This is a genomic window from Streptomyces sp. NPDC005791 (assembly GCF_042871485.1).
Taxonomy (GTDB): domain Bacteria; phylum Actinomycetota; class Actinomycetes; order Streptomycetales; family Streptomycetaceae; genus Streptomyces.
In genome coordinates, this window is sequence record NZ_JBIAIP010000014.1 from 112,988 (window position 1) to 228,330 (window position 115,343).

Genomic DNA, 115,343 nt, shown 5'->3' on the forward strand with positions numbered 1-115,343 from the left:
TTCCGGGCGAGCTCGAGGGAGACCGCCCGGCCGATGCCGCGTGATCCGCCGGTGACGACGGCGACACGCGCGGCGGCCGGAGGGGAAGGGGTCGTGGAGTGGTTCGTAGTCATGTCCTCCACTGTGCGCGGCACCGGCCGGCGTAACCAGGGGATGCCATCCCCTGTGTCGCCGGCCCGGCCGGACGCAGAATGACAGACATGGGTTCTGCGAGATACACCGAGCTGGGGGCCTTCCTGCGTTCCCGGCGTGCACGCATCCGCCCGGCCGACGTGGGGCTCCCCCACGGGCCTCGCCGCCGGGTGCCAGGGCTGCGCCGCGACGAAGTCGCCCAGCTCGCCGGAGCCTCGGTGGACTACTACAACGAACTCGAACGCGGCGCCGGTTCTCAGCCCTCCGAGCAGATGATCGCCGCGCTGGCGAGGGCACTGCGCCTGACCGCTGACGAGCGCGACCACCTCTACCACCTGGCCGACCGCGCGCTGCCCGCACACGGCGGAGCGGCCTCGCACGTCCACCCCGGCATGCTCGACCTGCTCACCCGCCTGACGTCGACACCCGCCCAGGTCATCACCGACCTGCACGTCACCCTCGTACAGAACCCGCTGGCGGTGGCGCTGCTCGGGGACCAGTCAGGCTTCCGAGGTGCTCGGGCCAGCTTCGTCCACCGGTGGTTCACCGAACCCGACGCCCGGCGGATGTACCCCGAAGCCGACCACGAGCAGCAGTCCCGGGCCTTCGTCGCCGACCTTCGGGCAGCCGCCGCCAGGCGAGATGCCAAAGACACCGAAGCCGGTGGGATGATCAGCTCGCTGCTCGCGATCTCCCCTGAATTCGCCGCCCTGTGGGCCGACCACGACGTGGCGTTCCGGCGCGACGACCGCAAACGTCTCGACCACCCCGCACTCGGCCTGGTCGAGGTCAACTGCCTCAATCTGTTCAGCGAGGACGGCCGGCAGAGGCTGCTCTGGTTCACGCCCGCAGTCGGCACCGACAGCGCCGATCTCCTCGGTCTGCTCGCCGTCGTCGGCACCCAGGAAGTCACCGGGCCTGCACGCTGACGGCGTCCGCGAAGCGCATCCCGGCAGACGGAAATGCCACACACAGCGCACCGTCGCGCGTGTCCGAAAAGCACCCTCACCCTATCCGGAAACAGCTCCCCGCCCATTCGGTAACAGTGAGGGAAAGCCCTCGATCCCCGAATGCCCGGTGCCACTCGCAGCGTACGCACGCATTTCAGCCACACCTATTCGGACAGAGGAGCGGAACGAACAGAAGAAGGCCCGAGGGTGAACGACACCCGTGACGACCTGGTCTCCACCACTACCCCCGGGCAACTTCTCGCCTGTCCCGAGGCTCGATACACGAGGTGAGCCGGCGTATTCCTTTTCGTTCATTATGTTTTCGACGCGGCGAATTTCACCTTTTTCATACTCGGTCCCCACATCCTTCACAGCCAGTTAACCGGGCAGGAATATGCTCCTGTTAATGTCTTCGGCACGGGTGAACGACGTACGGGAGGATGTGCAGGATGCGAGATGCGACTGCCCGAATCATCCTCTCGATCCTTGCCGCAATTCTGCTGGCGGTGCAATTCCCGGCCCCCGCCCCGTCCGGCGCGTCCGCCCACGGCGTCCAGGAGTTCTCCTCCGGTCCTCCGGCCACGCACACCGTCGGCCCTCGGACCCAGGACGCGACGCCGACCGGGCAGGAGTACACCCCGTGCGGTCTCCCGACCGAGGGCGGGGAGTCGAACGGCTCGCTGCGCACCCGCGACCGGCACCGCGTCGCGGTCCAGTCCACCTCCGAGACACTCTCGCGCTGCTTCGTGACGGGTGACACCGCAGGCCGGCCCCCGGTCGCGGCGCCCGTCGCTCCGGCCCACGCGTACGCCATGCCGAGATCCTCGGCCTCGCATTCGCCTGCCGCACTTCAGGTGTTCCGCTGCTGAGCCGGTCCCCGGCCCGGCACAGACCTCTCCCGCACGCTCCGCATCGCAGGAGCGGCGACGTGCGGTCATGCCGCCGTGCTCGCAGCACCCCCGTTCTCGTACGTACGCCGACGCGCCCTCACGTGCGCGCCAGGAGGAACAACTGGTATGCAACCCCTCATCGATCACGCCCGATCCTTCCGCGAGCGGTCCACGGAGCGTCCTGAGGAGTTCGCCCGGCTGGCCCAAGGGCAGTCCCCGCAGGTCCTGTTCATCACCTGCTCGGACTCCCGGGTCGTCCCCACCCTCATCACCGGCGCCCGCCCCGGTGAACTCTTCGAACTGCGGACCGCCGGAAACATCGTCCCCCCGTACGCCTCGGGACAGCCCACGAGCGAGGCGGCCACCGTGGAGTACGCGGTGGAGGTCCTCGGGGTCTCGGACATCATCGTCTGCGGCCACTCGCACTGCGGCGCCGTCGGCGCCCTGGTGCGCGGTGACGACCTGACCGCCGTACCCGCCGTGCGCGACTGGCTCGCACACTCGAGTTCCCGCCCGGAGGGCGCGGTGTCGGACCCCGCCGTGGCCGAAGCCGTGAAGAACCACGTGCTGACACAGTTGCTGCGGCTGCGCTCCTACCCGTGCGTCGACAAGGGCCTGGCCGACGGACAACTGCGGCTGCACGGCTGGTTCTACGAGGTGCACACGGGAACCGTGCTGACGCACGACGCGGCCTCCGACACCTTCCAGACGCTGTGAGGGCCGACATGGACCGCCGCGCCACGTTTCCCCATCTGCGGCAGGATTTCACCGCCTCGATCGTCGTCTTCCTCGTCGCGCTGCCCCTGTGCGTGGGTGTCGCCGTGGCCTCCGGCGTGCCGGCCGAGCTGGGGCTGATCACCGGCATCGTGGGCGGTATCGTCACGGGCTTCATGCGTGGCAGCAGCCTTCAGGTGTCGGGGCCGGCCGCCGGACTGACCGTGCTGGTCTTCGAAGCCGTCCAGACCTTCGGCATCGCCGCACTCGGAGCGATCGTGCTGGCCGCCGGGCTGCTACAGCTCGCCATGGGTGCCCTGAAGCTGGGGCGCTGGTTCCGGGCCATCTCGGTCTCGGTCGTCGAGGGCATGCTCGCCGGCATCGGGCTCGTGCTCATCGCGGGCCAGCTCTACGCGGCTGCGGGCATGGAGGCCCCGGCATCCGGCCTGGGCAAGATAGCGGGCCTCCCCGAGGCTCTCGTGGAGGCCGCCGGCGACACCGAGGCGCTCGCGTCCCTCGCGGTCGGTACAGGCACCATCGCGGTGATGGTGCTGTGGAAGCGCATGCCCGAGCGGGTGAGGGCGGTACCGGGCGCCCTCGCCGCAGTCGCCCTGGCCACGCTCGCCTCGTTCGTGTTCAGCCTGCCGGTCGCCGCCGTCGAGGTCCAGGGTCTTCTCGGTGCGATCCAGCTGCCCGGGCTCGACGCGCTCGGCGCGCTCGCGAGCGTGAGCATGATCGGGACGGTGCTGGCCTTCACTCTGATCGCCTCCGCCGAGAGCCTGTTCAGCGCGGCGGCCGTGGACCGGCTCCACGACGGGCCGCGCACGCAGTACGACAAGGAACTGATGGCCCAGGGCACCGGAAACACCGTGTGCGGGCTGCTGGGCGCGCTGCCGATGACCGCGGTCATCGTACGCAGCTCCGCCAACGTCCAGGCGGGAGCGAAGACCAAGGCGTCACGGGTCCTGCACGGCGTGTGGCTGCTGCTCTTCGCGGCGCTGCTGCCGTCGGCCCTCGCGCTCATCCCGCTGCCGGCCCTGGCCGGGATCCTCGTCCACGCGGGCTGGAAACTGATTCCGCTGCGCACCATCGCGACGCTCTGGCGTGGTCACCGGGGCGAGGCACTCATCCTGGTGGCGACCGCCGTGGCCATCGTCACGGTGAACATGTTCGAAGGAGTCCTGATCGGCCTGGCGCTCTCCGTGGCCAAGACGGCCTGGGACGCCTCGCACATCAACCTGGAGGTCATCGACAAGGGAGCGGGCCCCGTCCAGGCGTATCTGTCGGGGAACGCGACCTTCCTGCGACTGCCGAAGATCCTCGACAGCCTTGAGGAACTCCCCCAGGACCGGCCCGTCGAACTGGATCTCTCCGGCCTGCACCACCTGGACCACGCCTGCCGCACGGCATTGGAGAACTGGGCGGCACGGCACAGCTCTCCGGGCACGGAACCCGTGCAGATGACCGGCCCGGCCAAGGCGGAAGCCACCTCCGGCTGACGCCTCAAGACCCGGCCACGAGCCTCCAGGCTCGTGGCCGGGTCTTCCCGCCGTCGGACCGTGTGCCCACAACGCAGAAGAACCCCACCGAAGTGGGGTTCCTGCTGGTGTCCGAGGGGGGACTTGAACCCCCACGCCCGATAAAGGGCACTAGCACCTCAAGCTAGCGCGTCTGCCATTCCGCCACCCGGACAAGGTGTCTGTCGTCCCGAGGTCCTCCCCGTGGCGACAAAGAAAACAATACCAGGGGTTTGGGGTGCCTCTCACCTGCGTTTCAGGTGGTCAGTGCGGTGCTGGCACGCTCGGGTGGGCCTGGCGTCGACGCGCGTGCGTTCCGTGGCGTGCCGCATACACAGCGTGTGCCCGGGCTACCTTCGCGGGCATGAGTGGCAAGAGTGACCCCAGTGGCACCCCTGCGCGCGCCCCTCGGCCGGCCCGTGCCCTGGACTCCCTGCGGGAGCGGCTGCGCGACACCTTCTGGTTCGCGCCGGCCGTGGGCCTCGTGGGCGCCTTCGGGCTGTGGCTGGCCCTCTCCGGGGTGGACACGTGGATCGTCGCGCATCTGCAGGAGGAAGGGGCGTACGAGGAGCTCGGGGATCTCCTCACGTTCGCCGGGGACGCCCGGACCATCGTCACCACGGTCAGCGCGGCGATGATGACGTTCATCGGGGTCGTGTTCAGCATCTCGCTGGTGGCCGTGCAGATGGCGAGCGGACAGCTCACCCCGCGCGTCGTCCGGATCTTCGTACGGAGCAGGATCAGCAAGCTCACGCTGACGGTGTTCCTGGCTACCTTCGCGTTCTCCCTCCTCGTGCTGACCTCGTACGAGGGCGGGGCGGAGCCCGATCCCCGCCGGGTGACGTCGGCGCCGCTGCTGCAGAGCCTGCTGACGCTCGGCATGGTCGGCCTCAGTCTTCTGCTGTTCGTCGCCTATGTCTCGTCCACCCTGCGGCTGATGCAGGTCGGACCCGTCCTGGAGCACCTCACCCGGGAGTCGCTCCGTGCGCTCGCGCGGCAGCCGGGAGGCGCGCAGGAGGAGCCGCAGCCGGGGCCCGGCACGGCGCAGGTCGTGCACCGGGAGCGGGCGGGGGTGCTGAGGGGTGTGGCGGTGGCACGGCTGGTGCGGGCCGCGCGACGGCACGGGGTCGTGCTGCGGCTGGTACCCCGGATCGGGGACTCGTGGTGCCGGGCACCCCGGTGTTCTCGGTGCACGGCGGGGCGGCCCCACCGCCGTCCGCCCTGCGGCGCACGGTCTCGGTCGGGGTCGAGCGCACACCGGACCAGGACCCGGCTTTCGGCCTGCGGCAGTTGTCGGACATCGCGCTGCGCGCCCTGTCGTCCTCCGTGAACGATCCGACCACCGCGGTGCAGTGCCTGGACCGGATCGTGCAGCTGCTCGCGGTCGCCGTCCGGCTGCCGCTCGCCCCACTGCACCACCGGGACCGGCGGGGCGAGGTACGGCTCGTCCAGCAGGTGCCGGGGTGGACGAGCCTCGTGGATCTCGCGTTCGAGGAGATCCGGTGGTGCGCTGCCGCGAGCCCCCAGGTCACGCGGCGACTGCTGGCCGGGCTCGACGATCTGCTCCTGCTTGCCACCGAGGAGCGGAAGGAGCCACTGCGCAGGCACCGTGCGCTCCTGGTGGAAGCGGTCGAGCGCGCGGTGCCCGAGGCGGCAGGGAGGGCGTTCGCACTGCGTCCGGACCGTCAGGGCATCGGCTGACCTGCGTGACCGGTGCCGCCAGGGTATTCGTGCCGGCTGGGGGGGGCAGGTGCCACCGGACCGCCCACTCCGCGCCGCGGCCCGGCATACCGGGGCTCAGGGCGGAACCGCAGCCTTCGAAGTGGACGACGGGATCTCAGGTTGCCGATATCTTTAGCGCATGTGACGGGTTGTCATCCCTCTTCGTAATGTCCCGTGAACCTTTCGGGTACCAGGAGCAGGTGCCGGCGTATTCGGGCTGCGGCAAGGCGAACGCTCTGTGCAACAGGGCATGCGCGAGGCCGTGTTGCCGCGTGCACGACCGGACTCCCCGCTTCCGGCGGGGGCGTGACTCGGTGATAGCATCCCGGCATCTGTGATCTTGATCCACTGGATTCAGATGCTGATTTGCGATCGGCGGCCTGTTCTCCACGCAACAGCGGCCCGGCGGCACCGAGTGACTGTGTCGCGGGCCCTCGGGAGGCATGTCCGTCGCCGTCCGCCCTGCGCCGGGAAAGGTTTCCATGAATCAAGACGCACTCGTGTGGTGCATGGTTGCGGTGACGGCGATAGCCGTTGCCGCCGTCGTGGCACTCGCCGCCCGTAACAGAGCCCTGGGGGCGAAGAAGCAGCAGTCCGAGGCCGAACTCAGGCGCCAGCTGCACACGTCCGACAGTCAGCTCCACCTCTCCCACGCCGAACTGCAGCGCTTCAGGAGCGAGCAGGACGGAACGCTCCACCAGGCCAAGGAAGCGGCGGAGGAGAACACCAAGGCCGTCCTCAAGGGAGCGGCCAGCTTCCTGCAGAGTCTCGCGGCGGAGCAGACCACGCTCCTGGACGGCATCCAGCGCAAGTACGGTGGCCACGCCGTGCTCAGCGATCTGCTCGAGGTGAACCACGCCAATGCGCAGATGGCCCGCAAGGCGCAGGGCATCGCGGTCATGTGCGGTGCGCCGCTCGGCCGCCGCAACAGGCCCGCCAGCGTCTACGACGTGGTGCGCAGCGCCCAGGGGCAGATTCGCAACTTCCACCGCGTCTCCGTCATGCAGCAGACCGCCCTCGCGCTGAAGGCGTCCGCGGTGGCGCCGGTAGCACTCGCAGTCGCCGAGCTCCTTGACAACGCTGCCAGCTTCTCCCAGCACGACGCACCGATCGAGGTGACGTTCCAGCGGGTCCAGAGCAATCTGTGCATCATCATCGACGACGCCGGTGTCGGCATGAACGACGAGGACCGCCAGCGGGCGACCGAGCTGCTGTCCGGTGATGTCGTCCCCCGCCTTTCGCAGCTCGGGAACCAGCCCAAGTTCGGCTTCCCCGTGATCGGCCTGATTGCGCGTCAGTACGGCTTCAAGGTGGATGTCACCGGAGTTTCCCGGTACGGCGGCGTCCGGGCCGTCGTCCTGCTGCCCGAGGAGCTGTGGACCATGGAGGAGACGCCGCCTGCGCCCGAGGCGCCCGTCAGCAGCATCCTGCGAAGCGAAGGCCGGTCGCAGAGCGGGACCACGCGCACGACGCACGGCCTGCCGAAGCGTGGAGCGCGCCAGGCGCCCATCGCGAGCGTGCCGGACCCGGTGGCCACACCGCCGGCGCCGCCGGCGCCCGAGAGGGCCGGCCGTGCCTCCGGGCGCAGCCTGGGGGCTTTCCAGCGCGGCACGCTGTCAGGCCGCAATCTCGAAACCACGTCACCAGAAGGGTCAGAAGACGCATGACCGCAGACCTGTCGTGGATGCTCGAGGACATCGTGCAGAACGTGCCCCGGGCACGGCACGCCGTCCTGTTGTCCGCGGACGGCCTTCCCCGTGGGTCCACCGAGGGCTTGGCCGAGAAGGAGGTGCGCACCATCTCCGCCGCCATGGCGGGGATGCAGTCGCTCAGCCGCGCCACGGCCCACTTCGCCGGACCGGAGACAGACCGGCAGTGGAATCAGACGATCATCGAGTTCTCCCACGGGTGGAGCTTTCTGATCGGTGCCGGGCAGGGTGCCTATCTGGCCGCGGCCGCGGCACCCGATGTGGACATGCAGCAGATCTCCTTCCGTATGCACCGCCTTGTCGCCCGGCTGGGAAACAACCTCACCTCGCCCCCCAGGGTGCGTGCCGAGGATGACGCCGGTACGCGGAACACCGGGTCGGCCCGGCGCGGAGACCCGGGCGATTCGGGTTTCGTGCTCGCTGATCTCGACCAGGTGATCTCGGATGTGCAGGGCGCCCGCCACGCGGTGCTGCTGGGCTCAGACGGGCTGCCCCGCGGGGCGACCAGCGGGCTGGGCAGAGACATGGCGGACACGATATCCGCGGCGATGACGGGCATCCACGCCTACAGCAGAGTCACTTCGCAGTTCGCGGGCGTCCAGGAGGACGCCGCGTGGCGGCAGACGGTCATCGAGTTCCAGCACGGCTGGATCTTCCTGATATCGGCGGGTACCGGGGCCTTCCTGGCCGCCGCCGCCGAGCACGACTGCGACATCGAGGAGTTCACCACCCGCCTGCACGAAGTGATCCCGAAACTGTCCCCGTCGGGAGCGGGGGGAATGGGGGTGGCCCATGCCTGACGAGCCCGATCAGGAGCTGGAACTGACGTCCTCGTTAGTCCCCCTCTTCGTCATCACCAACGGACGCGCCCTGCCCCCGGACCACGAGTACGAGCACACCACACTCGTCATGGCGGCGCAGGACGCAGCGGCCACGGCACGCACGCTCTCCCCCGAAGCCGGCCAGGTCATGGCCCTGGTCACCGAGGGCTTCCTGTCCGTCGCCGAGGTGGCCGGCCACACGCACCTGCCGCTGGGCATCGTGCGCATTCTGCTGGCGCAGTTGGAGGAGGACAGCCTCATCCTCGTGAGGAGGCCGATACCTCGCGCCGAGCGTGTCGACAGAGAGCTGGTCAGCGCCGTGCTCGAAGGCCTGAAGAATCGATTCGGAGCGTAACGCGTGTACCTGGATCCAGACGTCTCCCACGCGGTGAAGATCCTCATAGTCGGGCACTTCGGTGTCGGTAAGACCACCTGCATCGCAAGTCTCTCCGAGATCGAACCGCTGCGGACCGAGGAGGAGATCACCGAGGCCAGCGAGGGATTCGACGACCTGTCGGGCACACCTCACAAGAAGACCACCACCGTGGCCATGGACTTCGGCCGCCTCACCCTCAGCGACTCGCTGGTCCTCTACCTCTTCGGAACGCCCGGGCAGGAGCGTTTCAAGGAGATGTGGGAGGAGCTGTCGCGGGGCGCTCTGGGCGCGCTGGTCCTCGTGGACCCCGAGCGCCTGCACGAGTCCTTCCCCGTCCTCGACCTGGTCGAGAGTTTCGGCCTGACGTACGCCATCGGCGTCAACCACTTCGAGGGGACCACGGACTACCCGCTCGACGAAGTCCGCGAGGCCTTGAACCTGACTGCCGACACGCCGGTCGCCAAGTGCGACGTCCGTGACGAAAGAACCTCGGCGCAGGCCCTCATCACCCTCGTCGAACATCTCATGTCCCAACTCGGCTAGGAGCGCCAGACCATGCAGCAGCCGCTTGACCCGCAGGGGATACCTTCCGGGTGCCCCGCGCACGAGAACGTCCGGCTGTACGGCCCCTCGTTCGGAGCCGACCCCGACGGCCACTACGCGCATCTGCGCTCGTTCGGCATGAGCGCGCCCGTCGACATCGCCCCGGATGTGGAGGTCGAGCTGGTCACCAGTTATGACGCCGCCCTCTACGTCCTGCAGAACCCCGCGTCCTTCGTCCGGGACTCCCGCCGCTGGAACGCGCTGAACGAGGGCCGCGTCCCGGCTGACAGCCCCGCCCTGCCGATGATGAGCTACCGCCCCAACGCGCTGTTCAGCGACGGCGCGGCCCATGCCCGGCTGCGCCAGGCGGTCACCGACAGCCTGGCCACGGTCGACGAGCTCCAGCTCGTGCGGCAGACGCAGCAGTCAGCCGACTACCTGATCAGCCGCTTCAGCGCCGATCCGCGCGGCCAGGCGGAACTGATGGCGGAGTACGCCCAGCCGCTGCCGCTGCTGGTCTTCAGCGACCTGTTCGGCTGTCCCCCGGAGATCGGTGACCGGGTGATCGCCGGGATCAGCGGCATCTTCGAGGGCACTCCGGGTGCCGACGAGGTCCTGGGCGGGGCACTCACCGAGCTGATCGCCCTCAAACGGCGCCGCCCTGCGGACGACCTGACGACGCGTCTGATGCAGCACTCGTCCCAGTTGAGCGACGAGGAGGTACTGCACCAGCTCGTGACCCTGCTCTCCGGTGGTACCGCTCCCCTGGCCGCCACGATCGGGAGCAGCAGCGCGCTGTACCTCGGCGAGGAGTGGCAGACCGGACTGCCGGTCGAGGACGCGGTCGCCCAGAGCCTGTGGAACTACGCTCCGATCGCCAACTACGCGGCTCACTACCCGGTCCATGACGTCGAACTGGGTGGCAGGACCCTGCGGGCCGACGACCCCGTGCTGATCTCCTTCGCCGCGGCGAACACCGATCCCAAACTGACCGAGCACCGCCGGCAGCTCAGCGCCAAGGCGCATCTCGCCTTCGGTGCGGGCCCGCACGCGTGCCCTGCCAAGGACCCGGCGTTCATGATCGCGGTCACCGCGGTCGAGACACTGCTCAACCGGCTGCCGGACATCGAGATGCGCGTTCCGTTCAAGACCCTCGCCTGGGTGCCGAGTCCGTGGAGCCGTTCGCTGGTGACCCTCCCCGTCCGGTTCAGTCCGCACACGCAGCCGTCGGCCGCCGCCCACCCCGGCCAGGCGCAACCGGACGCCACGTCCCCGCAGGGCACACCCGCCGGGCAGCCCTCCGGATCCCACGGCTCCCAGTCGCAGAGCGCCGCCGGGGCGCAGCCCAAGGGCGGTCTGTTCAGCCGCTTCCTGGCGTGGACGAGAGGGGAGTGATTTTTGTTACCTTCTGATGCCCCTGTGTTATTGGATGCTTGAACGATCTTGTGGGTATGCATGGCGGCTGGTTCTAGAAAGGAGCCGCCATCATGAGTGTCACCACTACTCCGTCGTCCGACCGCAGGGCATCCGTCTCCCTCTTCTCGCGTCTGCGGACAGCACGGGGACAGGCCGACCCTTTCCCGATATACCGAGAACTGCTGTCGAGGGGCGAGGTCAGCCCGGCTCCGTGGGGTGGTTCCCTCGTCACGGGCTTCGCCGTCTGCGATCAGGTACTACGCAGCCGCGACTGGCTGGAGCCCGACAAACGCTGGCGCGAGCGGCAAGGACCGGGGACACGCTGGAACGCCTCGTCCTCGCGGGAGATGAGCAGCACGCTGGCCGCGCTCAATCCTCCCGACCACACACGGGCCCGCCGGGCGGCCGGCACGTTCGACCGGGCCACGGTGGAGCGGATCGGCCGGTCGGTGCGCCGGACGACCGACCAGCTCCTGAGCACCCTGTCGGAGCGGTTGCGGGACGGGGAGGCGGACTTCTCGGAACTCGTGGGCGAGGAGCTGCCGGTCGCCACCATCGGCGAGTGGCTCGGACTGCCCGCTGCCGACTGGCCCCGTCTGCGGGAACTGACGCACGACCAGGTCTTCACGCAGGAGCTGCTTCCGTCGGCGAGCCAGCTGGCCGCATCGGACGCGGCCACGGCCGAACTCCGCGCCTACTTCGTCGGCCTCGTGCAGGACCGGCGCGCCCACCCCGGCGAGGATCCCGTGTCCCGCTGGATACGGTCCTGGGACTCCGTGGAACCCGACCGCGACAAGGCCGACGAAGCGGTCTACTTCCTGGTTCTGTTCGTCCTCCTGGCCGCCCTGGAGACCACCGCGACCCTCCTGACGACCATGACGCTCCTGCTCGTCGAGAGCCCGGCACGCTGGGACATGGTCGCGGACAGCCCCGACCTGGTCCCCGCGTTCGTGGAGGAGACACTGCGCTACGACCCTCCCACCCACGTCATCAGCCGGGTTGCCGCCGCGGACTGCGTTCTGGGCGACATGGAGATACGCAAGGACGAGATGGTGCACCTCATGGTGGGGGCCGCCCATCGGGACCCGGCGAAACACCGGGAGCCCGACAGGTTCGACCCCCTGCGCCCGCCCGCCCACCTCGCCTTCAGCGGCGGCATCCACTACTGCCTCGGCGCGCCGTTGGCCCGGCTCGAGGCCCAGACCCTTCTCCGTCAGCTCATCCGTCGTCTCCCCCGTCTCACGCTCGTACGTCGCCCGACGATGGCCCCCAGGGTCGCGTTCCGGCGCCCGCTGAACCTGGATGTCGCTCTCGCATGAACGAAACCCTCGGTACGCTCACCAGCTCCTCCCGCAAGGCGATACGCGTCGAGGAGGACGGCCCCGTACTCCACGTCCGGCTGAATCCCTGGGGCCAGGAGGACACCCTGGACGCCGCCGTCCTCGACGACCTCCGCCTTCTGCTCGACGACCTGCACGACCGCCCGGACATCCGTGTTCTGGTCCTCTCGTCCATGGGCACGGACTTCTGCCTGGGAGCCGACCGCAACGAGTACCATGCGGCGCTCGCCTCGGATCCCACCGGTTCCGCACTGCGGCGCATCGCGGACAGGGCCCAGCGGCTGTGCCAGGCCCTGGAGGACACCCACGCCGTCACCATCGCCAGGCTTCACGGCCGGGTGATCGGTGCCGGGCTCGCGCTCGCCTCGTTCTGCGATCTGCGCGTGGGCGCGGACACCTGCCGCTTCCGCATGCCGGAGATCGGGGTGGGGCTCCCCCCTGCCTGGGGAGGGGCGATGGGCCGCCTCGTCTCCGAGGCCGGCGCCGCCAGGATCCGCGAACTCATGCTGACCTGCGACGTGTTCGACGCCGATACCGCTCACCGGCTCGGCCTCCTCCACAGGACCGCCTCGCTCGACCGGCTGGACGAGGTCGTCGACGCCCTGACCAGGCCCCTGGCCCGGCGCTCCCCCGAAGCCCTCGTGCTGACCAAGCGCATGCTGGCCGGATTCGCGCGGGCCGACCGGACAGCAGACACCTCCATGCTCGACTCCCACCTTCTGACCGCCCACATCAACCAGCACCGGTGACAGGACCGGTCCGGCCCGGAGTGGTCCGGTCCGGTCCGGTGGTGCCGGGTACTGCCGTGGCGACCAGCCACGGCAGGCCGGGCGGTCGGGGAGGAGAGCGGCTACGGCATGAGGTGGTACTCCGGGAAGTTGCCCGGCAGCCTCTCCTCCCCCGGGCCGTCGGTCACGGCCCGTACGAGCAGCTCGCCACCCACGAACGCGCCGCGCCAGGAGGCACCGAAGCCTCCGAAGAGCTCTTCGCGGTCTCCCCGGGAACGCGGTCTGCCGTGCCCGGTCTTGAAGGCGCGGATCTGGGGGGCCAGTCGCTCGTACGTCGCCGGGTCGTCGGTGGACAGCGTGGCGACCAGGGCCCCGTTCGACGCGTTCATGGCGGCGAGGAGTTCGGCCTCGGTGTCCACCAGGACGATGGTGTCGACCGGGCCGAAGGGCTCCGCGTGGTGGAGCGGCGAAGACGGTGGCGGGTTCAGGAGCGTGACCGGGTGGAGGTACGCGCTGGTGTCCTGGCCGGGGAGGAAGCGGGCGTCCGCCACCGGCCCCTGGTGCAGGGGGACGGCCCCGCGGTCGATCGCCTCGGTGACCTGGTCGTGCAGTTCCTTGGCCTTGGCGGCGTTGATCAGAGGGCCGAAGTCCAGGTCGGGAAGGGGGTCGGAGGGGTGCTCCACGGCGAGGGGGTGCCCGGTGCGGAGAGACCGTACGGCGGGGAGGTAGGCCGCCAGGAAGTCCGCGAAGAGGGTGCGCTGGACGACGAAGCGGGGGTAGGCGGTGCAGCGCTGCTTGCCGTAGTCGAAGAGCTTCGGGATGACGGCGGTGAGGGACGGCCAGCCCGTGTAGTTCCAGACGCCCCAGGTGTTGAGTCCCTCCTGTTCGAGGATGTGCCGCTTGCCCAGGTCGGCGACGGCGGTGGCGATCCGGGCGCCGGTGTCCCGGCCGCCGACGAAGGAGACGCAGCCGATCTCCGCCGACCGGACGAGCGGCTCGGACAGTTCGCTGCCGCTGCCGCTGAGAAGGGTGAGCGGGACACCTTCTCGGGTGGCGAGCGCGCAGGCCAGGGTGAGGCAGGAAAGGCCGCCGTCGGTGGGGGTCTTGGCGATCACGGCGTTGCCGGCCAGGGCCTGCACGAGCATCGCGTGGACCAGCACGGACATGGGGTAGTTCCAGCTGGCGATGTTGGAGACGGGGCCGGCGAGAGGGGTACGGCCGGCCAGGAGGCGGTCGCTGTGGTCGACGTACCAGCGGACCCCGTCGATGGCGCGGTCCACGTCCGCCTGGGCGAGGCGCCATGGCTTGCCGATCTCCCACACCAGGAGCAGGGCGAGGAGCGCGCGGTGCTCGGTCAGGGCGTCGAGGGTGGCCGAGACGCGGGCGCGGCGTTCGGGGAGCGGGATGTGGCGCCAGGCGCGGTGGGCGTCGAGGGATGCGCGTACCGCGTGTCCGGCGGTGGCCGCGTCCAGGCGGGGCGGGCCGGTGATGGGCGTGTTGTCGACGGGGCTGGTGGCGGGGAGGGTACGGCCGTCCCGGTGCCAGGTGGCGGCCCAGAGGTTGCGTGTGCGGTCGTCCTCGAAGGCTTCGGGGGCGGTGGTGAGGCAGCGGTGCCAGGCGTCCTGCCAGGCGGTGCCTGGTTTGAGGGTGAGGGAGGTGGGGGCGGGCGTCGGTGCGGGTGTCTGTGTCATCGGGGTCTCCGCTCTGAGTGCGGGTGTGGTGGCGGGGGCGGGGTGCGGGGGCGAGTTGCGGGGTGCGGGGGCGGGGCGGGGCGCCTGCGGCGGGCCTGTTCCCCTACCCGCCCCTTCCCGTGCCCGGGGCTCCGCCCCGGCCCCCGGTCCTCAATCGCCGGACGGGCTGAGTAAGTGCGGCCCTGCGGACCGGACACGGTCCCGCATCGCCGGACGGGCTGAGTGAGTACGGCCCTGAGTGGGCGCGGCCCGAGTGGGTGCTGCTGCGCTGTCAGCCGCGCAGTCCGTCCTCCGCCAGGCGGGCCGTTTCCGTGGGGGTCGCGCCCACGGCGACCCCCGCCGCTTCCAGTGCCGCCTTCTTCGCCGCGGCCGTGCCCGAGGAGCCGGAGACGATCGCTCCCGCATGGCCCATCGTCTTGCCCTCAGGGGCGGTGAAGCCCGCGATGTAGCCGACCACCGGCTTGGTGATGTGCCGGGCGATGTGGGCCGCGGCGCGTTCCTCCGCGTCGCCTCCGATCTCGCCGATCAGCACGATCAGTTCGGTGTCCGGGTCGTTCTCGAACGCCGTCAGACAGTCGATGTGCGTCGTGCCGATCACCGGGTCGCCGCCGATGCCCACCGCCGTCGAGAGGCCGGTCTCCCGCAGTTCGTGCATCAGCTGGTAGGTGAGCGTGCCCGACTTGGAGACCAGGCCGATCCGGCCGGGCTTCGTCGCGATGTCGGCGGGGATGATGCCCGCGTTGGACTGGCCCGGACTGATCACACCCGGACAGTTCGGCCCGAGGATGCGTGTGCCGCGCGCCTTGGCGTGGGCGTGGAAGGCGACCGCGTCGTGGACGGGGATGCCCTCCGTGATGATGACGGCGAGCCCGATCCCCGCGTCCGCCGCCTCGACGGCAGCCGCCTTGGCGTACGGCGGTGGGACGAAGACGACGGTGACGTCGGCACCCGTGGCGTCCATCCCGTCGCGTACGGAGCCGAAGACCGGGACCGTGCGGTCGTCGAGGTCCACCGTGCGGCCCGCCTTGCGCGGGTTGACGCCGCCGACGATCCGGGTGCCCGCCGCGAGCATCCGCCTGGTGTGCTTCATGCCCTCGGCGCCGGTCATTCCCTGGACGAGGACCTTGCTCTCCTTGCTGAGGAGGATGGCCATGATCAGTGCCCTCCCAGGGCCAGTCGGGCTGCTCGGTCGGCTGCGCCGTCCATCGTGGTGACCTGCTGGATCATCGGGTGCGCGCGGTCGTCGAGGATCGCCCGGCCGCGCGCGGCGTTGTTGCCGTCGAGCCGGACGACCAGGGGCTTCGTCAGGTGGACGGAGTCGAGTGCGTGGACGATGCCGTCGGCGACCGCGTCGCAGGCGGTGATGCCGCCGAACACGTTGACGAACACGGCCTTCACCGACGGGTCGGAGAGGAGGACCGTGAGCCCGTCGGCCATGACACGGGCCGAGGCCCCTCCCCCGATGTCGAGGAAGTTGGCCGGGCGGGCACCGCAGCCGGCGACCACGTCGAGGGTGGACATGACGAGCCCCGCACCGTTGCCGATGATGCCGACCTCGCCGTCGAGTCTGACGTAGTCGATCCCCTTGGCGGCCGCCGCCGCTTCCAGCGGGTCCCCGTGCGGGTCGGCGGTGTCCGTCCCTCGACGGGACCGGCGGAAGGCGGCGTTGTCGTCCAGGGTGACCTTGCCGTCCAGCGCGAGGATCCGGCCGTCCGTGGTGCGGACCAGTGGGTTGACCTCGACGAGGAGGGCGTCCTCCTGCGTGAGGACCTGCCACAACGCCTGGAGTACGGGTGCGGTCTCCGGTGGGAGGGAGGCCGCCTCGGCGATCTGCGCCGCCCTGGCCGCCGTGACCCCCTCGGCCGGGTCGACCGGGATCCTGGCCACTGCCTCCGGGCGGGTGGCGGCGACCTCCTCGATGTCCATGCCGCCCTCCGCCGAGGCGATGGCGAGAAAGGTTCCGGCGGCCCGGTCCAGGACGTAGCTGACGTAGAACTCCGCCTCGATGTCGACGGGCTGGGCGAGCATCACCGTGCGCACGAGGTGGCCCTTGATGTCCATGCCGAGGATGTGGCGTGCGGTGACGACGGCGGCCCCGGGGTCCGCGGCGACCTTCACTCCGCCCGCCTTGCCCCGACCACCCACTTTCACCTGCGCCTTGACGACGACACGGCCGCCTAGCCGTTCGGCCGCGGCATGCACCGCGGACGGGTGGTCCACCACCTCGGCGGCCGGTACGGCGATGCCGTGATCCGCGAAGAGTTGCCTTGCCTGGTGCTCGTACAGATCCATAGCCACTCCCGATCGTGCCGATTGTGAAAGTGCCGCACGCCCCCTGGACACCACCCACCGGATGCGGGATAACAAGCTTCATACAGTATTCGTCGACTGTATGCAATGTACCGCGAGGGTGGCGGAGCGGCCTCCGGCACTCCCCTACGAAGGGACAGGACATCGCCATGCCCGAGGACAGCCAGGACAGCCAGAACCTCATCTCCGGTGGGCACTTGGTCGCCAAGGCACTCAAGGCGGAGGGGGTGGAACGCATTTACACCCTCTGTGGCGGCCACATCATCGACATCTACGACGGCTGCGTGGACGAGGGCATCGAAGTCGTCGACGTACGGCACGAGCAGGTGGCCGCCCACGCGGCCGACGGCTACGCCCGGATCACCGGGAAGCCCGGATGCGCCGTCGTCACCGCGGGCCCAGGGACGACCGATGCCGTCACCGGTGTCGCCAACGCCTTCCGCGCCGAATCACCGATGCTGCTGATCGGGGGACAGGGAGCGCACACCCAGCACAAGATGGGCTCGCTCCAGGATCTGCCGCACGTCGACATGATGACGCCCATCACCAAGTTCGCGGCCACCGTGCCGGACACCGCGCGGGCGGCGGACATGGTGTCGATGGCGTTCCGGGAGTGCTTCCACGGGGCTCCCGGCCCCTCCTTCCTGGAGATCCCGCGCGACGTGCTCGACGCGAAGGTCCCGGTGGGCAAGGCGCGGGTCCCCGACGGTGGCCGGTACCGCGCGTCGACCCGGGCGGGCGGAGACCCGGCCGACATCGAGAAGCTCGCCGATCTGCTGGTCCACGCCGAGAAGCCCGCCATCCTGCTGGGCAGTCAGGTCTGGACGACCCGCGCCACGGACTCGGCCACCGAACTCGTCCGCACCCTCAACATCCCCGCGTACATGAACGGCGCGGGCCGCGGCACCCTGCCGCCCGGCGATCCGCACCACTTCCAGCTCTCCCGGCGCTACGCCTTCTCCAACGCCGACCTCATCGTGATCGTGGGGACTCCCTTCGACTTCCGGATGGGCTACGGCAAACGGCTCTCACCGGACGCCACCGTCGTCCAGATCGACCTCGACTACCGCACCGTCGGCAAGAACCGCGACATCGACCTCGGGATCGTCGGTGACGCCTCGGTCGTCCTGAAGGCGGTCACGGAGGCCGCGAGCGGGCGGATCAACGGCGGATCCGCTCTGCGCAAGGCATGGCTGGACGAACTGCGGGCCGCCGAGCAGACGGCGATCGAGAAGCGGCTGCCCCAGCTGAAGTCGGACGCCTCGCCCATCCACCCGTACAGGCTGGTGAGCGAGATCAACGACTTCCTCACCGAGGACTCCGTCTACATAGGGGACGGAGGCGACATCGTCACCTTCTCCGGGCAGGTCGTCCAGCCCCGCACCCCCGGTCACTGGATGGACCCGGGACCGCTCGGCACGCTCGGGGTCGGCGTGCCGTTCGTGCTGGCCGCCAAGCAGGCCAGGCCCGACAAGGAAGTCGTGGCGCTCTTCGGCGACGGCGCGTTCTCCCTCACCGGGTGGGACTTCGAGACGCTGGTCCGCTACAACCTCCCCTTCGTCGGGATCGTCGGCAACAACTCCTCGATGAACCAGATCCGTTACGGCCAGAAGGCCAAGTACGGCGACGAGCGCCAGCGGGTCGGCAACACCCTCGGGGACGTCCACTACGACAAGTTCGCCCAGATGCTGGGTGGTTACGGCGAGGAGGTGCGCGACCCCGCGGACATCGCACCCGCGTTGCGGCGGGCGCGTGAGTCAGGGCTGCCCTCGCTGATCAACGTCTGGGTGGACCCGGACGCGTACGCCCCCGGAACGATGAACCAGACGATGTACAAGTAGCAGAGGAGCCGTTGGCATGACCAGAGCTCTTGAGGGCGTACGCGTCCTCGACATGACGCACGTACAGTCCGGCCCCTCCGCCACCCAGCTTCTCGGCTGGCTCGGGGCGGACGTGGTCAAGCTGGAGGCGCCGAGCGGCGACATCACCCGCAAGCAGTTGCGGGACCTGCCCGACGTCGACTCCCTCTACTTCACGATGCTCAACTGCAACAAGCGGAGCATCACCCTCAACACCAAGAGCGAGCGCGGCAAGGAGATCCTCACCGAGCTCATCCGCCGCAGCGACGTGATGGTCGAGAACTTCGGCCCCGGCGCCGTGGACCGCATGGGCTTCACCTGGGAGCGGATCCAGGAGATCAACCCCCGGATCGTCTACGCCTCCATCAAGGGCTTCGGCGAAGGCCCGTACACCAACTTCAAGGCGTACGAGGTCGTCGCGCAGGCCATGGGCGGCTCGATGTCCACCACCGGATTCGCCGACGGACCGCCGCTCGCGACCGGAGCCCAGATCGGTGACTCCGGCACGGGGATCCACGCGGTGGCCGGCATCCTCGCCGCCCTGTTCCAGCGCGAGAGCACCGGGCGCGGGCAGCGGGTGAACGTGGCCATGCAGCACGCGGTGCTCAACCTCTGCCGGGTCAAGCTCCGCGACCAGCAGCGGCTGGGGCACGGGCCGCTCGCCGAGTACCCGGACGCGCAGGACACGGCCGGCGCCGACGAGGTGCCCCGCAGCGGCAACGCCAGTGGCGGCGGCCAGCCGGGGTGGGCGGTGAAGTGCGCGCCGGGCGGCCCCAACGACTACGTGTACGTCATCGTGCAGCCGGTCGGCTGGAAGCCCCTGTCAGCGCTGATCGGCCGGCCCGAGCTGGCGGAGGACCCCGAGTGGGCGACTCCGGAGTCCCGGCTGCCGAAGCTCGGCAAGATGTTCCAGCTGATCGAGGAGTGGTCGGCGACGCTCCCCAAGTGGGACGTGCTGGAACAGCTCAACGCGCACAACATCCCGTGCGGCCCGATCCTCTCGACCAAGGAGATCGTCGAGGACGAGTCCCTCGCCGCCAACGAGATGGTGGTCCGGGTCGAGCACCCGGAGCGCGGGACCTTCACCACGGTCGGCAGCCCGCTGAAGCTGTCCGACTCCCCCGTCGACATCGTCACCTCCCCGCTGCTCGGTCAGCACAACGCGGAGGTGTACGTCGGCGAACTGGGCCTGGGCGACGAGGAACTGCGGCTGCTGAAGACGAACGGAGTCATCTGAGCATGGCCGGAACAGTCGAGACACAGGAGCAGGAACGCGTCAGGGCGCTGCTCGACCGGGTCCGGGGCGAAGGGCGCAGCGCGCTCACCGCGCCGGAGGGGAAGGTCATCGCCGATGCGTACGGGATCACGGTGCCGGGCGAGGGCCTGGCCCGGGACGTCGACGAGGCGGTGGCGCTGGCCGACCGGCTCGGCGGACCCGTCGTCCTCAAGATCGTCTCCCCCGACATCCTGCACAAGACGGATGCGGGCGGCGTCGTGGTCGGGGTGTCGGGTGCGCAGGAGGTGCGCGCGGCGTTCTGCGGCATCGTGAAGAACGCCAGGGCCTACGCGGCGGACGCTCGGATCGAGGGCGTACAGGTGCAGCAGCTCGTGCCGCCCGGCCAGGAGGTCATCGTCGGGGCGGTCACCGATCCGACGTTCGGGAAGGTGGTGGCGTTCGGCCTCGGCGGTGTCCTGGTCGAGGTGCTCAAGGACATCACCTTCCGGCTGGCACCGGTGACGGCGGACGACGCGCGGTCGATGCTCGACTCGATCGGTGCCGCGGAGATCCTGCGGGGGGTGCGTGGCGCGCCGGCCGTGGACCGGTGGGCGCTGGCGGAGCAGATCCGCCGCGTCTCCCAACTGGTGACGGACTTCCCCGAGATCGCGGAGGTGGATCTCAATCCCGTCATCGCGTCACCGGACGGTGCGGTCGCCGCCGACATCCGGATCCTGCTGACCACCGAGGAGGTGAAGGCGCGTCGCCGCTACAGCCGGGAGGACATCCTCGTGTCGATGCGCCGGCTGATGGAGCCGCGCTCGGTGGCGGTCATCGGTGCCTCCAACGAGCAGGGCAAGATCGGCAATTCGGTGATGCGCAACCTCATCGACAGCGGGTTCACGGGCGAGATCCACCCGGTGAACCCCAAGGCCGATGACATTCTCGGCCGCAAGGCGTACAAGAGTGTCACCGACGTTCCCGGTGAGGTGGATGTGGCGGTCTTCGCGATCCCCGCCAAGTTCGTCGCGTCGGCGCTCCGGGAGGTGGGCCGCAAGGGGATCCCCAATGCCGTGCTGATTCCGTCCGGCTTCGCCGAGACGGGCGAGCAAGCGCTGCAGGACGAGATCGTGACGATCGGCGAGCAGTACGGTGTGCGGCTCCTCGGGCCGAACATCTACGGCTACTACTCGACGTGGCAGGACCTCTGCGCCACCTTCTGCACCCCGTACGACGTCAAGGGTCCGGTGGCGCTGACCTCGCAGTCCGGTGGCATCGGCATGGCGATCCTGGGCTTCGCGCGGTCGACGAAGACGGGCGTATCGGCGATCGTCGGGCTCGGCAACAAGTCCGACATCGACGAGGACGACCTGCTGACCTGGTTCGGCGAGGACCCGAACACCGAGTGCATCGCGATGCACCTGGAGGACCTCAAGGACGGGCGGGCGTTCGTGGAGGCGGCGCGGGCGACCGTACCGAAGAAACCGGTCGTGGTCCTCAAGGCGGGCCGGACGAGCGCGGGCGCGAGGGCTGCGGGCTCCCACACGGGCGCGCTGGCCGGGGACGACGCGGTGTACGACGACATCCTGCGGCAGGCGGGGGTGATCCGGGCGCCCGGTCTGCACGACATGCTGGAGTACGCGCGGGCGCTGCCCGTCCTGCCGGCGCCCAAGGGTGACAACGTCGTGATCATCACGGGGGCGGGCGGCTCCGGGGTGCTCCTGTCGGACGCGATCGTCGACAACGGGCTCTCGCTGATGGAGATCCCGGCGGACCTGGACACGGCGTTCAAGGCGTTCATCCCGCCGTTCGGCGCAGCGGGCAACCCGATCGACATCACGGGCGGTGAACCCCCGTCGACGTACGAGGCGACGATCCGGCTGGGCATGGAGGATCCGCGCATCCACGCCCTGGTGCTGGGTTACTGGCACACGATCGTCACCCCTCCGATGGTATTCGCCGAGCTGACGGCCCGGGTGGTGGAGGAGTTCCGGGCGCGCGGGATCGAGAAGCCCGTGGTGGCGTCGCTGGCGGGTGACACGGAGGTCGAGGAGGCGTGCGCGTACCTCTTCGAGCGGGGTGTCGTCGCCTATCCGTACACCACGGAGCGGCCGGTCGCCGTGCTCGGCGCGAAGTACAGGTGGGCCAGGGCCGCCGGACTGTTGGGCGGTGGCGGATGACCTGATGACGACGGCTCGAACCACGGGGTCTGCGGCGGACCGCTCGGCGGCAGGCCCCGGTGCGAAGTGAGAACGGGCAGGGGGCGCCGGCCAGACTTCTTCCACGCAAGGGGTTCGATCGACAATGACGACAACTGACATCTCCACATCCGTCCCCTTCAGGGAGGTGACGGACGCCAACGGGCGCATGTACCGCATCGGCGAGACCGATGTCGACATCATGGGCCGCAAACGCAAGTGGATGGTCATCCTGCCGTGGGTCGGCATGATGGGCATCAGCTCGGCCGAGTACGCCTTCGCGTCGGCGGAGGACACGCTGCACCACGCGCACAACTGGGACAGCGGTCACATCTACTGGATGATGACCGTCTGGGTGTTCTTCCAGGCCGCGGTCGCGATGCCCGCGGGCAGGCTGCGGGAGACCGGCAGGCTGCCGGCCCGCTGGGCGATGATGCTCGGCGCGACGGGCACCCTCCTCGGCTACCTGTCACTGGCGTACGCGCCGCACGTGATCTTCGCGTACATCGGCTTCAGCGTGTTCTCCGGCATGGGCGCCGGGATGGTCTACGCGACCTGCGTCAACATGGTCGGCAAGTGGTATCCGGAGCGCAGGGGCGGCAAGACGGGCTTCGTCAACGGCGGTTTCGCCTACGGTTCGGTGCCGTTCGTCTTCCTCTTCACCGGCTTCATGGACATCACCAACTTCAAGTGGGTCCTGGTCTCGGTGGGTGTCTTCCTCGCCGCGATGGTCGCCTGCGCCGGGTTCTTCTTCCGGGACCCGCCGAAGAACTGGTGGCCCGCCGAGGTCGACCCGCTCAACCCGCCCGAGGATCCGCGGGCCCGCCGGGCGCTGGAGAAGAACCCGCCGGCCGTCCAGCAGTACTCCCCGGGCGAGGCATGGAGAACCGGCCGCGTGGCGCTGATGTGGTGCTGCCTCGCCTGTACCTCCGGCGTGAACATCTTCGGTATCGCCTTCCAGGTCGACATCGGCCAGGACGCGGGCTTCGCCGCGGGGATCGTGGCCACCGCCATGTCGCTCAAGGCCATCGTCAACGGCACCGGGCGTGGCGTCATCGGCTGGCTCTCCGACCTCTACGGACGCAAGAAGTGCCTGCTCTGGGTCTGCGTCATCCTCGGGCTCGCCCAGTTCGGCATCATCTGGGCGGCCGAGCTGAAGAGCCTGCCACTGTTCCTGATCTTCTCCGCGATCTCCGGCTTCGGCGGCGGCGCCATCTTCCCGATGTTCGCCGCGATGACCGCGGACTACTTCGGCGAGAACAACAACGCCACCAACTACGGCATGGTCTACAGCTCCAAGCTCGTCTCCGGACTCGGAGCGGGGATGGGCTTCGTGGTCGTCGACGCCTGGGGACTCAACGGCGCCTTCATCCTGGCGGGCAGCATCTCGTTCTTCGCGGGATTCCTGGCCCTGTTCCTCGCGGCACCCGGCCGCGACCGGAAGGGCAACCCACTCGTGAATCCCGGACCGGCCCCGGTACGGGAGACCGACTGATCGCACACCCGCCGCACATGCGTGGGGCCCGGTTCCTGGGACCGGGCCCCACGCGTGTCCGCCGTCCGGTGTCAGTCCCCGCAGCGCCCCTGACGGAGCGAGTGCAGGTGCTCGCTGGACTTGCGGGCGAAGGCGAGGGAGTCGACCGGGTTGTCGTGCTCGGTCTGCCAGTGGTGGTAGCTGCGCCCGCGGTTCGTGCGGGCGGTGACCCGGCTCAGGAAGTTCTTGTAGTCGATGTCCCCGTCGCCGACGTCGGTCATCCTGTATCCGTCGCGGACGGAGTCGTCGCGTGTGCCGTCCTTGACGTGGAAGAGGGGGTAGCGGTCGGGCTGCTTGAGTACGTAGTCGATGGGGTTGAAGGGCGCGGGTGTACCGTCCGCGCGCTTGCCGAAGCGGAACTGGGCGCAGAACGCCCAGTAGATGTCCATCTCGAGGTAGACGAGATCGGGGTCGGTCTCGGCGAGCAGGACGTCGTAGAGGCGCACCTTCGGCTTGTCGGTGGCGAAGGAGAACTCCTCCGCGTGGTTGTGCTGGTAGAACTTCATGCCGCGCTTGCGGGCGGCGGCGCCGTAGGTGTTGAAGTCCTCGGCGGCGCGCTTCCAGCCGTCGACCGTGGAGCCGTAGCGGAAGGGTCCGGAGGCGGTGCCGATGTGCTTGAGGCCGAGGGCCTCCGCCTCGTCGAGGACCTTGGTGAGGTTCTGGGCGAAGGAGTAGGCACCGGGGTTGTTGTCGTCGTAGTAGTTGACGTGGCTGCCGATGGGGTTGAGGCCGTGGTCCTTGGCCAGCCTCTTGAGCTGGGCGAGGGTGATGGCCCCGGCCGAGCCCTGGGTGTAGCCGGCGAACTCGATCTCGTCGTAGCCGTACTTCTCGAGTTCGGCGAAGACGGGGGCGAAACCGAGGGTGGAGACCTTGTCGCGGAGGCTGTAGAGCTGGATGCCGAGGCGGCCGGGGGGCAGGACGGCACGCCCCTTGCCATGGCTGTGGCCCGGTCCGTGGCCGGGCCCGTGGCCGCCCTGCGGGCCCGACGCCTGGGCGGCGGCGCCACTGAGGAGGGTCGCTGCGGTGGCTCCGGCGGCGACGCCCAGGACGTTGCGGCGGCTGAGTCTGCGCGCGAGCTCGGGGTCCTTCGGGGTACGGCTCATGATCACGAATCTCCCTGTGAACGTGCGGGCGGGACGGATTGTCAGTGCAGTCCGGCAAGCTGGAGCAACAAGGACTTCACTTCGGTGGCCTGGACGCGGCCGGGGAACGCGTGGGGGGCGGAGCAGAGGATGAGCGGACCTTCGTCGTCGCTCATGGGGAGGCGGCCGTGGCTGCCTCGAACAGGTGAGGGGTCCAGGGGGACGACCGCCATGCGGTAGCGCATCCCGAGTTTCTTGCGGGCGACAGCGGACGCGGCCCTGACCCGGACGTAGGGGTCCTGGGGGTCCATGAAGAGCTCCACCGGGTCGTAGCCCGGTTTGCGGTGGATCTCGACGAGCTGGGCGAAGTCGGGCGCGCGGTCGTCGTCGAGCCAGTAGTAGTACGTGAACCAGGCGTCCTTCTCCGCCACGGCGACGAGCTCACCGGAGCGGGGGTGGTCCAAGTGGTGCGCCTTCTTGCCCTCGTCGTCGAGGAGTTGGTCGATGCCGGGGAGGTCCGCGAGGGCTTCCCGGGTCGCTTCGAGGTCCTCGGGGCGGCGTACGTAGACGTGGGCGAGCTGGTGGTCGGCGACGGCGAAGGCCCGGGAGGCCATCGGGTCGAGGTACTCCATGCCGTCCTGGGTGTGGACCTCCAACAGGCCGGCACGGCGCAGGGCACGGTTGATGTCGACCGGCCGGTCGACCCGGGTGATGCCGTATTCGGAGAGGGCGACGACGGTGCGGCCCTCGGCTTCGGCGTCGGCGAGCAGGGGTGCCACGGCACGGTCGAGGTCCGCCGCGGCCCGGTGGGAGCGGGGATCGTCGGGGCCGTAGCGCTGGAGGTCGTAGTCGAGGTGCGGAAGGTAGCAGAGGGCCAGGTCGGGGGTGCGGGTCGCGAGGACGTGCCGGGTGGCGTCGATGATCCACTGCGAGGAGACCAAATCGGCGCCGGGGCCCCAGAAGTGGAAGAGGGGGAAGGTTCCGAGCTTCTCGGTCAGCTCGTCGTGCAGTTCCGGGGGCCTGGTGTAGCAGTCGGGTTCCTTGCGGCCGTCGGCGTAGTACACGGGGCGGGGGGTGACGGTCCAGTCCGTGTCGGCACCCATCGCGTACCACCAGCAGATGTTGGCGACGGTGTAGCCGGGGTGGGCACGCCGGGCCGCGTCCCAGAGCTTGTCACCGGCGACGAGTCCGTTGTGCTGGCGCCACAGGAGGACGTCGCCCAGTTCACGGAAGTACCAGCCGTTGGCGACGATGCCGTGCTCGGAGGGGGTGGTGCCGGTGAGGAAGGTGGACTGGGCGGCGCAGGTGACGGCGGGCAGGACGGTGGAGAGGGGCGCCTGCGCGCCGGCTCCGGCCATGGCCCTCAGGTTCGGCATGTGCCGGAGCAGCTGGGGGGTGAGGCCGACGACGTCGAGGACCAGGAGCGGGGTGGGGCGCGCGTCCGCGCCGGGTGCGGTCATGGGAGCTCCTTGAGTCCGAGGTCGACGAGGAGGTCGCGGGCGAGGGTGAGTTCGGCGGCGATGCCGTCGGCGAGCTGGGTGCGGGTGCGCGGCCGCAGCTCGGCGGGGAGCGCCTGCCAGGTGTACGTCTCGACTTCGAGGTGGCGGGTGAGAGGTGCGGGCCCGCCGACGAGCCGGTCCAGCACGGACTGGAGGACGGGGAGTGTGGAGGTGAGCGGTGGGGCCGGCGGGGCGTGCAGCGGCACGTGGAAGTGGGAGCGCCAAGGTGTGCTGTCGGGGAGCACAGCACCGGAGACCGCCTCGTCGAGGTCGTCGGTCCCGCGCAGCCCCGAGGCGGTGAGCGTGCGTGTCTGGTGCAGGAAGCGGGGTTCGGCGAAGGCGCCCAGGGCTGCGCGCACCTCGGGCAGGTGCGGGTGCTCGGCGTGCAGGGCCGCCGAGAGCTGCGCCTTGACGACGGGAACGCCGGCCGTGTGAAGGGCGTCGAGCGCGGTGTCCGGGTCCTCGAAGGAGGTGGCGAGGTGACAGGTGTCGACGCAGATGCCGATACGGTCGTGGCCGACCGCGGTGAGGGGGCCGATGGCGTCGGCGGTGGTCTCCACGGTGCAGCCCGGTTCGGGTTCGAGGCCGATCCTGATGGACTTCCCGGTCAGTTCGGCGAGGGCGTCGAGGCGCTGCGCCAGAGTGGTGAGTGCCCTCTGCGCGGTCCGGGCCGCCGTGGGGTCATCGGCGAAGGGGGTGCGCCAGGCGATCGGCAGGGTCGAGATGGTGCCTTCGTTGACGTCGTCGGGGAGCAGGGCGGCGAGCAGCCGCGCCAGGTCGGTGGTGTGGGCGAGCCGCTCGGGATCGGTCCAGTCCGGCGCGTAGACCCGGTATTTGACCTCCTGGGCGCCGAAGCCCTCGTAGGGGAAGCCGTTGAGGGTGACCACTTCGAGGCCGCGGTGTTCGAGCTCGCCGCGTAGCGAGCGCAGCGCGGCGGGGTCGTTGATCAGGGCGCGTGCGGCGTCCTTGGCGAGCCAGAGGCCGATGCCGAGGCGGTCCCGGCCGAGCCGCCTGCGTACGGGCTCGCAGTGGTCACGCAGCTGGGCGCGTACTCCTTCGAGGGTCTCGGCGGGGTGCACGTTGGTGCAGTAGGCGAGGTGGACGGTGGAGCCGTCGGGGTGGCGGAAGCGCACGGTTCACTCCCCGCCGCGGAGGATGGAGTTGCCCTCGTGGAGCGGGCCGGGTGCGACGGTGTCGAGCTGGAGCCGGCCGCTCTGCCCGTAGAAGGCGACGGGGTTGCGCCAGAGCACCTTGTCGACGTCGTCCTCGTCGAATCCTGCCTTCAGCATGGTGTCGGCGACCTTGCGGGTCTTCAGCGGATCACTCCTGCCCCAGTCGGCGGCCGAGTTGACGAGGATCCTGTCGGTGCCGTGGTTGCGCAGGACCGTGACCATGCGGTCCTCGTCCATCTTGGTGTCCGGGTAGATGGAGAAGCCGGCCCAGCAGCCGCTGTCGAGGGCGTCCTTCACGGTCGTCTCGTTGAGGTGGTCGAGCAGGACCAGCTCCGGGGCGAGGTGCGATTCCCGGATGACGTCGATGGTGCGGTGCAGGCCTGCGAGCTTGTCGCGGTGCGGGGTGTGGACGAGCGCGGGCAGGCCGTGGTCGGCGGCGAGCTGCAGCTGGGTGGCGAGCGCGGTGTCCTCGGCGGGGGTCATCGAGTCGTAGCCGATCTCACCGACGGCGACGACGGAGTCCTTGACGAGGTAGCGGGGCAGGGCGTCCAGCACGGGGGTGCAGCGGGGGTCGTTCGCCTCCTTGGGGTTGAGGGCGATGGTGCAGTGGTGGGCGATGCCGTACTGGGAGGCGCGGAAGGGTTCCCAGCCGAGGAGGGCGTCGAAGTAGTCGAAGAAGCTGGCGGGCGAGGTGCGGGGCTGGCCGAGCCAGAAGGAGGGTTCGACGAGGGCGCGGACCCCGGCGTCGTACATCGCCTGGTAGTCGTCCGTGGTGCGGGAGGTCATGTGGATGTGGGGGTCGAAGATCCTCATCGGGACTCCTCCGTGGGGGCGGGGGCGGGGGCCTGGGCCGTGAGATCGAGAACGGTCCGCAGTCCGGTGGGGACGGCACGTCCCGCCGCGGTGCGTTCCGCCGCGAAGTCCGCGAGCATGCGGTCGAGTTCGCTGTCGCCACGGGCCCGCTCGTCGAGCCGGTGGAGGGCCTCGACGGGGACCTCGGTGAAGAGGCACTTGAGGACGGCGTGCCGCCAGCCGTGCGCGTCCAGGTGCGCCGCGCCGTACGGGCCGACGGCCGCGGCGACCAGCCGGGTGTCGTTGGTACGCAGCGCGTCCTCGACGAGCGGCAGGGCGGTGGCGCCGAGGTCGAGCCGGTGCAGGGTGAGGAGGACGGCACGGCGTTCGGCGGCGGTTCCCTGCTCGTAGAGCCGGGTCACGGCGGGCAGCCCCGCCCGGGCTTCGACGAGCAACAGCGCGCGTACGGAATCGGCGTGCTCCAGTCCGCAGTGCCGTCCCGCCGAGGCGTACCGCAGCTCCCAGGGTGGGTTGCCGCTGTCCGTGTCGGGGTGGTCCGCGGCGTGTGCGGCCTCGGCCAGCGCTTCGTCGAGCCAGGCTCTGGCGGCCCCTCGGAGCTGGTCGTCGAGTTCCTTGCGGCTGGTCAGCACGGTGCGGCTCCGTTCGTCGTCCCGGTGGCCCGGCGCAGGAAGTCGATGGAGTGGCGGGCGAGTTCGGGTCCCGCGTGGGAGTGCCGGGGCAGTTCGACGACGGTGAGGCCGGCGTAGCCGGTGGCGGCGAGCGCTTCGAGTACCGGTGGGAAGTCGATCTCGCCGTCACCGAACGGCAGGTGTTCGTGGACACCGCGTCGCATGTCCTCGATCTGGACGTGGCGCAGCCAGGGGGCGGCTTCCTTCACGCAGTCGACGGGCGAGGAGGGCTCCAGACACTGGCAGTGGCCTATGTCGAGGGTGAGTCCGAGCGGACCCGGGTCGCCGAGGAGGGTGCGGAGGTGGTGGAAGTCGGCGAGCGTGGCCAGGAGGTGGCCGGGTTCCGGTTCGACGGCGAGGGGGACACCCGCGTGGCGGGAGGCCTCCAGTACGGGGGAGAGCGCGCCGGTCAGCCGCTGCCACGCGGTGTCCGAGGTGGTGTCCGGCGGAGTGATGCCGCTGAAGCAGTGCACGGCGTGGGCGCCGAGGTCGGCGGCCACCTCGACGGCCCGGAGCAGGAGCGCTGTGCGGGCCGCACGGGCGTCGGGGTCGGGATCGAGGAGGGACGGTCCGTGTTTGCGCCGGGGGTCGAGGACGTAGCGCGCGCCGGTCTCGACGGTGACGCCCAGGCCCAGTCCGGCGAGCCTGCGGGCCACCTGACGGGTGCGGGCGACGAGGTCCGGGGCGAGCGGGTCGAGGTGCATGTGGTCGAGAGTGAGCCCGACCCCGTCGTAGCCGAGGTCGGCGAGGAGGCCGAGGGCGTCGTCGAGGCGGAGGTCGGTCAGCCCGTTGGTGCCGTAGCCGAGGCGGAGGGTCATGTGGGACTCACCTTCCGGGCGAGCGCGCGGGCGAGGGGGACGAGTCCCATGACCGCGAGGCCGCCGCCCGGCGCCCCGGCCCTGGCGGCGAGTGCGGCCTGCAGCGGGATCATCGCCCGGATTCCGCCGCCGACCGCGCGTTGGGTGAGGGGCGGGGAGGGGTTGAGGGCGGCGTGGAACAACGGGACCGCGCAGGTGCGGAGGTACGCGCCTGCGAAGGCGGGGAGCAGCAGCCGTCCGGCGGTGGTGACGGGTGTGCGGGGTGGCCCCCCCGCTGTCGGCCGGCCGCGCAGCACGGCGGCTCCGAGTCCGGCGACTCCGGCGAGCGCCGCGAGCGGCGCGGCGGTGGAGCCGCCGTGGGCCTCGTGCCGGGAGACCGCGGTCACGGCGTAGGTGTGGGCGCCGAGCACGAGCGCGGCGGGCAGCGCGGCGGCGGGGGTGCGGGCCGTGGCCGGTGGGCCGCCGGTGGTGTTGGGCCGGAGACGTATGACCGCCCCTGCCCCGGGCCGGGGAGCCATGACCTCCCTCGCGGTCGCCGTCGCGCCGAGCAGCAGATCCAGGGTGCGGGCGGTGGCCATCGCGGCCGGGCCCAGCTTCGTGTGCTTGAGGCGCAGGTCGTAGGCCCAGACGGTGGCCGCCAGTCCGGTGGCCACCGCCAGAGCGGGGCGGCCCGCGCGGGCCGCCAGGGTCAGGCCTGCCGCCGTCAGCGCGCCCGCGACGGCCAGGGCGGCCTCCGGTGCGACGCGGCCCGAGGGGATCGGGCGGTGCGGGCGGTCGACGGCGTCCTCCTCCCGGTCGGCCCAGTCGTTGAGGGCCATGCCGGCCTCGTACAGACACAGCGACGTGCCGACCGCGAGCGCCGTGCCCCGGCCGGGCCGCAGGCCGACGGCGGCCGCGCCGGCGAGGGCGTCGCCGGGGACGCTGAACAGCGCGGACACACGCAGGAGTTCCGCCCAGGCCCGCAGACGTGCGCGGGCGCCGGGCCTGGCTCCGGGCCTGTCCGGAGCGGGCGCAGTCCCGCCCGCGCCGGACAGGCTGTACGTGGGCGCCGCCTGGCGGGTGCCGAGGAGTCCGGGCATCAGTGCGGCGACCAGCCGAAGCGGCTTCACCGGGCGGTCCGCAGACGTTCGGCGAAGGCCATCAGCTCCGCGTACTGCTCCGACAACGCGGCCGGCCCTCCGTCCGGGTCCTTGAAGTAGAAGCCGAGTTCGGGCCGTGGCCCCGTCAGGCCGGTTTCGTGGGCGCGGGCCAGCAGCCGGGCCAGGTCCAGGACCAGCGGTGCGGCGAGGGCGGAGTCGCAGCCCTGCCAGATCGTCTGCAATATCATCCGCGAGCCGAGGAATCCGTCGAAGGCGATGTGGTCCCACGCGGTCTTCCAGTCCCCCATCGCCGGTACGTCGTCGATGTGGACCTCGCCCTCCGGAGCGGCCCCGAGCGTGTCGGCCAGCACGCGTTCCTTGCCCGCGTTCTTGGCGGCCGCGGCCGCCGGATCGGCCAGCGCCGCCCCGTCCCCGCCGCCCAGCAGGTTGGTGCCCGACCAGGCCCGCACCGGCAGGGCGCGCTGGACGAACATCGGTGCGAGCACGGAACGGAGCAGTGTCTGGCCCGTCTTGCCGTCACGTCCGGCGTGGGGAAGTGCGCAGGCGTCGACGGCGTCCCGGAGGTGCGGGCTGCGCAGCCCGGTGGAGGGGGTGAAGTTGACGTACGGGCAGTCGGCACGGAGTGCGGCCGCCGCGTAGAGCGAGCTGGCGGGCAGCCGGGAGTCGTCCGCACCGGGAGCGGGTTCGGTCGAGGCGACGTTGATGACGACCGTGCGGTCCAGCCCGTGGCGTTGCGCGAAGTCCTTGATGTCGGCGGCGAAGGCGGTGATGAGCTCCTCGTCGCTGCGGGTGTCGCCCGGCAGCGGGCCGCCGGGACGTATCTCCGCGTCGGCGGCAGTGAGTTCGGCCTCGACGGCCGAGGGCAGGCCGTACGGGAGCACTCCCCCGGCGGCGAGGGCCTCGGCCCGCTTGGGCAGGGGGCAGTCGAGGGTGTCGTGGCCGCCGAAGACGAGCGAGGTCAGCGGTGGCAGTCCGGTGTCGGTGAAGGGCGGTGTCTCGGTGACCATGCCGGTCGGCGGGTGGAGGCCTGCCGCGATGGCCGCGCACCCTGCGGTGGCGGTGGTGGCTACGGAGCCCCGTGCTCCGATGAACCAGACTCCGGTACGAACGGCATGTGCGGTCACGGGCTGCCTCCCAGGGGGGATGAAGAGGGGTGGTGGGGGGGGGGGGGGGGGGGGGGGGGGGGTGCCCCCCCCCCCCCCCCCCGGCGCAGGAGGTGGCCGCCCTACGTCGAGGGCAGTTCCTTCAGCTGGATGTCGCGGAAGGACACCTGGTCGTCGGCCCCGTGGTTCTGGAGGCCGATGTAGCCGTCCTTGAGGCTGCGAGCAGGGTCGGTGTTGGTGAAGGAGTTGATCTTGACGCCGTTGAGGAAGACCTGGAGCCGCTCGCCCTGGACCTTGATCTCGTAACTGTTCCACTGGCCGGGCGGCCGCAGGACCCGGTCACGGGCCTTGATGTCGGCGGACTTGAAGGTGTAGACGGCGCCGGTCGTGCGGTCCGCCGCGTCGGTGGCGTCGATCTGCACCTCGTAGCCGTTGTTGACCGCGGACCACGGGTCGTCCGACTCGGGGAAGCCGACGAAGACACCGGAGTTGTCGTCGCCCGTCATCTTCCAGTCGAGCTTGAGCGAGTAGGAGTCGAGTTCCTTGGCCTGGTAGGTCAGCAGGCCCATGCCGCCCTCGGAGCGCAGCTCACCGTCGGCGACGGCGAACTTCCCGGGGCCGGCCTGCTTCCACCCGTCGAGGGTCTTCCCGTTGAAGATCGACCGGTAACCGGTGTCCGGCTTGCAGTTGGCCTTCACCTGACCGGCGGCGTAGCGCAGCCCGCCGAGCAGGTGCTGACGGAGCGCCGGTTCGGCGTAGGACTCCTTGGTGTGGCCGAGGCCGGTGTAGAAGGAGCGGCCGCCCTGGTACGCCTGGCACCAGGCGATCGGGTGGTCGCCCTTCATGGTGCCGCCGGTGTACGTCGTCTCGTCCAGAGTGGCGAGGACCTGCGCCTTGTCCCGGGGGTTGGTGCGGTAGTTGTACCACTCGTCGGTACGGTCCCAGGCCTCGTCCAGGTGCGCGGTCGCCGGGTGGTCGTGGTTCTCCACCCGGACGGTGGCGGGCTGGATCTGCGGGTGCGAGTCGAAGTAGGCGCCGACGAGCCCGCCGTAGAACTCCCAGTCGTACTCCGTGTCGGCCGCGGCGTGGACGCCCATGTAGCCGCCGCCGGTGGACACGAAGTTCTCGAACGCCTTCTTCTGGTCGGCGTTCAGCACGTCACCGGTGGTCGACAGGAAGACGACGGCGTCGTAGCGCGCCAGGTTGCTGGTCGTGAACTGGCCGGCCACCTCGGTCGAGTCGACCGTGATGTTCGAGTCCTTGCCCAGTTCCTTCAGCGCGGCGATGCCCTCGGGGATCGAGTCGTGCCGGAAGCCGGCCGTCTTGGAGAAGACGAGGACGCGCTTCGCGGTCCGGTCGACCGGGCTGTTGGAGAGTGCGAAGTCGTCCACGTCGTACAGTGCTCCGGCTCCGCCCTTGAAGACCAGGAAGAGTTCCGTGGCCTTCTTCGGTGCGCCGCGCAGCGGCACGTCGATGTCCTGGAACGTGTCCCAGCTGCCGGTCACCGGGACGGGTGCGGAGCCGAGGATCTTGCCGGTGGGCGATCCGGCCCGCACTTCGAGGAAGCCTCCCGCCCCCGCCGAGGAGGTCCGGGCGGTGAGCTTCGTGGAGCCGCCGAGGATGTACGGGGTGAAGGAGATCCAGTCGTCGTTGTCGATGTCGCCGACGGTCCTGCCGCCGTGGGCGCTGGTCTTGCTGGGCGTGGTGACACCGGAGGAGTTGTCGAAGTGCTCGGCCTGCCGGTGGCGGGGCTGGAGCTTCGCCTGGTCACGGCCGGTCAGTGCGGCCTGGCCGCCACCGCCGCCGTCCGTGTAGGACGCGGAGATGCCGCCGTAGATGTTGGCGTTCGGGTCGTGCCCGCCCTCCATCTCGGTCTTGATGGTGCCTTCGCAGCCGTGCTCGGTGGTGATGTCGTGCCCGTGGCTGTCATGGCCCAGGGTGAACTTGACCTCGACCTCGGAACAGTCGACGGTGCCGTCCTCGGGGTCGGTGACGGTCACCTTGAAGGGCACCTCGTCGCCGAACTCGAAGAGCTGGCCGTCGGAGGGGAACTGCATGTCGACGACGGGCGCGGTGTTGCCCACGGTCACGTGCACGCTCGCCGAACCGGTGCGGCCCGTCGGATCCTTCGCGGTCACGGTGGCGGTGTAAGTGCCGTTCTTCTTGTAGGTGTACGTCGGGTCGGCGGCCGTGGACTTCCCGCCGTCGCCGAAGTCCCAGGCGTACGTCAGGGCGTCGCCGTCCCCGTCGGTGGTGCCGGCCGAGGAGAACTTCACCTTCAGCGGTGCGACACCGGACGTCCTGTTCGAGGACGCCTCGGCGATCGGCGAGCGGCCGCCTGTGGCGTTCTCGATGCGGTACAGCCCCGAGTGCTCGTCCCCGCCGAACCAGGAGAGGCCGTAGTCCAGGACGTACAGCGCGCCGTCGGGCCCGAACGCCATGTCCATCACCTGCGTCCCGGTCCACGGGATGTCGTTGATGGACTGGACGCCGCCGTCGGCGTCCTGCTCGATGCGCTTGATCCACTGCCGGCCGAACTCTCCGGCGAAGAAGTCCCCGTCGTACTCCTCGGGGAACTTCACCGGGGAGTCGAGGTCCGCGTCGTAGTGGTAGACGGGCCCGCCCATCGGGGACTCGGAGCCGGTGCCGAACTCGGGCACGGACGCGCCGTCGTACGGGATCCAGGCGGCCTCGGAGGGCGGCAGGTCGACCAGGCCGGTGTTGTGTGCCGACTCGTTCTTCGGGGCGGCGCAGTCGAAGGCCGGCCCGGAGGTCTGCGTCGCGAAGTCGTAGTCGCGGTATGCCTGGTTGTCGCCGGTGCAGTAGGGCCAGCCGAAGTTCCCGGGCTTCGTCACCCGGGCGAACTCCACCTGCCCGGCGGGGCCGCGGTTCGGATCCGCGGCACCGGCGTCGGGGCCGTAGTCACCGACGTAGAGGATGCCGGTGGCCTGGTCCACGCTGAAGCGGAAGGGGTTGCGGAAGCCCATGGCGTAGATCTCGGGACGTGTCTTGTCCGTGCCCGGGGCGAAGAGGTTGCCCTCCGGGACGGTGTACGAGCCGTCGTCGGCGACCTTGATGCGGAGGATCTTCCCGCGGAGGTCGTTGGTGTTCCCGGAGGTGCGGCGGGCGTCGAAGGCCGGGTTACGGCCGGCCCGGTCGTCCAGCGGGGAGAAGCCGTCGGACGCGAACGGGTTGGAGTCGTCGCCCGTCGAGAGGTAGAGGTTGCCCTGCGCGTCGAAGTCGATGTCGCCGCCCACGTGGCAGCACATGCCGCGCGTGGTGGGGATGTCGAGGACCTTCTTCTCGCTGGCGTTGTCGAGGGTGCCGTCCTCGTTGAGCACGAAGCGGGAGAGCCGGTTCACCCCGTCGTACTTCGCGAAGTCGGCGGCGGTGCCGTTCTCCGGGGCGTCGCCGGCCGGGGTGTCCAGCGGGGGCGCGTAGAAGAGGTAGATGGCCCGGTTCTCGGCGAAGTCGGGGTCGACGCCGACGCCCTGGAGCCCTTCCTCGTCGTGGGAGTAGACGGGGATCGTGCCGGAGACCCGGGTGTTGCCCGCGCTGTCCGTGATCCGCAGCTCGCCGCTGCGCGAGGTGTGCAGCACGCTGCGGTCGGGGAGCACCGCCAGCGAGATGGGTTCACCGGTCTCGGCTGCGCCCTTGGCGAGGGTGACCTGCTGGAAGTCCTCGGCGGCGTTCTGCGCGGCCGGGGCGTCTGCGGTGGCGGCGGGCGAGGAGCCCAGGGTGAGGGTCGCGGCGGCGAGCAGTCCGCCGGTGAAGAGGGCGAGTGTTTTTCGGGCTCGGAGCCGTCTGTTGCTTCTGTGCACGTGCGTCCTCCGGAGTGTGCCGGTTGCTCGGGCTGTTCGTTCTGCCGTTCCGCGCGGGGACTGCCGCGCTCGTCCCCGGGGCCCCTCGCGGGGCTCCGGTGACGCGAGTCATGTCGTGTACACGTAGGGGACCGTAGCTGTGTTCGTCCCGTACGGAAAGCCCTTGCGCAGGGGTTGGGTCGAGCTTTTGCCCACGGGTGGACAAAGGAGCTCCAGGGCAGGCGGAGTCGCCCCAGGGCGCATGGCCCTGGGGGCTGTTCCCCTGCCCGTCCCGTCCCGGACCTCGAACGCCGGGCGGGCTGGACGGTGTCGCGCCGGCGTGGCGGTGCCGGGCGGCATCGGGCCCTGCCGGCGGGTCGAGGCGCGGAGGCGGACCCCCTGGAGGGCCCCGCCCCCGCCCCGCGCTACTCGCCCCCGCCGAACGCCGCGTCGAACGACGCGCTGGGCGGGTCGAAGTCGAACCGCTTCAGCGAGGCCAGTGCCTCCGGCGCGCCCGTCAGCCGGTCCATGCCCGCGTCCTCCCACTCCACGGAGACCGGTCCCTCGTACCCGATGGACCGCAGCATCCGGAACACGTCCTCCCAGGGCACGTCACCGTGTCCCGCCGAGACGAAGTCCCAGCCGCGCCGCGGGTCACCCCACGGCAGATGGGAGCCGAGACGCCCGTTGCGGCCGTCGAGGCGCTTACGGGCCTCCTTGCAGTCCACGTGGTAGATACGGTCCCGGAAGTCGTACAGGAAGCCGACCGGGTCGAGGTCCTGCCACACGAAATGGCTCGGGTCGAAGTTCAGCCCGAACGCGGCCCGGTGGTCCACCGCCTCCAGGGCCCGCTTCGTGGTCCAGTAGTCGTACGCGATCTCGCTCGGGTGCACCTCGTGGGCGAAGCGCACACCCTCGGCGTCGAAGACGTCCAGGATCGGGTTCCACCGGTCCGCGAAGTCCTCGTAGCCGCGTTCGATCATGTGCGGGGGGACCGGCGGGAACATGGCCACCAGGTGCCAGATCGAGGACCCGGTGAAGCCGATGACCGTGTCGACCCCGAAGGCGGCCGCCGCCCGGGCGGTGTTCTCGATCTCCTCGGCCGCCCGCCGGCGTACTCCCTCGGGCTCCCCGTCCCCCCAGATGCGGGCGGGCACGATGCCCTGGTGACGCTCGTCGATCGGGCTGTCGCATACGGCCTGGCCGACCAGGTGGTTGGAGACCGCCCAGCACTTCAGGCCGTACTTGTCGAGCAGCTGACGCCGGCCGTCGAGGTAGCCGGGGTCCGACAGGGCCTTGTCCACCTCGAAGTGGTCGCCCCAGCAGGCGAGTTCGAGCCCGTCGTAGCCGAAGTCGCGGGCGAGCCGGCAGACCTCCTCCAGCGGCAGGTCGGCCCACTGGCCGGTGAAGAGAGTGAAGGGACGGGGCATGCGCGAAACCTCCTAGAACGGGACCGGGGTGTGTACGGAGTTCTTGGCGGCGCTCTCCTCGACGGCGGCGAGCACCCTCTGCACCTGGAGCCCGTCGGCGAACGACGGTACGGGCGGTCGCTTCTCGGCGATCGTGCGCACCACGTCACGGGCCTGGTGGACGAAGGTGTGCTCGTAGCCCAGACCGTGGCCCGGCGGCCACCACGCCTCCAGATAGGGGTGCTGCGGTTCGGTGACGAGGATCCGGCGGAAGCCGGCACGGGTGGCGGGCTCGGTGTGGTCGTGGAAGGAGAGTTCGTTGAGCCGTTCCAGGTCGAAGGCGAGCGAGCCCAGCTCGCCGTTGATCTCCAGGCGCAGGGCGTTCTTACGCCCGGCCGCCATCCTGGTCGCCTCGAAGGAGGCGAGGGCTCCCGACGCCAGCCGCCCGGTGAACAGGGTCGCGTCGTCGACGGTGACCGCCCCCCGTGAGGTACCGTCCGCGGCGCCCGAGAGCCCTGCAGCGGCACCGGCGAGCACGGGCCTCTCACGGACGAAGGTCTCGCTCACCGCCGACACCCCGACCAGCGGCTCCCCGGCCAGGTACTGGGCGAGGTCGACGATGTGCGCCCCGAGGTCCCCCAGTGCCCCTGATCCGGCGCGCTCACGCTCCAGACGCCAGGTGAGCGGCGACGCGGGGTCGACGAGCCAGTCCTGGAGGTAGGTGGCCCGTACGTGCCGCAGGGCGCCCAGCCTGCCCTCCTCGATCAACGTACGGGCGTAGGTGAGGGCGGGCACCTTGCGGTAGTTGAAGCCGACGATCGCCACCTGGCCGCGGGCCGCCGCCCGCTCCGCGGCCTCCGCCATGGCTTCCGCCTCGGCGACCGTGTTGGCGAGCGGCTTCTCGCACAGCACGTGCTTCCCTGCCTCGAGCGCGGCGATCGCGATCTCCGCATGGCTGTCCCCGGGCGTGCAGATGTCGACCAGCTGGACGTCCTCCCGGGCGATCAGTGCCCTCCAGTCGGTCTCGGCGGCAGCCCACCCGTGCCGGGCGGCGGCCGCGTCCACGGCCGCGCGGTCACGCCCGCAGATCGCGGCGAGCACGGGTCTCACCGGCAGGTCGAAGACATGTCCCGCGGTACGCCACCCCTGGGAGTGGGCGGCGCCCATGAAGGCGTACCCGACCATGCCGACGCCGAGCGTCGCGGTCGGCGGCGGTCCCTCGGTCTCCTGCTCCGTGTCTTCCCTACGGGCCATGCGGGCTTCCTCCTCGTCGGTGGTTCGGTGGTTGCGGCGGTGCGGGATCAGCTGAAGCCCGTCGGCAGGTACTGGTCGATGTTGTCCTTCGTGACCACGGCCGAGTACAGGGTCAGCGAGGTCGGGATCTCCATCTCGGAGAGGCCCGCGATGCCCTTGCTCTGGCCCAGGGCGCGCGCCAGGTCGATCGCGGAGGCGGCCATCGTGGGCGGGTAGAGCACGGTGGCCTTCAAGACGCTGTTGTCGGCCTTGATGGCGTCCATCGCGGACTTCGCGCCCGCGCCGCCGACCATGATGAACTCGTCGCGGCCCGCCTGCTGGATCGCCCGCAGCGCACCCACGCCCTGGTCGTCGTCGTGGTTCCACAAGGCGTCGAACTGCTTCTGCGCCTGCAGGAGCTGCGCCATCTTCGCCTGGCCCGACTCCACGGTGAAGTCCGCGGCCTGACGGGCCACCAGCTGGATGTTGGAGTAGTTCTTCAGGGCGTCGGCGAAGCCCTGACTGCGCTGCTTGGTGAGCTCCAGGTTGTCGATGCCGGCGAGCTCGACGACCTTGGCGTTCGCCTTGTCCTTGAGCTGCTCGCCGATGTAGTGCCCGGCGTTGAGGCCCATGCCGTAGTTGTCGCCGCCGACCCAGCAGCGGTAGGCCTGCGGTGAGGCGAAGACACGGTCCAGGTTGACGACCGGGATACCGGCCCGCATGGCTTCCAGGCCGACCTGCGTGAGCGCCTTGCCGTCGGCCGGGAGGACGACGAGGACATCGACCTTCTTGTTGATGAGGGTCTTGACCTGGCCGATCTGGGCGGCGGTGTCGTTGGAGCCCTCGGTGGTCTCCAGGGTCACCTCGGAGTACTTCTCCGCGCGCCCCTTGGCCTGGACGTTGATGGCGTTGAGCCACCCGTGGTCGGCCTGGGGGCCGGCGAAGCCGATCGTGACGGGCTTGCCGGGCTTGTCGTCGGCGGCGGGCTGGTTGCTCTGGGCGGCCGCCGCCTCCTTGGGCTCGTTGCTGGTGCAGGCGGTGAGGAAGGCTCCCGCGGAGACGGCCGCGGTGCCGAAGAGCAGTCCTCTGCGGCTGGTTTCTGGCATGGCTGTCAAACCCTTCATCCGGTGTCGTGCCTACGGAACTGCGGGTGGCTGATCGGTGGCGCGGAGAGGTCAGGTCTCGCCGTTGCGGAGTGTGCGGCGCTGGACCAGGACGGCGGCGACGATGATGGCGCCCTTGGCGATCTGCTGGACATCGCTCTGGAGGTTGTTCAGCGCGAAGATGTTGGTGATCGTGGTGAAGACCAGGACCCCGAGCACGGAACCGACGATGGTGCCCCGGCCGCCGCTCAGGAGGGTGCCTCCGATGATCGCGGCGGCGATGGCGTCGAGCTCGTACAGATTGCCGTTGGTGTTCTGGCCGGAGCCGGACAGGATGATCAGCATGAAGGCGGCGATGCCGCAGCACAGGCCGGAGAGCAGGTAGAGGTAGAGCCGCTGGCGCCGTACGTCGATGCCGGCGAGCCTGGCCGCTTCCGCGTTGCCGCCGATGGCGACCGTACGCCGCCCGAACGTCGTCCTGTTCAGGATCAGCCAGCCGACGACGGTGACCGCGGCGAAGACCAGGACCAGGGGCGGGATGCCGAGGACGTAGGCGTCGGGCAGGCCCAGGTCGAGGACGGACTGGACGGTGACGATCTGTGTCTTGCCGTCGGTGATCTGCAGGGCGAGCCCACGCGCCGAGGCGAGCATGGCGAGCGTCGCGATGAAGGGGACCATGCGCCCGTAGGCGATGAGGACCCCGTTGACGAGCCCGGCGGCGAGCCCGACGATCACGGCGGTGAACAGGATGCCGGCGAAGCCGAAGTCCTGGGTGGCGAGCGTCGTCGCCCAGACGGAGGCGAGGGCCACCATCGCGCCGACCGACAGATCGATGCCGCCGCCGATGATGACCAGGGTCATGCCGACGGTGACGACCCCGATGACGGAGGACTGCGTCAGGATGAGCTGAAGGTTCCCGGTGTCCAGGAACGCCTCGGGTTCGGTGAGGCCGCCGACGGCCACGAGGGCGGCGAGTACGCCGAGCAGAGACAGGTTGCGGACATCGAAGCGCAGGCCGAGTGCGCGCAGGCCGCCGCCCTGCTTCGAGGGCGGTGCGGGCGCGGGGTCCGTCACGGTCCCCTTCTCCGGCCCGTGGTGCTGCGCCGACGGCGCGGGCTGTGTCATGACGTCGGGCTCCCTTCCATGACGAGGTCGAGGACACGGTGCTCGTCGAGCTCCCTGGCGTCGGCCGTGTGCACGACACGGCCTTCCCGGAGCACCAGCACCCGGTCGGCGAGGCCCAGCACTTCGGGCACTTCGCTGGAGACGAGCAGAACGGCGAGGCCTTCGTCGGCCAGCCGGCGGATCACGGCGTAGAGCTCGGCGCGGGCGCCGACGTCCACACCGCGGGTCGGTTCGTCGAGCAGCAGGACCCGGCAGCCGCGGAGCAGCCAGCGGGCCAGGACCGCCTTCTGCTGGTTGCCGCCCGAGAGGGTGCGGACGGCGGCGTCCGGATTGTCCGGCCGCAGGGACAGCTCTCGGGTCGCGGCCCTGGCAGCCTCGCGCTCGGCGCCCCGGTCGAGCCAGCCGACGCGGGCGAAGCGGGACAGGGAGGAGACCGACACGTTCCGGGTGACGGATTCCGTCAACAGCAGGGCCTGCGCTTTGCGTTCCTCGGGGGCCAGGCCGATTCCGGCGGCCACGGCGGCCCGTACGCTGCCGGGGCGCAGCGGTGTGCCGTCGACGAGGACGCGGCCCGCGGTCGGTTTGCGGGCGCCGTAGACCGTCTCCAGGATCTCGGAGCGTCCGGAGCCGACGAGTCCGGCCAGGCCGACGATCTCGCCGGGCCTCAGCTCCAGGTCGACGGGGTCGAACTCACCCTTGCGGCACAGCCCTTCGACCTTCAGTACCGGAGCGGCCGAGGACCGGCCGCCGGGGGCCGGCCGCTCGGGGAAGACGTACGCGACGTTGCGGCCGGTCATCATGGCAACGATGTCGTTCGTGGGGGTGGAGTGGGCGGGCAGCCCGACGGCGACGGCCCTGCCGTCCTTGAGCACGGTCACCCGGTCACCGATGCGGCGGATCTCCTCGAGCCGGTGCGAGATGTAGACGACGGCAACTCCGTCGGCGGTGAGGCCGTCGACGATGCGGAACAGGTTGTCGACCTCGTCGGGATCGAGTGCCGCGGACGGCTCGTCCATCACGATGAGCCGTACGTCGTGGGAGAGTGCCCGTGCCATGGAGACGATCTGCTGGTGGGCGGCGGAGAGGTCGCCGACCAGGCGGGCCGGGTCGATCTCCGGGTGTCCGAGGCGTTTCAGGAGCGCGGCGGCCTCGGCGCGCGCCTCACGGGTCCGCACGACGAAGCCCGCGCTGGTCGGTTCGTGCCCGAGGAAGACGTTCTCGGCCACCGACAGGCCCTCCACCAGGTCGAGTTCCTGGTAGATGGTGGCGATGCCCAGGCGCATCGCGGTGATCGGTGAGGAGAGCTGGACGGGCTCGCCACGCCAGGTGATGGCGCCGTCGTCGGGCTGGTGGGCCCCGGCCAGCACCTTGATGAGCGTGGACTTGCCTGCGCCGTTCTGGCCGAGGAGGCAGTGGACTTCACCGGCCAGCACCTCCAGGTCCACGCCGTCGAGGGCGCGCACACCGGGGAACGCCTTGGTGATGCCGGACATCGTGAGCAGGGGTGGTTCTGGTGCCATGACGGATCCCCTCGGCGGGTGGGTCCCCCCTGCTCGTATCCGAGAGCTCGGGGAAGGCCGGTGAGCGGGCAGGGCGCAGTGCCGGCGGTGCCGTACTGCTGACGGGACTGCTGGGTGGTACTGCTGTGCGGTGCTCGTGCGGTGTGGTGCTGGGTCCTCGTGCGGTGCGGGTCCTGCGGGCGGAGCTCGGGACAGGCTGCTTACGGGGGGTGACTGCGGTGCGCGTGCCGAACGGCGCACCGGCCCGGACATCAGGCCGGCGAGAACAGGTGGTCGCTGATGAGCCTGGCCGCGCCGGTCACTCCGGCGACGGGCCCCAGCTCACCCAGGACGATGGGGAGGTTGCCCGTGGCCAGCGGCAGGGACTGCCGGTAGACCTGGGTGCGGACACTGGCCAGCAGATTGTGGCCGAGCCCGGTCACCCCGCCGCCGATCACGACGAGGCCCGGGTTGAAGAAGCTGACGAGTCCGGCGATGACCTGACCGACCCGGTTACCGCCCTCGCGGATCAGGTCCAGCGCCGTGGGATCTCCGGCCGCCGCGGCGGCGGCCACGTCGACGGCCGTGAGCGTGCCGGCCTTGTCCAGCCGGGCCGCCAGCTCGGGCGACCGGCCGGCGCGGGCCGCGTCCTCGGCGTCGCGGGCGAGTGCCGCGCCGCTGAAATGCGCCTCCAGGCAGCCCCGGTTGCCGCAGGCGCAGGCGCGCCCGTCCGGTTCCACCTGGATGTGGCCGATGTCTCCGGCGCTGCCCGTGGTACCGCGGTAGACCTCTCCGCCCACCACGATGCCGCAGCCGATACCCGTACCGATCTTGACGCAGAGGAAGTCGCCCACGGAACGGGCGACGCCCGCGTGCTGCTCCCCCAGCGCCATCAGGTTCACGTCGTTGTCGACCATGACGGGACAGCCGAGTTCCTGGCTGAGCGCCTCCCGGACCGGGAAACCGTCCCAGCCGGGCATGATCGGCGGTGCGACCGGGACGCCCTCGGGGAAGCGGACCGGTCCCGGCACGCCGATACCGGCGCCGTCGAACCCTTCGGCGAGCCCGGAGGCCCGGAGCTTGGCCGCCATGGCCAGCACCTGTTCGAAGATGGCGACGGGACCTTCCCGTACGTCCATCGGGTGGTTGAGGTGTCCCAGGACCTCCAACTCGGCGTTGGTGACGGCGACATCGACGGAGGTGGCGCCGATGTCGACGCCGAGGAAACGCAGTCCGGGGGCGAGCCGGATGTTGTGGGAGCGGCGGCCGCCGCGTGAGGCGGCGAGTCCGTCGGCCACGACGAGCCCGGTCTCCAGGAGCCGGTCCACCTCGACGGCGAGCTTGGAGCGTGAGAGGTCGACCTGGTCGCCCAGCTGTGCGCGGGAGTTGGGCCCTCCGTCACGCAGCAGCCGGAGCAGCCGCGCCTGGTGCGTGTTCGCGGGCCGTGCCGTCATACGTCTCACGCGTCCCTCCCCGCCACATCGGCCAGTCCGTCGGGCTTTCGAGGGGAACGTAGCAGCGGTTCACCGGAGTGGGAAGAAGTTGCGCAGGAATCCGCTCCAACTTTCTCCACACTCAGGACAAAGATGCGCCTCCCCGGCCCACCGGGAGCCCCGGCCGTACGCGGGCACCAAAAAGCCGGGGCCGTCGGGCCCCGGCCTCCGGTCAGGCGGTACTCAGCCCCGATCACGCTGGTGGTACGTCCGGCGGGTGTGCTCGGTGTGCGCCCGCATGACCTCGGTCGCCCGCTGTTCGTCCCTGGAGGCGATCGCCTCGATCAGTTCCCGGTGCTCGATCCAGGACTGGGTGCCGCGTTGCCTGGCCACCGGCGTGTAGTACCAGCGGACCCGGCGGTCCACCTGGGCGGCGAGCTCGGACAGGACGACGTTGCCGGCCAGCTCCATGACCTTGGCGTGGAACGCGGCGTTCGTGGCGACGGCGAGGTCCACGTCGTCGGCGGCGACGGCACGCTCACCCTGGGAGCACAGCTCCTCCAGCGCCTCGATGCCCGGCCGCCCGGAGTTCGCGGCGGCCAGCCGGGCGGCCTCGGCCTCCAGCAGGGTGCGGACCGAGAGCAGCTGATCCGCTTCCTCCTCGGTGGGTTCATGGACGAACGCACCCTGCGCGGGGCGCAGATCGACCCAGCCCTCGGTGTTCAGCCGCTGCAGCGCCTCGCGCACCGGCTGCCGCGACACCCCCAGATGCCCGGCCAGCTCACTTTCGACCAGATGCTGGCCGGGCCTGAGGGCGCGCGTGGTGATCAGCTCGAGGAGCGCGTCGTAGACGCGCTCACGCAACGGCCCGGGCCGCTCCAGCTTCGGCACCGTCCCCTGCGGCAGTCCTGCGGACAACATCGCGGTCCCCCTCCGGGCGCCGGACAATTGCTTATCGTCTACAGTCTACCGAGCACCATGCCATGGCGGGGACTCGGAGGCCATCGGGTGGCCCCTCAGGGGCAGCGGATCACCTGACCCGCATACGAGAGATTCCCGCCGAAGCCGAAGAGCAGGGCCGGCGCTCCACTCTCGATCTCGCCCCTCTCCAGCAGTTTGGAGAGGGCCATGGGGATCGACGCGGCCGAGGTGTTGCCGGAATGCACGACGTCCCGGGCGATGACCGCGTTGACCGCGCCGATCTTCCGGGCGACGGGTTCGATGATCCTCAGGTTGGCCTGGTGCAGGACCACCGCGGCGAGGTCCTCGGGCGTGACGCCGGCCCGTTCGCAGACCTTGCGGGCGATCGGCGGAAGCTGCGTGGTGGCCCAGCGGTAGACGGACTGCCCTTCCTGTGCGAACCGCGGCGGCGTGCCCTCGATCCGTACGGCGTTGCCCATCTCCGGCACCGAGCCCCACAGGACGGGCCCGATCCCGGGCCTCTCCCCCGCGTCCGGGTCGGCGGTGACGACGGCCGCCCCGGCGCCGTCGCCCATCAGGACGCAGGTGGAGCGGTCGGTCCAGTCGACGATGTCGCCCATCTTGTCGGCACCGATGACGAGGGCCCGCGTGGCGGCTCCTGCCCGGACGGCGTGGTCGGCGGTGGCCAGCGCGTGGGTGAATCCGGAGCAGACCACGTTGATGTCCATCACGGCCGGCGAGCCCATGCCCAGGCGGGCGGCGACCCGGGCGGACATGCTCGGTGAGCGGTCGATGGCCGTGGAGGTGGCGACGAGGACCATGTCGATGTCCCCGGGCTGCAGCCCCGCCGAGGCCAGCGCCTTGGCCGCCGCGTGCGCGGCGAGTTCGTCCACGGGTTCGTCGGGGCCGCCCACGTGCCGGGTCCTGATGCCGACCCGACTGGTGATCCACTCGTCGCTGGTGTCGACCATGGCCGCCAGGTCGTCGTTGGTGAGGACCTTGGCAGGCTGATAGTGGCCGAGCGCCACGACACGTGAGCCGGTCATGTACGGGTTCCCCTCGCTACGTTTGGCAGGAACCATCCAGTCTTGGTTGCTACCGATCGGTACAAGGGCACGTAACCCCACAGGAATACGGGCCCGAGCTTGGAGCGTCTCGAGCAGCTTCCCGGGAACTCTCGCCGACACCCGGCGGCCACGCCGCAATCACGGACGGACAAGGCACGCACTGTCACGAGTATTGACCCTCCCTGAAGGCATACTGTAGACAATATTCTGTCGACTTGACACCCTCGCTCGGTCCTCTCACCGAACGGAGAGCCCCGTGAAAGTCGCAGTTGTCGGCGCCGGAGCCATCGGCGCCTATGTCGGGGCCGCGCTCCACCGCGCAGGCACCGAGGTCCATCTCATCGCCCGGGGCCCGCATCTGGCGGCCATGCGCCGTCACGGTGTGCGCGTGCTCAGCCCACGCGGAGACTTCACCGCACGGCCCGCCGCCACCGACGACCCGTCGGACGTCGGGCCCGTCGACTACGTGTTCCTCGGCCTCAAGGCCAACTCGTACGCCCTGTCGGGACCGCTGGTCCATCCGCTGATGCGCGAGGACACCGCGGTGATCGCCGCCCAGAACGGCATCCCCTGGTGGTACTTCCACGGTCTGGCCGGACCGTACACCGACCGTCGGCTCGACAGCGTCGACCCGGCGGGCTCGGTCAGCGCCACCCTGCCCCCCGAGCGTGCCATCGGATGCGTCGTCTACGCCGCCACCGAGATCGAGGCCCCGGGTGTCGTACGCCATCTCGAAGGCACCCGCTTCTCCATCGGCGAGCCGGACCGGTCGGTGTCCCGGCGCTGTCTGGACTTCAGTGAGGCCATGGTCGCGGGCGGACTCAAGTGCCCCGTGGAACCCGATCTCCGCAACGACATCTGGATCAAACTGCTCGGAAACATCTCCTTCAACCCGATCAGCGCACTGGCCCGCGCCACCATGGGCCAGATCTGCCGCCATCCGGACGCCCGCGCACTCGTGGAATCGATGATGCGCGAAACCCTCGACGTGGCGGCGGCCGTCGGCTGCCGCCCCGAGATATCCGTGGAGCGGCGCATCGCGGGCGCGGAGCGCGTCGGCGACCACAAGACATCCACCCTCCAGGACCTGGAGAAGGGCAAACCCCTCGAACTGGACGTGCTGCTCGCGGCCGTCGTCGAGCTGGCCGAGCTGGCCGGAACGCCCGTACCGACGCTGCGCGCCGTGCACGCGCTCGCGGATCTCCTCGCCACCACGTCCTCGGCACCGGCAGGGAGCACCGCATGAAGACCGAACGCACCGGCGGCAGGAACCGCAAGGGCAGGCGGCCGAAGACGTACGAGCGCCTCACCCACCCCCTCGTCCGCGGCGAGGACGGCGTACTGCGCCGGGCGAGCTGGGACGAGGCACTGACACGGGCCGCTGCCGGTTTCCGGCAGGCCCGCGAGTCGTACGGCCCCGACGCCTTCGCGATGCTCTCCTGCGCCCGGGCGACCAACGAGATGAACTACGTGGCCCAGAAGTTCACCCGCGTCGTCATGGGCACCAACAACGTCGACTCCTGCAACCGCACCTGCCACGCACCGAGCGTCGCCGGCCTCTCGGCCGCCTTCGGCTCCGGCGGCGGCACCTCCTCGTACGAGGAGGTGGAGCACACCGATCTGATCGTGATGTGGGGCTCCAACGCCCGTTTCGCGCACCCGATCTTCTTCCAGCACGTGCTGAAGGGCATCCGTAACGGGGCCCGGATGCACGCCGTCGACCCACGCCGCACCTCGACCGCCGAGTGGGCGGAGAGCTGGCTCGGCCTCGACGTCGGCACGGACATCGCGCTCGCCCACGCCATCGGCCGCGAGATCATCCACGCGGGCCTGGCCAACCGGGCCTTCGTCGACCGGGCGACCAGCGGGTACGAGGAGTACGCGGCGCTCGTCGAACCCTGGACCCTGACCGCCGCCGAGAAGGTGACCGGGGTCCCGGCCGAGGCGATCCGGGACCTCGCCCACGCCTACGCCACGGCCGAACGCGCCCAGCTGTGCTGGACCCTGGGCATCACCGAGCACCACAACGGCACCGACAACGTCCGCGCGCTGATCAACCTCTGCCTGCTCACCGGCCATGTCGGACGGTTCGGCTCCGGGGTCCAGCCGCTGCGCGGACAGAACAACGTGCAGGGCGGCGGTGACATGGGAGCCATCCCCAACAAGCTGCCCGGCTTCCAGGACATCCTCGACCCGCCCGTACGGCGGAAGTTCGAGCGCTCCTGGGACACCGTCATCCAGCCGCGGTACGGCAAGACCCTGACCGAGATGTTCGAAGCCATGGAGACCGGCGAACTGCGCGCGGTGTACTGCATCGGGGAGAACCCGGCGCAGTCGGAGGCCGACAGCGACCAGGCCGTGCGCCGGCTGGAGGCCCTGGACCATCTGGTGGTGCAGGACATCTTCCTGACCAGGACCGCCCAGCTGGCCGACGTCGTGCTGCCCGCGACCGCCTCCTGGGCCGAGACCGACGGCACGACGACCAGCAGCGAACGGCGCGTCCAGCGGGTCCGGGCCGCGCTCGTGCCACCGGGCGAGGCCCGCGAGGACATCGACATCATCTGCGCCGTGGCCGGACAGCTGGGACACGACTGGAGGTTCGAGGACGCCGAGGCCGTCTGGAACGAGCTCCGCTCCCTGTCCCCCGACCACTTCGGGATGACGTACGAGCGGCTCGCGGAACACCAGGGGCTGCAGTGGCCCTGCCCCGACACGGAGAAGCTGCCGTCGAGCTTCCTGCATGCGCGGCTCTGGGAGACCGATCCCGTGCGGCGCGGCCCCGTGGCCCCCTTCGGACTGGTGCGGCACGACCCGCCCGTCGACCTCACCGACGAGTCGTACCCGCTGCGGCTCACGACCGGGCGGCGCCTGGACTCGTACAACACCGGTGTCCAGAGCAGTGGTTACGCCTCTCCACTGCGCCGGGGCGAGTACATCGAGCTCTGCCCCGAGGACGCGGCCTCCTACGGTGTCGCTGTCGGCGAGGAGGTGCGGGTCTCGTCCCGGCGGGGCAGTGTCACCGCGCCCGTCTGGATCGATCCCGGGCTGCGGCCGGGGCTGGCCTTCATGACGATGCACTTCCCGGACGAGGTCGACACCAACCAGCTGACCATCGAGGCGAACTGCCCCATCGCCGGCACCGCCGAATTCAAGGCCTCCGCCGTACGGATAGAGAAGCTGGTGCCCGCATGGACCTGAGGTACACCGACGCCGCCCCTTCCGACGCCGAACGGGAAGCGGTGGACGCCCTGTTGGGCCCGCCACCGTCCGGCTGGGAGGGTGCCGCCGAGCGCACGGACGAGGATCTGCGGTGGGCGAAGGGCGGCGCGGCGGCGGCCAAGGACCGCCGCGACCAGTTGCTGCCCGCACTGCACGCGGTGAACGACCGCGTGGGCTGGATCAGCGAGGGCGCGCTGGACTACATCTGCCGACGGCTGACGGTGCCCCCCGCGGAGGCGTACGGCGTCGCGACCTTCTACGCCATGTTCTCGGTGCGGCCACGCCCGGCGAAGGTGCTGCACGTCTGTACGGACCTGGCCTGCGCGGCCCGCGGCTCGGCGGCCGTGTGCGCGGACCTCACCGAGCGTCTGGGCGCGCCGGGCACCCCGACGGAGGGTGCGGTCTGGCAGGCAAGCCCCTGCCTGGGCCTCTGCGAACGGGCCCCGGCGGCGCTCCTGCTCCAGGCGGGGGAAGAACCGTCCCCAGGGGCAGACCCAGCCTCTCCGGCACCCCCACACCCCCCAGGGGCGATATCAGCCCCTCCGGCGATTGAGGAGCGGGGGTCCGGGGGCGGAGCCCCCGATGCCCGGGCGGAGCCCGCCACCACTACCCGCTGCTCAGCCGTGCTCGCCCCCACCACGGCCCCCGAGCTCGTCACCGCGGCCAGGGCCCCCGAGTCCGCCCCCGCCGAGCCCCCGCCCGCCGCGGCCGTCCCCCAGTCCGGCGACCCCACCCTCGTGCTCCTCAAGCGGATCGGCACCGTGAACCCCGGCTCACTCGACGACTACCGCTCCACGGGCGGCTACACCGCACTGCGCCGCGCCTTCACGCTCGGCCCGGCCGGGGTGATCCGCGAGGTGCTGGACGCCGGGCTCGTCGGCCGGGGCGGCGCCGCCTTTCCCACCGGACGGAAGTGGCAGGCCACCGCCCAGCAGGCCGACGGCCCGCACTACCTGGTGTGCAACGCCGACGAGAGCGAGCCCGGCACCTTCAAGGACCGGGTGCTGATGGAGGGTGATCCGTACGCCCTGGTCGAGGCGATGACGATCGCCGGCTACGCGATCGGCGCCCACCAGGGCTACATCTACCTGCGCGGCGAGTACCCCCGGGCGTACGAACGGCTCGCCCACGCACTGACGAGCGCCCGCACCCGCGGGCTCCTCGGCCCCGACGTCCTCGGCCAGGGGTACGCCTTCGACATCGAGATCCGGCGCGGCGCGGGTGCCTACATCTGCGGTGAGGAGACCGCGATCTTCAACTCGATCGAGGGGCAGCGCGGCGAACCGCGCTCCAAACCGCCCTTCCCGGTGGAGAAGGGCCTCTTCGGCAAGCCGACTGCCGTCAACAACGTCGAGACGCTGGTGAACGTGCTGCCGATCCTGGAGCACGGCGCCGCCGCCTACGCCGCGACCGGCACGGAGACTTCCACCGGCACCAAACTGTTCTGCGTCTCCGGACAGGTGGCCCGCCCCGGCATCTACGAGCTGCCCTTCGGCGCGAACCTCCGGGAGCTGCTCGACCTCGCGGGCCCGCCCGAACGGCTGCGGGCCGTGCTCCTCGGCGGGGCCGCGGGCGGCTTCGTACGCCCCGACGAGCTGGACGTCCCGCTCACCTTCGAGGGCACCCGTGCCGCCGGGACGACGCTGGGTTCGGGAGTGGTCCTGGTCCTCGACGACTCGGTCGAGCTCCCCCGGGTCCTGCTGCGCATCGCGGAGTTCTTCCGCGACGAGTCGTGCGGCCAGTGCGTGCCCTGCCGGGTGGGCACCGTCCGCCAGGAGGAGGCCCTGCACCGGATCGCGGACCGTACGGGCGCGGCGGCCGCCGAGGACATCGCACTGATGAGAGAGGTGGGGCAGGCCATGCGGGACGCCTCGATCTGCGGTCTGGGACAGACCGCGTGGAATGCCGTCGAGTCCGCCATCGACCGTCTGGGGGTCTACAAGTGACCGCTGTGCCGCTGCAGCCGCCGCGCCGTCTCGTCTCGTTCACGCTGGACGGCGAGGAGACCCGGGTCCCGGAGGGCTCGACGATCCTGGACGCCTGCCGGACGGCGGGCAAGGACATCCCGACCCTGTGCCAGGGGGACACGCTCACCCCGAAGAACGCCTGCCGGGTGTGCGTGGTCGAGGTGGAGGGCGCCCGCACGCTCGCCCCGGCCTGCTCCCGCCGCGCCGAGCCGGGCATGACGGTCCGCACGGACACCGAGCGGGCCCGGCACAGCCGGAAGGTGGTCCTGGAACTGCTGGCCTCGTCGACGGACCTGTCGACGACCCCACGGGCCGAGGAGTGGATCAAGGAGTACGAGGCGAAGCCGGACCGCTTCGGCGCGGACGCCGCCCGGATGAACGAACAGCCGAAGATCGACAACGATCTGTACGTCCGCGACTACGACAAATGCATCCTCTGCTACAAGTGCGTGGACGCCTGTGGCGAACAGTGGCAGAACACGTTCGCCATCGCCGTCTCGGGCCGGGGTTTCGACGCCCGCATCTCCACCGAGCACGACGCCGCGCTTCCCGACTCGGCCTGTGTCTTCTGCGGGAACTGCATCGAGGTGTGCCCCACGGGCGCGCTCTCGTTCAGCACGGAATTCGGCATGCGGGCGGCGGGGACGTGGGACGAGCCCGCACAGACGCAGACCACGACCATCTGTGCCTACTGCGGCGTGGGCTGCAACGTGACCCTCCACGTGCAGGACAACGAGATCGTCAAGGTCACCTCGCCGCACGACAACCCCGTGACCCATGGCAACCTCTGTATCAAGGGCCGTTTCGGCTTCCAACACGTACAGAATCGGGATTGACGGCTATGGGACGGGTCACCGAGCGTCGCCGCACCATCCGCATCCGGGACGGGGCGGTCACGACCCGCCCCGACACCCTCGTCGCCGAGGAGCCCCTGGAGATCAGGCTGAACGGCAAGCCGCTCGCCATCACGATGCGGACACCGGGCGACGACTTCGCGCTCGCGGCGGGCTTCCTTGTGAGCGAGGGCGTGATCGGCGAGGGCTCCGAGGTGCAGTCCATCGTGTACTGCGCCGGGGCGACCGCCGACGGTGTGAACACGTACAACGTGGTGGACGTGAAGCTCGCGCCCGGCGTCGTGGTCCCCGACATCACGCTGGAACGGAACGTCTACACCACCTCGTCCTGCGGGCTGTGCGGCAAGGCGAGCCTGGACGCCGTCCGCACCACGACCCGCCATCCCGTCTCCGACACTCCCCCGGTCCGGGTGACACCCGCGCTGCTCTCGGCCCTCCCCGACCGGCTGCGCGAGGCGCAGCGGGTGTTCGACCGGACCGGGGGCCTGCACGCGGCGGCGCTGTTCTCACCGGAGGGCGAGCTGCTGGACATCCGGGAGGACGTCGGCCGCCACAACGCGGTGGACAAGCTCGTGGGGCGCGCCCTCACCGACGACCGCCTGCCGCTCTCGCAGTCGATCCTGCTGGTGTCGGGCCGTGCCTCCTTCGAACTGGCGCAGAAGGCGGTGATGGCGGGGATCCCGATGCTGGCGGCGGTCTCCGCGCCGTCGTCGCTGGCCGTGGACCTCGCGGCCGAGAGCGGACTGACCCTCGTCGGCTTCCTGCGGGGTCGGTCCATGAACGTGTACGCGGGAGACCACCGCATCGCCATCGAGGCGACGGTGGGCCAGGGCTGAGCCGGCCCGCCCGCTGCACGGGGCAGGAGTCCGGCCGGCGGGGAGCGCCCCCTGCGCCGGTCGGGCCCTCTCGTGCGCGACGGCTCAGGCGCCCACCGCGCCGTCCTTCACCGCGGTGACGAACGACGACCAGCCGTCGGCCGCGAAGGTGAGCACGGGGCCGTGCGGGTTCTTGCTGTCACGCACGGGGACGATGACGGCGAAGTCATCGGAGACCTCGATGCACTCGCCACCGTCCGAGTTGCTGTACGAACTCTTGCGCCAGGAAACCGCGTTCAGGTCGAGGGATCGCACCGTACTTCCTCCAACAGGCTCAAGACGAACTTCCGCGACTCAGCAGGGGACAACGCCAGGTCACGCACCGCATCGTAGGCACGCTGCAGCCGATCCACTGGCTCGTTCGCCTCAATGAGGTCACCCCTGTAGGCGTTCTCTGTGTACGCGACGGTACGCCCATCCGGGAGCCGCAGGAACATCAGAGCCGTACTGTCCAAGCCGTACGGACCCGCCGTGAAGGGAAGTACGTGAAGCATCACGTTCTCCCGGTCGCTGAGCTCGCACAGGTACTCCAACTGTTGCCGCCACGCAGCCACATCACGCAACTGCGTCCGAAGTACAGCCTCCGACACAATCGTGCGGAACGGCGGTGAGTCGTCACCCGCCAACAGCTCTCGTCGCCCCATCCGCGCCTCGACCTGCTGGTCCAACGCCTGGCCTCTGATGCCACCGGCCGCCAGGATCTCCCGCGCATATCCCGGCGTCTGCAACAGCCCCGGCAGCACGCTCACCGCGAAATGCCACAAGCTCGTGGCCTCCGCCTCAAGCGCCATGTAGCGCTGGTACCGCTCCTTGAACTGTGAGTGGTCGTTGATCGCCAGTTCCCACATGGCCAGCAGCAGGCCCGGCGTGTCGTAGTACTGGTCCAACGCCTGCACCACCTCCGGGCCGCCGACCGTCTCACCCTTCTCCAACTTCCCGAACAGCGACCAGTCCCATCCCAGCCGCTCCCCCAACTGCCGCAGACTGACACCGCGCGCCGTACGCAGGAGTCGCAGCTCCTCCGCGAACCGTGCACGTGGTTCCCTGCTGCGGCCGGTGACCGCTCGCCTCGTCGGCATGTGTGCCCTCCGTGGAACGTGTGGCACGTGACTCATCCACCGGGGCGGCACAACCGCCCCTCGGCGTGTCACCCACCGATCGGGGCCATTCTCGTAACGAGCCCCTCACGCAACGTAATGGCGGAGGCGCGGCCAGGCGGATAGATCCGCAAAAGAACAACCGAAGGAAGCCACCCATGACGCCGCCGTCGCAGAAGCCGCCCCTCCCCCGCAGGACGCCTCACGCAGGGCGCGCGGCGACAGCCAAGATCCAGGAGGCAGTCGATGCGCGCGACGCCCTCGCCGCCGCGCTGAGCGGAGCCGGAATCCATCTGCCCGCAATGGACGTACGCACCCCGTGGCCGGACACGGACGGCGATGACGGAGCACGGCCGGCCCGATACGCACTCATCCACCTCGGCGTCTGCTCCGCCCCCGTCGCGCACGCGCTCGCCACGGTGATCAGAGACGGAGCGGCCCGGTGAGTGACGACGGCACCCCTCCCCTCGGGGCAGCCGTGCACGACGGTGAAAGCGGCAGGGTGGGCCTGGTGATGGGCCACGAGGGTCCCTACCTCCAGCTCCGCCCGCTCGGCGGTGGCCGGGAGTGGGACGCGGATCCGGCCCGCCTACGGCCGCTCGGCCCCGCCGAGTTGTTGAGCGCCCGCGTCGCCGATGCCAACGCCCGCAGCCGCACCGGCCTCGGCCTGGGCGACATACGGGGCTCCCCGGACACCGACCGGGCGGAAGACCGTGGCCAGTGACGGCACGGCAGGTCCTCCACGCCCTTTTCCGACGGCCCCGCCCGTCACTTGCTCCACGCGACCGGTAACGATGATCCCGTCATCCACCTGTGGCCTGAGGCGTTCCCTCCTTCCGGCCTGGCACTCAAAGGATCCGCCCTTGATGCACCACCGGACCGCGACCCTGATTCTGGCGCTCTCGGGACTGATGCTCTCGGCATGCGCCTCGGGCTCGCCCGGGCGGCCGGAAGCCGACGAGCAGGTGGTCCGCGAACGGCTGGCCGCAGCTGACGACGCCCCCTACGGAAACAACGCGCCTCACCCGCTATCACGCACCAATTCGTAGTGTGAGCCCGGTCGGCATCACTTTTCGGATCGCCCCGACGCTGCTGTCTCGCGGTTGGACGCCAACGAGTCCTTGTCGTTCGTGGCGGTGGCGCGACGGATTACCAGGGAGAGCAGGGCGGCTGCGGCGCAGGTGGCGCCGAGCAGAAGCCATACCAGGTCATAGCTGCCGAAAGCGTCGCGGGCTACGCCACCGAGGAAGGCTGCCAGTGCGGCGCCGATCTGGTGGGAGGCGTTGACCCAGCCGAAGACGATGGCGCTGTCCTCGCCGTAGAACTCGCGGCACAGGGCGATGACGGGTGGGACGGTGGCAAGGTCGAGGAGGCCGAATGCGACCACGAAGACCATCATGGCTGGGCTGACGGTGGTTGCCATCATCAAGGGGAGCAGTATGAGCAGGGTGCCTCGTAGGGCGAAGTAGACGGCGAGCAGGCGGCGGGCGTCCATGCGGTCGGTGAGCCAGCCGGAGGCGATGGTGCCCGCGACGTTGAAGATGCCGATGAGTGCGAGCAGGGTCGACGCAGTCGTGACGGCCATGCCGTGGTCGTGGGCGGCTGGAGTGAAGTGGGTCCACATGATGCCGTTGGTGGTGGCGCCGCAGATTGCGAAGGTGGCGGCGAGGAGCCAGAAGGGCGCGGTGCGCGCGGAGTCACGGAGCACGGTGAGGGTACGGCGGGCGACACCGGTGACGGGTTCTGGCTTGGGAACGAATTCTGTGCTGCCGTAGGGGCGTTGGTTGATGTCGGCGGGGTGGTCGCGCAGGATCAGCCAGACGATCGGGACGATGGCCAGCGCTGTAAGTGCGAGGGTGACGAGTGCGGGGCGCCAGTCGTGGTGGTCGATGGTCCAGGCCAGCGCGGGCAGGAAGACCATCTGGCCGAAGACGCTGCCGGAGGAGAGGATGCCGGTGACCAGGCCGCGTCGGGTGGTGAACCAGCGGTTGGTGACGGTGGCGCCGAAGGCCATGGCCATGGAGCCGGTGCCGAGGCCGACCAGGAAACCCCAGAAGAGGATGAACTGCCAAGAGGCGCTCATCAGGGTGGTGAGCAGTGAGCCGGCCGCGACGGTGCTCAGAGCGACGACGACCACACGTCGGATGCCGAACCGGTCCATGAGCGCAGCGGCGAACGGCGCGGTGAGCCCGTACAGGACCATGTTGGCCGAGGAAGCAAGGCCGATGGTGCCGCGGGACCAGTTGAATTCCTCCTGGAGAGGGCCCAGGAGGATGCCGGGCATCGTGGAGAAGGACCCGGCGACCACGATGGCAAGTGCCGCGACCGCGGCGACCCACCATGCCCGGTGGCTCATGTGACGTCCGTCCTGCGGGGCTGTGCGGGCTCCGGACGGTTTGGTGCGTTGTTGCGCGTGGGGGTTCGGTCCCGAACGGACAGCGTGCTGCTGCGGGCTTCGGTGGTGACCGGTCGCTTCTTCTTCCATGTGTTCCACCCTTTGTGAGACTGGGTGCCCCGACCACTGGCCAGCTGGACGCTTAGTGAAACAATCTGGCCATGGTTGCTGTGAGTGGGGATTCGGTGCACCGGGTGGTCACACTGGTGCGCCAGGGACTGCTGCCGATGGAGCTGGGTATCGTCCACCGGCTGTTCGGGACGGCGCTCGGAGACGACGGCCGACCGTTGTACTCGGTGGTGACCTGTGCGCCGCAACCCGGTGAACTGACCACGGACGCGGACTTCACGGTGAACGTGTCAGATGGCCCTGAGGCGTTGGAGAGCGCCGACACGGTACTCGTGCCGGCGGCCGTGGAGGACTACGAACCGCAAGAGCGCGGGCGGCTGGCCGAGCCGGTGCGTCGGGCCTTGGAGCGGATCCCGGTGGGAGCTCGGGTGGGTTCGATCTGCACCGGGTCGTTCGTGCTGGCGGCAGCCGGACTGCTGGCGGGGCGGCGTGCGACGACGCACTGGAAGTCGTGCGACGAGCTGCGGACGCTGTACCCGGAGATCGACGTCGACCCGGACGTGCTCTACACGGACGACCGGGGCGTGCTGACCTCGGCAGGGGTCGCCGCCGGCATCGATCTGTGCCTGCACATGATCCGCAGCGACCACGGAGCTGGCGTGGCGAACACGGTCGCCCGGCGCACCGTCGTCCCCCCGCACCGGGAGGGCGGGCAGGCTCAGTACATCGAGCAGCCGGTGCCGGAACCGGGCGCCAGTTCGACTGCCGCCGCACGCGATTACGCCCTCGGCCACCTGGGGGACCCGCTGGCTCTGGAGGACCTGGCCCGCGAGACGTCCATGAGTGTGCGGACGCTGAGCCGGCGTTTCCTCCACGAAACCGGGACGACGCCGATGCGCTGGTTGGCCGACCAACGGCTGCAGCTCGCGCGGCACCTGCTGGAGCGGACCGATGAGCCGGTGGACAAGATCGCCGCACGGGCGGGTTTCGGGACGGGAACTGCGATGCGCCAGCACTTCCGGGAGGCGCTGGGCGTGTCACCGCGCGCGTACCGCAACACGTTCCGGGGAACGCGGTGAGCGGTACACGCGCGGGCGCTGCCATGGGCGGCGGGTCCTTGTCAGGGCACTCGGGGAGTGAGTGGACCGATCCGGTAGAGCACCTCGTCGTGGTGCTCGCTGGGGAAGAGGTCACTCGGGAAGAGAACGTGCGTGTTGACCTGGGCTGCGTACCGCTTCGCGACCTTCTTCAGGACCATGACCATACGAAACGCGAGTCGACTTTCGGGCGCAGGGTGTGCTTCTCGTGGCCGTTGAGGAGGTGCATGGTGCCGGGAGTGATGAGGTGTTTCTCGCCCGTCTCGTCGTTGGTGAGCTCGGTCTCGCCTTCCACACACAACACGGCCTCGATGTGGTTGGCGTACCACATGGAGGTTTCGGTGCCCGCGTACACGGTGGCCTCGTGCAGCGAGAAGCCGACGCCCTCCTTTGCGAGCGATGCGCGTCCTCTGTGTCGCTCAGCAGGTCCTGCGGATGCAGGGGGACGTCGGTGAGGGACAGGTCATCCCAGGCCCAACCGCCCAGTCCGGCCGGCGTTGCAGTCCGGGGGTGTTGGCGTCCAGGACGACCGCGGTCAGCTCGCCGGCGGGGTCCTTGAAGAGACGACGAAGCCGCTGGCTTCGGTGAGGCGTGAGACCCAGCACTTCTCGCCGTTCAGCAGCCAGCCGCCACCGGGGCGTTCGGTGGCCTGCGTGGCGATCTCCTGCAGGGGGCTGCCGCCGTGGCGTTCGGTGGCAGCGATGCCGACCAGATCGCCCGCGGCGTACGCAACCCACAACGTGACAGCGCCCCCGCGTCGTATCCGGGTTGAGCGCGACATCACCCACCTGAAGAACTGGCGTGCTCCGACCCGCCACCTCGGTCGCCGCGAGCACATGAGTCACACCGTCCAGGCCGTTGCCGGACCGCTGTCCCTCAGCAGACCGCGGACCTGACGTCGGCGCAGCAGTGAACATCAAGTCCCGCCGCCCTCCCCGATGTCTGCCGTGCACGAGCTCGTGAACCCGCCGTAGTCCGCCCCCGCCTCACCTCGCATTGTCCTTGCAGTGATAGAGGTGACCTCGGCTTACCCCGCGTAACGTTTGCCGGGATGATCACGCTGTACTTGGTGTGACGGTGTCACATCGCGGCTGGTAACAGCCCTTGGGCAGGGCGCAGCGCCTGGCACCTTCCGAGACTCGTCCGATATGACACCAATCCACATATTGAGCCCGTCTGCTTTGTTGCGAATGGAGGATTCGCTCTACACCTGGTGGCTCCTCATTCCTTGCCGCGTCTGTTCCGGCTGTCCTCCGACGGCTCTCCTGGTGCACAGAAAAGCTACGCCTCCTTGCTGATATCTACGAAAGTCCGGTCGTCTCCGCCCCGCCACGCCCGCCCCGTGACCCATGGCCGGGCACGGGGTGTCTACCTGCCGCGTCTCGCGGATGCTGCCGCAGCCTCTATGACCACCTACGGCATTCCCCTGCTGGTGTTGGGAACGACAAACTCAGCTTCGCTGACCGGGGTCGCCTTCGTGCTGGCATGGGCGCCGCGGTTGTGCACCTTCGCACTGGCGGGCATGGCCGTGGACCGTTTCGGGCCCGCCCGGGTCTTCAGGCTGACCGCCACGGCCCGGGCGCTGGTCGTGGGGCTCGCGGTGCCCGCCTTGATCATGACCGGTGACAGAACGGCCTCCGTTCTGGTGCTGCTCCTGGCGGCGTGCGCGGGATGCCTGACTCAGTTCAGTTTCATCGCGGCCGAGAGCGTCGGCGGGGCTGCCAGCCGGGAGGCCGGTGACGAGGCGCACCGCGTCCAGTCCGTCCTGCTGAGCATCGATCAGGCAGCTGGTCTGGTCGGCCCTGCAGCAGGCGGCCTCCTTCTGCAATGGGGCGGCTCCAGCGGCATGCTCACCGTGATCAGCGGCCTGTCACTGGTGTCGGCTGCCATCGCTCCGACCGCGCGCCAGAAGCTTGTGCCGACGGCGGAGACGGCCGGGCCCGTGACGCAGGGCTGGCGGACCGGCTGGGCCACCTTGCGTGTACTGCCCACACTGGCGTGGCTGGTGGCCGGGTTGGCGTTGTCCAATCTGACGCTCGGCCTTCTGGAGGCGGCGACCCCGGTGATCGTGGTGAAGGAACTCGGCCGGTCCAGCGCCTCGGTCGGCGTAGTGTGGTCCTGCGCGGCCCTCGTCTCGCTGCTGGCGGTCACCGTCTGCCGCCTCGCCGTCGACCGCTGGGGACTCATGAGGGTGGGCCGCTGGGCAGCGGTGGTAACTGTCGTGCCGTGCTTCCTCATCGCACACGCCGACTCTTACGCGGCGTACCTGGTGCTGACCGCCGTCTTCATGGCAGGCGACAGCATGCTGGCCGTCGTGCTGCGCACCCAGCGGTCCAACCTCATTCCCGCCGAGGTGTTCGCCAGCACCCTGTCCGTGACCGTGCTGATCCTGCTCCTGCCCTACCCGCTCGCCGGCATCCTCATGGCGGTCATCGACCCCGCAGCCATACGCACGGTGATCACCGTCTGCGCCGTGCTGCAGATCCTCGGCCTTCTCTGCGCGTTCACCTGCGGCGCGCGCTCCCAGCCTCGTCACGCGCGGTGATCTTCGGTGGCCAGCGAAGGGCGCGAGTACGCGCGGGCCCGGCCAGACACGCGGAACCCGGCACGGACACGACCAAGTGTTGACGACGGCTACAAACTGGCTCAGAACTCAAGAGGCTGTCGCAAGGCTCCGTGACTACCGGGTGCTGGGCCGGCTTCAGCGCCAGGCGCTGCCGACCTCAGGGACTGTAGATCGAGCGTTTACAGTCCCGATCTTGCTCTTGCCGATCCGCGGTATGGGCTTCGACTACCTCCACTCCGGCCTCGACGACCATTCCCGCCTCGCCTACACCGAGATGCACGGCGACGAGAAGGTGCGGGTGATCGACGATGTGTCGTCCCAAGTGCGGCCGGGCTTCGGCCGGCGTGGCCCGCCAGCACTGCGGGGCACTCGGTGAGCGGGCGAACTGCCCAAGCTCCCCTCGTCGCTCCCTCAGCCGCGGCCAACTCAGTTCGGCCGAAGCAGGCCGTGGACTCAGACGCACGAAGCTGATGCAGTCGTGGCCGCTCATCGGGCCCGAGCCTCGCCGACGGGTCAGTTCACCGACTGCGCCGGAACACACGCGACACCGGCACTGCTCGACAGCGGATCCCGCGAGCGGCGCTTGGCGATCACCGCGCAGACCATCAGCTGCATCTGGTGGAAGAGCATCAGTGGCAGCACCGCGAGGCTCGCGTGCGCGCCGAACAGGACGCTGGCCATCGGCAGCCCGGCCGCCAGGCTCTTCTTCGACCCGGCGAACTGGATGGCGATCCGGTCCTCCCGCCCGAATCCCAGCCGCTTGGCGCCGTACCAGCTCACCGTGAGCATGAGGGCCAGCAGTACGGCCTCGGCGCCGAGCAGCGCGCCGAGCCTGAGCGGGGTGACCTGGTGCCAGACACCGGCCACCATGCCCTCGCTGAACGCGGTGTAGACGACGAGCAGGATCGAGCCGCGGTCGATGTAGCCCAGCACCGTGCGGTGACGGCCGATGAAACCTCCGACCCAGCGGCGCAGCAGTTGGCCTGCGAGGAAGGGCGCCAGCAGTTGGAGGACGATCTTCAGCAGGGAGTCCACGGAGAAGCCGCCCCCGCTCCCGCCGAGCAGCGCGGCGGCCAGCAGCGGCGTCAGCAGGATCCCGGCGATGCTGGAGAAGGAGCCGGCGCAGATGGCGGCCGGCACGTTGCCGCGGGCCATCGAGGTGAAGGCGATCGAGGACTGGATCGTCGAGGGCACCAGGCACAGGAAGAGGAGCCCCTCCTGCAGCTGTGGGGTCAGCACATGGGGCACCAGGCCGTGGCCGGCGAGCCCGAACAGCGGGAACACCACGAAGGTGCAGGCCAGGACGGTGAGGTGGAGCCGCCAGTGCTTCAGGCCGTCGAGCATCTCGGCGGTCGAGAGGCGCGCTCCGTAGAGGAAGAAGAGCAGGGCCACCGCTCCGGTCGAGGCTCCGCCGGCAACGTCGGCGCCGGTCCCGGACACCGGCAGCAGCGCCGCGAGAACCACCGTGCCGATCAGCGCCAGGATGTAGGGGTCGAACGGCAGCCATGACGGCAGCGCGGGGATACGGCGGCTGGTGCGGTGGTTCATGTGCTCCGTGCTCTCTCGGTGGAATCGTGCCCTCCCCATCGTGCTCCGGAACAAGGCGATCGGGAATCCCGTACACCGCACTGACTGTCATCACGATGCGCGATAGCCTTGGCCCGTGTACGACCCCGTCCAGCTCCGCACCTTCCTGGCCGTCGCGCAGACGCTGAGCTTCACCCAGGCTGCACGTCGGCTCGGCGTCCGGCAGTCCACGGTCAGCCAGCACGTCCGCCGTCTGGAGTCCGAGGCCGGCCGGCAGCTGTTCAGCAGGGATACGCACCGGGTCGATCTCACCGAGGACGGCGAGGCCATGCTCGGCTTCGCCCGGACGATCCTGCAGGCCAACGAGCGTGCGGCGGCGTTCTTCACGGGCACCCGGTTGCGTGGGAGGCTGCGGTTCGGGGCGTCGGAGGACTTCGTGCTGACCCGGCTGCCGGAGATCCTGGAGTCCTTCCGGCGCGAGCATCCGGAGGTCGAGCTGGAGCTGACGGTGGAGCTGTCCGGCGTGCTGCACCGGCAACTGGCGGCGGGCAAGCTCGATCTGGTGCTGGCCAAGCGCCGTACCGGGGACACGCACGGCGAGCTGGTCTGGCAGGACACCCTGGTCTGGATCGGCGCCCCGCATCTGCGGATCGACCCCGAGCGCCCGCTGCCGCTGATCGCCTTTCCGCCTCCCGGACTGACCAGGGCGCGCGCCCTGGAGGTGCTGGAGGAGCACGGCAGGTCCTGGCGCTTCGCCTGTACGAGTGCGAGCCTGAGCGCACTCGTGGCGGCGGCCCGTGCCGGTCTGGGGGTGATGGCGCACACCCGTGGGCTCATCCCGCCGGGGCTCGTGCCCGTCCCGTCCTGGGCAGGTCTGCCGGAGCTCGGAGATGTGGACTTCGTGCTGCTGCACGGGCGCCGCAGGGACACCGCCCAGGAGGCGGCGGACGCGCTGGCGGCGGCGCTCCTGGCGGGCGGCGACCGTCTCCATCGAGGGCCGGCCGCGCCCGCGCACCCGGGTTCCGCGTGACAGCGGCGTACAGATTCGGTGCAGGTTCCCGCGCGAGCTACTTACCCGGCGGTCAGAAGTCCGCCCGAGCCTTGCCCATCTAGCCCGATTTCTGCGGTCGGCGTGACCGGATGCCACGTTTGCCGGAGGCTTCGGACCCTCCCGCGGCCTCGTACGGTGCGGTAGCGTCGCGGCGCTGTGCGGAGCGCCACAAGGAGCAGGTATTGCGCGAGTTCACTGTCCCACCCATGGCCGCTGCCCCTCAAGTCGGCGGTCTCGCCGACACCGTCTTCGACTTCGCGGAGGAAGATCCGCACCGGATCACCCTCGGCCGCAAGGATTCGCAGGGGCGGTGGCACGACGTGTCCGCCGCGGCGTTCCGCGACGAGGTGCTCGCCCTCGCCAAGGGACTCATCGCGCAGGGCGTGCGTTTCGGCGACCGGGTGGCCCTGATGTCCCGTACGCGCTACGAGTGGACCCTCTTCGACTACGCGCTCTGGTCCGTGGGCGCCCAGTCGGTGCCGATCTATCCCACGTCGTCGGCCGAGCAGGTCCTCTGGATGCTGCACGACGCGGAGGTCGTGGCCGTCATGGTCGAGCACGAGGACCACGCCATGACGATCGGTTCGGTGATCGACCGGCTGCCGCATCTGCACCGGCTCTGGCAGCTGGACGCCGACGCGGTGACCGAGCTCGTCGACGCCGGGGCACTGGTCGACGACGAGGTCGTCCACCGGCACCGCCGCGCGGTGACTCCCGAGTCGGTGGCGACGGTGATCTACACCTCCGGCACGACGGGGCGTCCCAAAGGCTGTGTGATCACCCATGCCGCCTTCATGTTCGAGGCGGACACCATGGTCGGCCGCTGGCACCCGGTGTTCCTCTCCAAGCCCGGCGAGGAGACGGCGACACTGCTCTTCCTGCCACTCGCCCATGTCTTCGGGCGCATGGTGGAGATCGCGGCGCTCCGCGGCCGGGTGAAGCTGGGCCACCAGCCGGAGCTGTCCGCGAAGGCGCTGATGCCGGATCTGGTGTCCTTCCGGCCGTCGTTCATCCTGGCGGTGCCGTACATCTTCGAGAAGGTCTTCAACGGCGCGCGGCGCAAGGCGGAGGCGGAGGGCCGGGGCGGCGCGTTCGACAAGGCCGTCGAGATCGCGGTCAAGTACGCGGAGGCGATGGAGGAGCGTGCCTTCGGGACCGGCCCGGGACCGTCCGCCGGGCTGCGGATGCAGCACCAGTTCTTCGACAAGATCGTCTACCGCAAGCTCAGGGAGGCGATGGGCGGCCGGGTGCGGCACGCCATGACGGGCGGCTCCGGCATGGACCGGCAGCTCGGCCTGTTCTTCGCGGGTGCGGGCGTCACGGTCTACGAGGGCTACGGACTCACCGAGACGACCGCCGCCGCCACGGCCAATCCGCCCGAGCGCACCCGCTACGGCACCGTGGGCCAGCCGATCCCGGGAACCTCCGTGCACATCGCCCGGGACGGCGAGATCTGGGTGCACGGCGCCCATGTGTTCTCCGGGTACCTGGGCCAGCCCAAGGCCACGGACGCCGTACTGCACGACGGATGGCTGGCCACCGGCGACCTGGGTGCGCTCGACGAGGACGGCTACCTGACCATCACCGGGCGCAAGAAGGAGATCCTGGTGACCTCCGGGGGCAAGAGCGTGGCCCCGACCGGTCTGGAGGAGCGGGTGCGCGCGCATCCACTGGTAGCGCAGTGCATCGCCGTGGGCAACGACCGGCCCTACATCGCGGCGCTGGTCACCGTGGACCACGAGGCGGTGGAGCACTGGCTCGCCATGCAGGGCCGTACGCCGATGCGCGCCGCGGACCTGGTGCGCGACCCCGATCTGGAGATGGAGGTGCGCCGGGCGGTGGTGGCCGCGAACACGGCGGTCTCCCAGGCGGAGTCGATCCGCACCTTCCGCATCCTGGCGCACCAGTTCACCGAGGAGCACGGGCTGCTGACCCCTTCGCTCAAGCTGAAACGCAAGGCGATCGAGACGGCGTACTCGGCCGAGGTCGACGCCCTCTACCGGTGAGCCGCAGGGACGCCCTGACGGGGCGTCAAGCGAACATTCTTCCGGTTCACCGGGTACGGGCAGGTGGGAATGGTTGGGCTCCCCTGTTCGTTTCTTCCTCGGAGTATCCAACCGACAACGTAAGGATCGACTGCTCGTGAGCCAGGTCCCCACCATCACCCTCAACAACGGCCTCGCGATGCCGCAGCTCGGCTTCGGTGTCTGGCAGGTGCCGGACGACGAGGCCACGACGGCCGTGGCCACCGCCCTGGAGGCCGGGTACCGGAGCATCGACACCGCCGCGAACTACGGGAACGAGTCGGGCACCGGCAAGGCCATCGCCGCTTCCGGTGTGGCCCGTGAGGAGCTGTTCGTCACCACCAAGCTGTGGAACGCAGAACAGGGCTACGACTCGACGCTGCGCGCGTTCGACGCGTCGCTGGACAAGCTGGGTCTGGACCATGTCGACCTGTACCTGATCCACTGGCCGGTGCCGGCCAAGGACGCCTACGTCGACACGTACAAGGCCTTCGAGCGGATCCTCGCCGACGGCCGCGCGAAGGCCATCGGTGTGTCCAACTTCCTCCCGGATCACCTGGAGCGTCTGCTGGGCGAGACCTCCGTCGTGCCCGCGGTCAACCAGATCGAGCTGCACCCGCAGCTCCAGCAGGCCCGGTCCCGCGCCTTCCACGCCGAACACGGCATCGTGACGGAGGCCTGGTCACCGCTGGGTTCGGGCAAGGGCCTCCTGGAGGTCCCGACGGTCGTCGCCGTCGCCCACAAGCACGGCCGGACCCCGGCCCAGGCGGTGCTCCGCTGGCACCTGCAGACGGGCCACGTGGTGATCCCCAAGTCCGTGACGCCGTCACGGATCGCGGAGAACATCGACGTCTTCGACTTCGAGCTGGACGCCGACGACCTGGCCGCCTTCGCAGCGCTCGACGAGGGCAAGCGCCTCGGCGCCGACCCCGCCGAGTTCAACCTCGGCGCCTGAGCCGCACCCGCCTCCGGGAGCGCCCCCACCACATGCGCGTGGTGGGGGCGGTGCTGCGCGTCGCGTCTCGACGAGCCCGGGCCCCGGCGGATCAGCTGGGCCTGCGTGGAACCGGGGTCACGTCCGCGGGCCGTGCCCGGCCGCGATCGCCTCGACGCGGGCGGCCAGCGCGAGGTCCTTCCGCGTGACGGCCCCGCCCGCGGCATGCGTGTGCACCGCGAGGGCCACGGTGTGGTAACCCAGCGTCAGATCCGAGTGGTGGTCGAGCTCGTCCTGGATCTGGGCGACGTGCACGGTCAGCCCGGCCGCGGCGAAGTGGGAGGGCAGTCGGTAGGTGCGGGTGATCCGGTCCCCTTCGAGCTGCCAGCCGGGCAGTTCGCGCAGGCCGGCCTCGATGTCGTGGGCGGAGAGCGGTTCGGCGGGCATACGGCGGCTCCTGATACGGATCGGTGCGGTCGACGGTGCCCGTGACGTTACGGTCCGGGTGCCCCGGCTGTCGCGCCCGACACAGGGCGGCGTCACCGCCGCCGGCCCTGTCCGCCTCACGCCTCGCCGAGTGGCCGTGTCCACGGAGCGTCTCTCCGGGCCAGGAGGGTCACCGCCGTGGTCATGACGGCCAGGAGGATCACGGTGAGCAGCAGCGGCTGGCGACGGATCCTCACGCGCCGGGCAGGGCGGAGGCGCATCCGCCCTGCCCGGCGCGTCCGGTGCCCGTGTTACACCCGCGCCCCGTTGTCGGCGGGATCCCGGCGTGTCCGCCCGGCCCGCTCACCGCGCTTCGGTGCCCGCTTCCTCCCCGGTGGCGGGGCCATTGCGCTCTTCTCCAGCAGGAGCGCCCCCGGCACCGCCGTCATCACGGAGGAGTACGTCCCGACGCAGATGCCGATCAGGAGCGCGAGGGCGAAGTCCGCGAGTGAGTCACCGCCCAGGACCGCGAGTGCGACCAGGATGAACAGGGCTCCCATACCCGTGTTGACGGTGCGCGGCACGGTCTGCAGGACCGCGCGGTTGGCCACGTCCGCGACCGGTGTGCGACGGTTCCTGGCCCACAGCTCCCGTACCCGGTCGAAGACCACGACGGAGTCGTTGACGGAGTAGCCGATCACGGTGAGCAGGGCGGCCAGGAAGATCCCGTCGACGGGGCGCCCGAGCCAGGCGAAGGCGCCCACCAGGATGATGACGTCGTGCACCAGTGCCCCGACCGAGGCGACGGCGAACGTCCACCGGAACCGGGCCGCGAGATAGGCGAGCTGCACGAACACGGCGACGCCCAGTGCGATGAGCGCGTTGCGACGCAGCTCGTCGCCGAGACTGGGCCCGATCAACTCGTCACGCACCTTGGTGGTCTCGCCGCCCGCTTCGGTCAGGGCGGCACGCAGAGCGTGTTCCCCGTCGTTGTCGAGCTTCCCGGTGCGTACGGAGAGGTCCTGATCGCCCGCCGTGGTGACCTCGGCGTCCTCGAAGCCGGCGGCGGCGATCGTGTCCCGGGCGGTCTCGACGTCGACGGGACGGCTGGTGGAGTACTCCACGAGCCTTCCGCCGGTGAACTCGACGCCCAGGTCGATGCCGCGCACGAGGATGCCGCTCACCGCGACGAGGACGAGCGCCGCGGACACCGTCAGCCAGCGGCGCGGCGACCGGAACAGCTGGACATCGCGCGTGGTCAGCCAGGTGCGGACGCGGCCGGGCCGTGCGAGGCCGTTGACGCCCCGGTAGTCGTTGACGAACCGGGAGCCGGCCGCGATCTCGGTGAGCGCGCGGGCGATCACCAGCGCCGAGAACATCGAGGCCAGGACACCGATGGCGAGCGTGACCCCGAAGCCCTTGACCGGTCCGGAACCGAGGAAGAAGAGCAGGGCTGCCGCGATGAGGGTGGTGACGTTGGAGTCGGCGACCGCACTCCACGCGTTACGGAATCCGGCCGTCAGCGCGGAGCGCAACGAGCGGCTGGTCCGGCCCGCGTACTCCTCGCGGGCCCGTTCGAAGACGAGGACGTTGGCATCGACCGCCATGCCGATGGCGAGGACGAAGCCGGCGAGTCCCGGCAGGGTCAGCGTCACGCCGAGGACGACGAGCGTGGCGTAGGAGATCACTCCGTAGGCGCCCAGAGCCAGCGCGGCGAGAGCGCCGAAGAGCCGGTACACGACGGTGATGAACAGCGCGGTGGCAGCGGCGCCGATGAGAGCGGCCCGGGCGCTCGCGTCGATGGCGTCGGCGCCGAGCGTCGGTCCGACGGTCCGCTGTTCGACGATCTCGACGGGCACGGGGAGTGCTCCGCCCTTGATGAGCAGGGCGAGATCGCGTGCCTCGTCGGCGCTGAAGGAACCGGTGATCTGTGTGGAGCCCGACGGCAGCCCCGCCTCGCAGCCGATCGACGGATCCACCTGGGGTGAGGAGATGACCTTCTCGTCGAGGACGATCGCGACGCGGCGCCGTTCGTCGCCGGCCGGGTGGCACGCGGCGTCGCCGGTGAGCCGCGTCCATTCCTTGCCCGCGTCCTTGTGGAAGTCGAGCGAGACCGACCAGCCCGTGCCCTGCTGGGCGTCGAACCGGGCGGTGGCGTCCTTGACGCCCGCGCCGGAGAGCCGTTCCGGGCCGAGTGCGAGCGGAGTGCCCTGTTCGTCGGGCAGCGTCTTCCCCTCGTCCTTCTGCCCGGCTCCGGGTCCCTGAACCGCGTGGAAGCCGAGCTGTGCGGTCCTGCCGATCACGTCGGCGGCCTGCCGCGGGTCCTGTACGTCGGGCAGTTCGACGATGATCCGGTCCTCGCCCGAGCGCGTGAGGGTCGGTTCGGAGACACCGAGTGAGTCGATGCGCTGCCGCAGTACCTCGAGCGTGCGGTCGGTGCTCTCCCTGTCCGCCTTCGCGGAGTCGGAGTCCTTGGCCTGCAGCACCATGCGGGTGCCGCCCTGGAGGTCGAGGCCGAGTCTGGGTGACATGGTCAGCGTGATGAACACGGAGACGAGCAGAACGGCGGCAGCCAGAACCGCTCGCACCGTGGTGGCGCGAGTCATGGGTATCCCCTTGAGTGGGCGTCGTCCGCCCTGGGCTCAGCGAGGAGGGCGGCGCGACAGCTCTGTGGAACAGGGCCGGTGAAGGGCCGACGAGTCGGCCGTCTCCCACGGAGGGCCCCGCACACCGGGCAGCGCCGCCTGGGCCTTCACGGCCACGAAAGGGGTACCGGCCGCCACGGGCGCGACGCCGCTGGGCAGGGGCAGGCTCTGCGTGCGCGCCGGCAGAGCGCCGTGCCCAGGAGGGGGCACATGGGGCGGGACGTGCGGGCGGTCGGCGCCCACACGCGGCGCGGGTACGGGAAGAGCCTCCGTCCACCGGACGGGAACGGCCCGGACAACGGCATCCCGCGCGGCGGGGTGTGTGGAATCGGGAGCGGCACCATGCGCGGCGACCGGGCCCCACGCGGGAAGCGCGGCTCCGGCTGCCGCGGGTGCGCCCCCGAGGAGAGCGAGGACGGTGAGGAGCAGCGCGGCAAGGATGTGCCGCGCCTGGTGCGGTGGTGTTCCGTGCGGGCCCCGCGGGGGCGCGTTCCCCCGGGTCGCCACCGGGAGCAGGCTCACCTCAGCCGGACCGGGCGGACGTCCACCGCGCCCGTACCGGCAGAACCCAGGACGGTGCCGAGGACCAGCGCGGCGCCGCGTACGACAGCGGTCGAGGGATCGGGGTCGACGCGCACCGGCCCGCCGAGGCAGCCGGCGATCCGGTCGGTGACATCGCGGCGGAGCGCTCCGCCGCCGGTGAGCACGGGGCCACGGCGCAGTGCTCCGCGTACCGCGCCGTGCTGGTCCTCACGCCACATGGACGTGATCATATCGAGGACGTCTCGGACGAGCCCCGCAGGCGGTGAGGACGGCTCGAGATCGCTGAGTCCCGCCTCGGTCTGGCGGGCGTCGACGACCGACCCGTCGACGAGAAGGGCCACTTCGGTCAGTTCGGCCCCCATGTCGACGACGAGCAGGGGACCGCCGTTCAGTCCTCCCGCGCACGCGGCCACGGCCCCGGCGCTGTTGAGGACCACGGCACCGGACACGCCCAGACCTGCGAGGAGTTCCCCGGCCAGCACCCGGTGCTCGCGTCCGGCCAGAACCGGGTGGCTGAGCACGATCACGCCGTCCTGCCGGTGGGCGCCCAGCGCGGTGTCGGCGAGGCGCCCCAGCAGCCCGGCGCAGGACTCGGGGTCGACGATGCGCCCCCGCCGGACCGGCCGCCCGACGCCGTCCTCCCAGCCGGACGGTCCACCGGTGACGAGCCCCTGCCCCGGGACCCAGGCACGGGCCCCGGAGCTGCCCAGATCGATGGCCAGTCCCCTGAGGGGCCGGGGCCTGTGAGTAGCGGCGGCAGGTGCCTCCCGCCGACGGAGTACAGGACGGCCACGCCGCCGTCCGTCACGCGAAGCACCCATCGGCCCTCATCCTCAGGTCTTGCCGCTACAGCCGCCGGCTCGCACCGAACCGCTGATAGGAAGGCATGATCGATCCTTCACTATGCAATACAAGGCACAGAAACACCACTCCCTTGCCAATCCCAAGACGAGGGCGGGCGCTCGTACCCTTTCATCCCTTCTAGGCCAGGTAGGGCTCGACCAGCTCCGCGAACTCCTCGGGCGTGGCGATCCTGATGTCCAGCTCCTCCGCCTTGGCGCGCTTGGATCCCGCCTTCTCCCCCGCGACGAGAAGAGTCGTGCGCTTGGAGACGCTGGAGGAGGACTTCCCGCCGGCCCGCTCGATCAGCTCGTTCATCTGGTTGCGCGAGAGCTTCTCCAGGGCGCCGGTCATGGCACCGGTGACCACGACGGTCATTCCGCCGAGCGGCAGACCGTCCGTCCCCTGCCCTTCGGCGCCTTCCTGCGGTTCGCTGCCGGGCTCCGGTGGCGGGGTGGCGCCGGGCTCCGTCATATTGACTCCGGCGGCCACCAGCTTGCCGATCAGCGGCGCCAGCTCCAGCAGCTCCGAGACGACCGCCGCGGCCTTCTCCGTGCCTATGCCGTCGACCCGCTGCAGGGTCTCCGCGTCGGCGGCGACGATGCGGTCCATCGAGGCGAAGTGACGGGCGATGCGGCGGGACATGGACCGGCCCGTGCCTCGGACGCCGAGTGCGCAGAAGACCCGGGACAGCGGGCGGGCCCTGGCGGTCTCGATCGCCGCCAGCAGATTGTCGGTGGAGGTCTCCCCCATCCGCTCCAAGGAGAGCAGTTGGTCCCGGCCCAGGGTGAAGAGGTCGGCGAAGTCCCGGACGAGGCCCGCGTCCACCAGCTGGACGACACGGGTGGCTCCGAGGCCTTCGATGTCGAGCTGGTCGCGCCCGGCGGCGTAGGAGATGGAGGCGACCACGCGGCAGTCACGGCCCCGGGTGCAGCGCCAGCGCTGCTCGCTCATGTCGATCTCCGAGCCGCACTGGGGGCAGACCTCGGGGAACGCCACCGGCTGCTCCTCGCCCGTCCGCAGATGCGCGACCGGGGCCTCGATACGGGGGATGATGTCGCCCGCCTTGTAGACCATCACGTGGTCGCCCAGCCGCAGATCGCGGCGGGTGATGTCGGCCGGGTTGTGCAGTGTGGCGTAGCTGACGGTGGATCCGTCGATCTCGACGGGCTCCAGCACGGCGCGCGGCGCGATGATGCCCGTCCTGCCGACGTTCCATTCGACGGCCAGCAGCCGGGTGACCTTCTCCACGGCGGGGAGCTTGTAGGCGATGGCCCAGCGTGGAGCCCGCGTCCCGGAACCCGCGTCCCGCTGGTCGGCCGCGAGGTCCGCCTTGATCACTATGCCGTCGATCCCGAAGGGCAGGGAGGCACGCAGGGCGGCGATGTCCTCCACGCCTGTCTGCACCTCCTCGGCCGAGGTGACGGTGCGCGGGGCGACCGCGGTGTCAGCCGCCGTGTGCACGCCGAGCCCGGCGACGTGCTCCAGGACCTCGCTGTGCGGGAGTTCGGCGAGGGTGGTCGTCAGCTCACCGGATTCGGGCAGCGCGAGCGCACCGTACGCGAAGAAGGTCATCTCCACGCGATACGGACGGTCCTTGGCCCTCAGCGTGCCCGCCGCGCCGTTCCGCGGATTGGCGAAGGGGGCGGCACCGTGCTCCGTGCGCACGGTGTTGGCCTGTTCGAACTGCTCGTTGGTCATGAGGATCTCGCCGCGCACCTCGAGGGTTTCCGGGGCACCGAGCCGCTCGGGCAGACCGAGCACCGTCCCTATGGCGTGCGAGACGTCCTCCCCCGCCGTCCCGTCGCCACGGGTGATCAGCTGGTCGAGCCGGCCCTGCCGGTAGCGGGCGGCGACGGCGAGCCCGTCGAGTTTGGGTTCCACGCTCCAGGCGGCGACGGGCCGGCCGATGCGCCGCTCCACGGAAGCGGTCCAGGTGACGAACTGCTCGGCGGAGAACACGTTGTCCAGCGAGAGCATCGGGACCGTGTGCGGCACATCCCCCGAGGCCGCCCCGCCCGCGACCTTCCCGGTCGGCGAGGCATCCAGCACCTCCTGCGGATGCTCCTCCTCGTAGGCCGCGATCCCCCGCACCAGCCGGTCGTACGCGTCGTCGTCGAGCGTGCTCTCACCTGCGGTGTAGTACGCGGCGGCGGCACGCTTGGCCTCTTCCACGGCAGCCGCGTAGGCGGCGGTGTCGGCGAGCACACCAACTGAGTTCGTCGTCATGACCACCATCCTGCCGTCCGCCACTGACAACGCCCCCGAAGGTCCGGGCGACGGCCCCGGAACACCCGGCGCCGGTGCGGCGCGTGCGCCTGGCGCCCGCGGTCCTTCAGCCGCGCGGGCCCGGGAGGGCGTCGTCGGGGTCGGGGTCGGGCGCGTCCGCGCCGGCCAAGGCGTCCGGGAACGGTTCGTCCACCCGCACCGCCCCGGTGAAGCCCTCCTGCCGCAGGGGCACCTGGGGTCCGGAGAGCTCCCTCAGCCAGCGTGCCAGCACCCTGTGCACCGCCTCCGCGCCCACCGGTCCGGCCGGGGACACGGCCTGAGGGGTGTCGGCCGCCATGGCGTCGAGCGGGTCAGTGAGCGTCCGCGGCCACAGCAGGAACGGCCGCGACTGTGCGCCGCCGAGCCCGCCGTGCGAGCCGATCTGCTCCTCGAAGGCGTGCACGCGACCGGTATCGGGGTCGTACACCGAGTTGATCATGATGTCCGCCACGTGCGGGAAGGTGTCGGTGCGCCGCACCGCGTCCGCCGCGCCCGGCCCGAAGACGGCGATCGGCCCCTCCCCGTCCCTGAGCTCCGCCACCGGGACCTCCGCCCCGTCCCGGCCCAGCACCACCGACCCGTGTTTCCCGCTGCGCACGAGCAGGAAGCCGATGCCAGGATGGGCTGCGAGCGTCCCGAGCAGAGCCGGGTAGCGGCGGTCGAGCTGCTCGCGCGTGGCCCGCCCCTCGATGTCCGGGAACGACACCAGTCCGAGGTTCCCGGAGGCGAGCACCACCGGCTCGGAGGGCTTGGCGGGGTGCTCCGCCTCCTGCTCCCCGTCGACCGGCCTGTGCAGCGCGATGCGCACGGCGTCGCGGGCCTCCGAGGCGCTGCGGGTGCGCTGCGCCCGGCGGGGTACGGGCAGTCCGCAGCCGGCCCGTACGAGGTCCTTGAGCGTGAGGCCGTACCGTCCCGCGAAGGTCTCGCCGGGGCTCTGGCCGTGGTCGGACAGCAACACGATCCGGTAGTCGCGCGGGGTGTGGTCCGCGATCTTCAGCATGAGGCCCAGGGAGCGGTCGAGCCGCGTCAGGACCTTCTCCGCGTCCCCGCTGAACGGCCCGGAATGGTGGGCGACCTCGTCGTAGGCGACCAGATCGGCGTAGACCACGGTGCGTCCCGCGAACATGTCGCCGATCACCGCGGCGACCACCACATCGCGTTCGACCACGGTCGCGAACGCCCTGATGAAGGGGTACAGCCCGCCGCGCTTGACTCGGGGCGACTCCTTCCGCACCCGTGCCCGGACGGACTGGCCGATCTCGCGGCCGACCTCGGCGACGAACGAGAGGGCCGTACGGACGGCGTTGGCCGGGTCGGAGAAGTACGCGAAGTAGCCCGCGCGCGAGCGGCGTCCCTTGCCCAGTCGGGCGGCCATCGACAGGACCAGGGCGAGCTGGTCCGCGCCGCCGCTGAAGAGGTTGCCCCGGCTCGCACCGTCGACGGTGAGCAGACCGCCGTCGTGGGTGCGGGCGATGGCCCTGCGCTGCAGTTGGAGGGCGCTCGCCGGTCTGCTGGAGACCATGACGGTTCCGGTCTCCTTCTCGAACCAGCGGAAGGCCGGCACGTCGAAGTTGCTGCCGTGCAGGATGCCGAGCTGGCTGGCTCCGGTCTGGCTGGACCAGTCGGTGGTCCATGGGGTGAGCCGGTGACCCGCGTCGTCGGCGAGCAGGCCGGCCACGGTCGGCATGAGGCCGTCGGCCGCGGCCCGTTCGAGCACGTCATGACCCACGCCGTCGAGCTGGACGAACACGATGCCGGGCGGGCCGCCACGTCCTCCGTCCGCGCTCTGCGGCGTGCCGCTGCGTCTGCGGCGCCGGTCTGCGAGGCGGGAGAGCCGGCGCCGGTAGGCGTCGTCGTCACGGACCGCGAGTGCGGTGGAGGTCGCGGAGGCGACGGCTGACATGACGGCCGCCACGACGACGGCGGTCTCCGGAGCGGCGTCCCCGCGCCCGTCCGGGATGAGCCGCAGGGCTATCAGCAGCAGCGAGCCGTTGAGGAAGAAGACCAGGGCGCCCAGCACGAGGGCGGGCACGATGAGCAGCGCTCTGACGAGCACCGGCCACACCAGAGCGGAGAGCAGACCGAAGGCACCCGCCCCCCAGGCCGCGGTGAAGGCGGTCCGCGTGACGGTGTCGCCGTCGTCCGCCTGGAGCTGGAAGTCGGGCAGGACACCCGCCAGTGCCAGCATGGTGAGGGTGGAGACGGCCCACACCGAGACCACGCGTATGAGGGTGCCCCCCGCTCTACGCCATCGCCCGTCACCCACGCCGTTCCACCTCACGTCCGGGCCCGGTGTCCGTCATGGGCCCGTGTCAACCCTGTCATAGCCCTTTCGGACCTCTTCGGGGGCCGGCGGCCGCCGTCTCCGTGCGGACGGACACCGGCCTCTGGGAGCGCAGTGTGTACGGGCCCTGCGACGGCCGCCCCCCAGCCGTACGCCACCCAGGCCTTCGCGTGCCGGCCACGACCCTACCGCTGCCGTAGCCCTCGGTAGCCGCCCGTGACCGTTCCGGAACCGGTGTGAAGAAGCACTCCGGCGTGGGGAGGGCGCGGAGCGCCTACCCTCGTACGCGTACGGGGACGACGGGTGCCCGGGCGAGGAGGCGGGGCGGTGGAGGTCACCTGGTGGGGTCATGCCACCTGCACGATCGAGGACACCGGGGTCCGGCTGCTGACCGACCCGCTGTTCGCACGGCGCTTCGCGCATCTGCGCCGCCGCCGGGGTGACGTCCCGCCCCCAGCGGCCGCGGTCGCCGACGCGGTCCTGATCTCCCACCTGCACTCCGACCATCTGCATCTGCCCTCCCTGGCCCGGCTCGCCCCCGGCAGCCTGCTGATCGTGCCCCGGGGCGCCGTCCGGGCCGTCCCCGGCCTTCGTCTGCTGCGCCGTGCACGGGGACTGCGGATCTCCGAAGTCGCCCCGGGTGACGTGGTGCGGGTCGGCGAGGTCCTGGTCCGCGCGGTTCCGGCCCTGCACGACGGACGCCGGCTGCCGGTGGGCCCGCACCGGGTGCCCGCTCTCGGGTACGTCGTCGAGGGCGAGGCCCGCACCTATTTCGCCGGGGACACCGGACTGTTCGAGGACATGGCCGAGGCGGTGGGCCCGGTGGATGTGGCGCTGCTGCCGGTCGGCGGGTGGGGGCCCAACCTGGGCCACCACCATCTGGACGCGGCCCGCGCCGCGCAGGTGCTGACCATGCTGGAGCCGCGGTCCGCGGTGCCGGTGCACTACGGCACGTACTGGCCGATCGGGATGGACGGGGTCCGGCCGCACGAGTTCCATGGGCCGGGGGACGAATTCGTACGGCAGGCGGCGCGGATGGCACCGGACGTGGCAGTGCACCGACTGGGGCACGGCGAGCATGTGAGACCGGAGGCCCGTAGGTGATGGATGAGATGCTGCGGCAGCTGCCGACCGAGGCGACGCAGCAGGCCATCGGCTACCCGTCGTTGTTCCTGCTCGTGTCCCTGGGGTCGCTGGTGCCGGTGGTGCCGACGGGGGTCCTGGTGAGCTCGGCGGCCGTGGTGGCGTTCCACCAGACGTCACCGTTCGCCCTGCTCGTGGTGTTCGCCGTGGCGTCGGGTGCGGCGTTCCTGGGTGACATCTGCCTGTACTGGCTGGGCAAGCGCGGGGTGCGGTCCAAGAACGGCTCGAAGTGGCTGGAGGCGATCACCAGCCGGGCCGCTCCGGAGCGGCTCGCGCAGGCGCAGCGGAAGCTGGACGAGAAGAGCGGGACCGTACTGGTGCTGTCCCGGCTGATACCAGCCGGACGGATACCGGTGATGCTGGCCTGCCTGCTCGGCCGGATGCCGCTGCGGCAGTTCGCGCGTGGCGATGTGCCCGCGTGTCTGGCCTGGGCGGCGACGTACCAGCTGATCGGGCTCCTGGGCGGTTCGCTGTTCCCCGAGCCGTGGGAGGGCGTGCTCGCCGCGGTCGTGCTGACGCTGCTGATCAGCGGAGCCCCGGGGCTGTGGCGACGGGTACGGGCCCGAGTGGCCGACTGAGGCGCCGGTACGCCGGCCGGACACCGGTCAGGCGTCCAGCACGCGTGAGCCGCCGACCGGCAGGTCCCACAGGTCGGCGCGGGGGTATCCGGCCTGCTGCCAGGCCGTGCGGAGCCGCGTCAGCGGTTCGAGCACCGGTTCCGCGGAGAGCAGGAACGTGGCCCAGTGCATCGGGGCCATGGCCCGGGCCCCGAGGTCCTCGTACGCCTGGACGGCCTCTTCGGGGTCGGTGTGCACATCCGAGAGCCACCAGCGCGGTTCGTACGCCCCGATCGGCAGCATGGCCAGGTCCAGACCGGGGTAGCGGCGGCCGATCTCCTTGAACCAGTGGCCGTAGCCGGTGTCCCCCGCGAAGTAGAGCCGCCGTCCTGCCGCGTCGCCGATCACCCAGCCACCCCACAGGGACCGGCAGGTGTCCAGGAGGGTGCGCTTGGACCAGTGGTGGGAGGGGACGAGGTCGAAGCGGACACCGCCCAGTTCCACCGACTCCCACCAGTCGAGCTCGGTGACGCAGGTGAAGCGGCGGCGACGGCACCAGCGGCCGAGACCGGCGGGTACGAGGAGCGGGGTGTCCCTCGGCAGCTTGCGGAGGGTCGGGGCGTCGAGGTGGTCGTAGTGGTTGTGGCTGATCACCACCGCGTCGACGGTCGGCAGTTCCTCCCAGCGGACGCCGACCGGGGTGATCCTGGCCGGGGTTCCCAGGATGCGCCGCGACCACACCGGGTCGGTGAGGACGGTGAGCCCGCCGATGCGGACGACCCAGCTGGCGTGTCCGGCCCAGGTGACCGCCATCGTGTCCATGTCCACGACGGGCAGCGGCCGGGGCGCGTACGGCAGCCGGTGGATACCCCGGAGTCCCTCCGCGTCGGGCCGCAGGGAACGCTCCCTGGCCAAACGCGTCATGCCCCTGACACCCGGGAGCGGTGCGGTGAGGCGGTCGGCGAAGCTGCGGGGCCAGGTCCGGAGCTCACCGAGGCGGCGCGGAACAGCGACGGGACGGCCGGCGGGCGTGCGTCCGGCTCCGGTGGACGGTCGCTCGGTCTGTTCCGTCATCGAGAGGCTCCTGTCATCGGAGTTCATCGAGGGCTGCTGCGAAAATGCTCAGCGCTCGGGCCACATGGGGCAATTCCAAGGGCGCCACCGCAGTGAGGGACTCCATCTGCTGCTCCGGGGTTGAGCCGAGCAGCGGACCGGTGCTCAGTCGCACCCGCAGCGCTCCCAGTTCGTCCCCGAACCGGTGCCCGCCGGGAGCGGGGGCGCCGAGACGTCGGGTCAGGTAGTCCTCCAGCTCCATGGAGTCCGAGACGCCCCGGGCGGCCAGCCGGGTGCGAAGAGGACCGAGATCGGCGTAGAGGTGGCGGCCGGCCTGCGGCGGTCGGGCCAGCGCGCCGACGGTGAGCACCGCCCGGTGCGCGGCGGAGGCGATGTGGGCCTGGAGGCGCGCCGCCTGCCGGATCCTCACCCGGATCGCCTCGGGTTCGTCCAGCGCGTGGGCGGCGGCCCTCGCCACCGGCTCCGCGACGAGGGCGCCGAGCGCGGTGAGGATGTCGAGCACCCGGGCGCGGCGCGCGGCGGCGCGGGCGGTGGCAGGGAAGCGTGCGACGGCGACGGGCCAGGCGGACGGGGTGAGGGACCCGGCCAGGTCGGACAGGACGGTGACGTCGTCCGGGCACATCTCGGCGGGGCTGAGCAGGACGGTGTCGTGGGGCCGGTGCAGGGTGTCGCGCCAGGTCTCGTCGCTGACGATGTGCAGTCCTTCGGAGACCGCGGCCTCGCAGGCCTCACGGACCAGTTCCGGCGGCGCGAGGGTCGCCGTCGGGTCGTCGACCACGGAGATCAGGAGCAGCCGGGGTCTGCCGCCCTCGGCGCGCACCCTGCGTACGGTCTCCAGCAGGGCGTACGGGTCGGGGACGCCGCCGCACTCGGCGGGCGTCGGCACGTGGTAGGCGGGCCGGCCCAGCAGCCGTGCCTGCGGCATCCAGGTGGCGGGGCAGGGCCGCGGCATGAGCACGTCCCCGCCGTACGCCGCGATCAGGGCGAGCAGGAGCGGCTGTGCGCCCGGGGCCGCCGCGATGCCCTCGGGCCCGCCGTGCAGGCTCCGCCGGTCCCAGTAGGCCGCGGCAGCCTCCCGAAGGATCGTTCCGCCTCCAGGCGGCTCGGGGAGGGCCCGCGCGGCCGACGCGGCCAGTACGCCGGCGAGCTCGGGCAGCACGGGGAGACCCGGATCCGGCGCGGGCGGCCCGTACCGGACCGGGCCGTGGTCCTCCCCGAGGTGACGGGGCGGCTTCCGCTCGCTCGCGTGCATCCCCGTCCTCCCTCCGCCTGCGTCGCGTCGCCCCAGGGGTGCGGTGAAAGTCCCGCAGGGCGGACGGCGCTACGTGCCGCACCCGCCCTGGACCCCTTTATACGGAGGTTCCCCGGGGGCCGCCCCCGCACCGGCTCCGGAGGGCGACGGAAATACGCGTACCGGCCCCCCGCCCGCTCATCCGGCGAACGGTGTCCCCGGCAGCCCCTGTCCCGCGTCCGGCAGCACCAGCAGGGATCCCGACAGCGGGTGAGGTGCGTCGAGGCCCGTCCGGGCCGTGGACACGTACAGGTCGCGCAGCCCGGGACCGCCGAACGCGCACGCCGTGGGCCGCCGGACCGGCAGTTCGACCACCCGGTCCAGCCGGCCGTCGGGGCTGTAGCGGTGAAGTGCCGCGCCGTCCCAGAGAGCGGTCCACACACAACCCTCGGCGTCCACCGTCAGTCCGTCGGGCCAGCCGGCACCCTGCTCCACCGTGGCGAAGGTGCGCCGGTCACGGACGCGCGCCCCGTCCACGTCGAAGACGTCGATGCGCCGTGTGGGGGTGTCGGTGTAGTACATGAGCCGGCCGTCCGGGCTCCATCCGGTGCCGTTACTGACGGTCACCGGGTCCGGGAGGCGGCTCACCGTGCCGTCCGCGGCGATCCGGGACAGGGAGCCACCCGCCGCCGCCTCGTCGTAGCGCATGGTGCCCGCCCAGAGCGCGCCGTCCGGTGCCACGGCCGCGTCGTTGCCGCGGCGCCCGGGAACGGGGTCGTGGACCAGCCAGGAGAAGGCGCCGTCGGCGTCGTACAGCCCCGTGCCGTCCCGCAGGACGACCACGAGACCGCCGCCCGCCCGCGGCTTCGCGGCCCCGACGTGCTGGCCGGTTGCCATGACCGTGCGGCGGCCGGTCGACGGGTCGTAGGTGTGGACGCGAGCGGAGAGGATGTCCACCCAGATCAGCCGCCCGCCTGCCGGGTCCCAGGTGGGGCCCTCGCCCAGCTCGGCCCGCTCCCGCACGGCCACCTCCAGGGCCGGCCTCACACCTGGCCCCGGTGATGTCCGAGCCGGCCGGACAGCGCGTCGGCGCCGCCCGCCGCGAGCTGCGCCAGTTCCGCCTCGCGCTCCTCGCTCCAGCGGATCATCGGCACCGAGATGGAGAGCGCGGCGACGACTCGTCCGGACCTGTCCCTGACGGGCGCGGCCACACAGCTCACGTCCGGGTTCGACTCCCGGTGTTCCACCGCTATGCCCCGCTTACGGACGACGGCGAGCGCGGCCCTCAGCTCCGCGGCGTCGGTGAGGCTGTTGTCGGTCATGGCGATGAGCTCGCGCCCGTCGAGGCGGGCGTCCAGCTCCGCCTCCGGAAGCGCGGCGAGCAGCAGCTTGCCGACGGAGGTGCAGTGGGCGGGCAGTTTGCGGCCCGCGGCGGAGACCATGCGGACGGCGTGCGTGGAGTCCACCTTGGCGATGTAGATGACCTCGGTGCCTTCCAGGATCGCCACATGGACCGTCTCGCCGCAGGTCTCGGCGACCTCACGGGCCACCTGCTGACCCTCGGCCGCGAGGTCGAGCTGCTCGGCGTAGCGGCTGCCGAGCTGGTACGTGCGTACGCCCAGCCGGTAGCGGCCCGGCTGTCCCGGCACCGTGACCAGGTAGGACCGTGCGGCAAGCGTGGTGAGCAGTTCGTGGACGGTGGTCCGCGGCAGTTGGAGCTTGCGCGTGACCTCGGGGGCGGACAGGGTTCCCTCGCCCTGGAGGAAGAGCTCGAGAACATCCAGCGCCCTGGTCACCGCGGGGACGAGTCGTCCCATGATCGCCCGCCTATCTCGTTCGACACTCCGGCCAATGACCGGAATCACGAACGCAGGCTAACGGCAGGGAACTTGTCCGGGCAACGTGCTCGACACGACGGAGCGGGCAGGACGGGGCAATTCCCCCTGTTCCACCCGATGCAGTCCGGATCCGGCCGAGTCCGCCCTGCGCGCCTCCTGGTTCACCGCCCGGTCGCAGGGTATTCGCTGTGCCATGTCGACAACGAGCAGCCTCTCCTCCCCCGGCCGCTGGCGGGCCTGGTTCCACCAGCACGATCTCGCCGCGTTCCAGCGCGTGGCCGAAAGACACTGGCCCGGCGCCGAGCCGGTCCTGCCACGGCTCAGCCGCAGCGCCAACCACGGCCTGCTGTGGTTCGGGGCCGCCGCGGGCATGGCGGTGCTGGGCTCCAGCGCGCGGTCCCGCAGGGCGGCGCTGCGCGGGGTCGCCTCGCTGGCGGTCGCCTCGGCCGCCATCAACACCGTGGGCAAGGGAGCGGTGCGCCGGGAGCGCCCGATCGTGGACCTGGTCCCGATCATGAGGCAGCTCAAACGGCAGCCGTTCACGACCTCCTTCCCCTCCGGCCACGCGGCCTCCGCGGCGGCCTTCGCGACGGGCGTCGCGCTGGAGTCGAAGGGCTGGGGCGCGGTCGTCGCCCCGGTGGCGGCGGCCGTGGCCGCCTCCCGGGTCTACACCGGGGTCCACTATCCGAGCGATGTCCTGGCCGGTGCGGCACTCGGCATAGGTGCCGCGTTCGCACTGCGGGGCGTCGTGCCGACCCGTGGACAGTTGCCGGCCCCTGGCCGGCCGCCGGCCGAGGCCCCCGCACTTCCCGCAGGTCAGGATCTGGTGGTCGTCGTCAACCGGGAGTCCGGTTCCGCGACCGCGGCGGCGACCGTGATCCGCGACGCGCTGCCGCTCGCGGAGACGGTGGAGTGCGCGCCCGCCGACCTGCCGGGGTGCCTGGAGAAGGCGGCGCGGGAGGGCAGGGCCCTGGGTGTCTGCGGGGGTGACGGAACGGTCAACATGGCGGCGGCCGTGGCCGCGACGCACAGCCTGCCCCTCGCCGTGTTCCCCGGCGGGACCCTCAACCACTTCGCGTACGACCTCGGCATCGAGACCGTGCACGACACGGTGACGGCGCTCGCCTCGGGCGACGCGGTCCGGGTCGACCTCGGCCGCTTCCGGCCGGGGCCTCGGGGACCTGGCGGGGCGCACGGCTACTTCCTCAACGCCTTCAGTCTCGGCGTGTATCCGGAGCTCGTGCGGACCCGCGAGCACTGGGCCCCCCGGATCGGCGGCTGGCCGGCGGGGGTGCTCGCAGCCTTCGAGGCGATGCGCGGCTCACGCCCCCTGACCGCCGAACTTCAGGGCGAGCGACGGCCGCTGTGGCTGCTTTTCGTGGGTAACGGACTGTTCCAGCGGGTGGGACCCGCGCCGGGCCGCCGCCACAACCTGGCGGACGGCCTGCTGGACGTACGCGTGGTGCACGGCGGAAGGACCCCCACCCTCCGGCTGCTCGCCGCGGCGGTCGCCGGACCACTGTCCCGTTCACCGGTCCACGCTGCCGTACGACGCCGCCAGGTGCGGCTCGCCGGTCTCACACCGGGCACCCCGTACGCCTACGACGGAGAAGTGGCGCACTCCGGAACGGAGTTGCTGATCGACAAGCTGCCGGAAGCGCTGACGGTGTACTGCCCGATGCCGGTGTGAACGAATCCGTATCGTGAGACACCCATCTCATAATCCGACATCGCGGCGTACCGTCGGCCCCATCGCCTGCGACTGAGGTCCGAGAAGGGACGTACGGCCATGCCGAAGGAAACAGCCGTCTACACACACGGCCACCACGAGTCGGTACTGCGCTCGCACCAATGGCGGACCGCCGCCAATTCGGCGGCCTATCTGCTCGGCAGGCTCCACCCGGGCCAGGCGGTTCTCGACGTCGGCTGCGGGCCGGGCACCATCACCGCGGACATCGCCGCGCTGGTGGCGCCCGGCCCGGTGACCGCGGTCGACACGAGCCGCGACGTCCTGGACCGCGCGGCGGCGGCTGCCGGTGAACGAGGCCTGGACAACGTGGAGTTCGCCACTGCGGACGTCCACGCCCTGGACTTCCCCGACGACTCCTTCGACGTGGTCCACGCCCATCAGGTGCTCCAGCACGTGGGGGATCCCGTGCAGGCGCTCCGCGAGATGCGGCGGGTCTGCCGGCCCGGCGGCGTCGTCGCTGCCCGCGACAGCGACTACGCGGCCATGACCTGGTATCCGGAGGTTTCCGGAATGCGCGAGTGGCAGGAGCTGTACGGCCGGGTGGCCCGCGCCAACGGCGGCGAGCCCGACGCCGGACGCCGACTGCTGTCCTGGGCACATCAGGCCGGCTTCACCGACATCACCCCGACGGCGGCGGCCTGGTGCTTCGCCACCCCGGAGGACCGTGCCTGGTGGAGCGGGCTGTGGGCGGACCGCACGACCGCGTCGGTGTACGCGGAGCTGGCGGTGGACGGTGGCCATGCGAGCACCGGACAGCTGACCGCGATCGCGGACGCCTGGCGCGCGTGGGGCGAGGAACCCGACGCATGGTTCATGGTGCCCCACGGCGAGGTGCTCTGCCGGGTGTGATCCGGTGACGGGGCGCGGAATCGATCACATGCGGCCGGGTCGGCAACTACCCTCGTGGGCATGGAGATCCTGGGAACCACGCTGCGTATCTGCGTCGACGACCTGGAGGCCTCGGTGGCCTTCTACGAGGGCCTGACCGGCACTGCGGCACTGCGCTTCGAGCGTGGCGGGGTGTCGGTGGCCGCGATCGGCTGCTTCCTGCTGATGAGCGGCCCCGAGGCCGAACTGGAGGTGCTGCGGAAGGTATCCGCGACCATCGCGGTCAAGGACGTCGACGAGGCGCACGCGGCGCTGACGCGAGTGGGCGCGAGGGTCGTCGCGGGCCCCGTGCCCACCCCGGCGGGACGCAATCTGATCGCACTGCACCCGGACGGCTCGGTCTTCGAGTACGTCGACCGGAACGCGCCCGCCTGATCAGCGTTCCGCACCGTCCGGCCCCGCTCCGGCGGAGGCGTCGACGATCAGATCCGTGAGCAGCGCCCCGGCCGTGCCGTCGGGGTCGAGGTCGGGGTCGTAGATCGTGTCGTTCAGCCCCACGCAGCGCGGTGAGCGGACCAGACGGCGCAGCAGCGCGGCGAGTCCGTCCGGGAACAGCCCGTCGTCGTCAGGGCTGTCGACGGCGGGCATCACGCCCGGGTCCAGGACGTCCGCGTCCAGGCGGACCCAGAGGCCGTCGAGCACGGGCGTGTCCAGGGTCCGCACCACGGCGTGGGCGAGCTCGGCGGGGCCCCGTCCGGGCGTCGAGGACCGGACGTGTACGCATACGGCCCGTCATCACCGCGCCGGCCGTCGGCTCTGTCCCCTGATCGGCCGAGTCACGCGACCCCGGGCCGGAGCCGTTCGCGTCCGGCGACCGTGCGGGGTCCTGGCGGGTCGGCCCGCCGTGCCCGGGCTCATCCCCAGCGGCGGCCGGCCAGCGGGGCGGTGTCCTCCCCCTCTCCGTGGGAGACCCCGTGCAGGAAGGCGCGCAGCGCCTCGGCCGCCGAGTAGGAGGGCCGCCAGCCCAGTTCTTCGCGAGCCCGGTCGCTGTTCATCACCGGAAGCCGCAGCACGGCGTCGAACAGGTGCGGGGAGGCCGGCACGGCATGTGTCCGCCAGGCGGCGGCCAGCGCGCTCCGCACCAGCGCCGTCGGGACGCGTACGACACGGGCGTCGAGCAGTTCGCCGAGCTGCCGGGCGTCGGTCACGGAGTCCGCGGCCAGATTGAAGGCGCCCCGGACGTCATGGGCGACGGCGAGCCGGTACGCCTCGGCCGCGTCGTCCGTGTGCAGCACCTGGAAGCGCAGTCCCTTGAGGTCGGGGACGAACGGCAGCAGGTCGGGGCGGAGCAGCGGCCCCGGCAGGTGGCGGCCACCGAAGATCCGGCGCTGTTCGCTCGCCGCCGCCCTCTTGAACAGGAAGCCGGGGCGCATGCGGACCACCCTGATCTGCGGATTCCGTAGCTCGAAGGTGTCGAGGACGCGTTCCAGATAGGCCTTCTCCCGGCAGTACGCCGCATCCGGCCACCCGTGGGTGGGCCACTGTTCGTCCACCCCCGGTTCCTGTTTCGGCCCCGGCGAGTAGGCCCCCACCGACGAGGCGTGGACCACCACCGGTACGCCCGCGTCACGGACCGCGCCGAAGACCCGCAGTGAACCCTCGACATTGCTACGCCAGGTGACGACCGGGTCATGGGTGGGCTGGAAACGCCAGGCCAGGTGGATGACGGCGTCGGCGCCGGCCAGATGCTCCCCGAGCCGCCGCCGACTGTCCCTGTGCTCGAGATCCACCGTGTCCCACGCCACCCCCGGCAAGGTGAGCCCCGGGCGCCGTCGGGCCAGGCCGAGGACCGAGTCCACGGAAGGGTCCGCCGCCAGTGCCCGGACGACGCTGGTCCCGACGTTCCCGGTGGCGCCGGTGACCACGACACGCCGGCCCTGAGGTGCGTTCGTCATCGTTCCTCCTGCTCCCGAAGGGGTACGGGGGCGATCACGGCGTGAGCAGGGTCTTCACCATGCCGTCCGCCTTCTCCTGGAACGTCTTGTACGCCTTCGGTCCGTCGGCCAGCGGCAGGTGATGGGTGGCGAAGCCGTCCACGCCGAGCGGATCGTCGTCGACGAGGAGCGGCAGGATGGACGGCACCCAGTTCCTGACGTTGGCCTGCCCCATTCGCAGTTGGATCTGCTTGTCGAACATCTTGAGCAGGGGCAGCGGGTCGACGGCACCGCCGTAGACACCGGAGACGGACACGGTGCCGCCCCTGCGCACCACGTCGACGGCGGCGAGCAGCGCGCTGAGACGGTCGATGCCCACCCGCTCCATGAGGACGCGCGCCGCGGGATCGGGCAGCATGCCCACCGCCCACTGCCCCGTCTTGGCCACGGCCGCTCCGTGCGCCTCCATGCCGACCGCGTCGATGACCGCGTCCGTGCCACGGCCGTCGGTGAGGTCACGCACGGCGTCGCCCAGGTTCTTGCCGTACTCCCGCAGGTCCAGAGTGTGGACGCCTCGTGCGGCGGCGCGCTGCAGACGGTCGGAGACCAGGTCCACACCGATGACCAGCCCCGCACCACGGTGCAGGGCGATCCGTGCCGCCATGTCCCCGATCGGCCCGAGTCCCAGGACCGTCAGGCTGCCGCCGGGAGGCACGGCCGCGTACTCCACGGCCTGCCAGGCGGTCGGCAGGACGTCCGACAGGTAGACGAACCGGTCGTCGGGCGGGCCGTCGGGGACCTTGACCGGCAGGGTGTTACCGAAGGGGACGCGCAGCAGTTCCGCCTGGCCGCCGGGCACCTGCCCGTAGAGCTTGGTGTAGCCGAACAGCGCCGCGCCGCTTCCGTACTCACGGACCTGGGTGGTCTCGCACTGCGACTGGAGACCCTGGTCGCACATGAAGCAGTCGCCGCAGGAGACGTTGAACGGGACCACGACCCGGTCCCCGCGCTTGACGGCGGTCACCTCCGGACCGGTCTCCTCCACGACGCCCATGGGTTCGTGCCCCAGGATGTCGCCAGGTTCGAGGTAGGGGCCGAGCACCTCGTACAGGTGCAGGTCCGATCCGCAGATGCCGCTCGAGGTGACCCGGACGATGATGTCCGTCGGATCCTGGATCACCGGGTCGGGGACCGTCTCCACACGGACGTCCCGCCGTCCTTGCCAGGTGAGTGCGCGCATGTGCCCTCCTTGTTCGTTACGTCCGAGTGGGTTCGTGCCCATCCGTTCTACTGCCCGACCGCTCGCACCGTGAACAGGACTTCGGGCGGGCCACCGGCGGCCCGGGCCGTCAGGGCGCGGCGGCCCGGCGGTGGGACGACCGGAGCCCCGTTAGGCCGTTCGGGTGACACCCGGACGGCCCGCCACCCGGCTCACGTCCGACATGTCGGCTCGGAGCACGCCACGTAGCATGGGCCGTGGGTCCGCCGCCTGTTCCACTGTCCGCATGTCCGTGTGGAGGCGTCCATGGCTATACGTCACCAGCTCATCCATCACCCGCCCTCCGCCCTCTGGTCGGTGCTCGAGCAACCGGAGCAGTACGGGAAGTGGGTCGTGGGCACGCAGGAGTCCCACTCCCGGAAGGGACGGTGGCCGGAGGTCGGCTCCTCCATCGAGTACACCGTGCGACTCGGTCCCAAGGAGGTCCAGGGCCACACCACCGTGCGCCGTCTGGAACGGCCGGAGGTGCTCGAACTGGAGGCGTACAGCGGGCCGCTGGGCACGGCACGCATCGCGTTCGACATCCGCCCCTGGGGTGGCAAGACGCTCGTGCTGCTCGACGAACACCCGCTGCAGGGGCTCGGCGGATCCCTGCACAACGTAGCCCTCGACGCGGTGCTCCAGCTCAGGCACCGCGCCATGCTGCGGCGGCTGGCCGACGTGGTCGACGCGGAGGCGGGCCACGGGTGACGGCAGCGGCCGTCAGCCGCGCGTCCTGGCCACGCACTCGGTCACGACCGTACGGAGACTGCCCGAACCCGCGAGCAGTTCCCGCTGGGCCCGCGCCCCGGTCCCCCGCGTCAGCACGGCCTGCAGCGCCTTCTGCGCCGACCCGAGGTCCCCGCTGTCCTCCAGGGCGTCGCCCACGTGGGTGAGCAGTGCGCGCGCGACGTCGGCGGCCGGCTCGGGGCGCATGGTGAGCGGATGGAGGAGCGGCCCTTCCGTACCCGAGTGGGCGGCCTGCCAGGCGGCCATGCGCAGGACACCCACCGCGACCGGGTCCGGCGCCTCACCGGCCCGCCAGGCGCGTGCCGCCGTCTCGACCAGGCCGCGGGAGAGCGTGGCGAGCAGCACGGCGTCCGCCGGATCCAGGCACACATCCGCCACCCTGATCTCCACCGTGGGATAGCGGTGCGAGAGCCGTGCGTCGAAGTAGACCATCCCCTCGTCACGCAGGACTCCCGTGCCGATCAGCGCCCTGATCCGCTCGTGGTAGCGGTCGGCGGAGCCGAACAGTTCCACCGGGCCCGCCGAGGGCCAGCGGCCCCACACCATGCTGCGGTAGCCGGCGTACGAGGTGTCCCGCCCCTGCCAGAAGGGGGAGTTCGCGCTCAGGGCCAGCAGAACCGGAAGCCAGGGCCGCATCCGGTCCAGTACCGCGACGCCCTCCTCGTCCGATTCCACCGATACGTGTACGTGACAGCCGCAGGTCAGCTGCTCCTGGGCGGTCAGACCGAACCTCTGCGCCAGCCACTGGTAGCGCTCGCCCGCTCCGACGGAGGGGCGGACCGGCATCGGGAAGGTCGCCAGGGCCGCCACGGCGGCGCCCGCCTGAGCCGCGCTCCACGCCGCCTCCGCCCGGCGGCGAAGGAGTTCCTCCGCCAGGTCCCCCATCACCCCGTGCGGCTCGGTGGCGAACTCCAGCTGCTGCGCGTGCAGTTCGGACTCGAAGGTAGGGGCCCCCTCGAAACCGCGCTCGGAGCGGCGTTCCGCCAGGGCCAGCACCGCCGCCGACAGTGCCCGGGGATCGCCGCTCTCCGCGTCGACGAGCAGAAGCTCTTCCTCGACACCGACAGTCCGCACGTTCGTGTCCTCTCCACCGCGCGGCCCTTTCGCGGACGCACGGCCCCCTCAGAGCGCACCTGCCCTGGGCCCCAGGATGCCTGCGTCCAGGGCACGGGGCCGGTGGGCCGCGCCGTACGGGTGACGGTCAACTGATCACGGGGAGCTCGAGAACCCCGGTGTCCTGCGGAGCGCTGACCACGGTGACCGGTTTGACGCCGCGGTTGCCGAAGTACGCCGTGTCGCTCCCCGCGACCACGAACCGCAGCCGGTGCCCTGCCTCGTACCGGTGCACGACGCCCGGCAGCTCGACGGTGAAGGGGCGGGTGACGTCGGGCACGCGCACCGGGGCGACCAGGCGGTTCACCAGCTGCTGGGTCCCGTCGGGTGCCACGTCGTACACCTTCGCGAACAGGACGAGCTTGTCGGCGGCGTCGCCGCTGTTCTGGACCCGTTCCGTCTTCGGCGAGACGACCTTCAGTGTGGCCTTCGGAGCGCCCACGACGTCCACCGGAGCCGTCAGCGGGGCACTGGTCCAGCCGAGGTAGGTGCCCTTCGTGTCGTACGGCTCCGGGTCGGACAACCCGATCAGCCCGGCGAGGGCGCTCTCGGAGTGACTGGTCGGCAGGAGCCAGTTGGTGTACTGACGGCTGCCGCGGGTGACCTTCGAGCGGTCGTCCACCAGGGCGCCGTCGCCGGAGAGGTACATCGTGCGGGACAGCCCGGGTACGGCGGCCGCGGTGCCGTAGCCGCTCGCCCAGTCGCGGTAGTAGGCGAACTCCGGTCCGGTGGGGGTGGTCTCGTCGTGGTGGAGGTAGCGGTCGAACCAGGCGAGGATGCGCTGCCCGACGTAGCTGGTCTCCAGATTCCCGGCGGAGAGGTCGAGTTCGCCGGGCACCGAGCCGCCGCTGTGACCCCAGGCCTGCCAGATCATCTTCGTCGTGGTGCCCTGGGCCTCGAGCGCCCGGTAGGTGGCCGTGGCCTCGTTGAGGTTGAACAGACTGTCGGCCTGGCCCTGCACGAGCAGCGTCGGCGCGGTGACACCCGACAGGTAGGAGGCCGGGGAGACGCTCCGCGCGTACGTCAGCATCCTCTTGGTCGCGGCTGCGGGGTATCGGCCGGAGTTCAGGAGGCGGATGGTGTCGCAGGCCTGCGCGGCGAAGTGCAGGCAGCCGAGGCTGCCGAAGCGCGACGGGTCGAGGCTCGGCTCCAGCAGGGGCTGGCCCTCCCCCATCAGGTAGAAGCCGTTGGTCCACTGCCATTTGAAGACGCCGGGTGTGTCGGAGGAGACGCCCCGGGTCGCTCCGGCGGCGTTGGGTGCCAGCGAGTACGCCAGGTCGTTCCAGGTGATCAGCGGGACGAGCGCGTCGACACGGCGGTCGGCGGAGGCGGTCGCCAGCTGGATGGCCCCGCCGTATGAGCCGCCGATCATGCCGACCACCGGGTCGCCCGGAGCGTCGGTGGTGACGTAGTCGGCCTTGGTGCCGTCGTCGGCGGCGCGTGTGCCGGCGAGGAAATCGACGAGTCCGGAGGCCGCCTCGCCGTCGATCTCGGGGTCGTCGAGCGTGATGAGGCAGCCGGATCTGCCGAAGCCCAGGCCCGAGTAGACGAGGCCGACGTACCCGCGTTCGGCGAAGGCCTTGCCGATGACGTCGGTGGAGCCGTCGGATTTGCTGCCGCCGAAGCCGTTGGTGGCGAGGACGGCCGGGGCCGGGTGCCGGGCGTCGACACCCGCCGGCTTGTAGAGGTCGGCGTCGACCGTGCAGGAGCGGTCACCGGCGCGCACGGTGAACTCCAGCGCGGTGACGGTGTACTGCTCAGCAGCGGACGCCGGAGGAGCACCGGTCAGAGCGATCGGGGCGAGAAGCGCCGCCCCGGCGAGCACGGTGAGTGGACGGCGGAATCCGGGCACAGCACGCGACACATGGGCCTCCCTGCCGAGGGCACCTTACCAGCCGGTAAGTAACGGGCCCGGCCCATGGTGTGACACGCCTCATACCGATGTCAACGCATGGGCCCGGGTTTCACGGATGCTCCACGTATACGCGCCCCCCGACATTTCGGACGACGTCTCGGGCCGGCGTGTCAGAGCAGCGCCGGCACCCGGGCGGTGAGCGTGCACCGGCCGCCGTCGGCCGGGGCGTCCAGCAGCGCCGGCACACCGAGCGGGACGGTCAGCGCCGTGGGCCCGTGGCCGAAGCCCAACTCCTCGACCACCGGGATCCCCAGACCGCCGAGCCGGTCGGCGAGCACGGCGCGCACCCCCTCGTACGGCCCGCAGGCCTCCCACGAGCCGCACACCACCCCGGATATCCCGTCGAGGGCGCCGGTGCGCAGCAGCCGGGTGAGGATGCCGTCGAGCCGGTACGGCTCCTCCGTGGTGTCCTCGATGACCAGCAGCCCGCCCGGGGCGCAGGTCCGGGCGTGCGGGGCGCCGGCGTCGGCGGCGAGCAGGCTCGCGCAGCCGCCGTAGGTGACCCCCCGGGCGACGCCGGGGACCAGCGCTGCCGCCGTCTCCAGGCCCAGGGTCTGCACCGACTCGGGCTCGAACAGGGTCGAGCGCAGGGCCTGCTGGGTGGCCGCGTCCTTCAGGAAGACCTCGGTGGCGACCATCGGACCGTGCAGGGTCGAGAAGCCGGCCCGCAGAGCGAACGCTTCGTGCAGCACGGTGATGTCGCTGTAGCCGACGAACACCTTGGGCCCGGCCGCCCGCAGCGCGGGCCAGTCGAGAAGATCGACCATGCGGTGGGCTCCGTACCCTCCCCTGGCGCACAGGACGGCGTCCACGGACGGGTCGCACCAGGCCTCCTGGAGGTCCCGGGCGCGGTTCCGGTCCGTACCGGCGAGGTGGTCCAACTCCGGGTGCGTGTCGAGTGCATGGGGAGCGACGACGGGGTCGAGGTCCCAGCCGCGCAGCAGGTCGAGGCCACGCTCCAGCCGGTCGGCGGGCACGGGGCCGCTCGGTGCGACGACCGCCACCCTGGCTCCGGGCCGCAGTCTCGCCGGGCGGGCGAGTGGCTCCAGGGTCACTCCGTCAGCTCCAGTCGGGGGACGTCGGAACGTTCGAGGCCGAACGTCTGGCAGTACAGGGAGAATTCTGCCTCCAGTGCGCACCTCACCGTGTCGGCGCGCCGGAAGCCGTGCCCCTCCCCCTCGAAGGCGAGGTAGGCGTGCGGGATCCCGCGCCCGTGGATCGCGGCGAGGAAGCGCTCGCACTGGGACGGTGGGCAGATCGGGTCGTCGAGGCCCTGGAGCAGTACGAACGGCACGGTGAGCCTGTCCGTGTGGTTGACGGGCGAGCGCTCCCGGTAGCGCTCGGGCACCTCGGTGTACGGGCCCACGAGCGACTCCAGGTACTGCGATTCGAAGTCGTGCGTCTCACCGGTCGCCCACCCCTCCAGATCGAGGATCGGATAGCTGATCGCTCCGCAGGCGTACACGTCGGTCCGTGTGAGCGAGGCCGCGGTGGTCCAGCCGCCGGCGCTGCCGCCCCGGATCGCCAGCCGGTCACGGTCGGCCGTGCCCTCCTCGGCCAGCCCCAGGGCGACGGCCGCACAGTCCTCCACGTCGACGACACCCCATTGTCCCCGCAGCCGTTCGCGGTAGGCGCGGCCGTAGCCGGTCGAGCCGCCGTAGTCGACCTCGGCGACGCCGATGCCCCGGGACGTGAAGTAGGCGATCTCCAGGTCGAGTACGAGTGAGGCACGGCCGGTGGGTCCGCCGTGCGCCCAGATGACGTAGGGCGGCAGCTCACCGTCGGGGCCGGTGCGGTCCGGGTGGCGCGGCGGGTACACCTGCGCGTGGATCTCGCGGCCGCCGGGCCCGGCGAAGGTACGGATCAGCGGCTCGGGGTGGTAGGCCGGGTCGACCGCGTCCTGGTGGGGGGCGCCGATCGTGCGGGTGTGCCCTGTGGCCGTGTCCAGCTCCACCACCTCGTAGGAGGTGTGGGGGCTCGCGGCGACACCGATGACCCTGGTGTCCTGCACGGCGAGCGTCTCCGCCCATGCGGTCCAGGGGCCCACGGCGTCGACGAGTTCACCGGTCTCCGGGTCGAGCAGACCGAGCGCGGTGGTGCCCCGGCCGTGGATGACGGCGATCAGCCCGTTGTCCAGGAGCTGGAACCAGCGCAGACCGACCTTCCACAGCGGCCCGCCGAACTCCTCGCCGCGCACGGCGCAGAGACGGCTGCTGGGCACGACGGCGCCGGCGACGGCGTCGGGCCCGAGCCGCTGGAGCTCCCACCAGCCGCCGACGTCCGAGACGAAGACCAGCGATCCGTCCCGGTCCCACTCCACCTGGACGACCGACTCGTCGACGTCGCCGACCAGGGGGCGGATCCCGGTGAAGGCACCCTCCTCGGTGACGTCGGCCATCTTCACCACGGTTCCGTCCCACGGCATCCGCGGATGGTCCCACGTGATCCAGGCGGCGCGGCGGCCGTCGTGCGACAGCCTGGGCCCGGTGACGAACCGGTTCCGGTCGTCGGTGAGTTCACGCACGGCGCCACGGTTCCCGGCGGCCGATCCGTCCAGCGGCACCGCGGCGATCACCCGCCGCACGTCGGTGGGTGCCGGGCCGGTGAACTCCTCCAGGACGCACCACACTTCGCCGCGTCCGGGGTGCATCTGCGGGTCCACCCAGCGCAGGCCGCCGCCGAGGTCCGACACGGGAGTGAGCGGCCACGGTTCGTCGGGCCCGTCCGGCGCGTAGGCGTACAGCCGCTGGTCGGGGAAGTGGACGAAGACGACCAGGGGCCCGCCTTCCTCGCGCGCCGTGCCGGCCCACGGCATCCCGCCGTACTCGATGACGCGGCTGCGCGGGTTCCAGGGTGCGGGGAGCACGGACCGGACGCCGCCGTCGGCCCGGCGGCGCACGAGGGCGCGGCGGCCGCCCTCTGCCGGGCGTGGTTCCGTCCACCACACCTCGTCGCCGACGGTGCCGACGAACTCCGGCCGGCCGTCGTGCGAGGCGGTGAGTGCCGCGTCGATCGGTGACGGCCATGTGCCGTAGGCCGCTGTGAAGACCATGGTCGGTTCCCCCTTCCGGTCGGGCGGTGCGGATCGTCAGGCGGTACGCAGGAAGTGGTCCAGGACCCGGACACCGAAGTGCAGGGCTTCGACGGGGACCCGCTCGTCGACGCCGTGGAACAGCGCCTGGTAGTCGAAGCCGGCAGGCAGCTTCAGCGGGGAGTAGCCGTAACCGGTGATGCCGAGGCGGGAGAACTGCTTCGCGTCCGTGCCGCCCGACATGCAGTACGGGACGACGTGCGCGTCCGGGTCGAACAGCTCGATGGCGGCGCGCATCTTCGCGTACGTCGGTGAGTCGACCGGGGCTTCGAGGGCGACCTCGCGGTGCTGGAACTCCCAGTCGACGCCGGGGCCGGTCAGCCGGTCGAGGGTCTCGCGGAACTCGTCCTCCCCGCCGGGCACCATGCGTCCGTCGATCTGGGCGGTGGCGTGGCCCGGGATGACGTTGACCTTGTAACCGGCTTCCAGCATGGTCGGGTTGGAGCTGTTGCGCACGGTCGGCTCGACCAGGGCGGCAGCCGGGCCGAGCTTGCCGAGGAGTTCGTCCACGTCGAATCCGGGGGCGTCGAGGTCGACGCGGATGTGGTGGAGTGCGGCGAGCTCGGTGAGCGCGGCCCGTACCGTCGGGGTCAGCCGTACGGGCCACTCGTACGCGCCGAGCCGTGCGACGGCGGCGGCGAGCCTGCTGACGGCGTTGGCCCGGTTGACCTTGGAGCCGTGGCCGGCCTTGCCCTCGGCGGTCAGCGTGAGCCATCCCGTCCCGCGCTCGCCCGCCGCGACGGGGTAGAGCGACATGCCGGGCCCCGCGTGAAAGGTGAAGGCACCGGACTCGCCGATGCCCTCCGTGCAGCCCTCGAAGAGCTCGGGGTGCCGGTCGGCGAGGAAGCCGGCGCCGTCGTGCGCGCTGGCCTCCTCGTCGGCGGTGTAGGCGACGACGATGTCGCGGCGCGGGCGTACGCCCGCGCGCGCCCAGGCCCGGACGACGGCGAGGACCATCGCGTCCATGTTCTTCATGTCGATGGCGCCGCGTCCCCACACGACGCCGTCGCGCACCTCCCCCGAGAAGGGGTGGACGGTCCAGTCGGCCGCCACGGCCGGCACCACGTCGAGGTGGCCGTGCACGAGGAGGGCGTCGGCGGACCGGTCGGTGCCCTCGATCCGGGCCACGACGTTGGTCCGCCCCCGCGTGCGCTCCAGGAGGACGGGCTCCAGCCCGGCGCCGGCCAGCCGTTCGGCCACGTACTCGGCGGCCGGGCGCTCCCGGCAGCCGCCGTCGCCGCGGTTGGTCGTGTCGATGCGGATCAGCTCGGAGGTGAACGTCACCGATTCCCCGAGCGCCTGCTCGTCGGCCGCTCCGATGGGGTCGCTCGCCTCAGCCATACTGTTCCTCCACGGCGGCCGACACGATCGTCGTCACCGCCTTGAACGTGCGAATGCCTTCGTACATCGTCCCGCTGGTATAGGCGACGCGCCGCTCGCCGCTCGGCGCCACGCCGGGGACCACGGTCGCGGCGCCCGCCAGATGCTCCGCGTCGAACTCCAGCTCCACCGTGTACGAGCCGCTCGTCACGGGCGTGTGGCGTACGGCGAGCGGCGTGGCACCGGCGGCGGCCGCCCTGATGTCGGCGGCGGTACGGGCCGGGGTGCGGCACACGGCGGCGTACCGCGAGACGTGGTCCTTCACCGCGACCGTGTGCGCCTGCGGGGCGTAGCCAGCGGCGTCCTCGCAGGTCAGGTCGTCACCGGTGACCAGGATGACGGGGACGCCGTACTCCGCCGCGACATGGGCGTTGAGCAGGCCCTCACTGGCGCGGACGCCGTTCAGCCAGACCCCGGTGACGGAGTTGGCGAGGTAGGTGTGGGCGAGCACGCCCTCCGTGCCGGCGCCCGTGTGGTAGCCGACGAACGCCACGCCGTCGACGTCGCCGTGCTGGATGCCCTCGACCATGGAGAGCGACTTGTGCTTGCCGGTGAGCATCTGGACGCGCTCGTCGAGCCTTTCCAGGAGCAGATTACGCATGCTCCAGTGGGCCTCGTTGACGAGGACCTCGTCGGCGCCGCCGTCGTAGAAGCCGAGTGCCGCGGCGTTCACATCGGAGGTGAAGAGCGCACGGCACCGCTCCCACTGCGGCGTGCCGGGCAGCACGTCGGCCGGCCAGGTCACTCCGGTGGCGCCCTCCATGTCGGCGCTGACGAGGATCTTCACGTGCGCGGTCCTGTCGCTGGTCGGTCGCTCCTCCGCCCGGCGTCCGGTGTCGGCGTCCGGGAAGAAGATCGTCGTGCCGCATCACGGTACGCGCCGGGACAGCACCGGGCCAGAGCCTTGGTGATCTGCCACTGGTCCAGTCCGGTGAAGCCGTCCGCCGCACGGGTGCGGGCGGCGGACGGCTCACGCGCTCACGCGCGGGCGGTGCCCTTGACGAGCTCCTCGATCCGGGCGAGCTCCTCCTCCGCGAACTCCAGGTTTCCGACCGTCGCCACACTGTTCTCCAGCTGGGCGACACTGCTCGCGCCGACGACGGCGGAGGTGACCCGGCCGCCGCGCAGCACCCAGGCGAGCGCCATCTGGGCGAGGGACTGTCCGCGCTCCCGGGCCAGTTCGTTCAGCGCGCCCAGCCGCTCCACCAGATCCGGGGTGACGGCCTCGGCCGACAGGAACGGGCTGGTCCCCGCCGCGCGTGAGCCCTCCGGGATGCCGTGCAGATAGCGGTCGGAGAGGATGCCCTGCTCCAGCGGGGAGTACGCGATGGAGCCGGTGCCGAGCTCGTCCAGGACGTCCAGCAGCCCGTCCTCGACCCAGCGGTCCAGCATCGAGTAGCGCGGCTGGTGGATGAGGAGGGGGGTGCCCAGTTCGTTCAGGATGCGGGCGGCCTCGCGGGTCTGCTCCGCGGAGTAGTTGGAGACGCCGGCGTAGAGGGCCTTGCCCTGACGCACCGCCGTGTCGAGCGCGCCCATCGTCTCCTCGAGTGGGGTGTCGGGGTCGAAGCGGTGCGAGTAGAAGATGTCGACGTAGTCGAGGCCCAGCCGGGTGAGGCTCTGGTCCAGCGAGGAACGCAGGCTCTTGCGGGAGCCCCACTCACCGTACGGCCCCTCCCACATGTGGTAGCCGGCCTTGGTGGAGATGACGATCTCGTCCCGCAGTCCGGCGAAGTCCGTCTTCAGCGCGCGGCCCATGGCGATCTCGGCGGAGCCGGGCGGCGGGCCGTAGTTGTTGGCGAGGTCGAAGTGGGTGACGCCGAGGTCGAAGGCGCGGCGCAGGATCTCGCCCTGGCTTACGGGGGTCCGGTCGCCTCCGAAGTTGTGCCACAGCCCGAGCGACAGCGCGGGAAGCAGCAGGCCGCTGCGTCCGGTGCGCCGGTAGGGCATGGCGGAGTAGCGGTCGGCGGACGGAAGGTACATACGAGCACTCCACGGGACACGGCGTAGCGCGCCAGATCTGGTGCGCGCCCTCCAGACTGGCGGAGAACGATCCAGCGGTCCAACAGGAGATTCCGCTGGGATTCATCGTATAAATTGCTCAATCATGGAACTGCGTCAGCTGGAGCACTTCGTCGCGGTCGCCGAGGAGCGGCACTTCACCCGCGCCGCCGAGCGCCTGGCCGTGTCCCAGTCCGGACTGTCCGCGTCCGTCCGGGCACTGGAGCACGAGCTGAAGACGCCACTGTTCAGCCGTACGACACGGACGGTCCGGCTCACCGAGGCGGGGGCGGCCCTGCTGGTGGAGGCGGAGCGCACGCTGGCGGGTGCCAGGGCGGCGCGGGACGCCGTCGACGCCGTACGGGGGCTGTTGCGCGGCACGCTGACGCTGGGGGTGGAGCAGTGCGTGGCCGGGGTCAGCACGGCGGGGTTGCTCGCAGCCTTCCACCGGGAGCATCCGCACATGGAGATCAGGCTCCGGCAGGAGGGCACGTCCAGCCTGCTGGAAGGGGTGGCCGGCGGCCGGCTGGACCTCGCGTTCGCCGCGACCGTCAGCCCGCCGGAGTGGCGGGGCGAACTCGTGCCGCTGGCACGGGAGCCCATGGTCGTCCTGTGTGCCCCCGGCCACCGGCTCGCCGAGGAGGGCGCGCGGGTGGCGTGGAGCGAGCTGCGGGGCGCGTCGTTCATCGACTTCCACCCGGACTGGGGGCCCCGGCGCGCGGCGGACGAGGCGTTCGGCGCGGCGGGAGTCCGGCGCACGGTGGCGCTGGAGGTCAACGATGTGCACAGCCTGCTGGAGCTGGTGCACGAGGGCCTGGGGATCGCGGTGGTCCCGCACCACTTCTCCCGTAAGCCGGAGGCGCGGGGCCTGGTCGCGGTGGAGCTCGACGGAGCACACCGGCCGGTCTACGAGAGTGTCGTGGTGCTCCCGCCGGCCCGCGCCATGAGCCCGGGGGCGCGGGCGCTGATGACGCTGGTCCGGGAGGCCCCGCTGCGCTGAACCGAGCAGCCCGCGTCCAGCCGGTGGAGGCGTGCGTCAGCGCAACGGCGGGCACGCCGTGGCGACCGCCCCGTCGACGAGGGCGCGTTTCGGGTCGGTGTCGTCGCACCCCGCCGTCCCAGCGGAGCGGCCCGCGCGGCGGTGGACGAACGCATCCTGCCGGCACCGGCCTTGTCGGTGTTTTCACCACGACGTCACCTTTTCCTCGATCATTCTCTACAGATGTTTCTGTAAATTGCATACATATGAGCACCACCTCGCCTGGCACCCAGCGCGTCACCGCTTTCGCGGAATGGATCGACGCGAATCCGGACGACGTCGCTGACAAAGTGTTCCGAGCTTGCGTCTCGGCCGTTCCTTCCTTCGCCACCAACGGCCGGGAGATCGAGCTCGCGTTCCGTGCGGTGTGCTCCTCGTTCCTCCCGTTCGTCAGCGAGGCGGTGACCACGGGCGAGATCCCCCAGGGGACTGCGCTCCCCGTGGCGGCGGACGACTTGGCACGCCGGCTCCCCGCCGCGGGGATCAAACTCGTGGATCTCGTGCTCAGCTACGACGTAGCGGGTAACGAACTGCTCGACGCCTTCAGTAGAGAACTGCGTGGCAACCCCTCCCGGCCGGCGGGCAGCGACCGTGCCGACATGCTGTCGGTGGTCGCGGGCCGGCTGTTCCGGTTTCGTCAGGCCGCGCTGGCTCGAGCGATGATGGTCTACCACCAGGAGCAGCAACTACTGCAGCACAGCGGGGTTCCTGACCTACTGGCGACCGTCCGGGAGGTGCTGTCGGGCGAGTTGGGCGACGCGGAGGCGGAACGGCGGCTGGACTACCGGTTGAACAACCGGCACGTGGCTTTCGTGGTGTGGGGGCCGAAAGCCACGGAAACCACGCTGAGGGAGGTCGCGGCCCGGTTGCGTTTCCAGATGCGGGCGCAGCGGGACCTCGTGGTGTTGTCGGACGAGCATGCTCTGCACGGGTGGTTCAACGTCCCGGAGAACGCCCCCGGTGTGGATCTGCTGCGTGCCCGCCTCTCCGTGCCCGCCGGCATCCGCATCGGTCTGGGTACGCCCCGACACGGCAGCAGCGGCTTTCGGATCACCCATCGCGAGGCGTTGGAGACCCAGTCCCTCGCCGACCGGGCCATGCCGCAGTCCATACGTCTCGACACGTCGGCCGGAGCCGGCCACATCGTTTCCATCTGCGACGTGGTCGCGCTGGCCTTCGCCAGCCGCGATGTCGAACTGGCACGGCACTTCGTCCGAAGCCAGCTCGGAAGCCTCGTCGAACCGCGTCACGCGGTCCTGCGCGAAACCCTTCGTGTCTGGTTCGAAGAACTCGGCAGCCCCACCAGAGCCGCTCGGCGTCTCAACGTTCACGTCAACACCCTCATCAAGCGCCTCAACCGGGCTTCGGACATCGTGGCGCGGCCCGTGAACGCCGGTGACTTCGCCTTTCGTCTCGCCTTCGAGCTGTGCGGAATCACCCACGCGAGCGATACAGACGAGCCCGTCGCAGACAGCCTCTGACCGGGTTACGCGGTCGAGCGTCACACCGGACGGAGCCGTGTGCCGTCGACATATCCGTTCGACGTCCGACTCGCCGGTTCAGGAGCTTCGTCGCTTCCCGGGCCGCTCGCACGTCCTGACCGAGTGGTCCTGCCCCTCCCCACCGTCAGCAGGTGTCCGGTGTCCGCACAGCGGGAGGGGGCGGGTCCGGCGCAGACCCCGGCCGGCGATGCGGACCTCCCGCCTGGAAGATCCGCATCACCGGCCGGGGCACCGGCTCACCTGTCCGTGCCCTTCACCTGACCGATCGCCGGGTGTTCAGCTGAGAGGCGATGTCGTCCTCCACGGTGAGGTAGCGGCCGGACAGCGCATCTGCTTCACCTGCGGCCAGGCGGACGAGCATCTCCGCCGAGCGACGGGGATCGGCGAGCCGCCGGCTCTCGCGCTGTTCCAGCAGCCACGACCTGACTTCGTCGCTCCACCGCTCCCCGGTCACACCGCCCTCGATCTGCCGCTGGGTGATGCCGAGGTCGACAAGGCCCGGGTGGTAACTGAACACCGCCACTCCCGTCCCCTCCAGCTCGGGCGCCAGGTTCTCACCCAGCTTGATCAATGCGGCCTTCGACACGGAGTAGCCGGAGACTAGGGGCCACCGGTGCTTCCCCGCCGAGCTGACGATGTTGATGACGCGTCCACGCTGCCGCTCGATCATGCCCGGCAGCACGGCTCGGCAAGCGCGCGTACTCCCGCGGAGGTTGACCTCCATGGCGTGCCACCACGCGTCGTCGTCCGTCTCCCACAGCGGGCCGGCCGGACCGGTCACCCCCGCGTTGTTCACCAGGACGTCGACCGCGTCGAACCGCTCACCGACCGCCGCCAGCAGCCGCGGCATCGACTCGCGATCCCCCAGGTCCGTCGGCAGCGCGAGGACCTCGGCCTGTCGCTCCCGCAGCTCGTGCGCGAGACGGTCGAGCGTCTCCACATTGCGCCCGGTGACCACGAGGTTCGCCCCGGCCTCGGCCATCGCCGTCGCGAACAGCTGCCCCAGCGCTCCGGTGGCCCCCGTCAGCAGGACGGTCCGTCCCTTCAGGGGGAGCACCGGCTCGGGCACCGCCGGTGCCTCGTGCCCTCGCTCGACGACGCTCACGGCGGGCCTCGCCGCTTCGGCCGGAACGGTGATCTGCGTGTGCAGGTACCGTGCCAGCGCGTCGGCAGTGGGGTGGTCGAAGACCACGGTGGCCGCGAGTGACTGCCCCACCAGCTTCTCGATGCGGTTCCTGAGTTCGAGAGCGGTCAGCGAGTCGAACCCGATCTCGAAGAAGTTGCGGTCCGCCTCGACGTCCTCCGTGGTGGTGAACCCGAGGACCGCCGCGACTTCCTCCGCCACCACCGACTCCAGCAGCTTCGCCCGCTCGTCCGCGCCCAGGGCGGCCAGCCGCTCCCCGAGCGCCCTCGCGGCTTCCGCCGGGCCCGAGGGCTTCGCACCGTTCGACGACGGACGCAGATGGTCGCGCAACAGGGGCGTGAGGGGCGACGCCTCGGTGTCGGACAGGTTCCGGGTGTCCAGCCGCAGCGGCAGCAGAACGGGATTGTCCGCTCCCAGAGCCGTGTCGAAGGCCGTCAGCGCGTCCACGGTGGCGAGAGGGGCGATGCCGAGACGGGCGAGCCGGCGCAGGTCACCGCTGTCGAGATGTCCGCTCAGCTCGCTGCGCTCGGCCCACAGCCCCCAGGCCAGGGACAGACCCGCGTGTCCCGCAGCACGGCGTCGCTGCACCATGGCGTCGACGCAGGCGTTGCTCGCCGCGTAGTTCGCCTGTCCGGCGCTGCCCCACCAGCCCGCGGCCGACGAGCACACGACGAACCAGTCGAGCGGGAGATGCCGGGTGAGCTCGTCGAGGTGGTGCACGGCGTCCACCTTCGACGGCAGCAGGTGCTCCAGCCCCTCCCACGCCAGTTCGCGGAAGGTGCCGTCCTGGGTCGTGCCGGCCGCGTGGATGACACCGCGCAGCGGTCGGTCCGCCGGTATGCGTGACAGGACGCTCACGAGGTGGTCGCGATCACTGACGTCACCTGCCTCGATCGTGGCCGTGGCGCCGTGAGCGCGCAGCTCGTCCGCCAGCTCCACCATGCCGGGAGCCCGCTCGCCTCGTCGGCTGAGCAGAACCACGTGGCCCACGCCGTGTGTCCGGACCGCGTGCCGTGCGAGCGCCGATCCCACCACGCCTCCTGCTCCCGTCACCAGCAGGGACGCCGTCGCCCAGGCAGTGCCGGAGTCCGCCGGATGAGCGCCGGCCGCCGCCTGTCCGGGAGCGCCCCCCGTTGCCGTGACCAGCCGGGGGGCGTGCGCCTTCCCCGCCCGGACGGCGATCTGCGGTTCACCGTCCACCAGCAGTGCCGCGAGGCCGTCGACCGACGCGGGGTCCACATCGACGTCGGCCAGCAGCAGACGTCCGGGGTACTCGGTCTGTGCTGTGCGCAGCATGCCCAGGACCGCTGCCTGCGCGGGGTCACCGCCCCCGGACTGCCCGTCCGTCATGACCGCGTCCTGTGTGACGACGACCAGACGCTCCTGCGGATCCCGTTCCTCGGCCAGCCAGGCCTGCACTTCCGTCAGGACGGCGGAGAGCGCGGCACGCACCCGTGCGGGAGCCGGGGCGTCACCGTCGAGACACCTCAGGAAGCGCGCGTCCCTGCCGTCCTGCGCCATACGGGCGGCAACCGCGTCCGCCCTGGCGTCCCCGGCCAGCACGAGGTACCGGTGTGCCGGACCGCCGGCCGTCGGTGCGGCCGCCGGGACGGGCGCCCACCGCACCTCGTAGAGGCACTGCTGCGGCGACGGCGTACTGCGCAGAGCTCCGAGTTCGTCCGGCCCCATCACCCGCAGGGTCAGACCGTCGGCCGTCACCACCAGTTCACCGTCCGGGTCCCACGCGGTGAGCGCCACGGTGTTCTCACCGGTCCGTACGAGCCGGACGCGCAGCCGTGCGGCACCCCGCCGGTGGATCTCCACACCGGTCCAGGTGAACGGCAGCCGCAGTCCTGCGGCTTCCGGCAGCACTCCAGGCACCGTGAGCGGATGGAGTGCCGCGTCGAGCAGGGCCGGATGCAGCAGATACGTCTCCGCTTCCCCCTCCACGTGCACGGGCAGTTCGATCTCCGCGAAGACCTCCCCCTCCCGGCCCAGGACGGCCCCGGCGCCCCGGAAGGCGGGTCCGTAGCGCAGGCCCTGCCACTCGAGGTCGACGAACGCCTTTTCCAGGTCGAGGCGCTCCGATCCGCCGGGCGGCCAGGCCGGCATCAAGTCGGCCTCCGGGTCCGTCCCGGCCACCTGCCGCGTGACCCGCGCCGTCGCGTTGTCGGTCCACGGCACGTCGTCCCCGGCCACCGCGGCCCTGGAGTGCACGCTCACGTCGCGCAGTCCCTGGCCGTCGGGCGGGGACACGAACAGCTGGACGTCCAGGTCGTCCTCCGGGGGAATCACCATCGGTGCGCGCAGGACGAGTTCGGCGACCCGCGGGGCACCGACCTGCTGTCCGGCCGCGGCCAGCATCTCCAGGATCGCGGTGCTCGGCGCGACGACGGCATCGCCCACCTGGTGGTCCGGCAGCCACTTCGCGCCCGTGGTGGACAGCCGGCCGGTCAGGGCCACTGCGCCGCCTGCGAGACGAATCGCCGTGTTCAGCAGCGGATGTCCCAGCTGACCGGGCAGGTCCGCGGCGTGGCGTGCGGCGGGGGCGGGGGCCGGGTCGAGCCAGTACCGCTCCCGCTGGAAGGGGTAGGTGGGCAGCTGCAGCGGCGGTTGGTCCCCGCCCGCCCCACCGAACACCGAGCTCCACCGCACGGGGGCGCCCTGCACGAACAGACGGGCTGCCGCCTCGAGCAGCGCCCTGTCCTCCGGCCGGTCCTTGCGCAGCAGGGGGACCAGCGTGGCACCGGACGGGTCCCGCAGGCACCCCGCGGACAGGGCGGACAGTGTTCCGTCCGGTCCCAGCTCCACGAGCGTCCGCACTCCCTGTGCTTCCAGCTCGCGCACGCCGTCGTGGAACCTGACGGGTTCGCGCACGTGCGTCAGCCAGTACTCGACCGAGGTGAAATCGCCGGTTCCGGCCTGTGCGCCGGTGAGTGTGGAGACCAGCGGGATCTGCGGCACGCCGAAGTCGATCCGGGACACGACGGCGCGGAAGCCGTCGAGCATGGGCTCCATGAGCGGCGAGTGGAACGCGTGGCTCACACGCAGCGCACGGGTCCTGCGGCCGCGCCGCTCCAGTTGTCCGACGATGTCCGCGACCTGCCCGCTGTCGCCCGACACGACCGTGGCGGCGGGCCCGTTGACAGCCGCGACACCGACGGCGTCATGACCCGCCAGCAGGGCCCTGACCTCGTCCTCCGGAGCCTGGACGGTGACCATGGTGCCGCCGTCGGGCAGTTCCTGCATCAGACGGCCGCGCGCCGTGACCAGTGCGGCGGCGTCCGGCAGCGACAGGACGCCGGCCACGTGCGCCGCCGCGATCTCGCCGACGGAGTGGCCGGCCAGGTACGCCGGACGCACCCCCCAGGAGGTGATCAACCGGAAGAGTGCGACCTGCAGGGCGAACAGACACGGTTGTGCGTACTCGGTGCGGTTCAGCACCGCGGCCGCCTCGGGGTCGTCGGCGTCGGCGAAGACGACATCCGTCAGCCGGCGGTCCAGATGGACCTCCAGGGCCGCGCTCACCGCGTCGAACGCCTCGGCGTACGCGGGGAACGCCCGGTACAGTTCGCGGCCCATCGTCGGCCGCTGACTGCCCTGCCCGGAGAACAGGAACGCGGTCTTCCCCGCCTCGCGGGTGTCGTCGGCGAGAACGGCGTGAGGATGCGGTTCCATCCGCGCGGCGGCGGACAGTCCGCTGACGAGCTCCTCGTGATCGGTGCCGAGCACGACGGCGCGGTGCCTGAAGGTCGCGCGCCCCGAGGCCAGGGTCGCGGCGACCGCGTGGTCGTCCGCCTCGGGCCGCCCCTCGGCGAAATCGAGCAGACGGGTCGCCTGCGCCACGAGGGCATTGCGCGTCGTGCCGCTGAGCACCCAGGGAAGCACGCTCGTCGCGGGCCCCTCTGGAGCGGGGTCCGCCGGGGCGGGGTCCGCCGGGTGCTCCAGGATCACGTGTGCGTTGGTGCCACTGATGCCGAAGGAGGAGACGGCCGCCCGCCGCGGACCGTGTTCCGCCGGCCATGTCCGCTCCTCGGTCAGCAGCCGGACCGCCCCGGAGCCCCAGTCGACGTGCGGTGTGGGCTCACCCACGTGCAGCGTCCGCGGCATGACACCGTGATGCATCGCCATGACGGTCTTGATGACACCGCCCACCCCGGCGGCCGCCTGGCTGTGCCCGATGTTGGACTTCAGCGTACCCAGCCACAGGGGCCGCTCACGGTCGTGTCCGTACGTCGACAGGAGCGCCTGGGCCTCGATCGGGTCACCCAGGGCGGTGCCCGTGCCATGCGCCTCGACCACGTCGATGTCCTCGGGGGACAGTGCCGCGTCGGCGAGGGCCTGCCGGATGACGCGCTGCTGGGCGAGACCGCTCGGGGCGGTCAGACCGTTGGAGGAACCATCCTGGTTCACCGCGGAGCCACGCACGACGGCCATGATCCGGTGGCCGTTACGCCGGGCTTCCGACAGCCTCTCGACGACGAGCACACCCACGCCCTCGGCCCATCCGGTGCCGTTCGCGTCGGCCGAGAAGGCCTTGCAGCGTCCGTCCGGCGCGAGCCCCCGCTGCCGGCTGAAGTCGATGAACGTGCTGGGGATGGACATCACGGTCACCCCGCCCACGAGAGCCAGTGAGCACTCCTCCCGCTGCAGTGCCTGACTCGCCAGGTGCAACGCGACCAGGGAGGACGAGCACGCGGTGTCCACCGTCATGGCCGGACCCTCCAGCCCCATGACGTACGAGACCCGGCCCGACGCAACGCTGCCCAGGCTGCCGTTGATCAGATAGCCCTCCATGCCGTCCGGGGTCTCGTGGAGGCGGGAGCCGTAGTCGTGGTACATGATGCCGGCGAACACGCCGGTCGGTGAGCCCTTGAGCGTCTGCGGGTTGATGCCCGCGTGCTCCAGCGCCTCCCAGGAGGTCTCCAGCAGAAGTCGCTGCTGCGGGTCGGTGGCGAGCGCCTCACGCGGGGAGATACCGAAGAACTTGGCGTCGAACATCGCGGCGTCGTGCAGGAAGCCACCGGACCGTGTGTGGCTGGTGCCCGGCAGGTCCGGATCGTCGGCGAACAGTGTCTCGAAGTCCCAGCCGCGGTCCGTGGGGAACGGCGTCACGCCCTCGGAACCGCTCGCCACCAGGTTCCAGAGGTCGTCGGGCGACTCGACGCCTCCGGGGTAGTGGCACGCCATGCCCACGATGACGATCGGGTCGTCCTCCACGGCCGTGGTGGCCGCGGTCTGCGGCACCTGGGCCGCCGCCGGCTCCTCCCCTGCGTCGAGAACCCGCACGAGGTGATCAGCCAGCGACGAGAGGGTGGGCCGGTCGAACAGCAAGGTGGGCGGCAGCCGGAGCCCCGTGGCCTCGTTCAGGATCCCGCGCAGCTCGAGGGACATCAGCGAGTCCACACCCAGCTCCGAGAACGACGCTTCCCACTGGTCCTCACGGAGGTCCTGCCGTCCGAGGACCGCGGCGGTGCTCGTGCGGACGAGGTCCGTCAGGGTCTGACGCCGCTGCTCCCCCATGGGCGGTAGTGCCATGGGTGAAGGGCCGGCCGGGACGGGGGCCGGACTCGTCGGCTGCGACTGTGCCGCGTGCACACGGGCCGGGACGCGCGCACCGGAAGCGTGTGTCGCGAGGAAGGGCGGAAGGGATTCCGTGGCGGCACCCGGCAGGCCGACCACGCCCAGCCGGACCGGTGCGAGGACCGGTTCCCGCCGCGCCAGCGCACTGTCGAACGCCCGCAGCGCGTCCGCCGTGGACAGCGGCTCGATCCCCACACGTGCCATCCTGCGGATGTCCACGTCGCTCAGGTGCCCGGAGAGTTCGCTCTTCTCCTCCCACAGCCCCCAGGCGAGCGACAGCGCGCGGTGACCCGCACGGTGCCGGTCCTCGATCAGCGCGTCCACACACGCGTTCGCCGCCGCGTAGTTCGCCTGTCCGGCGGTCCCCCACCAGCCGGCGACGGACGAGCACGCCACGAACCAGTCCAGCTCCAGTTCCCGGGTGGCCGCGTCGAGCACGTGCACCGCGTCCACCTTGGCACCGAGCACGGCGTGCAACCGGTCGGGGGTCAGAGTGTCGACGAGGTTGTCCGCCAGCGTCCCCGCGGCGTGGATGACACCCCGCAGCGGGTGAGTGGCGGGGATGTCCGCCAGGACCGCGGCGACCTGCCCGCGGTCGGCCGCGTCACAGGCGGCGACGGTGACCGTGGCCCCCAGCTCCCGGAGCTCGTCGGCGAGTTCGGTCACGCCCGGTCCCGCCGCGCCACGCCGGCTCATGAGGACGACATGGCCGACCCCTTGAGTGGCTACGACATGACGGGTGAGCGCCGAACCCACCACGCCTCCCGCCCCGGTCACCAGCACCGAGGCGTTCGCCCACCCTGCTCCGGCGTCACCGCCCGGGTCGGCGGCCGCCGGCGGCGGGGCGCCGGCCGATGCCTCGACGTGCTCCAGTCGCGGGACGAGGAGCTCACCGCCCCGCACCGCGAGCTGCGGTGCCGCGGCGGCCACGGCCGAGGAGAGCCCTTCGGGCACGTCCGGCGTCCCGTCCGTGTCGATGAGCCGCACCAGTCCGGGGTGCTCGGTCTGCACCGTCCGGACCAGTCCCCAGACGGCCGCGTGCATCGGATCGACCGCCACGTCGGGACCGGTCGAACACGCCTGCCGGGTGATCACCACCAGGCGCTCGCCCTCGGGCCGTGGCCCGGCGAGCCACGACTGGATCCGCTCCAGCACCGCGGCCAGCCCGGCGCGCACCCGCTCGGGTGTCGTCCCCGCGAGACCGTCGATGCGGTCGACCGCCGCGGCGGCACCGGTCAGGTGGTCGTGGGCCGCCTCGACGACAGGACCGTCGCCGACCACCACGCATCGCTGCGCCGACGGAGCCTGCCCACCGCTCGCGGTCGCGAGCGGTTCCCACACCATCCGGTACAGCGGCTCCTCGCGGCCGGCGGACAGCGCCAGCCGGAGTTTCGCCGCCGACACCGGCCGCAGCACCACACCGGCCTCGATGACGGGGCCGCCCTGCGTGTCCCAGGCCGTCAGGCGGACCGTGTCGGGTCCTTCCCTCCGCATCCGCACGCGCAGAGCCGAGGCTCCGCGGGCGTGGTGGCGTACGGCGGACCAGGAGAACGGCAGCCGCGCGCCCTGCGCGTCGGGCAGCAGCTCACCCGCGGCGAGCGGGTGCAGCACCGCGTCCAGCAACGCGGGGTGCAGCAGGTACGCGCCGCACTGCGCCGCTTCGGCGTCCGGCAGCCGTACCTCGGCGAACAGTTCGTCGTCGTTGCGCCAGACCGCCCGCACGCCGCGGAAGGACGGACCGTACGTGAGGCCGCGTGCCGCCAGTTCGTCGTAGTGGTGCTCGACGTCCAGCGCCACGGCGCCCGCCGGAGGCCACGCGGTCAAGGACTCCGCGCCCTCCGGTGCGGCTGCCGGCTCCCCGCCCAGCGTCCCCGTGGCGTGCGAGGTCCACTCGTCGGCACCGGCACACCGGGCGAGCAGGTGGAGCGCGGAGACACCGGGGGTGCCCGTCGCCTCGATCCGCACCTGTACGTCGGTCGCCTCACCGTCGGCGATGACCAGCGGAGCGTGCAGCAGCAGTTCCGTGACCTCGCCGTGGCCGGTCTGCTCGGCGGCCCGCGCCGCCGTCTCCAGCAGTGCCGTACCCGGCACCACGAGGGCACCGCCCACCCGGTGGTCGACGAGCCAGGGGAGGCGCCGGGTGCTGAGCCGGCCGGTGAGCACCGCTCCGTCGTCCAGCTGCACCGCCGCCGCCAGCAGCGGGTGCCCCATCGGGATCAGGCCGGCGGACGCGAGGTCGGCCTCCCCTGCGAGCGGTTCCAGCCAGTAACGCTCGTGCTGGAACGCGTACGTCGGCAGTTCCACCACGCGGGCGTCCGTGCCCGAGAAGCAGGGGGCCCGGTCGATCTCCGTGCCCGACGCGTACAGCTGGCCGACGGCGAGGGCCAGTGACGTCCGTTCGGGCCTGTCCTCGCGCAGTACCGGCAGGATCAGCCGGCCGGTGTCGTCCAGGCAGCCTTGTGCCATCGCGCTCAGCACGCCGTCCGGGCCGAGTTCCAGGAAGCGGGTGACGCCCTGTTCCCCGAGGTGGCGGACGCCGTCGGCGAAGCGCACCGTGTCCCGTGCGTGCGTGACCCAGTGCTCGGCGTCACCGAGTTCCTGTGCGGACGCGCCGCGCCCGGTGACGTTGGACACGAGAGGGATGTCAGGGGTGCCGTAGGTGAGACCTTCCGCAACACTGCGGAAACGTTCCAGCATGGGCTCCACCAGGGGCGAGTGGAAGGCGTGGCCGACCGCCAGCCTGCGCGTCCTGCGGCCACGTCGCGCCCACTCGTCGGCGAGCGCCAGTACGGCCTCCTCGTCACCGGACAGGACGACCGACTCAGGGCCGTTGACGGCCGCGACGCCCACCCGGTCGGTCAGGTGCGGCAGCATCTCGTCCTCACGCGCCTGAACGGCGACCATGGCACCGTCCGCGGGCAGTTGCCGCATCAGACGGCCGTGCTCCGCGACCAGCAGCGCCGCGTCCGGCAGGGACAGCACGCCGGACACGTGTGCGGCCGTCAGTTCTCCGATCGAGTGGCCGGTGACGTAGTCCGGCCGGATACCCCAGTCCTCCAACAGCCGGTACAGCGCCACCTCGACGGCGAACAACGCTGCCTGTGTGTAGACCGTGCGGTCCAGCAGTTCCCTGTCCGTACCCCAGACGACTTCGCGCAGCGAACGGTCCAGATGCCGGTCCAGCTCGTCCACCACGGCGTCGAACGCGGCGGCGAACGCCGGATGCTCAGCGTGCAGTTCCCGGCCCATACCCAGGCGCTGGGCGCCCTGACCGGTGAACATGAAGGCAAGCTTGCCCTCCGGTACGACGTGTCCCTTGCCCACGCCCGGAGCGCTGCGACCGCCCGCAAGGGCCTCCAGCCCCGACAGCAGCTCCTTGCGGTCGCGGCCGACCACGACGGCGCGGTGCGGGAAGGCGGTACGCGCCGTGGCCAGTGAGTACGCGATGTCCGACGGCCGCAGTTCAGGCTGCGCCGCGACGAAGGAACGCAATCGCTCCGCCTGGGCCGCCACGGCTGCCGGGGACTTCCCACTGACCACCCACGGAAGGGCCGTCCGCTCCGTCGTGGAGAGCTGCTCCGGCCGGTCGCCGGCCGGCTCGCCCGGGGGCGCCTGCTCGATGATGACATGGGCGTTCGTTCCGCTGATGCCGAAGGAGGAGACAGCCGCACGCCGGGCCCGCTCGCCCTCGGGCCAAGGCTGCTCCCGGGTGAGCAGCGCGATGGAGCCCGCGGTCCAGTCGACCTTCCGTGAGGGCTCCTGCACGTGCAGCGTCCGGGGCAGTACGCCGTGTCGCAGGGCCATGACCATCTTGATCACGCCGGCGACGCCTGCCGCGGCCTGGGTGTGCCCGATGTTCGACTTCAGGGAACCGAGCCACAGGGGATGCTCGGCCTCGCGTTCCTGCCCATAGGTCGCCAGAAGCGCATGCGCCTCGATCGGGTCGCCCAGCGTGGTACCGGTGCCGTGTGCCTCCACCGCGTCGACACCGGCCGCCGACAGGCCGGCGTTGGCCAGCGCCTGCCGGATCACCCGCTGTTGAGAGGGCCCGTTCGGCGCGGTCAGGCCGTTGGAGGCGCCGTCCTGGTTGACCGCGGACCCCCGCAGCACCGCAAGGACACGGTGACCGTTACGCCGGGCGTCGGACAGCCTCTCCACCACCAGGACACCGACGCCCTCCGCCCATCCGGTGCCGTCCGCCGTCTCCGAGAACGCCTTGCAGCGGCCGTCCGCGGCAAGTCCGCGCTGACGTCCGAACTCGGTGAACATCCCGGGCGTGCTCATCACCGTGACGCCTGCGGCCAATGCGAGGGAGCACTCGCCCTGACGCAGCGAGTGAGCGGCGAGGTGGAGCGCCACGAGGGACGACGAGCACGCCGTGTCCACCGTGAGGGCGGGCCCTTCGAGCCCGAGGCTGTACGCCACCCGGCCCGACACCACGCTGCTCGCCTGACCGGTCAGGAGATGCCCGGCGACATGGTCCGGGCTTTCGTGCAGACGTGTCCCGTAGTCCCCCGCCATGGCCCCGGCGAAGACTCCCGTCCGGCTGCCCCGAAGGGTGTCCGGCACGATGTCGGCCGCCTCCAGCGCCTCCCACGACGCCTCCAGCAACAGTCGCTGCTGGGGGTCCATCGCGAGTGCCTCGCGCGGTGCGATGCCGAAGAACTCGGCATCGAACCCGGCGGCGTCGTACAGGAAACCGCCCTTGCGGGGACGTCCCTCACCGGCCGCACCCCCGACGAGGGGATCCAGCACGTCCCAGTGGCGGTCGGTGGGATAGTCGCCCAGGGCCTCCTCCGCGTCACACACCAGTCGCCACAGATCCTGCGGGGACCGGACGCCCCCGGGGAACCGGCAGCTCATGCCGACGATGGCGATGGGATCGTCCTCGACCGGTATCTTCGAGACCCGCACGGCCTCGGCCACCGCCGCGGCAGCACCACCCGCACCGCGCAGGGCGTCCATCTCCCCGGCCAGGCGCTCAGGGGTGGGGTGGTCGAAGACGACGCCGGACGGCAGCGCGAGTTCGGTGGCGGCGTTGAGCCGGTTGCGCAGCTCCACGGCCATGACCGAGTCGAAACCCTGGTCCTTGAACGACCGGTCGACCTGGACGTCCGCCGGATCGGTGCGCAGGACCAGGGCGGTCTGCGCACGGACGAGGTCGAGCGCGGGCAGCGCGTCGGTCTCCTGTCGCTTCGGCTCGGCGTCCGCCTCCCACGGCGCGGTGACGGCCGGCGCGGGGCCCTTCGGGCGTGAGGGCCCGGCGGCTATCCAGTGCCGCCGCCGCTGGAACGCGTACGTCGGAAGCTCGTGCGCCGGCAACGGCTCGACACCGTCGGGAAGGAACTCGGTCCAGCGGACGCGAGCGCCTCGCACGTACATTTCCGCGAGGCAGGTGAGGAACCGCTCCAGTCCCCCGTCGTCGCGCCGCAGCGAACCGGTCGTGAAGACGCCCGCCACGGCTGCTTCGTCGGCGATGTCGGCGACGGCCGCTGTCAGAACGGGGTGCGGACTGCACTCGATGAAATCCGTGTGACCCGCGGCCAGCAGCTCCTGGACCGCCGTGCTGAAGCGCACCGGCTCGCGCAGATTGCGCGCCCAGTACTCGGCGTCCAGGGCGTCACCGTCCAGCCAGGCACACTCCACCGTCGACATCAGGGGCACTCGCGCGGCGACCGGTGTGATGCCGGCCAGGTCGTCGAGGAGTTCATCCCGCAGGGAGTCCACCTGCGGGCTGTGCGAGGCGTAGTCCACGGCGATGCGCCAGACCTTGACGCCGGTCCGGTCCCATTCGGCCTCCAGGCCCTCGAGAACCCCCGGATCGCCGGAGAGCACGGTCGACCTGGGGCCGTTGACCACGGCCACCGAGACGCCCGGGTGGGACTGGATCCGTGCACGCACCTCGTCGGCCGGCAGGCCGACCGAGGTCATGGCTCCCTTCCCGGCCAGCCGGTCGGCGATCAGCCTGCTGCGCAGTACCACGACCTTCGCGGCGTCCTCCATGGACAGCGCGCCGGCGACGACGGCAGCCGCGATCTCCCCCTGGGAGTGGCCGACCACGGCGTCGGGCGACACGCCTGCCGCCTCCCACATGGCCGCGAGGGACACCATCACCGCCCACGAGACGGGCTGGACGATGTCGACCCGCTCCAGTCCTTCCCCGTTGGCCAGCACTTCGGTCAACGACCAGTCCACGTAGGCGCCGAGTGCCCGGTCGCAGCGGGCTATGCAGTCGGCGAACACGGAGGAGGAGGACAGGAGTTCCCTGCCCATGCCGGCCCACTGGGCGCCCTGGCCGGGGAAGACGAAGACCTTGCGGGTGTCACGCGAGGAGCCCACGTGTCCCACGACGGCACCCTCCCCGGGGGCACCGTGCGCGATCCGGTCCAGGCTCGCCCGCAGAGCGTCTCCGTCCGGAGCCAGGACAACGGCCCGGTGGTCGAAGAGCGTGCGGGACGTGAGCAACGTGGAGGCGGCGCCGACGGGGTCGACGCCGGGCCGTCGCGCCAGGAACGCGTGCAGCCGCGCGGCCTGGCCGCGCACGGCTGCCGCGCTCCTGGCACTGAACACGTAGGGCACCGGCGTCCCCCCGGCGGCCGGCGGAGCGGCAGGCGTCTTCGAGGCAGCGGCCGGCACCGTCCGGGGCGCGCCGGCCAGGACGACGTGGCAGTTGGCCCCGCCCATGCCGAAGGAGCTCACGCCGGCCAGCCGCTCGTGGGCCGGGTGGCCCCAGTCGGAGAGTTCGGTCTGGACGCGCAGCCCGAGTTCCGCGAAGGGGATGAGGGGATTCGGCTGCTCGAAGTTCAGGCTCGGTGGAAGCCGGCCGTACCGGATCGCCAGGACCGCCTTGAGCAACCCGGTGATGCCCGCGGCGCCTTCCAGGTGGCCGACGTTCGTCTTGGCCGAGCCCACGGCGAGTGGTGCGCCGTCCGCCCGCCCGGGGGCGGTCACCGCGCCCAGCGCGGCGGCTTCGATCGGGTCGCCGACCTTGGTGCCGGTGCCGTGCAGTTCGACGTACTGCACCCTGCTCGGGTCGACGCCCGCCCGCTCGTACGCCGTCCGCAGGACGGACTCCTGCGCCGAGGCGTCGGGGGTGGTGAGGCCGTCGCTCGCCCCGTCGTTGTTCACCGCGCTGCCGCGGATCACGCAGTACACCGTGTCGCCGTCGTCCAGTGCCTTGTGCAGGGGCTTCAGGACGACGAGGCCGCCGCCCTCACCCCTGACGTAGCCGTTGGCCCGCTCGTCGAACGTGTGACAGCGTCCGTCGGGCGACAGACCGCCGAACTTCGAGGCGGCCACCGTGCTGTCGGGCGCGACGTTCAGGTGCACACCACCGGCCAGCGCCAGTTCGGATTCACCCGACCGCAAGCTCTCGCAGGCCAGGTGCACGGCGACGAGTGAGGAGGACTGCGCGGAGTCCACGACGAAGCTGGGACCCCGCAGACCGAACGCGTACGACACGCGGTTCGCGATGAGGCCGCGGCTCAGACCGACCACGGTGTGGTGGTCGATGCTCTCCAGGCCCTGCTGCTGGCTGAGCGTCGCGTAGTCGGTACCGATCGCGCCGGCGAAGACGCCGACCTGCGCTCCCCGCAGCGCGTCGGGCACCACGCCCGCGTTCTCCAGAGCTTCCCAGCTGAGTTCGAGCATGAGCCGCTGCTGCGGATCCATGGCCGCGGCCTCACGAGGGGAGATCCCGAAGAACTCCGCGTCGAAGTGGCCGACGTCCTCCAGGAACCCGCCCCAGCGCGAGTTGGTCCTGCCCAGGCGGGTGGAGTCGGGATCGTAGAGCGCCGGCCCGTCCCACCGCCCGTCCCGGACCTCGGTGACAGCGGTCGCACCGGCGCTGAGCAGATGCCAGTACGCGTCTGGATCAGCCGCACCGGGCAGGCGGCACGACAGTCCGATGACTGCGATGTCGTCGCGGGGGTCGGGGGCTTCTGGAGAAACGCTCATGGCACTGTTCCCATCTTGCGGCAGTGACGAAATCCAGCTGAGGCGTATTGACCACACGGCGTGTGCGTGCCGCAGCGCAAAGGAGGACAAGAAAACGGACACGGAAGGTCAGCTGGGGGGTGGTACGAGACGGCGGAACAGGGGACAAGGCCATACGAAGCTGTTTGCTTGCGGCTACGTCACCCAGGAACACGGCCCCGGATATACGCGCACGCATACACGGCCTGATTTCCGTGCCGCGAGGAGTCCGGAGCGGTCAATGGATTATGTGAGATATCGGCGAGAGAGGAGATATTCCACCCTCAGGGGTCTTACCGGCCGAGCGGCTTTCCAGTCTCACCACCAACGATCGGTCGGCAACGGCAGTCCCTCGTACGAGCGATGTGTGATCACGTTAGACATGCCGCCGACCCGCCAACAAGGGGCTTTCCCTACACCTCCTGGTGGTGTCGCCCACCCCCGGACTCGTTGTCGGACGGGCTCCGTGAATGACACGCAACGGCGAAGTGGCATCGGCTATTCGCGCGGTTCACGGCTCTGCCGAGTTTCCACCCGCCCGAAAGGACCAGACCATGTGATTGCCCGTAGGTAACGAAACGCCCCGCCCTCCGTTGCGCACTTCTCACATCATCCGCGGTGCGCTGCCCCGGATTCCACGGACCGCTGGACTTATCGGCGGGTACGAGGGAACAATGGCGCAGTCCGCACCGCCGCCACACCGGTGGAACCGGCACGCGAACCGCGGGCTCGACCGGCCGGTCGGACACTCAACTACCGGGCTCCACAAGCGCATCCGCAGAAAAGCAGGAATGCTCTGGCGTGGGTGTTCCGCCGTCACGTACCCACCGTCGAGGAGTAACCAAGGTGAACAACGCCGTCCACGTCACGGGTGAGGCGATACAGCGGTTCCATCCGTCCCCTGGTGCGGAAGCGGCCCTGGTGTGCTTTCCGCACGCCGGTGGTGCGGCCGGCTATTACCGGCCGTTCTCCGCCGCGCTGCGTCCTGACATCGACGTTCTGGCGGTCCAGTACCCCGGGCGCCAGAACCGCTGGACCGAGCCCCTCGCCGGCACCGTCGATCAGCTGGTCGACGACAGCGTGGAGGCACTGGGTCCGTGGGCCGGTCGGCCACTGGCCCTGTTCGGCCACAGCATGGGAGCGGTGGTCGCCTACGAGGTCGCCAGACGGCTGACCGAGTCCGGCGGTCCGCCCGTCACTCTCATGGTCTCCGGCAGCCGGGGCCATGACGACGGCCGGACGCGCGAGGTGCACCTGCGGGACGACGACGGTCTCATGGCCGAGATCAGGCGGCTGGGTGGGACGGACATGCGCGTGCTCGAGGACCCGGAGATGCGCTCCCTGCTCCTGCCGACTCTCCGCGCCGACTACCGGGCCGTGGAGACCTACCGGCACACCGAGGGGCCACGGCTCTCCTGCCCCGTGCTCGCCCTGGCCGGTGACAGCGATCCCGTGGCCTCCCCGGCCGAGATGCGCCACTGGGCCGACCGGACATCGGCGCGGTTCGACCTCCACAGTTTCGACGGTGGTCACTTCTATCTGACGGACCACGTCGCGGCCGTGGTGTCCGTCGTACGCGACCACGTCCTCGCACTGACCCGCTGAAGAGGCGACACAGCGCGTGGCGATGTCCGTGAGCGGTGCCCGCCCGGGTGGCGACGGTGTCGAAGCGCCGGACGATGCCCTCAGCCGCTGAGCGCCCCGGCGAACGCGCCCGCCGCCTGGCCGACTCCGCTGCAGGTGTCCGAGGCGGTCTTCGTGTCCTCGCCCGAGGCACACTCCTGGTCGCGGAAGGCCGCCCACAGGGAGAGCGCGCCGACCCCCTGCCGTGTGGCGAAGGCACGCAGGGACACGGCGTCGTCGAGCGTGAACGTCTCCCCCTCCACGTCGTTGACCCCGATCATCACAGTGAGGTGCAGCGCCTTCCACGCCGCCGCCCGCGACAGCCCGAGTACGTCCATGAGCTGGTCGTGGGCCGCGGCAGCGGCCTGCTCCGCGTAGTCGCCCATGTCGCCGCTGTGGGACGTGCTGTAGTTCATCGCCATGATG

84 protein-coding genes, 1 tRNA gene and 3 pseudogenes (2 of these 88 running past the window's edge) are annotated in these 115,343 nt (G+C 71.0%); 38 read left to right on the forward strand and 50 right to left on the reverse strand.

Annotated features, from left to right (window positions below):
- Positions 1-113, reverse strand: partial view of an SDR family oxidoreductase gene (locus ACFYSH_RS25855; protein WP_359465777.1) — the 5' portion only. Its footprint begins 655 nt before the window's first position; the window shows 113 of its 768 coding nt (coding positions 1-113); its start codon is at positions 111-113; its stop codon lies off the left edge, out of view.
- A gap of 87 nt (positions 114-200) precedes the next feature.
- Here ACFYSH_RS25855 and ACFYSH_RS25860 point away from each other — a divergent pair, with 87 nt between their 5' ends.
- The 4 genes from ACFYSH_RS25860 to ACFYSH_RS25875 all read left to right on the forward strand — a co-directional run bounded on the left by ACFYSH_RS25860 (position 201) and on the right by ACFYSH_RS25875 (position 4,185).
- Positions 201-1,061, forward strand: coding sequence for a helix-turn-helix transcriptional regulator (locus ACFYSH_RS25860; protein ID WP_388755641.1), 861 nt, complete (start codon positions 201-203; stop codon positions 1,059-1,061).
- A 470-nt stretch (positions 1,062-1,531) separates the two neighbouring features.
- Entirely contained in the window at positions 1,532-1,951 is a 420-nt protein-coding gene (locus tag ACFYSH_RS25865; RefSeq protein WP_388755644.1) for a hypothetical protein, read from the forward strand.
- Positions 1,952-2,098: 147 nt separating this feature from the next.
- Entirely contained in the window at positions 2,099-2,689 is a 591-nt protein-coding gene (locus tag ACFYSH_RS25870; protein WP_359465782.1) for a carbonic anhydrase, read from the forward strand.
- Positions 2,690-2,697: 8 nt separating this feature from the next.
- Positions 2,698-4,185: a SulP family inorganic anion transporter gene (locus tag ACFYSH_RS25875; protein ID WP_388755648.1), complete on the forward strand. Its 1,488-nt coding sequence runs from the start codon at positions 2,698-2,700 to the stop codon at positions 4,183-4,185.
- A gap of 105 nt (positions 4,186-4,290) precedes the next feature.
- On the opposite strand, the gene ACFYSH_RS25880 is transcribed toward ACFYSH_RS25875, so the two are convergent.
- Positions 4,291-4,378: transfer RNA gene (locus tag ACFYSH_RS25880), tRNA-Leu, on the reverse strand.
- Positions 4,379-4,567: 189 nt separating this feature from the next.
- On the opposite strand from ACFYSH_RS25880, the pseudogene ACFYSH_RS25885 reads away from it, so the two are divergent.
- From ACFYSH_RS25885 to ACFYSH_RS25920, 8 genes and pseudogenes are all read left to right on the forward strand, one after another.
- Positions 4,568-5,904 (forward strand): annotated as a pseudogene (locus ACFYSH_RS25885) (DUF2254 domain-containing protein).
- Positions 5,905-6,407: 503 nt separating this feature from the next.
- Entirely contained in the window at positions 6,408-7,592 is a 1,185-nt protein-coding gene (locus ACFYSH_RS25890; protein WP_359465786.1) for an ATP-binding protein, read from the forward strand.
- Positions 7,589-8,434 carry a roadblock/LC7 domain-containing protein gene (locus ACFYSH_RS25895; protein ID WP_359465788.1) on the forward strand — a complete coding sequence of 282 codons (846 nt, stop codon included), beginning with the start codon at positions 7,589-7,591 and terminating at the stop codon, positions 8,432-8,434. The genes ACFYSH_RS25890 and ACFYSH_RS25895 overlap by 4 nt, the downstream gene beginning before the upstream one ends.
- The gene (locus ACFYSH_RS25900; protein ID WP_359465790.1) at positions 8,427-8,810 is read left to right on the forward strand and encodes a DUF742 domain-containing protein; all 384 of its coding nucleotides are present in this window, start codon (positions 8,427-8,429) and stop codon (positions 8,808-8,810) included. Before ACFYSH_RS25895 ends, ACFYSH_RS25900 begins: the two co-directional genes overlap by 8 nt.
- A gap of 3 nt (positions 8,811-8,813) precedes the next feature.
- Complete coding sequence (locus ACFYSH_RS25905; RefSeq protein ID WP_359465792.1) at positions 8,814-9,374, forward strand: ATP/GTP-binding protein; 561 nt, start codon at positions 8,814-8,816, stop codon at positions 9,372-9,374.
- A gap of 12 nt (positions 9,375-9,386) precedes the next feature.
- On the forward strand, positions 9,387-10,769 hold the full coding sequence (locus ACFYSH_RS25910; protein ID WP_359465794.1) for a cytochrome P450: 1,383 nt from the start codon (positions 9,387-9,389) through the stop codon (positions 10,767-10,769).
- A gap of 92 nt (positions 10,770-10,861) precedes the next feature.
- On the forward strand, positions 10,862-12,109 hold the full coding sequence (locus tag ACFYSH_RS25915; protein WP_388755654.1) for a cytochrome P450: 1,248 nt from the start codon (positions 10,862-10,864) through the stop codon (positions 12,107-12,109).
- Entirely contained in the window at positions 12,106-12,879 is a 774-nt protein-coding gene (locus tag ACFYSH_RS25920) for an enoyl-CoA hydratase/isomerase family protein (RefSeq protein ID WP_359465798.1), read from the forward strand. Before ACFYSH_RS25915 ends, ACFYSH_RS25920 begins: the two co-directional genes overlap by 4 nt.
- A gap of 101 nt (positions 12,880-12,980) precedes the next feature.
- Here ACFYSH_RS25920 and ACFYSH_RS25925 read toward each other — a convergent pair whose 3' ends face one another.
- The 3 genes from ACFYSH_RS25925 to sucC all read right to left on the reverse strand — a co-directional run bounded on the left by ACFYSH_RS25925 (position 12,981) and on the right by sucC (position 16,841).
- Positions 12,981-14,549: an aldehyde dehydrogenase family protein gene (locus ACFYSH_RS25925; RefSeq protein WP_388755658.1), complete on the reverse strand. Its 1,569-nt coding sequence runs from the start codon at positions 14,547-14,549 to the stop codon at positions 12,981-12,983.
- Positions 14,550-14,820: 271 nt separating this feature from the next.
- On the reverse strand, positions 14,821-15,702 hold the full coding sequence (sucD, locus tag ACFYSH_RS25930) for a succinate--CoA ligase subunit alpha (RefSeq protein ID WP_388755661.1): 882 nt from the start codon (positions 15,700-15,702) through the stop codon (positions 14,821-14,823).
- 2 nt (positions 15,703-15,704) lie between these two features.
- Entirely contained in the window at positions 15,705-16,841 is a 1,137-nt protein-coding gene (gene sucC, locus ACFYSH_RS25935) for an ADP-forming succinate--CoA ligase subunit beta (RefSeq protein ID WP_388755664.1), read from the reverse strand.
- Between the two features lie 167 nt (positions 16,842-17,008).
- On the opposite strand from sucC, the gene ACFYSH_RS25940 reads away from it, so the two are divergent.
- The 4 genes from ACFYSH_RS25940 (at position 17,009) to ACFYSH_RS25955 (ending at position 23,627) form a co-directional block, all read left to right on the forward strand.
- Positions 17,009-18,700 (forward strand): thiamine pyrophosphate-binding protein, encoded by a 1,692-nt coding sequence (locus ACFYSH_RS25940; RefSeq protein WP_359465806.1) that lies wholly within the window; start codon positions 17,009-17,011, stop codon positions 18,698-18,700.
- Positions 18,701-18,716: 16 nt separating this feature from the next.
- Positions 18,717-19,955, forward strand: a complete 1,239-nt coding sequence (gene frc / locus ACFYSH_RS25945; protein WP_359465808.1) for a formyl-CoA transferase — start codon at positions 18,717-18,719, stop codon at positions 19,953-19,955.
- A 2-nt stretch (positions 19,956-19,957) separates the two neighbouring features.
- Complete coding sequence (locus tag ACFYSH_RS25950; protein WP_388755669.1) at positions 19,958-22,114, forward strand: acetate--CoA ligase family protein; 2,157 nt, start codon at positions 19,958-19,960, stop codon at positions 22,112-22,114.
- A 124-nt stretch (positions 22,115-22,238) separates the two neighbouring features.
- Positions 22,239-23,627: an OFA family MFS transporter gene (locus tag ACFYSH_RS25955; RefSeq protein ID WP_388755672.1), complete on the forward strand. Its 1,389-nt coding sequence runs from the start codon at positions 22,239-22,241 to the stop codon at positions 23,625-23,627.
- A 71-nt stretch (positions 23,628-23,698) separates the two neighbouring features.
- On the opposite strand, the gene ACFYSH_RS25960 is transcribed toward ACFYSH_RS25955, so the two are convergent.
- The 17 genes from ACFYSH_RS25960 to ACFYSH_RS26040 form a co-directional block, all read right to left on the reverse strand.
- A complete protein-coding gene (locus ACFYSH_RS25960) occupies positions 23,699-24,769 on the reverse strand; it encodes a sugar phosphate isomerase/epimerase (RefSeq protein ID WP_359465814.1) in 1,071 nt (356 codons plus the stop codon).
- 41 nt (positions 24,770-24,810) lie between these two features.
- On the reverse strand, positions 24,811-26,208 hold the full coding sequence (locus tag ACFYSH_RS25965) for an alkaline phosphatase family protein (RefSeq protein ID WP_388755674.1): 1,398 nt from the start codon (positions 26,206-26,208) through the stop codon (positions 24,811-24,813).
- Positions 26,205-27,380, reverse strand: a complete 1,176-nt coding sequence (gene eboE / locus ACFYSH_RS25970) for a metabolite traffic protein EboE (protein WP_359465818.1) — start codon at positions 27,378-27,380, stop codon at positions 26,205-26,207. The genes ACFYSH_RS25965 and eboE overlap by 4 nt, the downstream gene beginning before the upstream one ends.
- Before the next feature lie 3 nt (positions 27,381-27,383).
- Positions 27,384-28,232, reverse strand: a complete 849-nt coding sequence (locus ACFYSH_RS25975) for a TatD family hydrolase (RefSeq protein WP_359465820.1) — start codon at positions 28,230-28,232, stop codon at positions 27,384-27,386.
- On the reverse strand, positions 28,229-28,861 hold the full coding sequence (locus ACFYSH_RS25980; RefSeq protein ID WP_388755677.1) for an EboA domain-containing protein: 633 nt from the start codon (positions 28,859-28,861) through the stop codon (positions 28,229-28,231). Before ACFYSH_RS25980 ends, ACFYSH_RS25975 begins: the two co-directional genes overlap by 4 nt.
- Positions 28,855-29,718, reverse strand: coding sequence for a sugar phosphate isomerase/epimerase family protein (locus tag ACFYSH_RS25985; protein WP_359465823.1), 864 nt, complete (start codon positions 29,716-29,718; stop codon positions 28,855-28,857). Before ACFYSH_RS25985 ends, ACFYSH_RS25980 begins: the two co-directional genes overlap by 7 nt.
- Complete coding sequence (locus ACFYSH_RS25990; protein WP_388755681.1) at positions 29,715-30,827, reverse strand: SCO3242 family prenyltransferase; 1,113 nt, start codon at positions 30,825-30,827, stop codon at positions 29,715-29,717. Before ACFYSH_RS25990 ends, ACFYSH_RS25985 begins: the two co-directional genes overlap by 4 nt.
- A complete protein-coding gene (locus ACFYSH_RS25995) occupies positions 30,824-31,942 on the reverse strand; it encodes an inositol-3-phosphate synthase (RefSeq protein ID WP_359465824.1) in 1,119 nt (372 codons plus the stop codon). The genes ACFYSH_RS25990 and ACFYSH_RS25995 overlap by 4 nt, the downstream gene beginning before the upstream one ends.
- A 101-nt stretch (positions 31,943-32,043) precedes the next feature.
- A complete protein-coding gene (locus tag ACFYSH_RS26000; protein ID WP_359465826.1) occupies positions 32,044-35,742 on the reverse strand; it encodes a ThuA domain-containing protein in 3,699 nt (1,232 codons plus the stop codon).
- 404 nt (positions 35,743-36,146) lie between these two features.
- Positions 36,147-37,151: a sugar phosphate isomerase/epimerase family protein gene (locus ACFYSH_RS26005; protein WP_359465827.1), complete on the reverse strand. Its 1,005-nt coding sequence runs from the start codon at positions 37,149-37,151 to the stop codon at positions 36,147-36,149.
- Between the two features lie 12 nt (positions 37,152-37,163).
- Positions 37,164-38,384: a Gfo/Idh/MocA family oxidoreductase gene (locus ACFYSH_RS26010; RefSeq protein WP_359465828.1), complete on the reverse strand. Its 1,221-nt coding sequence runs from the start codon at positions 38,382-38,384 to the stop codon at positions 37,164-37,166.
- Between the two features lie 47 nt (positions 38,385-38,431).
- Complete coding sequence (locus ACFYSH_RS26015) at positions 38,432-39,469, reverse strand: substrate-binding domain-containing protein (RefSeq protein ID WP_359465830.1); 1,038 nt, start codon at positions 39,467-39,469, stop codon at positions 38,432-38,434.
- 69 nt (positions 39,470-39,538) lie between these two features.
- Positions 39,539-40,591, reverse strand: a complete 1,053-nt coding sequence (locus ACFYSH_RS26020) for an ABC transporter permease (RefSeq protein WP_359465832.1) — start codon at positions 40,589-40,591, stop codon at positions 39,539-39,541.
- A complete protein-coding gene (locus ACFYSH_RS26025; protein WP_359465833.1) occupies positions 40,588-42,111 on the reverse strand; it encodes a sugar ABC transporter ATP-binding protein in 1,524 nt (507 codons plus the stop codon). Before ACFYSH_RS26025 ends, ACFYSH_RS26020 begins: the two co-directional genes overlap by 4 nt.
- 251 nt (positions 42,112-42,362) lie before the next feature.
- Positions 42,363-43,544, reverse strand: coding sequence for an ROK family transcriptional regulator (locus tag ACFYSH_RS26030; protein WP_359465937.1), 1,182 nt, complete (start codon positions 43,542-43,544; stop codon positions 42,363-42,365).
- Positions 43,545-43,766: 222 nt separating this feature from the next.
- Entirely contained in the window at positions 43,767-44,444 is a 678-nt protein-coding gene (locus ACFYSH_RS26035; protein WP_359465835.1) for a GntR family transcriptional regulator, read from the reverse strand.
- Between the two features lie 95 nt (positions 44,445-44,539).
- On the reverse strand, positions 44,540-45,490 hold the full coding sequence (locus tag ACFYSH_RS26040) for a beta-ketoacyl-ACP synthase III (protein WP_388755689.1): 951 nt from the start codon (positions 45,488-45,490) through the stop codon (positions 44,540-44,542).
- Between the two features lie 277 nt (positions 45,491-45,767).
- On the opposite strand from ACFYSH_RS26040, the gene ACFYSH_RS26045 reads away from it, so the two are divergent.
- The 5 genes from ACFYSH_RS26045 to fdhD are packed head-to-tail and all read left to right on the forward strand — an operon-like array spanning position 45,768 to position 52,387.
- Entirely contained in the window at positions 45,768-46,757 is a 990-nt protein-coding gene (locus tag ACFYSH_RS26045; protein WP_388755692.1) for a 2-dehydropantoate 2-reductase, read from the forward strand.
- Positions 46,754-48,709: a molybdopterin oxidoreductase family protein gene (locus ACFYSH_RS26050; RefSeq protein WP_388755695.1), complete on the forward strand. Its 1,956-nt coding sequence runs from the start codon at positions 46,754-46,756 to the stop codon at positions 48,707-48,709. The genes ACFYSH_RS26045 and ACFYSH_RS26050 overlap by 4 nt, the downstream gene beginning before the upstream one ends.
- The gene (locus tag ACFYSH_RS26055) at positions 48,700-50,676 is read left to right on the forward strand and encodes an NAD(P)H-dependent oxidoreductase subunit E (protein ID WP_388755697.1); all 1,977 of its coding nucleotides are present in this window, start codon (positions 48,700-48,702) and stop codon (positions 50,674-50,676) included. The genes ACFYSH_RS26050 and ACFYSH_RS26055 overlap by 10 nt, the downstream gene beginning before the upstream one ends.
- Positions 50,673-51,533 (forward strand): 2Fe-2S iron-sulfur cluster-binding protein, encoded by an 861-nt coding sequence (locus ACFYSH_RS26060; protein WP_388755700.1) that lies wholly within the window; start codon positions 50,673-50,675, stop codon positions 51,531-51,533. The genes ACFYSH_RS26055 and ACFYSH_RS26060 overlap by 4 nt, the downstream gene beginning before the upstream one ends.
- 5 nt (positions 51,534-51,538) lie before the next feature.
- Positions 51,539-52,387, forward strand: coding sequence for a formate dehydrogenase accessory sulfurtransferase FdhD (gene fdhD, locus ACFYSH_RS26065; protein WP_388755703.1), 849 nt, complete (start codon positions 51,539-51,541; stop codon positions 52,385-52,387).
- 84 nt (positions 52,388-52,471) lie between these two features.
- Here the strand turns inward: fdhD and ACFYSH_RS26070 are convergent, their stop codons facing one another.
- Together ACFYSH_RS26070 and ACFYSH_RS26075 are read right to left on the reverse strand one after the other, a co-directional pair.
- Entirely contained in the window at positions 52,472-52,681 is a 210-nt protein-coding gene (locus ACFYSH_RS26070) for a DUF397 domain-containing protein (protein ID WP_388755706.1), read from the reverse strand.
- Entirely contained in the window at positions 52,663-53,505 is an 843-nt protein-coding gene (locus ACFYSH_RS26075; RefSeq protein WP_388755710.1) for a helix-turn-helix domain-containing protein, read from the reverse strand. The genes ACFYSH_RS26070 and ACFYSH_RS26075 overlap by 19 nt, the downstream gene beginning before the upstream one ends.
- A 176-nt stretch (positions 53,506-53,681) precedes the next feature.
- Between ACFYSH_RS26075 and ACFYSH_RS26080 the strand changes: the two genes are divergently transcribed.
- On the forward strand, positions 53,682-53,969 hold the full coding sequence (locus ACFYSH_RS26080) for a hypothetical protein (protein ID WP_359465850.1): 288 nt from the start codon (positions 53,682-53,684) through the stop codon (positions 53,967-53,969).
- A gap of 68 nt (positions 53,970-54,037) precedes the next feature.
- On the forward strand, positions 54,038-54,247 hold the full coding sequence (locus tag ACFYSH_RS26085) for a hypothetical protein (protein ID WP_388755813.1): 210 nt from the start codon (positions 54,038-54,040) through the stop codon (positions 54,245-54,247).
- 342 nt (positions 54,248-54,589) lie between these two features.
- Here ACFYSH_RS26085 and ACFYSH_RS26090 read toward each other — a convergent pair whose 3' ends face one another.
- Positions 54,590-55,879, reverse strand: a complete 1,290-nt coding sequence (locus ACFYSH_RS26090; protein WP_388755713.1) for an MFS transporter — start codon at positions 55,877-55,879, stop codon at positions 54,590-54,592.
- Between the two features lie 200 nt (positions 55,880-56,079).
- Between ACFYSH_RS26090 and ACFYSH_RS26095 the strand changes: the two genes are divergently transcribed.
- A complete protein-coding gene (locus tag ACFYSH_RS26095) occupies positions 56,080-57,066 on the forward strand; it encodes a GlxA family transcriptional regulator (protein WP_388755716.1) in 987 nt (328 codons plus the stop codon).
- A 41-nt stretch (positions 57,067-57,107) separates the two neighbouring features.
- Here ACFYSH_RS26095 and ACFYSH_RS26100 read toward each other — a convergent pair whose 3' ends face one another.
- The 3 genes and pseudogenes from ACFYSH_RS26100 to ACFYSH_RS26110 form a co-directional block, all read right to left on the reverse strand.
- On the reverse strand, positions 57,108-57,245 hold the full coding sequence (locus ACFYSH_RS26100) for a hypothetical protein (protein ID WP_388755718.1): 138 nt from the start codon (positions 57,243-57,245) through the stop codon (positions 57,108-57,110).
- Between the two features lie 5 nt (positions 57,246-57,250).
- Positions 57,251-57,490 (reverse strand): annotated as a pseudogene (locus ACFYSH_RS26105) (ectoine synthase); the annotation flags it as partial.
- A gap of 129 nt (positions 57,491-57,619) precedes the next feature.
- On the reverse strand, positions 57,620-57,823 hold the full coding sequence (locus ACFYSH_RS26110) for an acyl-CoA dehydrogenase family protein (RefSeq protein WP_388755721.1): 204 nt from the start codon (positions 57,821-57,823) through the stop codon (positions 57,620-57,622).
- A 666-nt stretch (positions 57,824-58,489) separates the two neighbouring features.
- Here ACFYSH_RS26110 and ACFYSH_RS26115 point away from each other — a divergent pair.
- Both ACFYSH_RS26115 and ACFYSH_RS26120 read left to right on the forward strand, forming a co-directional pair.
- Positions 58,490-59,629 (forward strand): MFS transporter, encoded by a 1,140-nt coding sequence (locus ACFYSH_RS26115; RefSeq protein WP_388755724.1) that lies wholly within the window; start codon positions 58,490-58,492, stop codon positions 59,627-59,629.
- A gap of 214 nt (positions 59,630-59,843) precedes the next feature.
- Positions 59,844-60,026 (forward strand): hypothetical protein, encoded by a 183-nt coding sequence (locus ACFYSH_RS26120; protein WP_388755819.1) that lies wholly within the window; start codon positions 59,844-59,846, stop codon positions 60,024-60,026.
- 137 nt (positions 60,027-60,163) lie between these two features.
- Here the strand turns inward: ACFYSH_RS26120 and ACFYSH_RS26125 are convergent, their stop codons facing one another.
- The gene (locus ACFYSH_RS26125) at positions 60,164-61,198 is read right to left on the reverse strand and encodes a bile acid:sodium symporter family protein (RefSeq protein ID WP_388755727.1); all 1,035 of its coding nucleotides are present in this window, start codon (positions 61,196-61,198) and stop codon (positions 60,164-60,166) included.
- Positions 61,199-61,313: 115 nt separating this feature from the next.
- Here ACFYSH_RS26125 and ACFYSH_RS26130 point away from each other — a divergent pair, with 115 nt between their 5' ends.
- The 3 genes from ACFYSH_RS26130 (at position 61,314) to ACFYSH_RS26140 (ending at position 65,207) form a co-directional block, all read left to right on the forward strand.
- Positions 61,314-62,207, forward strand: a complete 894-nt coding sequence (locus tag ACFYSH_RS26130) for a LysR substrate-binding domain-containing protein (RefSeq protein ID WP_388755730.1) — start codon at positions 61,314-61,316, stop codon at positions 62,205-62,207.
- Positions 62,208-62,434: 227 nt separating this feature from the next.
- Positions 62,435-64,234, forward strand: coding sequence for an AMP-dependent synthetase/ligase (locus tag ACFYSH_RS26135; RefSeq protein WP_388755733.1), 1,800 nt, complete (start codon positions 62,435-62,437; stop codon positions 64,232-64,234).
- A 136-nt stretch (positions 64,235-64,370) separates the two neighbouring features.
- On the forward strand, positions 64,371-65,207 hold the full coding sequence (locus tag ACFYSH_RS26140; RefSeq protein WP_388755736.1) for an aldo/keto reductase: 837 nt from the start codon (positions 64,371-64,373) through the stop codon (positions 65,205-65,207).
- Between the two features lie 117 nt (positions 65,208-65,324).
- On the opposite strand, the gene ACFYSH_RS26145 is transcribed toward ACFYSH_RS26140, so the two are convergent.
- From ACFYSH_RS26145 to ACFYSH_RS26165, 5 genes are all read right to left on the reverse strand, one after another.
- The gene (locus ACFYSH_RS26145) at positions 65,325-65,633 is read right to left on the reverse strand and encodes a 4a-hydroxytetrahydrobiopterin dehydratase (RefSeq protein ID WP_388755738.1); all 309 of its coding nucleotides are present in this window, start codon (positions 65,631-65,633) and stop codon (positions 65,325-65,327) included.
- Positions 65,634-65,923: 290 nt separating this feature from the next.
- Entirely contained in the window at positions 65,924-68,218 is a 2,295-nt protein-coding gene (gene secD, locus ACFYSH_RS26150) for a protein translocase subunit SecD (RefSeq protein WP_388755741.1), read from the reverse strand.
- Between the two features lie 557 nt (positions 68,219-68,775).
- Complete coding sequence (locus tag ACFYSH_RS26155) at positions 68,776-69,621, reverse strand: rod shape-determining protein MreC (protein WP_388755744.1); 846 nt, start codon at positions 69,619-69,621, stop codon at positions 68,776-68,778.
- A 160-nt stretch (positions 69,622-69,781) separates the two neighbouring features.
- Positions 69,782-71,869: an NAD-dependent DNA ligase LigA gene (ligA, locus tag ACFYSH_RS26160; protein WP_359465869.1), complete on the reverse strand. Its 2,088-nt coding sequence runs from the start codon at positions 71,867-71,869 to the stop codon at positions 69,782-69,784.
- Between the two features lie 106 nt (positions 71,870-71,975).
- The gene (locus tag ACFYSH_RS26165; RefSeq protein ID WP_388755747.1) at positions 71,976-74,174 is read right to left on the reverse strand and encodes an alkaline phosphatase family protein; all 2,199 of its coding nucleotides are present in this window, start codon (positions 74,172-74,174) and stop codon (positions 71,976-71,978) included.
- A gap of 345 nt (positions 74,175-74,519) precedes the next feature.
- Between ACFYSH_RS26165 and ACFYSH_RS26170 the strand changes: the two genes are divergently transcribed.
- Positions 74,520-75,296: an MBL fold metallo-hydrolase gene (locus ACFYSH_RS26170; protein WP_359465873.1), complete on the forward strand. Its 777-nt coding sequence runs from the start codon at positions 74,520-74,522 to the stop codon at positions 75,294-75,296.
- Positions 75,297-75,304: 8 nt separating this feature from the next.
- On the forward strand, positions 75,305-75,913 hold the full coding sequence (locus ACFYSH_RS26175) for a VTT domain-containing protein (RefSeq protein ID WP_359465943.1): 609 nt from the start codon (positions 75,305-75,307) through the stop codon (positions 75,911-75,913).
- A 27-nt stretch (positions 75,914-75,940) separates the two neighbouring features.
- On the opposite strand, the gene ACFYSH_RS26180 is transcribed toward ACFYSH_RS26175, so the two are convergent.
- The 4 genes from ACFYSH_RS26180 to ACFYSH_RS26195 form a co-directional block, all read right to left on the reverse strand.
- Positions 75,941-76,966 carry an MBL fold metallo-hydrolase gene (locus ACFYSH_RS26180; protein ID WP_388755751.1) on the reverse strand — a complete coding sequence of 342 codons (1,026 nt, stop codon included), beginning with the start codon at positions 76,964-76,966 and terminating at the stop codon, positions 75,941-75,943.
- A gap of 13 nt (positions 76,967-76,979) precedes the next feature.
- Positions 76,980-78,218 carry an aminotransferase class I/II-fold pyridoxal phosphate-dependent enzyme gene (locus tag ACFYSH_RS26185; protein WP_359465877.1) on the reverse strand — a complete coding sequence of 413 codons (1,239 nt, stop codon included), beginning with the start codon at positions 78,216-78,218 and terminating at the stop codon, positions 76,980-76,982.
- Between the two features lie 177 nt (positions 78,219-78,395).
- Complete coding sequence (locus ACFYSH_RS26190; RefSeq protein WP_359465879.1) at positions 78,396-79,244, reverse strand: SMP-30/gluconolactonase/LRE family protein; 849 nt, start codon at positions 79,242-79,244, stop codon at positions 78,396-78,398.
- Positions 79,241-80,014 carry an IclR family transcriptional regulator gene (locus ACFYSH_RS26195; protein ID WP_359465881.1) on the reverse strand — a complete coding sequence of 258 codons (774 nt, stop codon included), beginning with the start codon at positions 80,012-80,014 and terminating at the stop codon, positions 79,241-79,243. The genes ACFYSH_RS26190 and ACFYSH_RS26195 overlap by 4 nt, the downstream gene beginning before the upstream one ends.
- 214 nt (positions 80,015-80,228) lie before the next feature.
- Between ACFYSH_RS26195 and ACFYSH_RS26200 the strand changes: the two genes are divergently transcribed.
- The 3 genes from ACFYSH_RS26200 to ACFYSH_RS26210 all read left to right on the forward strand — a co-directional run bounded on the left by ACFYSH_RS26200 (position 80,229) and on the right by ACFYSH_RS26210 (position 83,048).
- Positions 80,229-81,725 (forward strand): phosphatase PAP2 family protein, encoded by a 1,497-nt coding sequence (locus tag ACFYSH_RS26200; RefSeq protein ID WP_359465882.1) that lies wholly within the window; start codon positions 80,229-80,231, stop codon positions 81,723-81,725.
- Positions 81,726-81,824: 99 nt separating this feature from the next.
- Complete coding sequence (locus ACFYSH_RS26205; RefSeq protein WP_359465883.1) at positions 81,825-82,634, forward strand: methyltransferase domain-containing protein; 810 nt, start codon at positions 81,825-81,827, stop codon at positions 82,632-82,634.
- 60 nt (positions 82,635-82,694) lie between these two features.
- A complete protein-coding gene (locus ACFYSH_RS26210) occupies positions 82,695-83,048 on the forward strand; it encodes a VOC family protein (RefSeq protein WP_359465885.1) in 354 nt (117 codons plus the stop codon).
- Here ACFYSH_RS26210 and ACFYSH_RS26215 read toward each other — a convergent pair.
- From ACFYSH_RS26215 to ACFYSH_RS26225, 3 genes and pseudogenes are all read right to left on the reverse strand, one after another.
- Positions 83,049-83,366 (reverse strand): annotated as a pseudogene (locus ACFYSH_RS26215) (arginase family protein); the annotation flags it as partial.
- A 161-nt stretch (positions 83,367-83,527) separates the two neighbouring features.
- Positions 83,528-84,568 carry an NAD-dependent epimerase/dehydratase family protein gene (locus ACFYSH_RS26220; RefSeq protein WP_359465887.1) on the reverse strand — a complete coding sequence of 347 codons (1,041 nt, stop codon included), beginning with the start codon at positions 84,566-84,568 and terminating at the stop codon, positions 83,528-83,530.
- Between the two features lie 34 nt (positions 84,569-84,602).
- Positions 84,603-85,787, reverse strand: a complete 1,185-nt coding sequence (locus tag ACFYSH_RS26225; RefSeq protein ID WP_359465889.1) for an alcohol dehydrogenase catalytic domain-containing protein — start codon at positions 85,785-85,787, stop codon at positions 84,603-84,605.
- 285 nt (positions 85,788-86,072) lie between these two features.
- Between ACFYSH_RS26225 and ACFYSH_RS26230 the strand changes: the two genes are divergently transcribed.
- On the forward strand, positions 86,073-86,516 hold the full coding sequence (locus ACFYSH_RS26230) for an SRPBCC family protein (RefSeq protein ID WP_359465890.1): 444 nt from the start codon (positions 86,073-86,075) through the stop codon (positions 86,514-86,516).
- Positions 86,517-86,528: 12 nt separating this feature from the next.
- Here the strand turns inward: ACFYSH_RS26230 and ACFYSH_RS26235 are convergent, their stop codons facing one another.
- From ACFYSH_RS26235 to ACFYSH_RS26265, 7 genes are all read right to left on the reverse strand, one after another.
- Positions 86,529-87,629 (reverse strand): glutamate--cysteine ligase, encoded by a 1,101-nt coding sequence (locus ACFYSH_RS26235; RefSeq protein ID WP_359465891.1) that lies wholly within the window; start codon positions 87,627-87,629, stop codon positions 86,529-86,531.
- A 127-nt stretch (positions 87,630-87,756) separates the two neighbouring features.
- Positions 87,757-89,532 (reverse strand): CocE/NonD family hydrolase, encoded by a 1,776-nt coding sequence (locus tag ACFYSH_RS26240; protein WP_359465893.1) that lies wholly within the window; start codon positions 89,530-89,532, stop codon positions 87,757-87,759.
- A gap of 161 nt (positions 89,533-89,693) precedes the next feature.
- Positions 89,694-90,638, reverse strand: a complete 945-nt coding sequence (locus tag ACFYSH_RS26245; RefSeq protein WP_388755759.1) for an LD-carboxypeptidase — start codon at positions 90,636-90,638, stop codon at positions 89,694-89,696.
- Entirely contained in the window at positions 90,635-92,635 is a 2,001-nt protein-coding gene (locus tag ACFYSH_RS26250) for a S9 family peptidase (protein WP_388755762.1), read from the reverse strand. The genes ACFYSH_RS26245 and ACFYSH_RS26250 overlap by 4 nt, the downstream gene beginning before the upstream one ends.
- 36 nt (positions 92,636-92,671) lie before the next feature.
- Entirely contained in the window at positions 92,672-94,015 is a 1,344-nt protein-coding gene (locus ACFYSH_RS26255) for a M20/M25/M40 family metallo-hydrolase (protein ID WP_359465898.1), read from the reverse strand.
- Positions 94,008-94,841 (reverse strand): M55 family metallopeptidase, encoded by an 834-nt coding sequence (locus ACFYSH_RS26260; protein ID WP_388755765.1) that lies wholly within the window; start codon positions 94,839-94,841, stop codon positions 94,008-94,010. The genes ACFYSH_RS26255 and ACFYSH_RS26260 overlap by 8 nt, the downstream gene beginning before the upstream one ends.
- A gap of 191 nt (positions 94,842-95,032) precedes the next feature.
- Positions 95,033-96,034, reverse strand: coding sequence for an aldo/keto reductase (locus ACFYSH_RS26265; RefSeq protein WP_388755768.1), 1,002 nt, complete (start codon positions 96,032-96,034; stop codon positions 95,033-95,035).
- A gap of 124 nt (positions 96,035-96,158) precedes the next feature.
- Here ACFYSH_RS26265 and ACFYSH_RS26270 point away from each other — a divergent pair, with 124 nt between their 5' ends.
- The gene (locus tag ACFYSH_RS26270) at positions 96,159-97,052 is read left to right on the forward strand and encodes a LysR family transcriptional regulator (protein ID WP_359465904.1); all 894 of its coding nucleotides are present in this window, start codon (positions 96,159-96,161) and stop codon (positions 97,050-97,052) included.
- 245 nt (positions 97,053-97,297) lie between these two features.
- Positions 97,298-98,572 carry a PucR family transcriptional regulator gene (locus ACFYSH_RS26275; protein ID WP_388755771.1) on the forward strand — a complete coding sequence of 425 codons (1,275 nt, stop codon included), beginning with the start codon at positions 97,298-97,300 and terminating at the stop codon, positions 98,570-98,572.
- Between the two features lie 274 nt (positions 98,573-98,846).
- On the opposite strand, the gene ACFYSH_RS26280 is transcribed toward ACFYSH_RS26275, so the two are convergent.
- Positions 98,847-113,276: an SDR family NAD(P)-dependent oxidoreductase gene (locus ACFYSH_RS26280; RefSeq protein ID WP_388755774.1), complete on the reverse strand. Its 14,430-nt coding sequence runs from the start codon at positions 113,274-113,276 to the stop codon at positions 98,847-98,849.
- An 864-nt stretch (positions 113,277-114,140) separates the two neighbouring features.
- Between ACFYSH_RS26280 and ACFYSH_RS26285 the strand changes: the two genes are divergently transcribed.
- On the forward strand, positions 114,141-114,899 hold the full coding sequence (locus ACFYSH_RS26285; protein WP_388755777.1) for a thioesterase II family protein: 759 nt from the start codon (positions 114,141-114,143) through the stop codon (positions 114,897-114,899).
- 80 nt (positions 114,900-114,979) lie between these two features.
- On the opposite strand, the gene ACFYSH_RS26290 is transcribed toward ACFYSH_RS26285, so the two are convergent.
- A protein-coding gene (locus tag ACFYSH_RS26290) for a chitinase (protein ID WP_388755780.1) crosses the window boundary here: on the reverse strand, positions 114,980-115,343 show its end. The gene runs 641 nt beyond the window's last position; 364 of the gene's 1,005 nt are visible here — the last part of the coding sequence; its start codon lies beyond the right edge, outside the window; it ends in the stop codon at positions 114,980-114,982.

Excerpts from the sequence above, each read along its gene's own strand:
- ACFYSH_RS26125 (WP_388755727.1), bottom strand. The coding sequence starts at position 61,198 with ATGAACCACCGCACCAGCCGCCGTATCCCCGCGCTGCCGTCATGGCTG.
- ACFYSH_RS25975 (WP_359465820.1), bottom strand. The coding sequence starts at position 28,232 with ATGAGGATCTTCGACCCCCACATCCACATGACCTCCCGCACCACGGAC.
- ACFYSH_RS25890 (WP_359465786.1), top strand. The coding sequence starts at position 6,408 with ATGAATCAAGACGCACTCGTGTGGTGCATGGTTGCGGTGACGGCGATA.
- ACFYSH_RS26225 (WP_359465889.1), bottom strand. The coding sequence starts at position 85,787 with ATGCGCGCACTCACCTGGCAAGGACGGCGGGACGTCCGTGTGGAGACG.
- ACFYSH_RS25860 (WP_388755641.1), top strand. The coding sequence starts at position 201 with ATGGGTTCTGCGAGATACACCGAGCTGGGGGCCTTCCTGCGTTCCCGG.
- ACFYSH_RS25875 (WP_388755648.1), top strand. The coding sequence starts at position 2,698 with ATGGACCGCCGCGCCACGTTTCCCCATCTGCGGCAGGATTTCACCGCC.
- ACFYSH_RS25900 (WP_359465790.1), top strand. The coding sequence starts at position 8,427 with ATGCCTGACGAGCCCGATCAGGAGCTGGAACTGACGTCCTCGTTAGTC.
- ACFYSH_RS26145 (WP_388755738.1), bottom strand. The coding sequence starts at position 65,633 with ATGCCCGCCGAACCGCTCTCCGCCCACGACATCGAGGCCGGCCTGCGC.
- ACFYSH_RS26025 (WP_359465833.1), bottom strand. The coding sequence starts at position 42,111 with ATGGCACCAGAACCACCCCTGCTCACGATGTCCGGCATCACCAAGGCG.
- ACFYSH_RS26015 (WP_359465830.1), bottom strand. The coding sequence starts at position 39,469 with ATGCCAGAAACCAGCCGCAGAGGACTGCTCTTCGGCACCGCGGCCGTC.
- ACFYSH_RS26090 (WP_388755713.1), bottom strand. The coding sequence starts at position 55,879 with ATGAGCCACCGGGCATGGTGGGTCGCCGCGGTCGCGGCACTTGCCATC.
- ACFYSH_RS26250 (WP_388755762.1), bottom strand. The coding sequence starts at position 92,635 with ATGGTCTTCACAGCGGCCTACGGCACATGGCCGTCACCGATCGACGCG.
- ACFYSH_RS26155 (WP_388755744.1), bottom strand. The coding sequence starts at position 69,621 with ATGGGTGCTTCGCGTGACGGACGGCGGCGTGGCCGTCCTGTACTCCGT.
- ACFYSH_RS26020 (WP_359465832.1), bottom strand. The coding sequence starts at position 40,591 with ATGACACAGCCCGCGCCGTCGGCGCAGCACCACGGGCCGGAGAAGGGG.
- ACFYSH_RS26030 (WP_359465937.1), bottom strand. The coding sequence starts at position 43,544 with ATGACGGCACGGCCCGCGAACACGCACCAGGCGCGGCTGCTCCGGCTG.
- ligA (WP_359465869.1), bottom strand. The coding sequence starts at position 71,869 with ATGACGACGAACTCAGTTGGTGTGCTCGCCGACACCGCCGCCTACGCG.
- fdhD (WP_388755703.1), top strand. The coding sequence starts at position 51,539 with ATGGGACGGGTCACCGAGCGTCGCCGCACCATCCGCATCCGGGACGGG.
- ACFYSH_RS26050 (WP_388755695.1), top strand. The coding sequence starts at position 46,754 with ATGAAGACCGAACGCACCGGCGGCAGGAACCGCAAGGGCAGGCGGCCG.
- ACFYSH_RS25955 (WP_388755672.1), top strand. The coding sequence starts at position 22,239 with ATGACGACAACTGACATCTCCACATCCGTCCCCTTCAGGGAGGTGACG.
- frc (WP_359465808.1), top strand. The coding sequence starts at position 18,717 with ATGACCAGAGCTCTTGAGGGCGTACGCGTCCTCGACATGACGCACGTA.
- ACFYSH_RS25910 (WP_359465794.1), top strand. The coding sequence starts at position 9,387 with ATGCAGCAGCCGCTTGACCCGCAGGGGATACCTTCCGGGTGCCCCGCG.
- ACFYSH_RS25940 (WP_359465806.1), top strand. The coding sequence starts at position 17,009 with ATGCCCGAGGACAGCCAGGACAGCCAGAACCTCATCTCCGGTGGGCAC.
- ACFYSH_RS26035 (WP_359465835.1), bottom strand. The coding sequence starts at position 44,444 with ATGTTGTCCGCAGGACTGCCGCAGGGGACGGTGCCGAAGCTGGAGCGG.
- sucC (WP_388755664.1), bottom strand. The coding sequence starts at position 16,841 with ATGGATCTGTACGAGCACCAGGCAAGGCAACTCTTCGCGGATCACGGC.
- ACFYSH_RS25925 (WP_388755658.1), bottom strand. The coding sequence starts at position 14,549 with ATGACACAGACACCCGCACCGACGCCCGCCCCCACCTCCCTCACCCTC.
- ACFYSH_RS26265 (WP_388755768.1), bottom strand. The coding sequence starts at position 96,034 with ATGTACCTTCCGTCCGCCGACCGCTACTCCGCCATGCCCTACCGGCGC.
- ACFYSH_RS26280 (WP_388755774.1), bottom strand. The coding sequence starts at position 113,276 with ATGAGCGTTTCTCCAGAAGCCCCCGACCCCCGCGACGACATCGCAGTC.
- ACFYSH_RS26100 (WP_388755718.1), bottom strand. The coding sequence starts at position 57,245 with ATGGTCCTGAAGAAGGTCGCGAAGCGGTACGCAGCCCAGGTCAACACG.
- ACFYSH_RS25985 (WP_359465823.1), bottom strand. The coding sequence starts at position 29,718 with ATGACCCTCCGCCTCGGCTACGGCACCAACGGGCTGACCGACCTCCGC.
- ACFYSH_RS25870 (WP_359465782.1), top strand. The coding sequence starts at position 2,099 with ATGCAACCCCTCATCGATCACGCCCGATCCTTCCGCGAGCGGTCCACG.
- ACFYSH_RS26200 (WP_359465882.1), top strand. The coding sequence starts at position 80,229 with ATGTCGACAACGAGCAGCCTCTCCTCCCCCGGCCGCTGGCGGGCCTGG.
- ACFYSH_RS26175 (WP_359465943.1), top strand. The coding sequence starts at position 75,305 with ATGCTGCGGCAGCTGCCGACCGAGGCGACGCAGCAGGCCATCGGCTAC.
- ACFYSH_RS26095 (WP_388755716.1), top strand. The coding sequence starts at position 56,080 with ATGGTTGCTGTGAGTGGGGATTCGGTGCACCGGGTGGTCACACTGGTG.
- ACFYSH_RS26115 (WP_388755724.1), top strand. The coding sequence starts at position 58,490 with ATGACCACCTACGGCATTCCCCTGCTGGTGTTGGGAACGACAAACTCA.
- ACFYSH_RS26080 (WP_359465850.1), top strand. The coding sequence starts at position 53,682 with ATGACGCCGCCGTCGCAGAAGCCGCCCCTCCCCCGCAGGACGCCTCAC.
- ACFYSH_RS25865 (WP_388755644.1), top strand. The coding sequence starts at position 1,532 with ATGCGAGATGCGACTGCCCGAATCATCCTCTCGATCCTTGCCGCAATT.
- ACFYSH_RS25960 (WP_359465814.1), bottom strand. The coding sequence starts at position 24,769 with ATGAGCCGTACCCCGAAGGACCCCGAGCTCGCGCGCAGACTCAGCCGC.
- ACFYSH_RS25915 (WP_388755654.1), top strand. The coding sequence starts at position 10,862 with ATGAGTGTCACCACTACTCCGTCGTCCGACCGCAGGGCATCCGTCTCC.
- ACFYSH_RS26055 (WP_388755697.1), top strand. The coding sequence starts at position 48,700 with ATGGACCTGAGGTACACCGACGCCGCCCCTTCCGACGCCGAACGGGAA.
- ACFYSH_RS26275 (WP_388755771.1), top strand. The coding sequence starts at position 97,298 with ATGAGCACCACCTCGCCTGGCACCCAGCGCGTCACCGCTTTCGCGGAA.
- ACFYSH_RS26255 (WP_359465898.1), bottom strand. The coding sequence starts at position 94,015 with ATGGCTGAGGCGAGCGACCCCATCGGAGCGGCCGACGAGCAGGCGCTC.
- ACFYSH_RS25950 (WP_388755669.1), top strand. The coding sequence starts at position 19,958 with ATGGCCGGAACAGTCGAGACACAGGAGCAGGAACGCGTCAGGGCGCTG.
- ACFYSH_RS26010 (WP_359465828.1), bottom strand. The coding sequence starts at position 38,384 with ATGGCCCGTAGGGAAGACACGGAGCAGGAGACCGAGGGACCGCCGCCG.
- ACFYSH_RS26210 (WP_359465885.1), top strand. The coding sequence starts at position 82,695 with ATGGAGATCCTGGGAACCACGCTGCGTATCTGCGTCGACGACCTGGAG.
- secD (WP_388755741.1), bottom strand. The coding sequence starts at position 68,218 with ATGACTCGCGCCACCACGGTGCGAGCGGTTCTGGCTGCCGCCGTTCTG.
- ACFYSH_RS25920 (WP_359465798.1), top strand. The coding sequence starts at position 12,106 with ATGAACGAAACCCTCGGTACGCTCACCAGCTCCTCCCGCAAGGCGATA.
- sucD (WP_388755661.1), bottom strand. The coding sequence starts at position 15,702 with ATGGCCATCCTCCTCAGCAAGGAGAGCAAGGTCCTCGTCCAGGGAATG.
- ACFYSH_RS26220 (WP_359465887.1), bottom strand. The coding sequence starts at position 84,568 with ATGACGAACGCACCTCAGGGCCGGCGTGTCGTGGTCACCGGCGCCACC.
- ACFYSH_RS26040 (WP_388755689.1), bottom strand. The coding sequence starts at position 45,490 with ATGACCGGCTCACGTGTCGTGGCGCTCGGCCACTATCAGCCTGCCAAG.
- ACFYSH_RS26270 (WP_359465904.1), top strand. The coding sequence starts at position 96,159 with ATGGAACTGCGTCAGCTGGAGCACTTCGTCGCGGTCGCCGAGGAGCGG.
- ACFYSH_RS26005 (WP_359465827.1), bottom strand. The coding sequence starts at position 37,151 with ATGCCCCGTCCCTTCACTCTCTTCACCGGCCAGTGGGCCGACCTGCCG.
- ACFYSH_RS25965 (WP_388755674.1), bottom strand. The coding sequence starts at position 26,208 with ATGACCGCACCCGGCGCGGACGCGCGCCCCACCCCGCTCCTGGTCCTC.
- ACFYSH_RS26230 (WP_359465890.1), top strand. The coding sequence starts at position 86,073 with ATGGCTATACGTCACCAGCTCATCCATCACCCGCCCTCCGCCCTCTGG.
- ACFYSH_RS26185 (WP_359465877.1), bottom strand. The coding sequence starts at position 78,218 with ATGCACGCGAGCGAGCGGAAGCCGCCCCGTCACCTCGGGGAGGACCAC.
- ACFYSH_RS26195 (WP_359465881.1), bottom strand. The coding sequence starts at position 80,014 with ATGGGACGACTCGTCCCCGCGGTGACCAGGGCGCTGGATGTTCTCGAG.
- ACFYSH_RS26205 (WP_359465883.1), top strand. The coding sequence starts at position 81,825 with ATGCCGAAGGAAACAGCCGTCTACACACACGGCCACCACGAGTCGGTA.
- ACFYSH_RS26075 (WP_388755710.1), bottom strand. The coding sequence starts at position 53,505 with ATGCCGACGAGGCGAGCGGTCACCGGCCGCAGCAGGGAACCACGTGCA.
- ACFYSH_RS26135 (WP_388755733.1), top strand. The coding sequence starts at position 62,435 with ATGGCCGCTGCCCCTCAAGTCGGCGGTCTCGCCGACACCGTCTTCGAC.
- ACFYSH_RS26180 (WP_388755751.1), bottom strand. The coding sequence starts at position 76,966 with ATGACGGAACAGACCGAGCGACCGTCCACCGGAGCCGGACGCACGCCC.
- ACFYSH_RS26085 (WP_388755813.1), top strand. The coding sequence starts at position 54,038 with ATGGGCCACGAGGGTCCCTACCTCCAGCTCCGCCCGCTCGGCGGTGGC.
- ACFYSH_RS25895 (WP_359465788.1), top strand. The coding sequence starts at position 7,589 with ATGACCGCAGACCTGTCGTGGATGCTCGAGGACATCGTGCAGAACGTG.